This is a genomic window from Agrobacterium tumefaciens (genome assembly GCF_031801495.1).
Taxonomy (GTDB): Bacteria; Pseudomonadota; Alphaproteobacteria; order Rhizobiales; family Rhizobiaceae; genus Agrobacterium; species Agrobacterium tumefaciens_K.
In genome coordinates, this window is sequence record NZ_JAOEGC010000001.1 from 1,971,815 (window position 1) to 2,055,423 (window position 83,609).

The following is an 83,609-nucleotide window of genomic DNA, read 5'->3' on the forward strand; positions in this document are numbered from 1 at the left end:
CTGGACTTGCCGGGGGAGTCGGTCCTGCCTGTGCAGGCGATGCAGATTGCCGCCGCGCCTGTGGTGGTTCCTCCGGTCCCGGTTGTCCGCCTTTCCGCTGAGCCTCCGGTCGTCAATGTGCCGGGCGGCTCGGCGATCCGTCTCTATCGCGAGATCGGTGTGCGCCAGACGGCGGCGCCGGTACCTGTTGAAACCGTCGCACCGGCGATCTGCGAGCCGGAGGTTGCGCCTGTTGTTACCGAAATTCCTGCCGCTCAGCCGCAGGAGCCGGTGCAGCAGCAGGTCCAAGCCCAAGCACAGCCACACCCACAGCCAGAACCGCGTTTCGCTGTCCGTGCGCCCATTCAGGCATCGCAACCGATGTTCCGCGAAGCTCCTGTCTTTGCCGATGGCGAATACGAATATCCTTCCATCGAACTGTTGCAGGAAGCACAGGTTCAGCAAACGACGACCATGACGCCGGAAGCGCTGGAACAGAGCGCCGGGCTGTTGGAAAGCGTTCTGGAAGATTTCGGCATCAAGGGTGAGATCATCGATGTGCGCCCCGGCCCGGTCGTGACGCTCTACGAATTTGAACCGGCCCCCGGTGTCAAATCCTCGCGCGTCATCGGTCTGTCCGACGATATCGCCCGGTCTATGTCGGCGTTGTCCGCCCGCGTCGCCGTCGTGCCCGGCCGCAATGTCATCGGCATCGAGCTTCCCAACCCGGTGCGCGAGACCGTCTATCTGCGCGAACTGATCGAATCGGGTGACTATAGCGAAACCCGTCAGAAGCTCGCGCTTTGCCTTGGCAAGACCATCGGCGGCGAGCCGGTGATTGCAGAGCTTGCCAAGATGCCGCATCTGCTCGTTGCGGGTACGACCGGCTCCGGCAAGTCCGTTGCCATCAACACCATGATCCTGTCGCTGCTCTACCGTCTGAAACCGGAAGAATGCCGTCTCATCATGGTTGACCCCAAGATGCTGGAGCTTTCCGTCTATGATGGAATTCCGCACCTTCTGACCCCGGTCGTTACCGATCCGAAGAAGGCGGTCATGGCGTTGAAATGGGCCGTGCGCGAGATGGAAGACCGTTATCGCAAGATGTCGCGTCTCGGTGTCCGCAATATCGACGGTTACAATGCCCGTGCCGCAACGGCCCGCGCCAAGGGTGAAACCGTGTTCTGCAACGTTCAGACCGGCTTCGACCGCGCTACCGGCGAGGCGGTTTACGAGCAGGAGGAAATGGACCTCACCGCGATGCCTTACATCGTCGTGATCGTCGACGAGATGGCCGACCTGATGATGGTTGCGGGCAAGGAGATTGAAGGTGCGATCCAGCGTCTGGCGCAGATGGCGCGAGCAGCGGGCATCCACCTCATCATGGCGACCCAGCGTCCTTCCGTCGACGTCATTACCGGCACGATCAAGGCCAACTTCCCGACGCGCATCTCCTTCCAGGTCACCTCGAAGATCGACAGCCGAACCATTCTTGGCGAGCAGGGTGCGGAGCATCTCCTCGGTCAGGGCGACATGCTGCACATGATGGGTGGTGGCCGTATCGCCCGCGTCCACGGTCCCTTCGTGTCGGATGAGGAAGTGGAAAAGGTTGTCGCGCATCTGAAGACACAGGGACGTCCGGAGTATCTCGGCACCGTCACTGAAGATGCCGACGAGGCCGACGACGAGGCCGACGAGGATACGGCCGTCTTCGACAAGACGTCCATGGCCGAGGACGACGCCGACGACCTCTACGAAAAGGCGGTCAAGGTGGTCATGCGCGACAAGAAGTGCTCGACCTCCTATATCCAGCGCCGCCTTTCCATCGGCTATAACCGTGCGGCATCGCTGGTGGAGCGCATGGAGCAGGAGGGCATCGTCGGACCGGCGAACCATGTCGGTAAGCGCTCCATCATCGCGGGTGAGCGCGACGCCTATGACGGCATGGCAAGCGACAGCTGACTGTTGCCCCATGCCGTGGCTCCGGGCGCGATAAGCGGTTGCAAAATCGCGCCCGTCGAATAGCGTGAAGCGCATGTCTGAGGAATCGGGAGGAGCTTTTCATGCAGCACGCGACGGAACCGGCAACGACGCTTTCAAAACTGGCAGAACTGGATCGCTTTTGCCGATCGGTTCTGCTTGCTGCCGGAGTCGACGCCGAAACCTCCGATGCAGCGACACGCGCCATGATGCATGGCACCCGTCTTGGCGTGGATAGCCACGGTGTCCGTCTGCTGGCGCATTACATGACCGCGTTCGAGGGCGGGCGTCTCAACCGGACGCCGCAGATAAGGCGGGTTTCCGGTTTCGGTGCGGTTGAAACCCTCGATGCCGATCATGCGCACGGTGCGCGTGCCACCTACGCCGCCATGGAAAACGCTGTGGGTCTCGCCGGGCAATTCGGTATTGGCGCTGTCGCCATCCAGAACTCTTCGCATTTCGGTCCGGCTGGCGCCTATGCGCTGGAAGCGGCCCGGCAGGGCTATATCGGCCTCGCCTTTTGCAATTCCGACAGCTTCGTGCGCCTTCATGACGGCGCGATGCGTTTTCATGGTACGAACCCCATCGCGGTTGGCGTGCCGACGCCTGATGGCATGCCATGGCTGCTCGACATGGCGACCAGCGCGGTGCCCTATAACCGTGTTCTGCTCTATCGCAGCCTTGGCACGGCGTTGCCCCAAGGCGTCGCGTCGGATGCTGAAGGCGTCGATACCCGTGACGCCAATGCGGCGGAAATGCTTGCGCCGCTTGGAGGCGAATTCGGTTTCAAGGGAGCTGCCCTTGCCGGGATGGTCGAGATTTTCAGTGCGGTCCTGACCGGCATGAAGCTGAGCTTCGATCTTTCCCCGATGCCCGGCCCGGATTTCTCCAAACCGCGCGGTCTGGGCGCCTTCGTCATCGCGATCAAGCCGGAGGCTTTTGTCGAGCGTCAGGTCTTCGATGAAGGGATGAAGCGTTATCTCGAGGTGCTGCGGGAATCTCCGGCGCGTGAGGACTGCAAGGTCATGGCCCCGGGTGACCGGGAATGGAGCATTGCGGCCCGGCGTGAAAGGGAAGGCGCGCCCGTCGATCCCGTGACGCGCAACGCCTTTGCGGAGCTTGCTGCAAGGTTCTCGGTAGACGCGCCTGCCTATCGTTGATTGCAATATTGTCAGGCGGGCCTGACGAGCGGCGCTGGCCTTGAATAAAGGCGTCGTTCCGCGCGGAACTGTTCCAGAGGTTCCGGACGGCCGATGAAGTAGCCCTGCGCATAGTCGATGGAGAGTGCGCGGGTGAGAGCGAGCTGTTCTCTGGTTTCGACACCTTCGATCAGGATCTTGTGGCCGCGATTGCGGATGAGCCGGATCATGTCCTGGAGCATCGCCCGGCCGCGTGAAGTTTCACTGTCGTGCAGGAAGGATCTGTCGATTTTCACGGTGTCGAAATCGGTGATACGCAGCCATGAAAGACCTGCAAAGCCGGTTCCGAAATCATCAAGCCAGATATTGATGCCAAGCGTCTTGAGATCGCTGATACAGCGAAGCACGTCCGAATGCATCTCCATCTCCAGCCCTTCCGTGATTTCGAAGGCCAGACGTGAGCCGGAAATGCCTGCCTCGACCAGAATGGCGGCAACGGAAGTGGCAAAACCGGGGTTCTTGAGTTGTAGCGGCGAGACGTTGACGCTTACGACCTTCAGGCTGTCATCGGTCAAGATCTGCCGGCAGACTGTCTTTATCGTCCACAGGCCCAGATCCATGATGATTCCGGTCCGTTCCGCGATCGGGATGAAGACGCCGGGTGATATTGGTGTTCCGTCGAGCAGGCGAAGCCGCATAAGCGCCTCGGCGCTTTCGATCTCATTCGTCCGCATGTTCTGGATCGGCTGATAGACCAGAGAAACCAGATTTTCGGCGATGGCAATCTTGAGAAGCGCCGCGATGTTTTCCGTTTCGTCGCTGGTTTGCGGATCGTTGGGATCGAACAGCTTCATGCAGTTGCGACCATTGGCCTTCGCAATGTAGAGGGCGCGGTCGGCCTCGTTGATGACCCGCTCCAGCTTTCCATCCGCATTCTGGCGGGTAAAGGAGACGCCGACGCTGACTGTCACGACGAAAGTGCCGTCGCGACGTTGTTCATGCGCCAGAGACAGGTGTTCCACCGTGTGGCGAATGACTTCCGCAAGCTCACCGACGAGTTCTCTGGATTCGAACGGCGCGAGCACGATGAACTCCTCGCCGCCGTAGCGACCGATCGAGGCGCCGAAATCGGCGATCGCGTCCTGCAACGCGTTGGCAACGGTTATCAGGCAGCGATCGCCTTCCTGATGTCCATAGCAGTCATTGTATTTCTTGAAGAAATCGACGTCGATCAGGAGAACGGCGAAACCTTCTCCCTTCTTTGTCCAGTTGCCCCATAGCTGGCGCAGGCGCTGGTCCACGGCGCGGCGGTTTTCCAGGCCGGTCAGCGAGTCGGTATGTGACAGGCGCAGCAAGGCGCGGCCCCGTTCCTCCGCCGCGTTCTGCTGGGCCTTGGCTTCCTGCGCGTTGAGGAAGACATGGTAGCGCTCGCGGTTCAGGTTCCAGTTCACATAAGACGTGAAGATGAAGCAGGAAATATAGAAGGTGCCGAATGCCACCTTGTAGAAGATATCTTCCGGAAACAGCGTCAGCGCCAGAAAATAGGTGAAGAGGATGATGCCGGAGGATATCAGCGAAAGATAGAATCGGAAGCTGAAAAACAGGTTAGCGCCCATCATGAAGATGGCACCAAAAACCATGTAGTAGGACATGTTTTCGGTATATTCGGTCAAAAGCGCCGGAACCAGCCAGCATATGTAGCCCATGACTAGGGCCGTCGCGCAGGTGAGATCGAGCGCTGAGGTCTTTGACTGACGTCGGAGTTGTATCTCCAGTGTGCATAGGGATGCTACACCGACAAGAAGTCGGGAAATCAGGGTGTAGATGGTGACGTCGGGTATGAGAATAGCGTCGGTGAAGGCAAAAAGGATATAGACGATGACGGCGGTCCAGAGGCCCTGACGGATGGAGCCACGGCGAGTCTGTGCGCCTTCTTGCTGGTATAGTGCAAGAAGTTCGTCGTAAAGCTGCCCATCAACCTGTTGATGGCTCTGAAACCCGGTCGCATCTCCGTAATTGTGCTTCATGCACGATCCCATGTTGTTGTGTAGACTTCTGGGCTGACGCCTGTTTGCTCCACTTTTCCGTGTGTTTTATTTGGCGTCGTGAATGCCTTGCGGATCCTCCCATGGGTGCCGGCAAGCAGGGACCGGCAAAGGCAACATACGGCTGCCCCATTAAGTTTTGCTAAATTTAGTCTGTCCTTTTTTCACTGTTTCGACTGTGGCCGAAAAGGCACGATCGGGACCAAACGAATCCCTACTATGTGCAAAAGTTGAAAGCGAGTGGCGTTTGTTGTCCCAGAAACGTATGGTTAACAATGCGTTAACGCTGGAGGCTCATGTGAAGCAGGTAAAGCAAAAACATCTGGACGGCCAAAGTCTCATTACTCCTGATACTGTCGCAAAAGAGATTTTCTCGAGAAAAACAGAATCTTTTGACGAGCAGTTTGCTGTCGCAAAAGCAGAAATTGCCGTCATTCTTGAATTGGCACAGCAGCAATTTGAAAACGGTCTTCCTGCGAAGGAGATAATACATTTCACTGCCGGCGCCTTGCATGGATTGCGTAACAAAATCCACTCAAGCGTGTGGGCCGAGTTGATCGGCGTTGTGCAGAATCATGCCGTATCCGATTACTTTCTCGAAGATCCCTTCACGCGCTGGTCGTTTGAAAAGCCGCGCGGATATTCGGGCGATGCCCAGCTGCTGGATTTCATCTATGGCCACGACAGCATTGCCGGCCTTGTCCGCAATGCAACGCCGCTGGGAGCGGCGCTTTATGACTACACCAAGGATGCAAGTTCTTCGGTCGCCGTTCGCGAGCGTCGCGATCTCCTGACGCGCTTCGTGGATGAAGCTGCGGACCGGCATGGAGGCGATGCGGAAATTCTTACCATCGCGTCCGGGCATCTGCGCGAGGCGAACAATTCGGTTGCCTTGAAGGAGCGGCGGATCAAGCGTTGGGTGGCGCTGGATCAGGATCCCTTGAGCGTCGGGGCGGTGATGCGCGATTTCCAGGGGACCTGCATCGAGGCTATTGATGGTTCCGTGCGCGATATCGTCCTGCGTTCGCAGGAGCTCGGATCGTTCGACCTCGTTTATGCTGCGGGTTTGTACGACTATCTGAACGACAAGGTTGCCATAAAGCTGACGAAACGCTGCATGGAAATGCTGAAGCCCGGTGGCATGTTCCTCTTCGCCAACTTCTCAGAGGATATCGTCGTCGACGGTTACATGGAAACCTTCATGAACTGGGCGCTGCTGCTGCGTTCGAAGGCCGACATGTGGCGGATCATCAATGAAAGCGCCGATCCGTCGACAATCGAGGCTGACGTGTTCTTTGGCGAGAACCACAACATCGTTTACGGTACGATGCGCAAGAAGGCGTGATTTAAGCGGAATGACAGCAATATTGCCGGGCGAGGGGGAGCGCCCGCATTGTCTTCCCAGGTATTTGCGGATTGCCGTGCTGTGGTGGGATACACGGCGGCATCATAAAATATTTGCTTAAAAATCTCGCTGCCCATAAGGGTTTGCGACAATATTTTAGGGGAATGGAACTACAGAAATGAAACGATACTATTCGGATATGGGCGGCCTGCCGGGCCAGACGGAACTACTTTCGAGCAAGGCTGTCTTCAAGACCGCATACGCGGTCATTCCGAAAACCGTGATGTCCGACATCGTCACCAGCGTTCTGCCGCACTGGACCGGGACGCGCGCATGGATCATCGCGCGACCGATGACGGGTTTCTCCGAGACGTTTGCCCAATATATCGTCGAGGTCGCGCCGGGTGGCGGCAGCGACCGTCCTGAGCCTGATGCGCGAGCCGAGGCTGCCATTTTTGTCGTCGATGGCGATATGACGATTGATTTTGACGGATCGGCCCATGCGCTTCGCGCAGGCTCTTTCGCATTTCTGCCAGCCGGTTCCAGCTGGAAGCTGCACAACACCGGAAATGTTGCAGTGAAGTTTCATTGGGTGCGCAAGGCGTTCCAGGTGGTCGAGGGACTTGAACCTCCTCCGGCGATCTTTACGCACGAGGATGAGCAAAGCATGTCGCCGATGCCGGACACGGACGGCAAATGGGCAACGACGCGCTTCATCGATCCTGCCGATGACCGTTATGACATGCACCTCAACATCGTTACTCTGGAGCCTGGTGCGACCATTCCGTTCATGGAAACGCACGTTATGGAGCATGGTCTTTATGTGCTGGAAGGCAAGGCCGTCTACCGTCTGAATGAAGACTGGGTGGAAGTGCAGGCGGGTGATTTCATGTGGCTGCGCGCCTACTGCCCGCAGGCCTGCTATGCTGGCGGACCGGGCCGGTTCCGCTATCTGCTTTACAAGGACGTAAATCGTCACGTCAAACTCTGGTGATGGGTTTCCAGGTCATCCCGCCGATTAAGCGCTTGCGTTAAATCGAGAATGACTAATAAATCCTATTGATGTGACGCAGTGAGTTGCCGCTTTCGTGGGCGCCGGATTTTTCCGGCGACTCTACGTTGTTGTCGTGAAAGAGAAGATTGCATCGGATGATTGACGCAAGCGATACCAATGTCTTCAACCTCGCGCCTGTGGCGATGTGGATCGAAGATTTCAGCGACGTAAAACGGCAATTCGACAGCTGGCGTGCGGAGGGGGTGGAGGATCTTCGTCGTTTTCTGCTTGAGGACAAGTCGCGTGTCGCGACGTGCTCCCAGAAAATTCGCGTTCTGGAGGTGAACCCGAGAACGCTGGAGCTGTTTGAGGCAACCGACCAGCAGCACCTTGTCGAAAACCTGCACCGCATCTTCCGGGACGACATGCTGGAAAGCCATGTGAACGAGCTTTCGGAGCTCTGGGATGGCAAGACGGAATTCACCAGCAACGCCGTCAATTATTCCATCGGCGGCAAGCGGCTGGATATCCAGTTGAAGGCAACTGTCGTTCCCGGTCACGAAGAGACGCTCGACCGGCTGTTGCTGACGACCGAGGATGTGACGGAACGCGAGGAAGCGCGCCGCAGAGAGCGTCTCAACCGTGATTATGCGGAAGGCCTGTTCCAGCATTCGCCGGTTTCACTGTGGGTCGAGGATTTCAGTCGCATCAAGCGCCTGATAGAAGAAGTGCGTGATCGTGGCATCGTCGACTTCCGCGTTTTCATGGATGTTCATCCCGAATTCGTTCGCCAGTGCATGAGCGAGATCAGGGTGATCGACGTCAATCAGGCCACGCTCGACCTGTTCTGTGCGCCAGATCGCCATGTTCTCCTGCAGCGGCTTCGCGACATTTTCCGTGACGAGATGGAAAAGCCTTTCCGCGAGCAGTTGATGGAGTTGTGGAACGGCAATCTTAATCATCATCGCGAGGTGGTGAATTATGCGCTGGACGGTACGCTGCGCCACGTCCTGCTGCATTTCTCGGTATTTCCGGGGCATGAGCATGACTGGTCACTGGTTCAGGTAGCCCTGACGGACATCACCGCACGCAAGAAGGCTGAAGCTTATCTCGAATATCTTGGCAAGCACGATGTGCTGACCAAGCTTCACAACCGCGCTTTCTACTCGGAAGAACTGAACAGGCTGGAGCGCAATTCGCTGCGTCCCGTCTCGGCTCTCGTGATCGATCTGAATGGTCTCAAAGAGGCCAACGATACACTCGGGCACGATGCGGGCGATGCGCTTCTTCGCCGGGTCGGTGAAGTCCTGAACGGTGTCGTCAAGGCGCCCAACCATGCAGCACGCATCGGTGGTGATGAGTTCGCCATCCTGCTGCCGGGTGCGGACCGGCAGGTTGCCGCATCCGTCGTGGAAACCGTCTACGAACTTTTGAAGATCAACAACCAGTTTTACTCCAGCGCGCCGCTCAGCATTGCGCTCGGTGTCGCGACCAGCGAAACGGGTGAAACGATGGAATCGCTGGTCCGCCGGGCCGATATCAACATGTACGAGCAGAAGAAGGCCTATTACGCTGCACAGCGGGCGCGCATGGCCGGTAACAGCGATTTGGCGGAAGATCTTCCGCATTCGAAAATCGTCCCGGAACGCAACGTTTCGCTCAAGCGGTAGCGGCTTGCTGCCCGTTCCAATCGGGGCGGCTCAGGCGGTCATTCGTGAGGTCTTGGCGAATACACTCAGACCAAGCCATTCCTGAATGTCGCGCGCGAGCAGCTTGTCTCCTTCCAGCCTCAGTGCCTGCGCATCGATCTCCTGGCGTATCGTCGACAGGCCCATCCAGATTGCCGTCATCGACCGAAGCGCCCCTTCGACGAGGAGGTCCACGTCGTAGCCCGGATCGAAATTGCACAGATCGACCTGCCCGCGTTCAACCACCAGCCACCAGCACCTCTGTGACGGCGAAAGTTCCGGGTACAGAAACTGTATCGTGCAGCGACGGGCGGGAAGCATTCCGGCATCGAGGTTTCTGCGCATGTCCCACATGAGCAGGGACGGATCGAGATTCTTCAGGGAAAGCCGGGATTCCATCCATCGTTGCGCCCAGTTTCCCAGACCTATGATGAGCGGCCGCAATTCCTCTCCCGCTGTCGTGAGATGGTAATCGGAGATGCCGTGCGCATTCCGCGTTGCCGTGATGATGCCTGCCTGTTCCAGCTCTTTCAGCCTTTTTGACAGGAGGGCGGGCGACATTTTGGGCAGGCCGCGGCGCAGCTCGTTGAAGCGCGTCGAGCCGCAGAGGAACTCGCGCACGACCAGCGTCGTCCAGCGTGAGCACAGGACTTCCGACGCCATTGAAACCGGACAGAACTGCCCGTAGCCGTGACGCTCCACCATGATGACCTCCCGCGGTCTGTCGTGGCAGGATATTGCAAAGCGCTCGATCCGCCAATCACCCTTTCAGGCCATGGCAAGCTGTATCCGATACAGTTCGTGAACTAGCCGCAAATCCGAAACGGGCGCAAAATTTCAGTCCTCATCAGACAGGAGGTACTGATATGACTGCGCTTGCAGAACCAATGAAGAAAACTGACAGTGGTCCTTCTTTGGCAGAGCGGACCAATTCCGTCCTGCCGGAGCTGGCCCGGCGTGCCGCTTTGATCGACGCAAGCGACGGATTCGTTGGCGAGAATTACGGGCTGTTGAAGGAGGCCGGTCTTGTGGAGGCGGGTGTTCCCGTCGAACTGGGCGGACTTGGCGCGGACGTTTCCGACCTCGCGGACATGTTGAAATCCATCGCGCATGTCTGCGGATCGACGGCCCTTGCTTTTTCCATGCACACCCATCAGGTCGCCATTCCCGCGTGGCGCTGGCGACATCAGAAGGTGGCTGCGGTGGAACCGCTGCTGAGGCGTGTTGCGACGGAGCAGGTCATATTGCTGTCGAGTGGCGGGTCCGACTGGATCGGCGGATCGGGCAAGGCCACGAAGGTCGATGGTGGATATCGCATCACCGCGCGCAAACGTTTCACCTCCGGCGCGGGCGCGGGCAACATCCTGATGACCGGCGCTGTCTGCGAAGAACAGGGCGGAGCGCGCAAGGTTATTCATTTCGGCGTTCCGATGGCTGCGCCGGAGGTTTCCATCGTAGATACCTGGCGAACGCTCGGGATGAGGGGAACCGGCTCCAACGACGTGATGATCGAAAATCTCTTCGTGCCGGATTCGAATATCGCCTTTTCCAGAAACGCGGGAGAATGGCACCCCGTATTTCACATCATTGGCACGGTCGCCTTTCCGTTGATCTATGCTGTCTATCTTGGCGTTGCCGAAAGCGCCCGCGACATATCCGTCAAAATGGTCCGCGAAAAAGGCGCGAGCGATGACGTCATCGGTCTGGTAGGGCGCATGGAAACGTCTCTGCGTGCCGCGCAGATGGCGCACCGCTGGATGCTGGACGTTGTTTCCCGGAATGCTCCGTCGGCGGAAACCATCAACGAGGTCATGATTGGCCGTTCTCTGGTTGCCCGCCACGCGATAGAGGCGACGGAGCTTGCCATGGAAGTCGCGGGCGGCGCGGCATTTTATCGAGACAACGGGCTGGAACGTTGCTTCCGGGATGTGCAAGGCGCTCGCTATCATCCGCTGCAGCCGGGAGCGCAGGCCAGATATGCAGGCTCGTTCGCGCTCGGCCTGCCGACGGACACCATCTTCTAGGGGGAGCCCCGGCGGACGGCAGGTGCTGTTCCTCATCCTTTTTGATGCAGAAGCAGCACCTGTGGTAGCCGCTGATTTCTTTGAAAATCTAGCGAAGTCCCGCCCTTGATCCCGGATCGCATCGCGCATCCGGCTTTCGGAGCGGCTCATCGTGAAGCCGCTTTCCCGTCGTTCTCACATCGCCGTGAGAGTTCTGCTGCATCGCAAACTGACGATTGCGAAATCTTACATACGTGTTAGTATGTATGTAATTTTGGATTCAGTCTATGAACTCGGAGCGCGTAATGGCGAAGAAATTGGGGCAGGTTTTGGCGGTGCTTTTGGCAGGCGCGGCGCTGGCGGGGTGCAGTGAGGAGCAGGCATCTGCGCCTCGTTCGATGCCGCCCGGCGTGGTGAAAGTTGTCACGGCCCAGCAGGAAGAACTGCCAATCACCAACGAACTGCCAGGGCGCATCGCGCCGACGCGGCTTGCGGAGGTGCGCCCGCGCGTATCGGGAATCATCATTGAACGGGTTTTCGAGCAGGGCTCGCTGGTGAAGGAGGGTGACGTCCTTTACAAGATCGATCCGGCACCTTTCCAGGTTCGTGTCGATAGCGCCGAAGCAACGCTTCGCCGGGCACAGGCTGCCCAGTTGCAGGCACGCCAGACGGCTGACCGTCAGCAGCAGCTCCGCCGCTCGAATGTCGGCTCGCAGCAGGAATTCGACAATGCGGTGGCTCTGCTTGCGCAGGCTGACGCCGAAGTGGCGGTTGCCGAGGCCGGTGTCGCCGAAGCGAAGCTGAACCTGCAATACGCCAATGTCACCGCACCGATCAGCGGACGTATCGGCCGCGCGCTGATTACCGAAGGTGCGCTTGTCAGCGCCACGGGTTCGGAAAATCTGGCGACGATTCAACAGCTTGATCCGATCTATGCCGACTTCACACAGCCCGCTGCCGATCTCATCCGGCTGCGCAAGGCGTTGCAGGACGGTCAACTGATGACCGGGCCGAACGAGGCGGAAGTCAATCTTCTGTTCGATGACGGCAGCCGTTATCCGCAGCACGGGCGTCTGTTGTTCTCCGAAGCTGCTGTTGACGCGACGACCGGTCAGGTTACGCTGCGCGGTGAGTTCCCCAACCCGAACGGCGATCTGCTGCCGGGCATGTATGTCCGCGTCCAGATCCAGCAGGGCATCCAAAAGGCGGCATTCGCCGTTCCCCAGCAGGCGGTTCAGCGTGATGCGGGCGGTCAGGCAAGCGTGCTTGTCGTTAACGCCGAAGATACCGTAGAGCAGCGCCGCGTCAGCGTCGGCCGTGCCATAGGCGATCGCTGGGTGATTTCTGAAGGCCTCAAGAATGGTGATCGGGTTGTTGCCGAAGGCTTCCAGAAGACGGCGCCCGGCGCGAAGGTTAAGCCCGAAGCCTGGACGGAAGCCGGTGACGCCGCGCCCGCGACCGCAGATGCGGCGCCCGCCGCCAAGCAGTAAGGACTGGCTTCATGGCACGCTTTTTTATCGATCGCCCGATTTTCGCATGGGTCGTTGCGATTTTCATCATGCTGGCGGGTTTGCTCGCCATTCCCATGCTGCCGATTGCGCAATATCCGAATGTTGCGCCGCCGCAAATCTCCGTGTCCACGACCTATCCCGGCGCGTCACCCGAAGACATTTATCAAAGCGTCACGCGTCCTATCGAGGAGGAGCTGAACGGCGTTCCCGGCCTCATCTATTTCGAGTCGACCTCGGAATCCTCGGGCCGTATCTCCATCAACGTCACCTTCGCGCCCGGCACGAATATCGGCGAGGCGCAGGTTGAAGTTCAGAACCGCATCGCCCGCGTCGAGCCACGCCTGCCGCAGGCCGTGACGCAGCAGGGTATGCGTGTCGAGCAGGCGGGTACCGCGTTTCTGATGATGGTGGCTCTCACCTCCGTCGACGGCAATACGGATGCCATTGGCCTTGGCGACTATCTCAGCCGTAACGTGGTCGGTGAAATCCGCCGTGTTCCGGGTGTCGGCAGTGCACAGCTCTTTGCGACGCAGCGCTCCATGCGTATCTGGATGGACCCGGACAAGATGCTTGGCCTCGGGTTGACCTCGTCGGATGTCATCAATTCCATCCAGGCGCAGAACTCCCAGGTCGCGGCAGGCCGCATCGGCGCATCTCCGAACCCGATTGGCCAGCAGATATCGGCGACCGTCAACGTGCAGGGCCAGCTGACGTCTCCGGAGGAATTCGGCTCCATCGTGCTGCGCGCCAATCCCGATGGCTCGTCCGTCCGGTTGCGTGACGTGGCACGCGTCGAGGTCGGTGGCGAAAGCTACAACTTCTCGAGTCGCCTGAACGGCAAGCCCAGCGCCGCGATCGGCGTTCAGCTTTCACCGACAGGCAATGCGTTGCAGACGTCCGAGGGCGTCAAGGCGACCATGGAGGAGCTGTCGCGGTATTTCCCGCCGGGCATCGAGTACGAAGTCCCCTACGATACGAGCCCGTTCGTCAAGGTGTCCATCGAGAAGGTGATCCACACCCTGATCGAGGCGATGATCCTCGTCTTCGTGGTGATGTTCCTCTTTCTACAGAACATCCGCTACACCATCATTCCAACGCTGGTGGTGCCCGTGGCGCTACTCGGCACCTGCGCGGTCATGTTCGTATCGGGATTCTCGATCAACGTGTTGACCATGTTCGCCATGGTTCTGGCCATCGGTATTCTCGTGGATGACGCCATCGTCGTGGTGGAGAACGTCGAGCGCATCATGGCGGAGGAGCATCTTTCGCCAAAGGAAGCGACACGCAAGGCAATGGGCCAGATTTCCGGCGCCATCATCGGTATCACGCTGGTTCTGACGGCGGTGTTCGTGCCCATGGCCTTTTTCCCGGGCGCGGTCGGCATCATCTATCAGCAGTTCAGTCTGACGATGGTGGTTTCGATCCTGTTCTCGGGCTTTCTTGCGTTGTCGTTGACACCGGCACTCTGCGCGACCTTCCTGAAACCGATCAAGGGTGGACATCACGAGAAGAAAGGTTTCTTCGGCTGGTTCAACCGTAATTTCGACAAGGCGTCGCATGGCTATTCGTCATCGGTGGGGTCGATCATCAAGCGGTCCGGCCGTTTCATGGTCATCTATCTGGCGCTGCTGGCCGGCCTTGGCTGGACCTATGTGCAATTGCCGACCTCGTTCCTGCCGAATGAAGACCAGGGTTACCTGATCGTTGACATCCAGGCGCCTTCCGAAGCCAGCAGCGAGCGTACGCTCCAGACCATCGAGCAGATCGAAAAGATCTTCATGGCGGAGAAGGCTGTCGAACGCGTGATCGCGATCAGCGGCTTCTCGTTCTCGGGGTCCGGCCAGAACGCGGGTCTTGCCTTTGCGACGCTCAAGGACTGGAGTGAACGTGGTCCGGAAGATTCTGCCGCTGCAATTTCTGCGCGCATCAATGGCAAGCTCTGGGGTCTTCCCGACGCCATGTCATTCGCGCTCTCGCCGCCGCCCATTCAGGGTCTCGGTAACTCCAGCGGCTTCACGTTCCGACTGCAGGACCGCTCCGGTGCTGGCCAGACGGCGCTCAGTGCCGCGGGTGCGCAGCTTATGGCTGCTGCCGCAAAAAGTCCGGTACTGGCGGGTCTTCGCATCGAGGGCATGCCTGACTCCGCTCAGGTCAACCTCATCATCGACCGCGAAAAAGCCAACACGTTTGGCGTAGCGTTCAGTGACATCAATGCGACGATCTCCGCGAACATGGGTTCGTCCTATGTCAACGACTTCCCTAATGCTGGCCGCATGCAGCGCGTGACGGTTCAGGCCGAGCAGGGGCAGCGTATGAAGACCGAGGATCTGTTGAACCTCAACGTGCGTAACGCCAATGGCGGCATGGTGCCGATGGCCGCATTCGCTTCTGTGGAATGGGTGCGCGGTCCGTCTCAGGTGGTTGGCTATAACGGCTATCCGTCCATCCGCATCAGCGGTCAGTCGGGTCCGGGATATTCGTCCGGTGATGCCATCGCGGAGATGGAACGCCTTGCAGGTGAACTGCCCACCGGCTTCGGCTTCGAGTGGACGGGTCAGTCGTTGCAGGAAATCCAGTCGGGTTCGCAGGCTCCTGCCCTGATCGGCCTCAGCGTTCTGTTTGTCTTCCTGCTGCTGGCGGCACTCTACGAAAGCTGGTCCATTCCGCTCGCGGTCATGCTCGTGGTGCCGCTAGGCGTCATCGGCTCGGTCGCTGCCGTGATGATGCGTGGCATGTCCAACGACGTCTACTTCATGGTGGGGCTCATAGCCATCATCGGCCTGTCCGCAAAGAACGCTATCCTCATCATCGAGTTTGCCAAGGATTTGCGGGCAGAAGGAAAATCCACCTATGATGCCACGGTTGAAGCGGCGCATCTGCGCTTCCGCCCCATCCTCATGACGTCGCTGGCCTTCTCTCTTGGCGTGTTGCCCATGGCAATCGCGTCGGGCGCCAGCGCCGCCAGCCAGAACGCGATTGGTACCGGCGTTCTGGGTGGGATGATCTCCGCGACGATCCTTGCGATCTTCTTCGTGCCGGTCTTCTTCGTCTTCATCATGAATCTTTTCGCGGGACGACGGAAGGACAGGGAGGTCGCTGCTGACGCGGTGTCGCCAGCAGAGTAGAAACGGTTGCAAGGCGGACCGGTCATCCCGGTTGGCGACGGTCATAGGAGCATCCCCGGCAGTGGCATTGTACGCTTCAGCCGGGGATTGCGGTGGAACGAAGAAACAGCGCATTGACGTATCTGGTGTCATGACCAGTTTTTCAGGTGAAAGAAAGTGCGGCGCGAAAAAGCGCCGTGTTTATGATGAAGGAGGCATGGAGATGCGCAGGACCAAGGCTGAGGCAGAAGAAACCCGTCAGGCTATTCTTGCTGCGGCGGAACTGGTTTTCTTCAAGAAAGGCGTAGCCAACAGTTCGCTGGATGAAGTCGCGGCCGCTGCCGGAGTGACGCGCGGCGCAATCTACTGGCATTTTTCCAGCAAGGTCGATCTTTTCCTCGGTCTGTATCAATCGGTCGCACTGCCGGAGGCCGACCTTCTCGACCTCGGTGATCCCGATCTGACCGGCAACGAACTTTTCGTATTGCTGGAGCAGGGGGCGTGCAACTGGCTGGCTCTGCTCGCCACGGACGAACAACGCCAGCGCATCATGACCATTACATTGCGGACCAACTATTCCGATGAGTTCGCGCCTGTCCTGCGGGCGCAGGAGGAACTGGACAAGCTCCATAAGGATCTGCTCAAGGCGGCCTTTCGGCGTCTGGAAGCAGAAGGCGCCTTCAACGCAAACTGGACGGCCGAATCGGCATTCGGCGCAATCTACTGGCTGATAAAGGGTATGTGTTCCGACTGGCTTCTGTTCGGTAAACAGTTCGATCTGGCGAAGGAGGGGGCCGAGGCAGTGCATCGTCTCCTGAAGAGTTTTCGGCGTTTTCCCGATGCGTGACCACGCTTCAGGCGTGTGAATATCAGTGCGGCAGCCTGCATCTTGCGCTCGTTGACGGTATTCCCACTCATTCCTCTGTTGGTAAGACGAAGCCAACCCGGCTCATCGGGTTGAACGGACCTTTCCGCCGCATCGACCGGATAGCGGTGATAAACGAAGGGGTGGGTAGACTTTCCTGTTCAAATTTCAGTGTATTTGAACGGGCTAAACAAATTTGCTTTACGTACCTCAAAACGGACGCTAGCTTCTTTCCTGAGCTTTGGGAGGAGTTCGCAATGTCCGATACGCTGAAGATTGAAATGCATGGATCACCTGTCTGTTGCAGCAGACGGTGACGCCGTATGGCTTTTTCTGATGAATTTTCCGTGCCGCCTGTCGTTGAAACTGTCGGGTTGTCGAAGTCGTTCGGACCTGTACAGGTTCTGAGGGATATCAGCTTTCAGGTCCGCGCCGGCGAGGTTCACGCCATCATTGGCGAGAATGGCGCCGGCAAGTCGACGCTGATGAAGCTGCTTGCAGGCAACGAAAAGCTGACCTCCGGTGAAATGAGGATCGATGGCGAAGCGGTTTCCCTTGCGGGGCCGGTCGATGCGGAGCATCGCGGCATCGTCCTGGTGCATCAGGAAATCCTGCTCGCGCCAGACCTGACTGTGGCCCAGAACATCTATCTGGGGCGCGAACTGCTGAAAGGCCCGGTCGTCGATGATGGCGCAATGCGTGCCGGCGCGCGGGATGCAATCCGGGAGCTCGGTGGAGATATCGACCCCGATGCCATCGTTGGCAGCCTGTCGATTGCGCAACGCCAGCTTGTTCAGATCGCCCGCGTTCTGCTCGTTCCCCACCGTGTCGTCATTTTCGACGAGCCGACCGCCAGCCTCACGCCGGTCGAAACCGATGCGCTGCTGAACGTCATCCGTGATATCCGCGCCAAGGGTGTCGCTGTTCTTTATATCTCTCATCGCCTGCCCGAAGTGAAGGACATTGCCGATCGTGTCACCGTGCTGCGGGATGGCAGGCTGGTAGCCTCGCATATGGCGCAAGACCTGCAACCAGCCGATATGGCCCGTCTGATGGTCGGTCGCGACGTTGCGAAACTCTATCCCGACCGCGTGGCGGCGGAAGAACGGGAAACGGTTCTGGAAGCGGAGCATTTCGCCGTACCCGGTTACGTTACGGATGCCTCGTTCCGTCTCCACAAAGGCGAAATCCTTGGTTTTGCCGGTCTTGTCGGGGCTGGCCGTACAGAATTGATGGAGGGGGTACTCGGCCTCCGTCCGGGGCGGGGCACGGTTCGACATCTCGGCACGCCGGTGCATTTCACGAAGGCGGAGGACAGTCTGGCGGCTGGCATCGTCTATCTCAGCGAGGATCGCAAGGGGAAAGGGCTGCTCCTCACCAAGGACCTGCGCATCAACCTCACGCTCGCCTCGTTGAAGCGATTCAGCAGCTTTTTCCGTATCGATAAAAATCGGGAAGACGCGGCCTTGGATGATGCCGTGCGTGATTTCGATATCCGCACAGGCCGTAAGGATCTGCTCGCTGGCCAGCTGTCCGGTGGCAACCAGCAGAAGCTGCTTCTCGCCAAGATGATGCTTCTCGATCCGTCCATCGTCATCATCGACGAGCCGACGCGTGGCATAGACATCGGCACCAAGGAACAGATCTACCGCTTCATAGCGAAGCTTGCGGAGGAGGGGCGGTCGATCATCGTCGTCTCGTCGGAAATGCCTGAACTGATCGGCATATGTGACCGTATCCTCGTCATGCGCTCAGGCCAGATCGCAGGCGAGGTCAGCGGGGAACGGATGACGGAAAACGATATCGTGGCGCTGGCAACCGGCGTTCATACGGAAAAGGTTGCTTGAGGGGGAACATGAACGAGGCCGCAATCGAAAAAGGCAAAACGCCGAAAACCTCGAAGGACTGGGATCTGCGCGCCGTCGCGCCATTCGTGGCGCTTGCGCTGCTGCTTGTGCTCGGCACCATCGCCAATCCAAATTTCATCGGTATCGACAACCTTCTGAATGTCGTGACCCGTAGCGCCTTCATTGCCATCATCGCGCTTGGCGCAACATACGTCATCACCTCTGGCGGGCTTGATCTCTCCGTCGGTGCCATGGTCGCTTTCGTCGCCAGTCTGATGATCCTGTTCATGAACAGCGGGGCGATCGCCAATCCGCTGCTGATGCTGGTGGCCGCCATGGCGCTTGCTGTCGCCATCGGTGCGGCCTGTGGTCTGGCGAACGGCCTTATCACCACCATCGGGCGTATCGAGCCGTTCATCGCCACGCTTGGCACCATGGGTATCTATCGCGGGCTTACCACATGGCTGTCGCAGGGGGGCGCGATCACGCTGCGGAACCCGGAAATCCAGACGCTTTATCGTCCCGTTTATTTCGGCAGCGTCTTTGGCGTGCCGGTGCCGGTCATCGTCATTTTCGTCACCGCTGCCATCGCCGCCTTCGTTCTTTATCGTACCCGTTACGGCCGGCATCTGATCGCCGTCGGCTCGAGCGAGGACGTGGCGCGTTATTCCGGTATCTCGGTCGCCCGTGTGCGCACCATCGCCTATGTCGTGCAGGGGCTCTGTGTCGCGGTTGCCGTGCTGCTCTACGTGCCGCGGCTTGCCTCGACATCGGCCACGACCGGCATGCTGTGGGAGTTGCAGGCCATCACGGCCGTCGTTGTCGGCGGGACCGCGCTCAGGGGTGGCGTCGGGCGGATCTGGGGTACGATCTGCGGGGCCTTCATTCTGGAGATCGTCGGCAACATCATGATCCTGTCGAACTTCGTCAGCGAATATCTGATCGGCGCCATCCAGGGGGCCATCATCATCATCGCCATGCTGGTGCAGCGTTCGCTCAGTCGAAGGTAGCGGGGCGGCATCAGGACATTCGGCCGCGCAGTGTTGGGGCAGGCGCGGTTTACCGAGGAGGAATGCCCCGGTCTTGGGAGGAGAAAGACTATGCGTAGAAAATTCATCGGCGTGGCCTTTGCCGCGCTGGCTGTGGCTTTTGCCGGTTCGGTGCAGGCGCAGGACAAGAAGGTCACCATCGGCGTATCCATTCCGGCAGCGGACCATGGCTGGACGGCTGGCGTCGTCTACCATGCCGAGCGTGTGGCGAAGCTGCTGATGGCGGAACATCCGGGGCTGAACGTCATCGTCAAGACATCACCTGATGCCGCCAATCAGGCGAACGCGCTTCAGGATCTCGCCGTGCAGGGGCTGGATGCGCTTGTCGTCCTGCCGTCCGACCCCGATCCGCTGGTCAACGCTATCAAGGAAATCAAGGACAAGGGCACTTTCGTTGCCCTCGTCGACCGCGCACCCAGCGTCAACGACAATTCGATCCGCGATCTCTACGTGGCGGGCAACAATCCCGCACTTGGGCAGGTTGCGGGTGAGTACATCAAGAAGACGACACCCGACGCCGAAGTGGTGGTCATCCGCGGTCTGCCGATCCCGATCGATCAGCAGCGTCAGGATGGCTTTGACAAGGGTATCGCCGGATCGAACGTGAAGGTTCTCGACCGTCAGTACGGCAACTGGAACCGTGACGACGCCTTCCGCGTCATGCAGGACTACCTGACCAAGTACAAGAAGATCGACGTGGTCTGGTGTCAGGATGACGACATGGCGATTGGCGTGCTTCAGGCCATCGAGCAGGCCAAGCGCACCGATATCCAGTACATCGTCGCGGGTGCCGGCTCCAAGGACATGATCAAGAAGGTCATGGACGGCGACAAGCTGGTGCCGGTCGATGTGCTTTATCCGCCAGCGATGGTGGCGACCGCCATGGAACTGACGGCCGGTCATTTCTACGATCAGGTGCCGGTCAGCGGCGAGTACATTCTCGACGCCACGTTGATCACCAAGGAGAATGCCGAGCAGTTCTACTTCCCGGATTCACCATTCTGATAGAACCTCATGCCGAACGGAAAACGCCCGCTCATCCAGCGGGCGTTTTTGTTGCCGCTCACATGATCTTTGCTTGACGAGAGCGCTACCCATCCGGCACGTCGAAGCCGCAAGAAGGGCGGGATTCGCCTGGAACAAGAGTGAGCGAATGACCGGTCTGGCAGTTTATGCAGGTTTGTTTCTGACCGCCTTCATCGCGGCGACGATCATGCCCATGCAATCCGAAGCGGCCCTTGCCGGGCTGATCGTGCTCAAATCGCATCCGGTCTGGCTGCTGGTGGCGGTGGCAAGCATCGGCAATGTCGCAGGCTCCTTCGTCAACTGGCTGCTGGGGCGCGGCATAGAACGTTTCCGGGACAGGCGCTGGTTTCCGGTGAAGCCCGAGGCGCTGGAGCGCGCGCAGAGCTGGTATCGGCGTTACGGGAAATGGTCGCTGCTCCTGAGCTGGATGCCGCTGATCGGCGATCCGCTGACGGTTGCAGCGGGCATCATGAAGGAGCCGCTGCCGGTTTTTCTACTGCTCGTCACACTTGCCAAGGTCGGGCGGTATGTCATTCTGGCGCTGATTACACTGAATTTCATCTGAGGCGCGAAAGAAGACCGGCACCTCTCATCCGTCGTACCGGACGAGATCCCGCATCCCGCAGCCATCCCGGCGCGCAACCGGGGTGACGGGTGCAAAAATTCACTTGTAATCAAGCCGCTCGCGGTTCCCAGCTCGCGAAAGGATCGGGCAGGTGCCGCCAGGTCTCCGGCGTGAAGGCAGTGCTGTCGATAAGGCAGGCGTCGAGCTCGGCCCGAAGCCGTGCCTCGTCCATAGGGTCGGCGCCGATGAAGACGATCTCCTGCCGTCTGTCGCCCCAGACCGGGTCGAGATAGGGTTTCATCATGTCGAGGAACTGACTTTCGCGCGGCCACCGTTCCTTCGGTACGGCGGACCACCACAACCCCATTTTCCCGGTCCGCACCAGTGCACCCGCCTGGCTGATTTCGCCGACGTGATCCGGCCGGGTCGCCAGCCAGAAAAAACCCTTGGCGCGCACCACGCCCGGCCAGCTGCGGTCAATGAAACGCTGGAAAAGCACGGGATCGAAAGGTTTTTTGGCGCGATAGACGAAAGAGCGGATGCCGTATTCCTCGGTTTCAGGAATATGATCCTTGAAGCCATGCAGTTCCTTGAACCATAGCGGGTGCTCTTCGGCTTTCGAAAAGTCGAACCGGCCGGTGCCGAGAACTTCTTTCAGCGCCACCTTGCCGAAATCCGCCTCGATAAGCTTCGCATCCGGGTTGAGCCCCACGATGATCTTGCGCGCCGCATCCTTCTGTTCGGCCGTCGCTGTACCAATCTTGTTGAGGATCACGACATCGGCGAACTCGATCTGCTCGACCAGAAGGTCGACGATGGTGCGGTTGTCGCCGTCACCCGCCGTCTCACCGCGGTCGGCCAGAAAGTCGGAAGAGCTGTAGTCGGCCAGAAGATTGGCCGCATCCACCACCGTCACCATGGTATCCAGCTTCGCAACATCCGACAGGCTCTGGCCGTTCTCATCGCGAAAATCGAAGGTCGCGGCCACAGGCAAAGGCTCTGCGATGCCGGTGGATTCGATCAGCAGGTAGTCGAAACGGTCCTGCTCGGCCAGCGCCCGCACCTCGCTCAGCAGGTCGTCGCGCAACGTGCAACAGATGCACCCATTGGTCATTTCCACCAGTTGCTCCTCGGTGCGGGAAAGGTTTGCCCCACCGTCGCGCACCAGCGCGGCATCGATGTTCACCTCACTCATGTCGTTGACGATGAGCGCAACGCGCAGGCCGTCACGATTGGCGAGAATGTGGTTGAGTAGCGTCGTCTTGCCGGCACCGAGAAATCCGGAAAGAACCGTTACCGGGAGTTTTTTCGACATGAGAACCTCTTTTTGAAAAGATGGATAGGATAGGGAAAAGGGACCGGGCAGCCGGCCGACCCGACGTTGCCGCTCTCTTTTGAAAATACATGTTACGTAATAACATAACAAGATATTTGGCTGTCAACCGCCGTCGCCCCACTTTTGCATCTTTCCGGAATTTAATGTTATTTCATTACATATCATTTGACGAGTGTAATAACATTACATATGCAATGCGACAGACAAACGCCTGCCTCGTTACCATTTCCAATCCAGTCAGGAGCGATCGATGGACGATCCCTGCCTATCCTTCAGAAACCTCACCCTCGGCTATGATGGCAAGGCCGCGGTGCATCGCCTGCATGCCGATATAGCGAAGGGGTCGCTCACGGCGGTGGTGGGTGCCAACGGCTCCGGAAAGTCGACGTTGATGAAGGCTGTTGCCGGCATTCTGCACCCGCAGTCTGGGGAGTATCGTTGCGCGCCGGACGTTTCCGTCGCCTATCTTCCGCAGCAGTCGGCGCTCGACCGTACATTTCCCGCGGAAGTCCGCGACCTGGTATGCCTAGGCCTCTGGCCGAAACGTGGCCTGCTCGGTCACATTACACGCGCTGATCGCGATGCCATGCGCCAGGCTTTGTCCACTGTCGGTCTGTCAGGCTTTGAGAAGACCGGTATCGATGCGCTCTCGGGCGGTCAGTTGCAGCGCACACTGTTTGCGCGAACGATCCTGCAGAATGCCGATCTCATTCTGCTCGACGAGCCTTTCAACGCCGTGGATGAGCGTACGGTTTCCGATCTGATGGCGGTTATCAAGGGCTGGGCTGTCGAGGGCCGTACGGTCATTGCAGTCCTGCATGATTACGATCTCGTCCGGCACCACTTTCCCCAGACCATGCTGCTGGCGAAAAGGCTGGTGGAGTTTGGCGCCACGGAAGACGTTCTCCACCCTGCTGTTCTGCGGCAGGCGAAAAGCCTGCACGAAGCAGAAGGTGAACAGGCCTATTGGTGCGAGCCTGCCGAAGCGTCTCAGGCGAGAGGATCTTCCTCTGTGTTTGCTGCGCGAGGGCATGCCTATGTCTGACATTTTCCTCGCTCCCTTCCTCGAATATGCCTTCATGCAGCGGGCGCTTGCCGGCGCGCTGCTTCTTGCGATCAGCTGTGGGCCGGTCGGTGTTTTCCTCATGCTACGCCGCATGAGCCTGACGGGAGACGCCATGTCGCACGCCATCCTGCCGGGCGCGGCGGTCGGCTTTCTTTTCTACGGTCTGGAGATCGTGCCGATGACCATCGGCGGGCTTGTCGTCGGTTTGCTGGTCGCACTCGGCGCGGGTGCAATATCTCGTTTCACGGTGCAGAAGGAGGATGCCTCGTTGGCGGCCTTCTATCTCATCTCTCTGGCTCTCGGCGTTCTCATCGTTTCCTGGCGCGGATCGAGTATCGATCTCATGCATGTGCTGTTCGGCACCGTGCTTGCGCTCAACGATGACGCGCTCGGCCTTATCGCGGGGATATGTGTCGTCACACTGTCGGTGATGGTCCTGTTTCGCCGTGCTCTGGTGGCAGAGTGCCTCGATCCACTGTTTTTTCGCTCCGTCAGCCGGTGGGGCAGCCCCGTGCACTTCCTGTTTCTGGCCATCGTGGTGCTCAACCTTGTCGGCGGCTTTCAGGCGCTCGGCACGCTGTTATCTGTCGGGTTGATGATGTTGCCGGCGGCCGCCAGCCGTTTCTGGTCCAGCCGGGTCTTGCCCATGTGCCTCGCGTCCATCGGCATCGGAATCGCCTCGTCCTATGCCGGGCTGCTGATGTCCTACCACGCGTCTCTACCGTCCGGCCCGGCCATCATCCTGGCGGCCGGGGTCATCTATGTCCTGTCCATCCTCGCGGGGCCGCGCGGGATTCTGCGCGATTTTCTCAATTCCGGCCGTCACCGAACGGCCTGAAGTACCAGCCTTCCCAAAGGAGATATCTCATGTTCAAAACGTTGCGTTTCGCCGCTTCCGTCAGCCTGCTGTCACTGTCGCCGTTTCTGGTTGCCCAGGCGTCGGCGGCAGAACTCAAGGTGGTTGCCAGCTTCTCAATCATCGCCGATTTTGCCAGGAACGTTGGCGGAGACCGTGTCACCATCACCACGCTTGTCGGTCCGGATGGAGATGCGCACGTCTACGAGCCCCGCCCGGCCGATGCCGTGGCCGTCAGCAAGGCGGACGTGGTTCTCGTCAACGGTCTGGAGTTCGAGGGGTTTCTGAAACGTCTGGTCGAAACGAGTGCGACGAAAGCGCCGGTTGTCGAACTGACGAGAGATGTGGAGCCGTTGAAGCTCTCCGATGAGCCTGCCGGTCACGCCCATCCGGAAGCCGGGGAAAAAGACGCGCATGATCACGCCCATCAACACGGTGATGACGGACATCATCACCACGGCGAATTCGATCCGCATGCGTGGCAGTCCATTGGCAATGCGGAAATCTATGTGAAAAACATCGCCGATGCCTTCTGCGAGGCGGACAAGGCCGGTTGTGCAACCTACACCGCAAATTCCGAAGCCTATGTCGCCAGGCTTCAGCAGCTTGAACACTATGTAACAACGGAAATCGCCGCGATACCGCAGGAGAAGCGCACGATCATCACCTCGCACGATGCCTTCGGTTATTTCGAGAAGGATTATGGTCTTGAGTTCCTGGCGCCTGAGGGAGTTTCCACGGACTCGGAAGCGTCCGCTGCCGATGTCGCCAAGCTTGTGGATCAGGTCAAGCATGACAAGGCTTCTGCGATTTTCGTCGAAAACATCACCGACAAGCGGCTGATCGACCAGATTGCGCGGGAAACCGGCCTCAAAATCGGTGGTACGCTGTATTCGGATGCCTTGTCCAACAAGGATGGCCCAGCCTCGACCTACGTCGATATGGTCAGAAACAACGTCGATACCATCAAGTCGGCAGTGCTGAGCCAGTGACGACTGATCGAAGCGGGGTACACTTGACGTCATCCTCGGGTCAAGCCCGAGGATGACGTCAAGTATGAGGCGAGGGGCAATACACTCTCTGGCGCGGCGAATTTGACCGCCCGTGCCTGAAGGTTAGCCTCCGATTTGATTGGCTTAAACGCACCCTTGCGTGCAGCGCATGGGTGCGTTGATCTATTCTGTCTGTTAAATGCGCATGAAAAGGAGCATATACGGGACATCAAAGGACGCCGGAACGAAAAACGTTGCTGACGTCGCCAAACCTCAGAAAGGGTATTGTCATGAACGTCGCACGCACCTTCAATAACTGGCGCAAGTATCGTCAGACCGTCAACGAGCTGGGCCGCATGAGCACCCGCGAACTGCACGATCTGGGTATTGATCGCAGCCAGATCCAGAGCGTTGCACGCCAGGCTACCGGTTACTGAAACGCCGTCAGCCATAGCTGTTGAAAGTCCTAACGCCCGCCTTGCGGGCGTTTTGTCGTTTCAAGGGCCAAAAGCTGAATAAGCCATGCGCCAGTCGCATATCTGCGCTGCAAGCTTGTGCCTATGAAATGCGCAGAAAAATGGTATCTTCCAATCATCGAACGAACACTCCTCCTCCCAGTTCGTTCGGTACTCCGGGTTGCCTTTACCTCCTCCCAAAGGCACCCGAAAGAACAGCGGTTACCTCCTCCCAACTCGCTGTTCGATCCTTTTAAGAAAGCCTGCCGCACCTCCTCCCGCGGCAGGCTTTTTTATTTTCCCGGACGTTGTCTTCTAATCGAAAGCCATCATCCCGATGGGTGTGACTGCCCGCGTTCCGGTTCGTCTGGCCAGCGCGTAGGACAGGCACTGTTCGACGGCATCGAACGGCACGGGCTTGGAAATAACGCCGACGCCAATGCCGAGATTGACGACGACTTCCGGGTTGGCGGTCATGAATATAACGATCACGCCATGCTCTTCCGAGAGGCGCCTGCCGATTTCCGGGCCGGTCTGACCGTCCGCGAGGTTGACGTCGACGAAGGCGATATCGGCGTTCCGGCCCAGGGCGACGGCCTGGTCCAGCCGGTTGGCTATGCCGATCACATCGGCGTCGTCTTCGGCCTGAAGAATGGAATCCTCGATGTCCATGGCGATCAGGAATTCGTCCTCGACAATCAGGACCCGCGGCTGTCTGACGGTGAACTCGCTTCCGCGATGCAGGACGTCTGCCAACATATGCTCGCCTCCATTCTGTGCTTGCTTGCATCTGCGGAAAGCAAACACCTTTCGGTGCAGGTCGTTCCAAATTGAGAGAAACATGGTGAATGGAGTGTAAACGGCTTACGTTTTCAGCTATCACCGGCCAAAGCGAAACAGTTGATTCGGTTCGGTTTTCATCCGGGGGAAGTGGTCGGAGGAATATGCGTGCTACCGGACTTTCGCCTTTTTCCGCAGGCATTCCGACAGGTTAAATGCCGGAATCCAGAAGATCTAGAAAAGAGAACACGACGATGAGCCAGTCCCCGCACGCTTCCATAGCCCGTAATACGCCTAATATCGCCGTTGTCGGCGTTGGCGGCGGCGGTGGAAACGCTATCAACAACATGATCGCCGAAGGCATTGGCGGCGTCGATTTCATCGCGGCTAATACGGATGCGCAGGCGCTGAAGAAAACCAATGCACCGCGTCTGGTCCAGCTCAGCTCGGAGCTGACGGGTGGTCTGGGCGCTGGTGCGGATCCTCAGGTCGGACGGCAGGCGGCGATCGATTCCCTCGATGAGATCATGGATCACCTGAGCGGTTACGACATGTGCTTCATCACCGCGGGCATGGGGGGCGGCACCGGCACGGGTGCAGCGCCGGTCATTGCGGAGGCCTGCCGGGCGAAGAACATCCTGACGGTCGGCGTCGTGACCTTGCCTTTCAGCTTCGAGGGCGCGCGGCGCATGCGGGCGGGAGAGCAGGGCTTTGCCAACCTCCTTAACACCGCGGATACCGTCATCGTCATTCCGAACCAGAACCTGCTGCGCATTGCTGACGCGGGAACGACGTTCGAAAACGCGCTGAAGACTGCAGACAAGGTTCTGTCGCTGGGTGTTCGCTGCATTACCGATCTCATTTTGCGCGAAGGCCTGGTCAATCTCGATTTCGCCGATGTCCGGTACGTCATGAAGAATGGCGGGCGTGCGCTGATGGGGACCGCCATGGCCAAGGGCGAGAAGCGCGCCTCGGAAGCTGCCGCCGCCGCCATCGCCAATCCGCTGCTGGGCGAGCCGTCGCTGAAGGAAGCACGCGGTGCGCTGGTGTCGATTTCCGGCGGCAACGATCTGACGCTCTATGAGATCGATGAAGCCATGACGCTGGTGCGTGAAGCCGTCAGCGAAGAGACGGATGTCGTGATGGGCGCATCCTTCGATCCGTCGCTCGATGGCGGTTTCAAGATCTCCGTCGTCGCGACGGGTCTGAGGAACTGATCCTGATCGCAGGCAATTTTACGAACTGAAGCGAGCCGTCGCGGATCATTTCGCGGCGGCTTTTTTGTTTCTTCCGCACGAATGTTTCGCGATAAGCCGTGGAGGGTGCTTTCGCAGCGTTGATCGAAAAAAAATATAGTCGTACTCTTTATGTCGACAAGAGGGATGTGATGATGAACGATACAATTGCTTCTGCCGAGCGCAAGCGCGGCTCTGGCGTCAAGATGGTCTATGATCTGCTGCGCGATGAAATCCTCGATCTGGTTCTGCCGCCGGGCAGTCCCATCGATGAGGTGCAGCTTGCGGAACGGTTCAAGATGTCGCGAACCCCCATTCGCGAGGCGCTGGTCAGGCTTTCTGGCGAGGGCTTGATCGACACGCTGCCGAACCGGTCGACCATGGTGTCGAACATCGACTTCCTCAACATGCATACCTATTTCGACGCGCTCGTGCTGATGTACCGCGTCACGACGCAGCTTGCGGCGCAGTATCATCGCCCGGAAGATCTTGTCGGGATCCGGGCGCATCAGGCGGAATTCGCCATTGCCGTCGAGAAGCAGGATGCGCTGGCAATGATCTCCACCAATGCAGCACTTCACCTTGCCATCGCCGAAGCCGGTCGCAATCCCTATTTCATCAGCCTGTTCAAGCGACTGCTGGACGAGGGGCGCCGTATCTTGCGTCTTTATTATCAGTCGTACGAAGATCGTCTGCCACAGCGTTTCGTTGACGATCATGATGAAATGATCGCTGCGATCGCGGCGCGGGACATCGCGCTTTCGGAAAAGCTCGCCCGTGAACATGCGGAGCAGATCGTGCGTCAGGTGCAGAAACTGCTCGTGCGGGAAGAGCGTCTGGAAATAAGTCTCTAGCCTGTCGATTTCTTGTCGACAAATAAAATACAAGACGATAATGTGTCCTTCGAGAGGGTGGCGCGAGCCTGCGTCCATTCCTAGAAAAATGTCCATGAGGAGCTTGTAATGACCGCCAGCATTTTCTCCGGTGTGATCCCTGCGCTGATGACGCCCTGCAAGGAAGACCGCACCCCTGATTTCGACGCTCTTGTCCGCAAGGGCAAGGAACTGATCGCGGACGGCATGTCTGCCGTGGTCTATTGCGGCTCGATGGGTGACTGGCCGCTCCTGACGGACGCGCAGCGCATGGAAGGCGTCGAGCGTCTGGTCAAGGCCGGCGTTCCGGTCATCGTCGGCACGGGCGCGGTCAACACGGCCTCCGCCGTCGCGCATGCCGCCCATGCCCAGAAGGTTGGTGCAAAGGGTCTGATGGTCATTCCGCGCGTCCTGTCCCGCGGTTCGGTCATCGCTGCCCAGAAGGCGCATTTCAAGGCTATCCTGTCGGCAGCGCCCGATATCCCCGCGGTCATCTACAACAGCCCTTATTACGGCTTTGCCACGCGCGCCGATCTCTTCTTCGCGCTGCGTGCGGAGCACAAGAACCTCCTCGGCTTCAAGGAGTTCGGCGGTCCGGCGGATATGCGTTACGCCGCTGAAAACATCACCAGCCGCGATGATGAGGTCACACTGATGATCGGCGTCGATACGGCCGTGTTCCATGGCTTCGTCAACTGCGGTGCAACCGGCGCCATTACCGGTATCGGCAACGTTCTGCCGAAGGAAGTCATCCACCTGTGCAACCTGTCGCAGGCCGCTGTGAAGGGTGATGCGGATGCCCGCGCCCGGGCGCTAGAACTGGAACAGGCGCTTGCCGTGCTGTCCTCCTTCGACGAAGGCCCGGACCTCGTTCTCTACTTCAAGCACATGATGGTGCTGAAGGGCGACAAGGAATACACGCTGCACTTCAACGAGACGGATGTTCTTTCCGACAGCCAGCGCGGTTATGTCGAAGCCCAGTTCAAGCTGTTCAACAGCTGGTACGCCGACTGGAGCAAGCAGCCGGGCGCCGTGCAGACCTGCAAGGCTGCCTGAGCCATCGCTGACGTGAAAATGGAGGCCCGCATCGCGGGCCTTTATGCTGGCGTAAAGAAGGCGCGTAAACCTTTCCTCAAGGGCGAGGATGAGGTTGAGCACTCCAAGAGGCCGTGCCTCAACCAAAAGCCCCGCTTTCGCGGGGCTTTTCCTTTTGACAGGGTTCGATGTGGTCAGGAAACCGCATCCAGTCCCTTTTCCATAAGGTTGTTCAATCCGGCCATTTCCGCGGCCGTCAGCGCGATGCCTTCGCTTTCGGATTTGGCGCGGGCGGCAAAGCGACGTCCCGACGGTAGGCGGGCACCCTGGCCTACAATCGCCTCGAACAGCACTTCGGCGCGCTGGAAGGGGTCGCCGGGACGGCCCTTGGCGAAGGCTTCCGGTGAGAAGGCGATGATCAGTTCGCCGTGGAATGGCGCGAGCGTCGTTGTTCCAAGATAATCCAGCACCTCTGGGCTTGTCAGGTCGCCGATCATGATCCCGGCGAGCAGCTCGATCATCGTGCCGATGGCCGAACCCTTGTGTCCGCCGAAGGGCAGCATGGCACCAGCGAGCGCTGCGTCCGGATCGGTGGTCGGATTGCCGTCCGCATCGATTGCCCAGCCGTCCGGCAGAGGTTTCCCGGCGCGCCGGTGAAGCTCGATTTCGCCACGCGCAGCAACCGAGGTGGCGAAGTCGAAGACATATGGCGCCGCATCCTTGCGCGGCCAGCCGAAGGCGAAGGGGTTGGTGCCGAGCAGTGGCTTGTTGCCACCGGTTGGCGCAACGGTGGCGTAGCTCGGGCACATGACCAGACCGGCAAGGCCATTGTCTGTCAGTCCCTCGACTTCTGGCCAGAGTGCCGAAAAATGCGTGCAGTCGTTGATGACGAGGGCGGCAAGGCCGAGCTTGCGGGCGCGTTCCACCAGAACCGGCAGCCCAAGTTCGAATGCCGGATTGGCGAAGCCGCCCGCAGCATCGACCTTGACGATAGCCGAAGCCTCATCGGCAATGATCGCGGGCAGGGCGTCTGCCTTTACTTTACCTGCCTTGACGGTGCGCAACGCCCCCTCGATTCGGTAGATGCCGTGTGATTTGCAGGCATCGCGCTCGCCTGCCACGATAACTCTTGCAAGCGCTCCAGCCTGAACCGGGTTCAATCCGGCCTTGTGGAAAATGGCCTCGACCCGTTCTGCGAGTTCGGCGACGGTAAGAAGTGTCGTGTCGTTCATGTGTACCCCTGGAGTAGCGTGCTTTGTTGCTGAATACATAAAGTATACAAAGCGGAAGTCGATGCAACTTCCGTTTTTATTGACGTAGCTGGAAAGGCTGTTCCCATGTCCATTTCCCGGCTTCCGATGGCGACAGTCTGCGTCTCTCGGTCAGAGTGCCAACCTAGAAGAACGGTGCTTGTTATCAATCAGTTAATGCGAATTAGCTGATACGCGGCAACGATGTAGGTCGCCTCTAAAAAAATTCTTTTTGTATACGTTTTGTATTTTTATGTTGATTTCTAATTTTCTTGAGGAAATAGTGACCTCGCCTTCAAGGGCAGACCAATTGCTGGGAGCAAATCAAGAATGACAAAAACGGTCCTTTTCGCCGGCCTTCTGGCCGCCGCATCCGCTATGACTCCGGCCAAGGCCGACAAGCTGGACGACATCATTTCCTCGGGAACGCTGCGCTGCGCGGTGGTGCTGGATTTCCCGCCCATGGGTTCGCGCGATGCGAACAACAACCCTGAAGGTTTCGATGTCGATTACTGCAACGATCTTGCCAAGGCGCTCGGCGTTACGGCTGAAATCGTCGAAACTCCGTTCCCGGAGCGTATTCCTGCTTTGATGTCCGGCCGCGTCGATGTTGGCGTTGCATCCACGTCGGACACGCTAGAGCGTGCAAAGACGGTTGGCATGACCGTGCCTTACTTCGCCTTTGAAATGGCTGTGACGGCGAACGAAAAGTCTGGCATCAAGTCCTTCGAGGACATGAAGGGCAAGACTGTCGGTGCTACGGCCGGCACGTTCGAAGCCATCGCGCTCGAAAAGACCGTCAAGGAATGGGGCGTCGGCGAGTTCCGTCCTTATCAGACCCAGGCAGATGTCTTCCTGGCGCTCAGCCAGGGCCAGATCGACGCAACCGTCTCGACCTCGACCGTTGCGCAGTCCAACGTCAAGAGCGGCAAGTTTGGCGGCATTTCCGTTGTCGGCAAGGCTCCCTATGACATCGACTATGTTGCACTGTTCACCAACCGCGAAGAATACGGCCTTATCAACTACCTGAACCTGTTCATCAACCAGCAGGTCCGCACCGGCCGTTATGCCGAACTCTACGAAAAGTGGGTTGGCGGCGAGGTTCCTTCGCTTGCGGTCAACGGCGTCTATCGCTGATCAGAACTTTTCGAAAACGGCGCGGTCACATTGATCGCGCCGTTGATCGTTTCTGAAAGGTGAGACAGTTATGTTCAACTACACGTTCCACTGGAACCAGGCGCTGAAGGCTCTGCCGCAGCTTCTGGACGGTGCGGTGGTGACGCTCCAGATCGCGATCCTGTCGATGGTGATCGGTCTGGCATGCGCGATCCTGCTGACGCTGTTCAGGCTTTCGGGCAACCGCCTTCTCGGAGCATTTGCCTCCGTCTGGGTCGAGGTCGCCCGAAACACACCGGCCCTGTTCCAGATTTACATGGCGCATTTCGGCCTTGGCAATTTCGGCATCCACCTCAGCCCCTATACGGCGCTTCTGGTTGGTATCGCCTTCAACAACGCCGGTTATCTGGCGGAGAACTTCCGCGGCGCGCTGAAAGCCATTCCCGATACGCAGACCCGTTCCGGCCGCTCGCTGGGCATGACGTCGATGCAGACCTTCCGTCTCATCATTGTGCCGCAGATGCTGCGCGTCGCCTTCCTGCCTGCCACGAACCAGATGGTCTGGGCCATTCTCATGACCTCGCTTGGCGTCACCGTGGGTATGAACACGGATCTGGCCGGTGTCACGCAGGCTCTGAATGCCCGTTCGTTCCGTACCTTCGAATTCTTTGCGCTTGCCGCGGTCATCTATTACGTGATCGCCAAGATCGTCACGCTTGCCGCACGCCTGCTGGCATGGCGTCTGTTCCGTTACTGAGAGAGGTGAGCCATGTTTGAAACCGCTCTCACCTGGAGTGATCTCGCCTTTCTTGCCAAGGGCGCTGGCATGACACTTGCCGTTACGGCAATTGCCGTTACGGCAGGCACCGTCATGGGGATCATCTTCGGTATCATCCGCTTCCAGCTCGGCGCTTACTGGTCGCTGCCTCTGACGTTCGTGCTGGATATCTTCCGTTCGGTGCCGCTGCTCATACAGCTTGTCCTTGGCAACGCACTGCAGTCGATCATGAAGCTCGGCTGGCCGCCCTTCACGACGTCCTGTGTCGTGCTGTCGCTCTATACGGCGGCCTATTGCACGGAGATCGTGCGTGGCGGCATCGGCGCGGTACCGTCCAACACCCGGCGTGCCTGCCGTTCGCTTGGCATGACGTGGTCGCAGGACATGCGCTACATCGTGCTGCCGCTCGCCACCCGCGTTTCGCTTCCGTCGTGGATCGGCCTGACGCTCGGCGTCATGAAGGATTCTGCGCTGGTTCTGTGGCTCGGCCTCATCGAGCTTCTGCGGGCGTCGCAGATCCTCGTGACCCGCCTGCAGGAGCCGCTGACGATCCTCATGATTTGCGGCGCCATCTACTTCATCATCAGCTTCCCCATCGCCCGGTTCGGCGGGTATCTCGAAAGACGGTGGTCCCCCAATGATTGAGATCGAAAACGTCCGCAAATCCTTCGGCCCGCTGGAGGTTCTTAAAGGGATCAACCTCACCGTCAGCAAGGGTGAGGTGGTTACCATCATCGGCGGTTCGGGTTCCGGCAAGTCGACGCTGCTGACCTGCATCAACGGCCTCGAGCCGATCGACAGCGGCAGGATCGTCATCGATGGCACCGAGGTTCACGCCAGGTCGACGGACCTCAACAAGCTGCGCCGCAAGGTCGGCATCGTTTTCCAGCAGTGGAACGCCTTTCCGCATCTGACGGTGCTGGAAAACGTCATGCTGGCGCCGCGCAAGGTTCTTGGTCTTTCGAAGGAACAGGCCGAGGAAATCGCCGTCAGGCAGCTTACCCACGTCGGCCTTGGCGAGAAGCTCAAGGTTTATCCGAGCCGCATGTCCGGTGGTCAGCAACAGCGTATGGCCATCGCCCGCGCTCTCGCCATGTCGCCGGAATACATGCTGTTCGACGAAGTGACTTCGGCGCTCGATCCGATGCTCGTCGGCGAAGTGCTCGACACGCTGAAAATGCTGGCGGAAGAGGGCATGACGATGATCTGCGTCACCCACGAAATGGCCTTCGCCCGCGATGTGTCCAACCGCGTCGCCTTCTTCCATCAGGGCGTGATGGCTGAAATCGGCACGCCGGAGCAGCTTTTCGGCGCACCGCAACAGGCCGAAACGCAGAAGTTCCTGGCGAGCGTTCGATAATGTCCAACCCCGATGTCATCGTCATTGGGGCTGGCGTCGTTGGCCTGTCGTCGGCGATTGCCGCGCAGGCCCGCGGCCTGTCGGTCATGGTTGTCGACCGGGAAGGCCCGGCGGCGGGCGCATCGGCTGGCAACGCCGGAGCGTTCGCCTTCACCGATATCCTGCCGCTTGCCTCTCCGGGCATTCTCTGGAAAGCGCCGAAGTGGCTTCTCGATCCGCTCGGGCCACTAAGCGTGCCGCCAGCCTATGCGCTGAAAATCGCGCCATGGATGTTCAAATTCTGGCGGGCCTGCGCCGCCTCGCGTGTCGAGCACTCGGTCGCTGCCCAGACGGCGCTGATGGATCTGTCTAAGGCAGAGCTGGAGCCGTTTCTGAAAAAGACCGATACGATTGCCATGCTGCGCAAGGAAGGCAACCTTCAGGTCTATGAAAGCGAGGCGGAATTCGAAGCCTCGCTTTCGGGTTGGAAGGCACGTGAACGGCACGGCATCGAATTCCGGCATCTCAATGCCGAGCAGATGGCGGATATACAGCCGGGCATCGCGCCGCGCTTCATCAGCGGCACGTTTACACCAGGCTGGTATTCCATCGCTGATCCCAAACTCTACACCCTTGCGCTGGCGGAGCATTTCCGGGCCTTGGGTGGAATGATCGAGCGGCTGGACGTCGCCTCGCTGCGTGTTCTCGACGATGGCGTCGAGGTATCGTGCCACGATGGACGCAGCCGCAAGGGCGGCAGGGTCGTGGTTGCGGCAGGTGCTTTTTCGCACCGTATCGCCGGTTCGCTCGGTGAAAAAATCCCGCTCGAAACCGAACGGGGGTATAATACCACATTGCCTGCGGGCGCGTTCGATCTGCGTACGCAGGTCACGTTCGGCGGTCACGGCTTTGTCGTCACGCGTCTTACGAGCGGCATTCGCGTCGGCGGTGCGGTGGAACTCGGCGGGCTTGAGCTGCCAGCGAATTTCGCCCGCTCCGAGGCGCTTCTGAGAAAGGCGCAGGCGTTCCTGCCCGGCCTGAAGGCCGAAGGCGGAAAGCAGTGGATGGGCTTTCGCCCATCCTTGCCCGACAGTCTTCCGGCCATCGGCCGTGCGCGGCATTCGGCGCGGGTGGTCTATGCCTTCGGACACGGCCATCTCGGTCTGACGCAATCTGCGGGAACGGCACGCCTCGTTGCCGATCTCCTGACCGGGCAGAAACCGCCGGTTGATCTGGGAGCGTTTTCGCCACAACGTTTTTGACAGGAGCCTTCGATGTTTTCGCCTGCTTCGAACAATGTCGCCGCGCAGAGTATCCTGCCCGGCACGGCTGAAGGACCGGTCATCGCCACCAGCGAAGCGCTGAGCTTCTGGGGCGGTGTCGATCCCGCCACCGGCAACGTCATCGATGTACATCATCCGCTGCACGGGCGCTGTCTGACCGGCGGCGTTCTGTTCATGCCGTCTAGCCGCGGTTCGTGCACCGGGTCGGGCGTGCTGCTCGACCTCATCCTGACTGGCCGCGCGCCCGCCGCTCTGGTGTTCTGCGAGGCCGAGGACGTGCTGACGCTCGGAGCGCTGATCGCTGCTGAAATGTTCGGCAAGCCCTTGCCGGTGCTGCGCCTCGATGCGGAAAACTTTGCGACGCTTTCTTCCGCCCCGGACATTCGCGTCGACGCGACGGCCATCGAAGGCGGCGGTCTGCGACTGCCGTTACAGCCGCCTGCCACCGCGCATCTCGACCTCAACGATAACGACCGGGCCATGCTTGAGGGACGCGATGGCATAGCCGTTCGTCAGGCGATGGGCATCATCGTCGCCATGGCCGCTCAGCAGGGAGCGTCGTCGCTTGTCGATGTCACGCAGGGCCACATCGACGGCTGCATTTATGCCAGCCCAGCCAATCTCACCTTTGCGGAAAAGATGGCGGAGATGGGCGCGAAGGTTCGCGTACCGACGACCATGAACGCCATTTCGGTCGACAAGGCCAACTGGCAGGCGCAGGGCGTGCCGGACGATTTCGGCGACCCGGCGGCCCGGCTAGCAGATGCTTACGTGCGCATGGGCTGTCGCCCGACGTTTACTTGTTCGCCCTACCTGCTCGAGAGTGCTCCGAAGATGGGTGAGGCCATTGGCTGGGCGGAATCGAATGCCGTCATCTTCGCCAATACCGTGCTTGGCGCCCGTACCGCCAAACACCCGGATTTTCTCGATCTCTGCATTGCGCTCACCGGTCGCGCCCCGCTTTCCGGCGTCTATCTGGAAGACAACCGCCGCCCGCAACGCATCATCGATGTCGAACTGCCGCAGGGCATCGATGACGCCTTCTGGCCGCTCGTCGGATATCTCGCCGGTAAGGCCGCCTCAGACTGCATTCCGTTGCTGCGTGGGCTTGGGTCAGGTCAGCCGTCGCGGGATGACCTGAAGGCGCTCTGCGCCGCCTTCGGCACCACATCTGCCGCACCCATGCTGCATATCGAAGGCGTGACGCCGGAGGCGGCACTGGAGCCCGTTTCATCCGCCGACACCGTGCGGATCACCCGCGCCGATATGGCTGGCGGCTGGTCGTTGCTGAACGAGGGTCCGGATGAGGTGCAGCTTGTCGCCATCGGCAGCCCGCACGCCTCGCTGGCGGAATGTCACGCGCTGGCTGGCGCTCTGGCCGGGCGGAAGCGTCATCCGCAGGTTGCCGTCATCGTCACCGCCGGGCAGCAGGTCATCGATGCGGCACGTGAAGACGGCACCTTGCAGAGCCTGCATGACAGCGGCGTTCAGGTCCTGCCGGATCTCTGCTGGTGCTCGATTTCCGAGCCGGTTTTCCCAACGAAGACCCGCGCCTTGATGACCAATTCGGGCAAATACGCCCATTATGGCCCCGGCCTCAGCGGTCGCGCCGTCCGTTTCGGCAGCCTTGCCCAATGCGTCGATGCGGCCTTGACCGGCCGCGCAACGTCCCGCCTTCCATCCTGGCTTTCATAAGGATCTATTCATGCGCAGTATCAAGACCGTACACGTCATTTCCGCCCATGCGGAAGGCGAGGTGGGAGACGTGATCGTCGGTGGTGTGCAGCCGCCGCCCGGTGACACGATCTGGGAGCAGAGCCGCTTCATCGCCCGCGATGAGACGTTGCGCAATTTCGTCCTGAACGAACCGCGCGGCGGCGTGTTCCGCCACGTCAACCTGCTCGTCCCGCCGAAGCACCCGCAGGCGGATGCCGCCTTCATCATCATGGAGCCGGAGGATACCCCGCCCATGTCCGGTTCCAACTCCATCTGCGTTTCTACCGTATTGCTGGATGGCGGCATCGTGCCGATGCAGGAGCCGGAAACCCATATGCTGCTGGAAGCGCCGGGCGGGCTGGTGAAGGTTCGTGCAGAGTGCAGAAACGGCAAGGCGGAGCGTATTTTCGTGCAGAACCTGCCAAGCTTTGCCGAGCGGCTGGATGCGACGCTGGAGGTCGAGGGGCTGGGCACCTTGACCGTCGATACCGCCTATGGCGGCGACAGCTTCGTCATCGTTGATGCCGAGGCGATGGGCTTCAGCCTGAAGCCGGACGAGGCGCATGATATCGCCCGACTTGGCGTGCGGATTACCAACGCGGCCAATCAGGCGCTGGGTTTCAACCATCCGGAAAATCCGGACTGGCGGCATTTTTCCTTCTGCCTGTTTGCCGGTCGCGTCGAGCGCACGGACGAAGGGCTTCGCGCTGGCGCCGCCGTAGCCATCCAGCCGGGCAAGGTAGACCGCTCGCCAACCGGTACGGCGCTTTCAGCGCGAATGGCCGTTCTGCACGCGCGCGGCGAAATGCAACAGGGTGAGACGCTGACGGCAGTATCGTTGATCGGCTCAACCTTTACCGGCCGGATTCTGGGTGAGACGAAGGTCGGTGACCGACCGGCGGTCCTGCCGGAAATCTCCGGGCGCGGCTGGATCACCGGCATTCACCAGCACATGCTCGATCCGTCCGATCCATGGCCGCAAGGTTATCGTCTGACGGATACGTGGGGTGCGCGGTAACGACCGTAAAAACGCTTTCGGGCGCCAACTTCCTCTCATTCCTGTGCTCGTCACAGGAATGAAGCAGGGAGTACCTCATGTCTGGCTGATCAGCCGCCTAAGCGTTTTGTCGTCTCGCGCACGATCAGCTCGAAACCAACGTCGACGCGGGCGTTTTCCGGGGTAGGGGCGCCTTTTTCCGCTTCCAGTATGGAAAGCAGCAGTTCGCCCGCCTTGCGGCCGATCATCTGCGCATCGACGCGGATCGTCGACATTGCCGGATAACATTGGCGGCCGATATCGAAGTCCCCGAAACCGAGAATGGAGAGATCATCGGGAACCCGTATGCTGCGTCGATGACATTCCATCAGCGCCCCCACGGCGGAAATATCCGACACCGCGAAGACGGCTTCTATATCAGGGGCTTTTTCCAGAAGGACGCCGAGTGTTTTCCCGCCGTGATCGTATGAAACCGGGGCGTGGCCTTCGCGGGTGATGAACTCATCGGAAAGGCCAGCCTCCCGAAGGGCTGCGCCGAAGCCGAGAAGACGGCTTTCACCACGCCAGTCCTTCACGTCGGCATCTGCCCGGGAACCGAGCGCGCCGATGCGCGTGAAACCGAGTGACATCAGATATTTGGCCGCCGTTCTTCCCACCTCATAGTTGGAAAAGCCGACGGCATGGTCGATCGGGTGTTCCGGCACGTCCCAGATCTCCACGATCGGGATCCCCGCCCGCACCAGCACCTCGCTTGCCGCCTTCGTGTGGACGGTTCCGGCAACGACGATGGCGTCGGGACGACGCTCCATCATGGTCTTGATGACCCGTTCCTCTTCCTGCAGATCGTACATCGTGTAACCGATCAGCAGCTGGTAGTCGGCCGCCCGCAGGGCGTTCGCCAACCCCTGTGCGCTGTCTGCAAAGTTGGAGTTGGTCAGTGTCGGCAGAATGGCGGTGATGAAGTTCGTGCGGCGGGATGAGAGCGAACCGGCAATCCTGTCCGGTACATAGCCCAGCTTTTCAATGGCCTTCATCACCTTCTGGCGGGTTTCTTCCGAAACAAGCGAAGGGTCGGCCAGAACGCGGGACACGGTCATTTTCGAGACGCCCGCAAGTTTGGAGACGTCGTTCATCGTTGCTTTTTTGGATGCGACTGTCGCAGCGGCCAAGGGCGTGTGCTCCACCAAGGCATGTCTCCCGAAAGGTAAAACCGGTTCCGGTTCAAGACATACCGAAGACAAGGGGGAAAAGCACGTGGCGTCAGCGCGGGCAAACGCAACGTGCACCGGATTTTATGCGACCCTGCTATAAACGAGGTGGTAGAAACGCCCGTCGCACATGCTCATCATCTCATCGGTCAATACGCGGCCTTCCAGGCGCACCGGCGATACCAGCGCTTCTTCCACGGCCTCCATCGAGGGGTAGTCGATTTCCTGTACCATGATGATCGGCGCGGCATCCGGGTCCGTGCGTTGCGTGCGCATGACCCTCACGGCCTGCGCGTTCGGCATGCGTTTCCACACAGGCAGAAGCCGTTCCTCCACGATCCTGAAAAACTCCTCTTCCCGTCCGGGGTGGATCGTTCCTTCGAAAATGGCTGAGCGCGTAAACATGATTGTCCTCCCGAAAATGCTCCGAACAAAATGGATATGGAGTTCGGACTTGCAATGATACCGATAACATGCATTATTGCTCCTGCCAAGAATGTGAAGAGGTGTCGAGCGGAGGAAAATCGATATCTCGCCAAAATAGGCGGAAAATCAGGGAAAATTCCCCGTTTTTATGTCTTTTCGCGATCTTGGTAGGAGTTTTGGGCAAACACCGTTCCGATGTTATCGAGAACATTATGTTTGCTTTGGTTCGCTGTGCCGCCTCTGGATAGGTGGTGTTGTCAGGGTTGGAGGAGAAACCATGAGCATATCGAGATTTCTGAGAAACGTGACTGTCGCCGTTGGTGTTGCGGCGGCCTCGCTTGCCGCAACGACGTCGGCCCATGCCGTGTCGATCGCCGACATCATGTCGCGAGGAAAGGTGAAGATCGGCGTTCTGACCGGCGCGCCGCCCATGGGCATGGTGGATGAGAAGGGCAATCCGTCGGGTTATGATGTCGACGTTGCCAACCTTATCGGCACCTACCTCAATCTGCCGGTAGAACTCGTTCCGCTGACGCCGCCCGCGCGTATCCCGGCTCTTCAGACAGGCAAGGTGGATTTCCTCGTCGCAACGCTGGCGCCGACCGGCGAACGGGCGAAGACCGTCATGTTCACGCAGCCCTATAGCGCCTTCAACATGGATATCATTTCCGCTGGCGGCCAGAAATTCGAAAACCTCGAAAGCCTGAAGGGCAAGCGCGTCTCGGTCAACCGTGGTTCCTCGCAGGAAACGGCGCTGCGCAAGGCAAACATCGAAGGACTTGAAGTCGTTGTTTATGAAGACGACTCCACAAGTGCGCAGGCGCTGATTGCCGGCCAGGTCGATGCGGTGGCGCTTCCCTCCACCGTTGGCGAAGCCATCATCAAGCAGCGTCCGGAAGCTGGCCTTCAGGTCGGTTTCACCTTCTTCCAGCAGGGCAATTCCATGGCGACCAAGCTTGAGGACTTCGAGCTACGCCAGTGGCTCAACACCTCGATCTATCTCATGAAAATGTCGGGCGATCTCGACCGGATCTCGACCAAATGGACCGGCCGTCCGATGCCACAGTTGCCGAGCTTCTGATTGAGCCTTTCAGCGTGCCCGCCGGGACTCGGTTTCGGCGGGCCGGGAAATGTCAACGGAGTGGTGCATGTCCTATACGTTTCAATTCGGCGCTCTCGCCCAGTATCAGAACGAACTGCTGAGCGGCATATGGTTGACGATCAGGCTTTCGGTCCTGTCCATCATCCTCGGCTGTGCGTTCGGTATTCTTCTCGCATCCCTGCGCTCCATCAATGGCGGTATTGTTCGCATCATCGTCGACGCTTACGTCGAGATCATTCGCAATACGCCGTTTCTGGTGCAGCTTTTCATCGTCTATTTCGGTTTACCGGGCCTTGGGTTACGCGTTGGTGCGGATACCGCGGCCCTGATCGGCATGACGATCAATCTCGCCGCCTATTCAACGGAAATCATCCGTGCTGGCATCGAGGCGGTGCACAAGTCGCAGATCGAGGCCGGTGAGGCACTCGGTTTCACGAGATTTCAGATCTATCGCCATGTCATCATCGTACCGGCAATTGCCAAGGTCTATCCGTCCCTGTGCAGCCAGTTCGTGCTGATGATGCTGGCATCCAGTATCTGCTCGGCCATTTCCACGCATGAGCTTGCCGCAGCGGCCGCCTTCGTGGAATCGCAGACCTACCGCTCCTTCGAGGTCTACATTGTCGTCACGCTCATTTATCTCGCGCTGGCGCTCTGCCTGCGTGCCATCCTTGCCGTGGTCGGCATGTGGCTGTTCGGCCGCCGCGTTGCCCGCAAGACGATGACCGCTCTGCCGGAGGTACAGTCATGACACTCAGAACATTCGGCTGGAGCGAATTCGGCTTCCTGTTGACGGCCCTGCAATGGACCGTGCTTCTGACGATCCTAGCGCTCGTAGGGGGCGGCATCGTCGGTTTCCTAATCGCACTGGCCCGTACCTCTGATATCAAGGCGCTGCGCATCGCCGCAGGCACCTATATCCAGATCATCCAGGGCATTCCCGTGCTGATGATCCTGTTCCTGTCCTATTACGGCCTCAGCCTTGCAGGACTGGAATTGCCCCCGCTTTTTGCCGCAGGCGCGTCGATGACGGTCTATGCCTCCGGTTATCTCGCGGAAATCTGGCGCGGCTGTATCCAGGCTGTCCCAAAACAGCAGTGGGAAGCCTCGGAATCGCTTGCGATGACCCGTGCGCAGCAATACCGCTACGTCATCCTGCCGCAGGCCATGCGTATTTCCCTGCCTCCGACTGTTGGCTTCGCCGTTCAGGTCGTCAAGAATACCTCCATCGCCTCGATCATCGGTTTCGTCGAGCTGGCGCGGGCGGGGCAGCTTATCAACAATGCCACGTTCCAACCGTTCCGTGTCTTCGTTGCCGTTGCGGCTCTCTATTTCATTGTCTGCTACCCGTTGTCCCAGCTGTCGCGTTGGCTGGAAAGGAGGCTTCATGCCGGAAGTAATCGTTGAGAACGTTCACAAGAGCTTCGGCGCTCTCGAAGTCCTGAAAGGCGTATCGCTGACCGTCGGTCGCGGTGAGGTCTTCGCCCTCATCGGCCGCTCGGGGTCGGGAAAAAGCACGCTGCTGCGCTGCATGAACGGGCTGGAAAAGATCAATTCCGGCCGTATCGAGATCGCCGGCCATGCCCTCGGCGGCGATGCGAAATCGCTGCGCAAGCTTCGCACCGATGTCGGTATCGTGTTCCAGAGCTACAATCTTTTTCCGCATCTCACGGTCGGAGAAAACATCATGCTGGCACCACGCATCGTCAAGGATGTCGCGAAGTCGGAAACGCAGTCCATCGCGCGTGAGGTTCTGCAACTGGTCGGGCTATCGGAGAAGTTCGATTCCTACCCGGACCAGCTTTCCGGCGGCCAGCAGCAACGCGTGGCGATTGCCCGCTCTCTCGCCATGCGGCCGAAAGTCATGCTGTTCGACGAAGTGACCTCTGCGCTCGATCCGGAACTGACCGAGGAAGTGCTGACGGTCATGGAAAACCTTGCCAAAGACGGCATGACGATGATCCTCGTCACTCACGAAATGGGCTTTGCGCGCCGCGTGGCGACCCAGACCATCTTCATGCACCAGGGCAAGATCTGGGAACATGGGCCGTCCGCCGAACTCTTCGCCAACCCGCAAACGCCGGAACTCCGGCAATTCGTCAAGTCCGATGTGAAATAGTTCGTCGGCGCAAAAGGAAAACTGATGACCACCGAAATACTGCAACTGTGCCCGCTCATCCCGGCGCTGGAACAAGAACTGGCCGAACGCTTCACCGTGCATCGTTATTTCGAAGCGGCGGACAAGGCGGCGTTTCTGGCCGAAAAGGGTTCGTCTGTGCGCGGCATCGTGACCGGGGGGCATATCGGTCTACCGGCCGACATCGGCGCTGGCTTGCCCAATCTTGAGATCGTTGCCATCAACGGCGTCGGTTTCGACAAGGTTGACCTTGCTGAAGCCAAAAAGCGCGGTTTCCGTGTTTCCAACACGCCGGACGTGCTGACCGCCGATGTCGCCGATCTGGCGCTTGGCCTTATTCTTTCCCAGGCGCGACAGCTGCCTCGCGCCGACCAGCACGTGCGCACCGGTCAATGGCTGAAAGGTGACATGGGGCTTGCGACGCGTGTCGCCGGCCGTCGCTACGGCATTTTCGGCCTCGGCCGCATCGGCCAGGCGATTGCCAAACGACTGGAGGGCTTCGACGCCCACATCTCCTATGCCGCCAGAACCCAACGCGATGTGCCGTATGACTATTACGACAGCATCGAAAAGCTGGCTGGAAACTGCGACGTGCTGGTGATTGCCGCCGCTGCGACCGCAGATACCCGCCACATCGTCAATGCGGATGTCCTGAAGGCACTCGGCCCGCAGGGTGTGCTGGTCAACGTGGCGCGTGGCTCGCTGGTCGATGAAAAGGCGCTTGTCGAGGCGCTGAAGAACGGCGCGATCAGCGGCGCGGCGCTCGACGTGTTCGAGGATGAACCGCGCGTGCCGGAAGCGCTGTTTGCATTCGAAAATGTCGTGCTTGCCCCGCATGTCGGTAGCGGCACGCATCAGACACGCCGTGCCATGGCCGATCTTGTACTTGCCAATCTCGACGCGCATTTTGCGGGCAAGCCTATACCCACGCCGGTCGTGTGATGTCGATGTTGCGGCAGGGCCGGATCCTGCCGCAATACCCGCTATTGTTGCCCGCGGTTCTGGTGGCAACTGCAAATTATCGCGCCATATGCCCTGCAAATTGATGGCGCCTGTTCACGTTTACATAATATCTGTATCCCTAGTATCCTTCACCCATATGATGTGAGCGGTGAGGCGGAGCTTGTGCGTTCCAGTGATGTGAAATCGACGTTGGAGAAGCAGCAGTCTGTTTCACCACGGGCCGATGAGGCCGCCACCGGGAATGCAACGCCCTTGGCGGCGGGCGGCGCCGGTCCTGCTTCCGATCGTTATGCCTTGCTGGAAGCGATGATCGATCACGTTCCCGATCTTATCTATGCCAAGGATACCGAAGGGCGTTTCCTGTTCGCCAACCGTGCCGTGGTTCACAATAACGGCTTCAGCAACGTCGATGAGCTGATCGGCCTCACGGATCTCGATATCCATGGCGAGGCGGCGAACCTTGCCCGCATTCCTGAAACCGAGGAGCGTGTAATGCGCACCGGCCTGCCGGATCTCGGTTACGAGGAGCGCGCCATGCGCGGCGGCATAGATCGCTGGCTGATGATGTCACGCGTCCCGCTGAAAGATGCGGACGGCAATATCATCGGCGTTGTCGGCGCCTCGCGGGATATCACCCAGAAAAAGGCATCGGAACGGTTGCTTCAGGCGCAGGCGCGCATTCTGGAAATGATCGTTGCCGCAACCGATATCGAACAGTTTCTGGAAGCTTTCGTGGATGCGATCGAGGGACTGGCGACGGGCCTCACCTGCGTCGTGCGGGTGTTCGATGCGGCGTCGGGCGAGCGGCCGGTCTACGCTTCGGCGACCTCTGTCCTGCTGCCGGAGTTTGCCGCAACGCTTGCCACGACGGATAGCCCGGAACGTCTGGTCTGGCCGGGCGAAGGAACCGCATTCAGCTTCGAAATTCCGGCCAGCGAAGGCACGCCGCACGGCTTTGTCTGGTGCGTGCTCGAAGGCCGCAGGCCCGATCCCAGCCTTGAGGAGTTCGTGGCCGCGGCCGGCCGCATGGCGGGGCTGGCGATAGACCGCAAACGGGCCGCCGCGCAGATCCTGTTCCTTGCCGATCACGATATGCTGACACGGCTGCCCAATCGTCGCTTCCTCGATACACGCCTGCCGGAAATACTGCAGAACGCATCCAAATTGTCGAAAACGGTCGGCATCGGTTTTCTCGATCTCGACAATTTCAAGCACATCAACGATACGCTCGGCCATAGCCTCGGCGATGAGCTTCTGGCAAAAACCGCGGACCGCATCGCCCGCGTCCTGTCGCAGAATGATCTCGTGCTGCGCGTCGGTGGAGATGAATTCGTCATCGTGCTGGAAAAGCGCGACGATGGTTTCGAACCGCGTCTGGAAGAGGTCAGGGCGGCTGTGTCGAAGCCTCTGCGTATCGGTAATTACGATATGAAGGTCACATGCAGCATCGGCATGGCCTTTTTCCCGGAACACGGTCAGACAACGGCCGAAATCGTCGCGGCAGCGGACCTGGCCATGTACGAGGCCAAACATGAAGGGCGCGATCGCATCGCCACCTTTTCACCGCGCATGGCCGATGACCTGCGCAAGAAATTCATCCGCATCGAGGAACTGCGCAAGGCGCTGGAGCGGGATGAATTCGTGCTGCACTACCAGCCGCAGGTCGATCTCGTCAGCGGCAGGATCAGCGGCGTCGAGGCACTGGTGCGCTGGCAGCACCCGGACGAAGGTCTGCTCAGTCCGGCGGAATTCATCGGTCTGGCGGAAGACACCGGGCTGATCGTCGAACTGGGCGAAGTGGTGCTTCGAAAGGCCTGCTGTCAGGCGCAGCGCTGGCGCGAGGCTGGCCTGCCGCCGGTCAAGATGGCTGTCAACATCTCTCCGCGCCAGTTCCAGAGCGGACTGGTGGGAAAAATCCACGCCGCCCTGCAGGAAACCGGCTTTGATCCTTCGATGCTGGAAATCGAAATCACCGAAACGCTGATCATTCAGGACGTGGATGCGTCGGTCAGGATCATGCGTGCCATCAAGGATATGGGTGTCAGTCTGGCGCTGGATGATTTCGGCATCGGTTATTCGTGCCTCGGCATGCTCAAGACCTTCCCGCTGTCCTGCATGAAGATCGACCGCTCGTTCCTCACCAACCTGCCGGAAAAATCGAAAGACAGCGCCATTGTTTCGATCATGATCCAGCTTGCCAGCTCGCTGGATATCGATGTCATCGCCGAAGGCATCGAAACGGCGGAGCAGGCGGATTTTCTGCGCGAAGCCGGATGCCCCTATGGGCAGGGCTACTATTTCAGCCGCCCGGTTGAGGCGGCTGTTGTCGCGGGCATGCTGGCGTAGTCGTCCGCACCTTCCGGGCTTCAGGCGCGTGCCTCCAGCACCATGTTGAACGGCCCGGTGAAGGCGCGGCGGACATGCGTAAAGCCTCCCGAGCGGATGACATCGGAAAGCTTCGCTTCGCCTGCCTGCGCGCCCAGCCCTTCACCCACCTCCTGGTCAAGCGAGGTTGGCACGCAGATCATTGTGGACGCGTTGTAGTAAAGGCGGCCCACAGGGTTCATGTTGTCCTGCGGGCGATCGCCGGCGATCGGTTCAACGATCATCCAGGTGCCATCTTCTTTGAGAATGCGGCACATATGCGTGGCGCACCCACGCGGATCACCCATGTCATGCAGACAGTCGTAACTGGTGACGAGATCGAAACCCGTTTCCTTGATGTCCTTGGCGGTTGCCGCAACGAATTTGACCCGATCATCCACACCATGATCGCGGGCGTGCCGGTTCGCCTCGTCAATCGATGGTTCGTGGAAATCGTAACCGATGAAGCTGGCGTTGGGGTATGCCTCGGCCATCAGGATTGTCGAAAAACCGACACCGCAGCCCACATCGGCCACTTTGCCCCCGGTCATCAGTTTTTCCTCCACGCCCTGAAGAGCGGGCAGCCACGCAGGCACGATATTGTTCACGTAACCAGGACGGAAGAAGGCACCCGTTGCGCAGAACAGGCAACCCGCGGAATCGCCCCAGCGAACCCCGCCACCCGTCCGGAAGGCGCGCTCGACCTTTGGCTCACCCTCGATCATTGCTGCCGCCAGATCGAAGGCGCCTTCCAGATAGACAGGACTGTCCTTGATGACGAACACCATCGCCTGTTCGGGTGAGAGGCTGAATGTCTCCGGACCGCTATCGTAATCGATGTATCCATTGGCTGCCTGCGCCAGCGCCCACTCGCGGACATAGCGCTCGGAAAGACCGCCAGCATTTGCCGCAAGGTCTGTGGATGTCACCGGTCCCAGGCGATGCAGCGCATCGAACAGACCCAGCCTCAGACCGATCCTGACGGTTGGAATGCTGAAAGCGCCGCCCAGGTCGCCAAGCATCTTGCCAATGAATGAATTCAGTTTTTCTTCGTCGAGCTGTGTCATCGCATTCCCCCCAAATCGCTTTGTTGGCGGGCAAAGGCTGACCGCAGATTTGCGTGTCAGTGAATGCTCGTAGGCCTTGCAACATAGCCGAATGCCCCGAAATTGTCACGTAAAGGCACATCGCTCTTTCCAGTGATACGCGTATCTTGAAGGTCACCCGCACGGGCGATGGACGATGGTTTTGGGAAGTCGTAAACTGTACCCGGCAGATAGGGCGACGATACTCGCGGGGAGAAAACGAATGCCTATCTTCATGGACCGGCACGATCTCGCCGGAGTTTCAGCCGAGGATATCGCAGCGGCACACCTTAAAGATCTCAGCGTTCAGGATCAGTACGGCGTAAAATTCCTGACCTACTGGTTCGATGAAAGACGTGGCACGGCGTTTTGTCTCATCGATGCGCCGGACGCCGAAACCGCGCAGTGCGTGCATCGGGAGGCGCACGGGTTTATCGCAACGGAAGTCGTGGAAGTCGCCCTTTCGGCCGTAGAAGCTTTTCTCGGGCGCATACAGGACCCGATAATGGCGGCACCCGCCTCGCGGGACATGGATGCCGGTCACCGCGCCGTCCTGTTCACGGATATCGTTGGCTCCACCGAAATGACGTCGCGTCTGGGCGATCGCATGGCGGCTGAACTCGTCAGAGCGCATGACGCCATCGTACGCGGTTGCCTGGGCCGTCGGTCAGGGCGCGAGGTCAAGCACACTGGCGATGGCATAATGGCGGTGTTTTCCTCAACGCCATTTGCCGTGGATTGCGCAATCGATATCCAGCGCGGATTTCACACGTACAACAGAGGCAATGGAGAGCCGATCCACATCCGCATCGGGCTGGATTGCGGGGAGCCGGTCGAAGACAGCAATGATTTTTTCGGCACGACCGTGCAATTGGCCGCAAGACTTTGCGCCGCCGCCCAGAGCGACCAGATTCTGATATCGGACAAGATTTTTCAGGAATATGCCAAGGCCGAAGCCTTCGCACACGGAGAGAACTATCAGTTGAAAGGCTTTTCCCAGCCTGTGCTAGCGTACCGGTGTGAATGGCTGAATTAGGTGCCGGATTTTTATCGCATTCGTTATTTTCCGCGAATTGACGGCTTCAAGAGTTGGGATTGGAACCTCTCGCTCATCGAGCTGTGTATAAATCAGCTTTTCGGGCCCAATCCTTTGCCACGCATCTCATCGCAATAGCACGACAGGATTTCCGAAGTACCGCCTCAAACCTCATGAGCGAACGCGGCGCGAGTGCTTGAATATATCATCGCGAAGGTCGACAGTACGTCGAGTTCGTAAGAGATGGACGCGACAACTTCCCAAGTCGCAGGATCGGCATAGGTGCAAGCGATACCAAGACCGTGCTGAACGAGGTGCATGCAGTCGTGGATTGATTGTAGGTCAAGATTGTGAATTGTCCAATATCAGCACGCAACCCCTCGCGTAAAAAAGGAAGCCCGGGTCGTTTGGGCTCCGTGGGCGATTGTGGTGTCACCTGCGAGATTTGCGGCAGTAATGACGACGGCAAGCCAGTGTACTTTCGGAACGAAGCAGATCATCGAGATGCGCATGAGCGGCTGGGTGACGACACGCCTCTCGTAGAAAGGGAGAAAACCGGAAGCCCACGTTACAATAGTCCTGACGGAGCTGGCATACCACGTCTGAGGCGCTGTGGATGCGGGACGCACGGCGACATTGTGCCTTTCGCTGTGAAAGGCCTTTAGCGCGGTCGGTGACAGGTCGTTGGTGAAGGAAGGAAAGGAGGCGGTCGACAGCATTTCCGCCAAGTGCCTTGATCTGCGCCGGGCTGATAGTCTCGAACTTCTCTGGCGCCTTGCGCATGATGGTGTCGCGTAGCTGCTTTTCCGTCATCATGCGCTGCTCCAGCCGGTAGAGAGCGGAGTTGTGCGCCCAGAAGAGCATGCGGCTGGTAGGCTAAACGGCGGGTTTGTCGCCGTCGAACTCCATATCATCAGTCAGGAACAGTTTTGAATCGTCGCTCATGGTGCAATTATAACGCCCTGAAGCGAACTTGCCACGTCGTTCCAGAAACGTGTTCCCCATTTCAGGGCGTCTGTGCACCGGTTGCCGCGACATAGACAGAATAAAGCGATTTTGTAGCGGTGATGAACAGACGGTTCTTTTTCGGCCCGCCGAAGGTGAGGTTCGCGACTGTCTGCGGCACCTTGATCTTGCCGAGGAGCGTGCCGTCGGGCGCAAAGCAGTGCACGCCATCGCCCGCGCTCGTCCACAGATTGCCAGCCGTGTCGAGGCGAAAGCCATCCGGCAGGCCATTGTCGAGATTGCAGAACTCCCGGCCGTTGCCGAGTTTAACGCCATCCACGACGTCGAAGACGCGGATTTGCCGTGGGCGGGAAACATCGTGGCTGTAGGAACTGTCAGCAATGTAGAGCTTCTTTTCGTCGGGCGAAAATGCGAGGCCGTTCGGCTGCACGAAGTCATCAATGGCGATATCGATTTTTCCGCTAGTGGGGTCGAGCCGATAGACGTTGCGCGTCTTCTGCTCTGGTTCGGCCTTGTAGCCCTCGTAGTCGGAGAGAATGCCGTAGGTCGGGTCGGTGAACCAGACGCTGCCATCGGATTTGACCACCACATCATTGGGCGAGTTCAGCCGCTTACCGTCAAAGTTGTCGGCGAGAACGGTGATGGAGCCGTCGACCTCGGTGCGGGTGACACGCCGCCCACCATGTTCGCAGGAAACAAGTCGCCCCTGCCGGTCCCGCGTATTGCCGTTGGCGAAGTTCGAAGGCTGACGGAACACCGAAATCCCGCCGTCCGGCACCCAGCGCAACATACGCTCGTTCGGAATATCGCTGAACAGCAGGCAGTTGAGATCGGCAAACCACACCGGGCCTTCGGCCCAGCGGCAGCCGGAATAAAGCTCTTCCAGTTCCGCATTGCCAACGATCAGATGGCGAAAGCGGTCATCGTGGATTTCGTAAGGGGAGGTCTTTTCTGTGATCATGAGCGTGGTCCGCTTTTAGGCTTGTCGTTCGGGATTCAGCGCGTGGCCTTGCGGCCGCTCGCCAGAAGAATGACGGAGATGATGATGAGGCCGGTGAGGATGAGGCGGATGCCGGCGCCGAAACCATAGGTATTCAGCATCGAGACCACCAGGAACATGAAGAGCGAAGCGCCCCAGATGCCGGGAACATTGGAGTCGCCGCCCGCGACGGCCGTACCGCCAATGACGACGACGGCGATGGACATCAGCAGATATTCCGATCCCATGTTCAGCGCCGCACCTCCGGAGAAGCTGGCAAGCAGGTAACCGGCAATTGCCGCCAGCACCGCGCAGAGCACATAGGTGACGAAGCGTGCGCCATCCACGGGGATTCCAGTCATACGCGCAGCGAAGGTGCTCTGGCCGATGGCGGAAATCCAGCGCCCGTAAAATGTACGGTCGAGCAGCAGCCAGGCGACGACCGAGAGCAGCAATGCGACGAGCGCAACGTTCGGAATGCCGAAAGAGCTTGATATCGCGAATGTCGCCAATGTTTCCGGCGGCTTGATGCGCAGGCCGCGGTTTGACCAGATGGCGATGGACTGCACGATGAAGCTCATCGACAGCGTCGCGATGATCGGCGGGATGCGCAGGAGCTTGATCAGCGCATAATTGCCGATGCCGATGGCAACGCCGATCAGAATGGCGATCAGCAGTCCGGGCAGGATGAGACTGTCCGACACATCCATGAATTTCAGGGCCAGAGTTCCTGACAGCGTCATAGTTGCGGGAACGCAAAGGTCGATATTCCCAGGCCCGAGCGTGATGACGAACATCTGGCCGATGCCGACGATGACGGAAAAGGCCGCGAATGTGAGAGCGGCATGCGATAGTCCGAAGGAACTTGCGCCGCCGGTAAAGAGCACGGTGATGACCCAAACCGCAATGGTTGCGGCAAAGGACCAGATCCATGGTTTTCGGGTGAGGGAAGAGAGCCCCTTCATTGGTGTTTCTCCCGCTTTTCAAGACGGTTGAGCAGGATACGCAGTGCCAGCACGAGAATGAGGATCGCCCCTTGCGCGCCGATTTGCCAGTCGGGTGAAATGCGCATGAAGGAGAGGAAGGAACCGGCAAGCGTCAGCGTCAATGCGCCGATGACGGCGCCGATGGGCGAGACCCTACCGCCGACAAATTCACCGCCGCCAAGGATGACGCCCGCAATCGACAACAGCGTGTAGCGCAGCGCGATGTTCGCATCAGCCGATGTCGTGAGGCCTACAAGGGTGATACCCGACAGCACCGCGAAAAAACCGGCCAGCGCAAAGGTTGCCGCGCGGATACCGACAACGGACCAGCCGGAACGCTCGACCGAGCGGAAATTGCCGCCGACGCCGCGCATCAACACGCCGAACGACGAGCGCATGACGATGTAATGGGCGATGACGGCGATCAGGATGCTTGCGACGATCGCGATCGGCACGAGCGGCGGTTTCGCCGTCATCAGCGTGCGGATAAAAGCGGGTGCCTGCCCGCCGGGTGAGGGGAGGATGAGAACGGCAAGGCCGCCCCAGACGAAACTCATGCCGAGCGTGACGACGATGGAGGGCAGGCCTCGGATATGAATGATGGCGCCCAGCACGGCATAAACCGCGATTGCCCCTACAAAGATTGCAATCCCAAGCAATGGCGTGGTCTGCAGGAAGGTGGCCGTTACACAGGCGCAGAAGCTGACAAAGGTGCCCATCGACAAATCGAGATCGTTGACGGACATGATCAGCATCTGCGCAACGGTGGCGAGTGCAATCGGCACTGCCAGATTGAACAGCAGGTTCATGCCGGTGTAGCTCATGGCGCGCGGCTGCAAGTAGAAGACTGCGGCGAGCAGGAAGGCGAGCGAGGCGGCGGGAATGATGAGGCGAAGGGCGTTTGCCGAAAGTTTCATGCGTGGTCTTCTCCCGCGAAGGAAGCGGCCAGCACATTCTGTTCGGTAATGTCCTCGCTCACCAGTTCGGCCTGAATGACGCCGTCGCGGAAGACGTAGACCCGGTCACAAAGACGGATTTCATCCATTTCGGTGGAATACCAGATGAAAGTACGGCCGTGGGAGGCTTCGGTTCTCAAGATGTCGTAAACCTCCTGTTTGGTGCCGATATCGACGCCGCGCATCGGGTCGTCCATCAAAACGGTGCTGGCGGTGGTGGCGAGCGCGCGGGCGAAAAGCACCTTCTGCTGGTTGCCGCCGGAGAGGGACAGGATCTTGTTGCTCATATCGGGCGTACGGATTTCGATGCGCGTCTTCCAATGTGCACCGAGGTCGCTCTCCTTGCTCCTGTCCACCATGCCCGCTGATGAAATATCCCGCAGCGAGGCGATGGACAGGTTTTTGAGGATGCTCCACAGCGGGAAGGTGCCGTTCAGGCTGCGGTCGCCCGCGACGAAGGCGATATCGGTCTTCCGGGTGGGCAGCCAGCTGCTGTTGCGGCCCAGGTAAAGGTCGAGAAGTGCTTCGGTCTGGCCGTGGCCGCCGAGACCGGCAAGGCCGATGATCTCGCCACGGAAAGCCTCGAAGGCAAGGCCTTCACCCCGGCGCGCCGGCATGGAAAGCACCTTTTCGCCCGCTTTGCGATTCTCGCTTTTCTGCCGCACCTGTTGTTTGACGACGCTACCCATGGCTTCCACCAGCGTGCGTGTCGTAAAGTCGCCGGCCGCCCGGTCGGCCACCACCCGGCCATCCTTCATCACAACGATGCGGGTGGCGGTTGAGAGGATTTCTCCGAGAATATGGGAGATCAGCAGGACCGAGCCCCCCGTGCGGACGAAACCGCGAACGTAGTCCATCAACTGTTTGGCGAGGCCGGCGTCGAGCGAGGAGGTCGGCTCGTCAAGAATGATCAGCCTTGGGGCTTCAGGTGTGCGGCAGAAATTGATGGCGATTTCCACCATCTGCCGCTCGGCAATGGAAAGTTCGGCAATCGTCAGCTCGCAATCGATGCCATGGCCGGGAAAAATCTCATCGAGTGTCTCGCGGATCATCGCAAGCACGCGACCGCGCCAGTTCCTGCCGCTGATGGTGGCATGCATGATGCGAACATTCTCGCTGATCGTCAGGTTGGGGCAGAGCGAGAGTTCCTGAAAGACGCAGCGCACACCATTGGCGCGGGCAACCGCGATGCCGTAGCGGCCATGCTCGCCGCGATAGGAAATGGAGCCTTCATGCGGCGTCAGCCCGCCATTGATGACGTTGACGATGGTGGATTTTCCCGCGCCATTATGACCGACGAGCCCGAGGCATTCGCCGGATCGGATGACGAGATCAGCCCCGTCCAGCGCCTTAACCGCGCCGAACACGACCTTCACGCCGCGCGCGGCGACGACTTCTTCGGCCTCGATGATGTCATTCATGAGCAATTATGCCAGTGTTCTGAAATTGTTTACGAAGAGCGCTGCGGCGCCTCCTTCGAGCGCGCCGCAGGATCAGGCATCAGGCTGCGGATTAATTTGCCGAGGAAATGACCTTCTGGGCATCCTCAAGCGAATATTCCACATTCGCAACGCCACCCTTCTGGGTATTCTTGAGGTTCTCCTCGAGATTGGCCTGGTCAATGCGTAGGAACGGAACCGTCAGGTCCTTTTTCACATCCTTGCCGTCGAGGATCTGCTGCGCCACCCAGAATGCTAGCGTTGAGACGCCAGGAGCGATGGAGACAGACATGGTCTCATAGCCGCTGGCATCTTTCTGCTGTTTCCACCATTGCAACTCGTCTTCGCGGTTGCCCATGACGATGGTCGGCGTCGGGCGCTTGGCGGCGGCAAAAGCCTGTGCCGCACCGTAACCGTCACCCCCCTGCGTTACCACGGCAGCGACCTCGGGAAGGCTCGGCAGAATGCCGGCAACGGCACGCTGTGCGACATCCTGCGCCCAGTCGCCATTGACTGAACCGACGATCTTGAACTGCGGGTTCTTGGCAACGGCGTCAACAATACCGGCATGGATTTCGTCATCGACCGAAACACCGGCCAGGCCGCGAATTTCGAGCAGATTGCCGCCCTTCGGCATGGCCTTGGCGAGATAGTCGATCTGGCTTGCGCCCATGGCCTTGAAATCAACGGCGATGCGCCATGCGCAGGGCTCGGTAACGATGCCGTCGAAGGATACGACAGTGATGCCGGCATCGCAGGCTTCCTTCACCGCGCCGTTGAGCGCGGTGGGGGAGGCGGCATTAATGACGATCGCATCATAACCCTGCAGGATGAGGTTCTGAATCTGCGCCGCCTGTTCGGTCGCCTGGTTTTCAGCCGTCGTGAAGGCGTCTGCTGCGGCCACCTGCTTGTCGGCAACCGCCTGCTTGGTGATCTTGTCCCAGCTGGTCAGCATCGCCTGACGCCAGGAATTTCCTGCGTAATTGTTTGAAAGCGCAATCTTTTTTGCCGACGTATCGGCGTGAGCGGTGATCGGCAGCGCTGCACATGCGACAGCGGCCGATGCCATAAGCATCTTCCTCAAAGCCATTTGATTTCCTCCCTCGTGGCTTGCCCTTTTCGAGCCCGGAATTCTCGCAACGCCGCAAATCTCCTCGGCGGCGGGTGGAATTCCTTTGCACTGGAGCTCCTTTCCCCAGTAGAAGCGAGAATGACCAAGAAGATTTCGCTTGTATAGGCGGATCGCGGCAATCTTCCTGCGGGTTTCCGCAGAAAGCTTGCGGGGACCCGCAGGACGAAACGCCACCGTCGGGCGCAGAATGGATGACGCGGCGTTCCAATGTGTCGAAACTGCGCCGCCAGATATGGCAGACGCTTGGGAGGGCGTCGGCAAATGTTGGATACGCCAAAAAGCGCGCTTTTTCATCACTACATGGGTATTTCGCGGCTGCTGGCCGGGCAGCTGGAATTCAACGCCATTATCCAGGCGGTAGCGACCGAGATCAGCCATATCATCCCGCATGATCACATGGATGTCTGCATCAAACAGCTGGATGACAAATACCACATCGCCTATGAGAGCGGGCTTGTCAGTGCCTGGAGCAAACATCCGCCTGCACTTTTGACCGGAAGTCCTATCCGCTCCCTGCTGTCTGGCGAAGTCGAGCATCTTCTGAGCGGCGATGCCTGCGCCGATCCGCGGTTCCACTTCAAGGGTGCATTTTCAAGCCCCATCCACGAACTAGACTTGCATAGCCGCCTGCACGTTCCGATGAAAGTGCACGGCGATATTATCGGCGCGCTTAGTTGTTCCTGTCATCGGGCCGATGCCTACACGATGGAGGATGTCGCCAATGCCCGCGCCGTTGCTGATCTGCTGGCACCCTATTTTTACGCCATCCGCGCTGCAGAGCAGGCGAAACGTTCGGCCATCGAGGAGGCCCGTGCCAATGCTCGCGAAGAAGGACTTCGCCTCGGCGCGCTTCAATTGACGGAGGCTCTTGAGGCCGAACGCCAGCGGATCGGCATGGATCTGCACGATCAGACGCTGGCCGACCTGACGAGGCTGGCGCGGCGTATCGAGCGCATGAGCCATTCGGCCGATATGTCGGGCGAGATGCTGGAACCGGTTGTCCGCAGCCTGCAACATTGCATGCAGGACCTACGCGAGATCATTGAGGAAGCGAAGCCCTCGATCCTGCAATTGTTCGGCGTCGTCGAGGCGATCGAGACCTATGTCGACCGCTCCGTACGCGATAGCGGCTCGGTTATAGAGTGGTCTGTCACCGATGAGACCGACGGGCTGGTGGAAAAGCTCGACAAGACGGTGGCCATTTCGCTGTTCCGCATCGTGCAGGAGGCGGTCAACAACGCCATCAGGCATGCGCAGCCGGATACGATTGCCGTGATGCTCTCCGCGGTTGATGGCGGGTTGAGGGTGACCGTGAGCGATGACGGCAATGGCTGCGGTGAGAAAGCTGCCTCCGGCGGTCTCGGCATTGGCAACATGAAGACAAGGGCGCGGCTGATTTCGGCACGCTTTGATATTTCCGCCAATGAAGCCGGAGCGGGCACCCGCATCACCGTGACCCTGCAGCAAGGTGCTTTCGATCCCCAGGAGGATGTTTGACATGGACGTGCTGATCGTCGAGGACGATGCGCTGCACCGCGCCTATCTGAGTGAGGCCGTTAGGGCGGCGCTGCCGGAATGCGACAATGTTCTGGAGGCGGCCAATGGCAGGGCGGGCGAAAAGCTCGCGCGCGAAAATCGGGCGGCTCACATCGTCATGGATTTACAGATGAATGAGCGTAATGGCATCGAGGCCGCGCGCACCATCTGGAAGGAAAGGCCGGATACCCGCATCCTGTTCTGGTCGAATTATTCTGATGAAGCCTATGTACGTGGCGTTTCCCGCATCGTGCCGGAAGGTGCCGCTTATGGTTACGTGCTCAAATCGGCCTCCGATGACCGCCTGCGGCTGGCGCTCAGGGGCATCTTCATCGAGGCGCAATGCGTGATCGACCGGGAAGTGCGTGGCTTGCAAGAAAAGAGCCTCGGCAAGGTGCATGGATTTACCGATTCCGAATATGAAATTCTTGTCGATGTCGCGCTGGGTCTTACCGACAAGGCGATTGCTCGCCGCCGGAACCTGTCCCTGCGCAGCGTGCAGAACCGCCTGCAAAGCCTTTACGAGAAATTGAACGTGCATCAGGCGGCCGGCGACGACGAGGCGAGCGGCTGCTACAACCTTAGAACCCGTGCCGTCGCCGTCGCTTTCCTGCGCAAGCTTTTGAACTACAGTGCGTTAGATAAAGCTGAGCGCGAACTGGGGGGTGGACCGAGTAACGTGGTCTCGTAAAATCAAGCCATTTGAGACGGGAATTTTCCCATCGACTGGCCATTCCAAGTCACCGCCAGTGAGAAGACGCCACAATGCGGATGTTGGTGACACTGGGGTCGTAGTTTCTCACGAAGGCAGGAGATGACGGCATGCCCCAGGTGAGACTTGCGACTTCGCGCTTGCCTTGCCACCTGCATCACGAACGTGGAGTTCCAGCCTGTCGCCGGCACCCAGCTTTGGCAAGGGCGTTGCTGTTTTTCGATCGTGATCTGACAGTCTGGCGAAATGAACAATCTGGCTGGCCATGCGATATCTCCTTAGCCGCCAATATAGTGAAAAGACCTCTATCTGTAATAACTGAGTTGGTTGCGATGGCGGCGATGGGAGCGGTTCTTCGGAGCGCCAGTTCAATTCCGATCAAGAGCGTAGGCGCAGGGCCCTGGGACAAAGGGATCCTGCGCCTGAAGGTTCATTCTGCTGATTGAAAATCAGTCGACACCGACACTGGGCGCCACGCCTCCAAGATCGCGGCGTCGTTCCAATGCTTCTCCTCGATCGCGGCCACGGTATCGCTGCCGATTGGTAGCCGAACCGGCGGATTGGGAGCGTCAACGAACGCCACAAGAACCTCCGCAAGCTTGTTCGGATCGCCGGGCTGATTATGACTGAGATCCGCGGCGACTGTACGAACCCTGCCGGCCGTTGCGGCGTAGTCTGCAATGATCGTCGGACTCACGGATAGCGACGAGGCGTCGAGGAAGTCAGTGCGGAAGTAGCCCGGTTCGATGACGGTGACATGGATGCCGAGTGGCGCGAGCTCGTCATGCAGCGCCTCGCTCAGTCCCTCGACAGCGAACTTCGTCGAGGAATAGACGCCAAAGCCGGCGGCGCCGCGATAGCCGCCGATCGAGGAGATGTTGAGGACACGGCCGGATCGCTGCCGGCGCATGTAAGGGAGAATCGCACGCGTGACCGTCAGCAGCCCAAAGACATTGGTGCGATAAACCGCCTCGACCTCGGCGGCGGTGGCTTCCTCGACTGCTCCCATCAGGCCAAAGCCGGCATTGTTAAGGAGAACGTCGATGCGTTCGAAGCGGTCGATCGCGGCCTGGGCGGCGGCGGTGGCCTGCGCTTCGTCCGTGACGTCGAGTGCAACCGGCAGCAGGTTTGGATGTTCACCGATGCGATCGGTGACAGCCTTTGGACTGCGGGCGGTGGCGACAACAGCGTCGCCTTGTTCGAGAGCCTTGCGGGCGACGAGGGCACCGAAGCCGCGCGACGCGCCGGTGATGAACCAGACTTTCATGATGGTATCCTTTCGTTTTTCGGCGGAACAATGCTGTTAGGCGAGGGCGTAGACAGGAGTGCCGAAGGTCAGTTCCATGTCGCGAGCCAGGAGATGGGGGAATTGGTCGAGGACGGCCTTGGTATAGGGCTGGGCGAAGTGGGCATCGAGGTCGGCTTGGGAGCGCCAGGTCTCGTAGAGAATCCAGACACTCGGATCGTCATTGTTCCGGTGCAGCCGGTATTCGATTGCCCCCGCTTCGGCGAGCGTCGGCTCGACGAGACCCCGCAGGGCTTCACCGAGTGCTTCGCCCTGATCAGGCTTGGCGGTGAGACGAGCAACAAGCGTCAATCGGTCCGGATCTGAAGGCGTCGGGTAGATTGTCTCCCAATGCTCGGCCTGGCCGGTTGCTTGCCTCCACAGGAGCTGAGCAACATCCGCCGCTTCTTTCGATCCGGGATCGACCAGCGTCGCCACTGTGGCTATCCGAATGCGGATTCTTCGTTCAGCGAGCGAGACAGAAAGGCCCTCGACGAGGTTGCGCAGAGCGGCCTTGCCGAGCCCGAGGCTGGCATAGGCGGCATGGGGCGCGGTTGCGAGGCCGCCGCCCGTCACGAGGATCGTACCGCCGGCGTTGCCGAACCTTTCGACGGCTGCACGGATGGTGTGAAGGCCGGCTGCGACGTTGATCGCAAGATCGCCTATGACCTCGTCGTCGCTCATCTTGAACAGATCCTGCTGCCGCACAACCGCGGCGTTGAAGTGTACGACCGTTAGCCCGCCTGCGATCTTTTCGGCTTCGGTAAGGGCGGCACGGATATCGTCGGGCCGCGTTGCGTCAGCGGGCAAGGCGAACGCCTTGATGCCTTTCGCCTGCAGTTCTGCCGCCATCGCGGAAATACGGGTGACGCTGCGGGCGATAAGAACGATTGTCCAGCCTTCACGGCCGAACTTTTCTGCGACGGCCTGACCGATACCGGGACCGGCGCCGACGATGGTGATGGACTTCGACATGGATGTTCCTCCGGAACGGCCGGCGCGCGAAGCGCCGGCGATGTGAACAGGATCAGTTAAGGACTTCCGCCAGTTCGATCAGATTGCCGAACGGGTCGCAGAAGAAGGCGAGGCGGCGGCTGATGGCAGGAAGCTCGAACGGCTCGGTGACGATGGTGACACCACGGCGACGCAGCTCTTCGACCGTCTCAGCCACGCTCGCGACGTTCAGGCAGAAGTGGTGGTAGCCGGCATATTTCAGGCTGTCGCCGAGGTCGGTGTAAGGTCGCACATCGACGGGCGCCGGTTCGCCGCCGCCGAGAACTTCCACATAGAAGTGGTCGTCGGTCGCAGGAGCGAGATAGGCGAGTTGCTCGTCCGCATAATCCCATTCGGCGACGACGCGGAAATCAAGCTTCTCGACATACCAGCGCTTGGCGGTTTCGAGGTCGGGCGTGCGGACAGCAACGTGGTGGCCGCGCATGTCGGCGAAAGGCGAAGCAGTCGTGTGGGCGGGAGGAATGAAGTCGGCCATTGAAGTGTCTCCTTGGTTGATCCGGCGTAGTTGCCGGCTTGCGAGGAGAAATTTGCGCCTTCTTGACAGAGAAGATTAGACGACGAATTATCGCATATCTGCTGAGTGAGATTCATCAATGAGAGCGACCGATCTATCCGAACTTGCTGCCTTCGATGCCGTCGCGCGCCACCGGAGCTTCCGTCGTGCCGCCGAGGAGAGAGGCGTCACCGCCTCGGCCATCAGCCATGCCGTCAGCAATCTGGAAGAACGGGTCGGCATCCGCCTGCTGAACCGGACGACAAGAAGCGTCAACCTGACGGATGCGGGCGCGATGTTGATGTCGCAGCTCTCGCCGGCCTTCGACGATATCGGGTCTGCGATGGACGCGCTCAATCAGTTCCGCGACACGCCCTTCGGCAAGGTCCGCATCAACGCGCCGAACTCCGTCGCGCCCTTTGTCTTTCGATCGGTGATGGCGCCGTTGCTCGCGCAGAACCCAAACCTTCAGCTCGAGATCGTCGCGACGGACCGGCTGGTCGACATCGTCGACGAAGGCTTCGATGCCGGCATCCGGCTGGGCGAAAGCTTGCGGGAAGGAATGACGGCGGTGAAGATCAAGCCGCGCCTGCGCTTCGCCGTGGTGGGATCGCCCGGATATTTCGAGCAGCATACGATTCCGAAGTCGCCGGATGACCTTCGCAGCCACGTCTGCATCCGCAACATCTATCCGAACGGGACGCCCTATGCGTGGGAGTTCTCGCGGGCTGGAAGCACCATCGAGTTCCAGCCGTCGGGACCGGTGTCACTCGACGACCACGAGCTGATGGTCGAGGCAGCGCTCTCCGGAGTTGGGCTGGCCTATGTCTGGGAGGAGAGGGCGCGTCCTTACATCGCCGATGGACGGCTGGTCGAGTGCCTGGCTTCCTGGGCCGCCCCCATGGAGTGGCTTTACCTCTATTATCCCACCCGCAAGTTCATGTCCGCCGGCCTGCGGGCCGTGATCGAGGTGCTGCGGGTCTAGGCGGGCCGTCTTTGGTTCCCGCTGAACATGCCGCCAAGTCCTTTCACCCAGCGCGGGCTCTGACGTCCGCGTCGAATGGCGTTAGCGCCTTGATGCGAAAAACGACCGGCGCTTGTCGATCTCGGCACATTCCTGGTCGAGCTTGCCTGGCATGTGCGCTACCGCAGCGCGTCTTTCAGAGCGGACACTTCAGCGCCGCTTTTTCCGAGCGACACGGCTGAAACTGACCGAATATCTGCAGAACGTTCGCATCATGAAGGCGCGACAGTTGCTCGAGACGACGAATGGTTCGGTCGAGAGCATCGCATATGCAGTGGGTTATACAGACCCGGCCGCATTCCGAAAAATATTTGGCCGACTGACGGGCGCGAAGCCGAATGTTTATCGCGGTGATACACGACTCAAATCATCAGAAAATTGATGCCCTGCCGGAGGATGGACGGGCCGCCGGTTTCTTAATGGCAGCACGCGCCGCACGGGCGGCCAATGGCGCGTATGGATAAGGACGGAGTGCGGGGCGAGGTTTTGGCCCCCATCAAAGCGTGGAGGATGGCGTACTTCAAATACGTATCGAGCCGGTAGACGCGTTAGAAATTCTAAAGCATTTTTCTTCTCTTCTAAATTGAGCTAATTTCTTTTCGCCGCTACTCTCCTGTCATCAGCCGCTTTGGGAGGCGGCTGGATGACACCGCCTCAAGGTCGTGTCTGCGGAGGAGATCATTCGTTCAGGGCTAGTCGAAACCGGAGGTTGATGGCCAACCTCCGTGCGAGATTGCTTGTCGTGGGTCCGGCCGCTTTCTCATCGGATTTGCCCCTGTCGAGGATGTGAACATGAACCTTTATTCCCTGCTCTCCCTGCGTGCCTCGGATGGCCGCCCCGTGCGAGTCGGATTGATCGGTGCCGGGAAGTTCGGCTCCATGGTGTTGGCCCAGGCCCAGCGTATCGGAGGCCTCCACATGGTGGCGGTTGCCGATCTCAATGTCGGCAAGGCGAAGGAATCACTGGAACGAGTTGGCTGGCCCAGGGATCGCTATTCGGCGCAAAGCTGCGGCGATGCCATCAAGTCGGGAAAGACCTTTGTAACCTCGGATGCATCCGATCTCTTCAATAGTGATGAGATCGAATGCATAATAGAAGCGACGGGCCATCCAATCGCCGGAACTCGGCATGCCCTCGGGGCGATCGAAAGCAACAAACATGTCATCATGGTGAATGTTGAGGCCGACGTCATGGTGGGGCCGATCCTTGCCGAGAAGGCACGGGCCAAGGGGCTAATCTACTCAATGGCCTATGGTGACCAGCCCGCCTTGATCTGCGAACTTGTCGATTGGGCCCGCGCAACCGGCTTTGAGGTCACTTCAGCCGGTAAGGGTATGAACTTCGAGCCGCGATACCGCTACTCTACGCCCGACACGGTCTGGAGCTTCTTCGGCTGGACCGAAGAAGAGGTTGCCAAAGGCGACTTCAATCCAAAAATGTACAATTCCTTCACCGACGGCACCAAGGCTGCGATCGAGATGGTAGCCGTTGCGAACGGTACGGGCCTCGATTGCCCGGATGATGGCCTGGCTTTCCCGCCGGCCGGTCTTCACGACCTCGCACGCGTGTTCCGCCCGGCAGCCGATGGTGGCCGCATGGCACGCAGCGGTCTCGTGGATATCGCCGCGAGTCAAGAACCCGACGGCCGCGAGGTCTTCAACAACATCCGCTACGGCGTCTTCGTCACCTTCAAGGCGCATAACGAATATGCCCGCGCCTGCTTCAAGCAATATGGTCTGCTGACGGATCCCTCGGGCTGGTACGCCTCAATGTGGCGACCGTTCCACATCATCGGCCTGGAAACGTCTGTCAGTATTCTCTCTGCCGTGCTTCGCAACGAGCCGACCGGTTGCTCGAAGGAATTCCGCGGCGACGCCGTGGCCACGGCAAAGAAGGACATGCAGCCGGGCGAGATGCTCGATGGCGAAGGAGGTTACGCCGTGTGGGCCAATGCCATTCCGGCCACGCGGAGCCTTGATCTCAAGGCGCTGCCCATCGGCCTTGCCCACAATGTCAAGCTGAAGCGTGCGATCAAGAAAGACCAGATCGTTTCCTTCGATGACGTGGAAATCGTCAACGACCTTGATGTGGTGGGCCTGCGCCAGGAGATGGAAGCGCGTTTCCGGCCGGCCAAGATCGCCGCCGAATAAGGGAGAGATCAATGGCGAGCTATCCTTTTGTCGTAATTGCAGAGTTTCAGGTGAAGCCCGGCATGATGACAGCGTTTCTTGAGGCCGCCCGTGATGACGCGGCCCATTCTGTGGCCGACGAACCCGGCTGCCGGCAGTTCGACGTGATCCGCCAGCAGGGGGCGGACGACACCGTGGTCTTCTACGAGGTCTATGACAGCCGGTCAGCCTTCGATGCCCATCTCGAGACACCGCATCTCCTGCGCTTCCGGAACGTCTTTCCGTCGCTGATCATCGAGGAGCGGCCTGTCCGTTTTGCTGATCGTCAGCATCCTTGAGGATTGAGTTCCATGAACGCATCCCAGTCACTCCGGCATGTCGCGGTTCTCGGAACCGGTATCATGGGGGCACCGATGGCACTGCGCCTGGCGAATGCCGGTTTCAGGGTCAGCGCCTGGAACCGCAGTCCTGAAAAGACGGAGGCTCTGCGGGAGCAGGGCGTTATGCCGGTGTCTACAGCCGAAGATGCCGTGCGTGACGCGGATGTGGTGATCTGCATGCTGAGTTCCGGCCCCGTCTGCGAGGCCGTGCTCGGTGGGGAGGATGGAGCGATTGCGAGGATGCGCAGTGATGCGGCACTCGTCGTCATGAGCTCCATTCCGGTCGATACGGCCGTTGCCATCGTGCGGGACGCAGAGGAGCGAGGCATCGCCTGCCTTGATGCACCGGTCTCCGGTGGAGAACTTGGGGCGAAGGAAGGCCGGCTCGCGATCATGGCCGGCGGGACGGCAGATCTTGTCGATCGGCTGGCCCCGGTCTTTGACGCGCTTGGCCGGGTGACCCATGTCGGGCCATCCGGGAGCGGTGCCCTTACCAAGCTTGCAAACCAGTTGATCGTGGCATCCACCATTTGCGCCATCGCCGAGGCCCTGACGCTGGTCGAAGCCGGCGGTGCGGATCCGGCCCGTGTCCGAGAAGCGCTTCTCGGCGGTTTCGCCGACTCCACCGTCTTTCGCCAGCACGGCCTGCGCATGGTGGAAGGAAATTTCAGACCGGGTGGTCCAGCCAAGTACCAGGTGAAGGATACATCGACGGCACTCCGCTTTGCGCGGAGCCACGGATTGAAACTGCCGGTCGGCGAGGAGGTCGACCGGCTGTTCCAGGCCATGGTGAATAACGGCGATGGCGACCTCGATCACAGCGGGATCATTCGTGAGTTGAAGCGTATGAATTCCGGTTGGGCCCGGGACGCGCACCGATCAAGATCAATGTCAAACGGGAGGAAAGAGATGAAACAGTTCACAATCCGCAACCTTATCACGGCAGCCACCATGCTGACGGCAACCATTGTCCAGGCGGAAACGCTGACGCTTTCGACGCCGGATCCGGATTCTTCTGAAATTACTGTGGCCGCTAACAAGTTCGCAGAACTCGTCTCTGCCAAGACCAATGGCGAGGTGACAGTCAAGGTGTTCCCGAATGGAACCCTCTATGGCGGCGATCCCTCAGCGGCCGTCAAGCAGCTCGCCGGCGGGTCACTCGACATGTTGGTCCTTGCGACCTCGCTCTACGCCAATTTCAACCCGAAATTCTCAGCCATATCCATCCCCTATCTCTTCGATGACGAGGCGCAGCTCCGCTCCTATCTCGCGGGCGAGCCGGGCAAGGAACTGATCGCCGACCTCAATTCCATTGGCATCAAGGGCATCAATCTCTGGCCGCGTCCGTTCCGCCAGATGACCAATTCGAAGCGCCCGATCGAAATGCCGGAAGATCTTGCTGGCCTGAAGTTCCGCGTTCCCAACAACCCGCTCTGGGTTGAATTCTTCGGCAAGCTGGGCGCCGTGCCGACGCCCATGGCCTTCGCGGAAGTCTACAACGCCCTGCAGCTTAAGGTCGTTGATGGTCAGGAAAACCCGATCAATGTGCCGCTGTCCGCCAAGTTCTACGAAGTCCAGAAATACGTCTCCATCACCAATCACATGGGCGACGGATGGGTGCTTGGTATCAATCCCGCGAAGTTCGACGGCTTGAGCGATACGCACAAAAAAGCGATCGAGGAAGCGGCTGTCGAAGCCGAAGCGTGGAAGGTCGAGAACGACAATGCGACCGCTGAAAAGACCATCGCGGAACTTCAGGGGCATGGAATGGAAGTCAACCGCCTCACGCCCGAGCAGCAGAAGGCCTTTGTCGCGGTTGCCAAGCAGCTCTATCCGGTCTTTGCCGGGCTGGTGAAAAATCAGGCATTCTTCGACAAGACGGTTGCTGCCGTCGGAAAGAACTGATCGATGAACGAGAACGGTCGGCATGGAGGATGCCGATCCGGTTCGATGCGGGAGGAGGAACCATGTCTACAAGCAGCTCCACATTCGATAGGCTCTTGAAGGGCCTTAGCGACGTCGCGGCCGGGTTTGCGGCCTTCGGTATTCTTGTTGTCGTCCTGCTTCAGGTTAGCAGTCGGCTGCTCGACATGTCGGTGGCCTGGACCGAGGAAGCCACACGCTATCTCTTCGTCTGGATGATTTTCCTGGGCCTAGCAGCCGGATTTCGCACCGTCGAGAGTGCCCGCGTCGTCGTCCTGCTCGCCATGTTTCCGCGCGCCATTCACAGGCTCTCTGTGCCGATCTATGTGCTGAGCTCCGTCTCGTTTTTCGTGCTGATGGGATGGACCGGCTACAAGCTCGTCTGGCAGCAGTACGTGATGAATGAGACCGCCGCGACGTTAGCTATCCCGATGTGGCTCATCGGCACCATCATGCCGTTGACCGCGATCCTTTCCGTACTCGGGATCATAGATTCTCTAAAGCGCCGGCGCCATCTCATCGAAATCTTCGAACCCGAGGTTCAGATGCCTGAGCTGCGGCATCAGAATCAGGCCTCGTCTTCCGCGGAGAAGTTGTCATGAGCCTCGTTCTCCTTGCCCTATTCCTCACCATGAGCGTATTCGGTGTGCCGCTGGCGATCGCCTTGGGACTTTCGAGTGTCATCGCCATCGTGATGTTCACCTCGACCCCCGTCGATCTCATGGCCCAGAGCATGTTCTCTGCGATGAATTCCTTCCTTCTTGTCGCCGTTCCACTCTTCATCCTGGTTGGTGTTTTGATGGAACGCGGTCGTGTGGCCGAAAAGCTCTTTGATTTCGCCGAGGCGATCGTCGGCTGGCTCCCGGGCGGTCTCGGTCATGTGAATGTCGCCTCGTCGGTGATTTTCGGCGGAGTATCCGGCTCATCGGTGGCGGACATAGCCTCCATCGGCGCGATCGAGATCAAGGCGATGGAGCGCCACGGCTTCCCGAAGGGTTATGCCGTTGGCATGACGCTCTGCACCTCGACCTTGTCTTCGATTATCCCGCCATCCATTCTGATAGTCATTGCGGGATCGATTGCGAATGCCTCGATCGGAACGCTTCTGGTCGCCGGTCTGATCCCTGGCCTCTTCATCGCCTTGGCATTCATGGTCTTCAACCACTTCTATGCGGTCCGCTACGGCTTCAATCCACCCACGCCGTTTAACGTGCGCCTGGTGATTAAGACCGGCATGGCTGCCATTCTGCCGATGCTGACGCCGATCATCCTGCTGGTCGGGATTGTTGACGGCTACTTCACGCCGACGGAGGCGGCCGGCATTGCGGTGCTCTACACACTGTTCCTGTCTGTCATCCTTTATCGCACCATCTCGCCGCGTGAACTGCCGGGCATATTCATCGAGACGGCGCGCACATCCGGCACGATCCTCTTTATTGCTGCCACGGCCAAGCTGGCCGCCTGGGTCTTCACCTATGATGGGCTCCCCGCCCAGGTCGCGAGCTTCCTGGGCGCCATCTCCACCGGTCCGACCATGGCGCTGGTCCTGATCTTTCTCTTCCTGATCGTGGTTGGCATGTTCATGGACGCGATCGCCGCCATGTTTATCCTGATCCCGGTCCTGCTACCGCCGGCCGTGTTACTTGGGGTCGATCCGATCCATTTCCTGATCGTCATGGTCATCACCCTGACGCTCGGCCTGGTCACGCCACCTGTCGGAGTATGTCTCTTTGCCGTGGCCCAGGTTGCGAAGATGTCGATTGAGGATGTGGTGAAGGGATCGCTGGCGCCAATGTCGATCCTCGTTGCCGCGATCCTGGCGCTGGTGCTCTTCCCGAGCCTGACTCTCTGGCCCATCCAGATACTGGGCCTCTACTGAGATGGTAATCAAGCGCTAGAAGCCGGCTGTTCCGTTCTTCATTATCATGGGGGCCGCGGAAACTTGGAAATCGGAAATTGGAGATCGGTGGCGGGTTGCCGGCCGCTCTCGCCTCCGACTTCGTCAAGGCGGGTCTCTTTCCCCGCCCTTGAAACTCGGATAAAATGTGGGAGGGAAAGGGCCTGACCGATGCCGATCACGAACCCTGGCTTCACATACCCTCTACAGTGCGGTCGTCATTGCATGCTGGGTCGTGAAGCATAGCAACCGCAACCTGATCAAGTTCAAGCTCGGAAAGGTTCGCCTCTATTTCCTGTGCTGGCCGCCAGACCTACAGCAGCCTTGCAAACCTTGGAGTTTCACGTGCCACCCGTGTCTTGTAGAGCCTGCCAAGCGTCCCGCTCGTCGCGCAGCCATTCGAGGAACTGCCGAACCTTCCTTTGATGCAGGTGGTCGCGGGGGCATACGATCCACTGGGTGGTGATGCGCAACTCCGGCGGGTTTCGAACGGGGCAGATCAACGCGCCACTTCTCAGTTCGTCCTGCATCATCAGCGTGCTTTCCAATGCGATACCCATGCCGCGCACGGCTGCATCGATTGCCATGTGGCTGCGATCGAAGAGCACGCGTCGCCAGCGAGCATCCGTCGCGGCGTCGGCCATTTGAAACCACGTCATCCACTGCGCCTGCGATTTCACCGAATGGATCAGCCGGTGCGCAGGCAACTCACCGGCGACAAGGGAGCCTTCGGCGGCATAGGACGGCGAACAGACGGGGAAAAACCTCTCCTCTGCAAGTCCTTCGACAAAGAGGCCGGGCCACCGGCCATTGCCATGGCGAATCTCAAGATCGACGATTTCCTGGTTGAAGTCGGTCGGCTCGTTTGTCCCGTCGAGACGCACCTCTAGGTCGGGATGCCTATCGAGAAGCCCCCCTAGGCGCGGCAGCAGCCATTTATTTGACAACGTTGGCGTCGCGCGAATTGTGAGTGTGGTGACCGAACGGAACCCGCGGATCGTCGCAGTCGCCTCTTCGACGCTTTCGATCTGGTCCGAAATCATCGAAAAATATCGTTCCCCTGCCTCGGTCAGCGCAATGCCGCGCCCTGCCTTGGTCAGAAGCGTCACCCCAAACTGGCTTTCCAGCAACTGGATCTGCTGGCTGACGGCAGACGGCGTCACGTGTAATTCTTCCGCCGCACGCGAAATGCTGCCGGCACGCGCCGTGACATGGAAAACCAGGATGGCCTTTATAGGAAGCTGCATGAAAGGTCCGGACTTGTACTCTCCGAACCATAGTCCAGGCGCAACGCAAGGAGAAGAGAGGATGGCATGAAAGGTCTAATTTCGGCTGGACTCCCATGCCAATTGTGCGCAACTGCGTCGGCAGACTTTGCGATATAACGAGCCGATAAATGTTGAGTTCACTATGGAAATAGAACTGAGGAAATCGCCCGGACAAGCAATCGATGCACAATGTGGCAAGCATTCCGCTAGGGAGAGGAACGGACAGGTAGAGCGCAAGAGAAGTGAGAAATTTGAATTACCGGAAACTTATTCGATTCCCTTCAAGAGCGATAAAATCGCGTTCCTTATTGCGACCTTTCCCCCTCGAGCGTTGTACTTTTTTTGAAGAGCAGCATAACCTCGGAATCCGGATTATGAAATCCGTGATCTCATGTACCAAACTCTGCTCGCCGAAGTAGGTCAGCGCTCGCTCGACGTTGCCTGGACGGCCGATTTGGGCTGCGCGATGGCCTTTCCGGATTTTCGGCCTAGAGCCATCAGCGCCACGTAGAACTGTAAGGTACCGACATTATTCTTCCCATGTCGGGATGGGGCCCATATGCAGCCGCGGCGATCCCATCGCGCATGGCCGAGCGAAAGGCAACGTGGGGGCCGTGTAGAAGCTCAGTTATTAGGAAAAGTTGTCCAGAACGTCCCCAAATGGGGTTCCAAGCTCAAAATCCTGCTCAGCACAGCAATAGTTCCAGCACTGTCAACCTGTCTGTGAAGCAGTTGACGGGCAATCTCGACATCGGATCGATCGCTTACATGGCGTCCGGGTTGAATCTGGTAATAAGCGCCATCGTCTGCTGGAGGACGCTATATCTCGAACCGGCGTCGCCGAGCATGATCGCGAAGGCATCGCCATGCCTCCGGATATAGTCAAACATATCACTTCATTCACCTGGCAGCATATCAGCCAGACTGGAGAATATATTTTGACCCCGACGTGTAGCATTCATCCTACGCCGCGGGGCGGGAATTAGTCTCGCTGCGTGATCACTATACGTTCTCAAATGTCTTGCAGATTCCACACTGTCGTGAATTGACGCCAGATAAGCGGATAGTTCGACGCGCCGCCAACTTCAGACCACTGTGCGTTGGGCCCGCGTCTCAGGTGGTGACATCTACGACCACGCGACCACGGATTTTGCCTGCGAGAATGTCATCGGCTAGTGCAGGCAGCGCCGACATCGGCTCCAGACGTGTCATTTCTGCGAGATGAGAGGCATCGAGCGTTTGCGCCAGCGTCTGCCAAGCGCGCTCACGCTTTGCATGCGGTGCCATGACTGAATCGATTCCGAGCAACGCCACGCTGCGCAAAATATGCGGGAGCACGGTGCCGGGAAGATCGGCGCCGCCCGCAAGGCCGCAGGCCGCAACAGCGCCGCCATAAACCGTTTGGGAAAGCACGTTGACAAGCGTCGTGGACCCAACGGAATCCACCGCACCCGCCCAAAGTTCCTTTTGCAGCGGGCTGCCCTTTTCGGTCAGCGTCGCACGATCGACGAAGGCGCTGGCGCCAAGTCCCGCGAGATACTCATGTGTTTCGGCGCGTCCCGTCGAAGCGGTAATCGTGTAGCCCTTCTTTGCGAGAAGGCTGATCGCGACGGAGCCGACACCGCCCGCCGCACCCGTAACCAGGACAGGTTTGCCTGCTGTGGCGGAAATGCCCCAATCTTCAAGCGCATTGACGCACAGCGCAGCGGTATAACCTGCCGTGCCGATGGCCATCGCCTGCTCCAATGAGAAGGCGTCAGGGAGGGCGATCAGCCATTCGGCCTTGACGCGCTGATAGCGTGTGTAACCACCCCATTCTGTTTCGGACAAGCCGTAACCGTTCACGATAACGCGGTCGCCAGCTTTCCATTGCGGAGAACGCGATTCCACCACCGTTCCGGCAAGATCAATACCGCCAACCATCGGAGTGCGGCGCGCGATGCGGCCCTTGCCGGAGATTGCCAGACCGTCCTTGTAATTGACTGTGGAGTAAGCCACCTCGACCAGAACGTCGTGATCGGGCAGGTCTGCAAGTGAAATTTCCCTGAAGCCGCTTTTCGGCTTGCCGTCCACGGCGTCAATAACCATCGCGGTGAATGTGTCAGTCATTACGTTCCCTTTTATATGTTTTCCGTCTTTACGTTTTTTTCCTGCTCACGCGCCGCGCGTGCATCAAGCGCCGCGTTGTAGCTGTTGCGGACGTACTCCAGCAGTGATGTCAGCGCATCCGTCGCCGCGGTCGCGTCACGGGCGGTGACAGCATCGAGAATGCGCTGGTGAAACGCCGAAACCTGCCGGCGCTCGCGAACCCGGAACACGATCATGTTCGTCACAGGAATGAAGGATTCGATGACCGTGTACATCATCAGTTTCAGCGGGCCGTTGGCGGTGGAATCCACCAGTGCGCGATGAAACCGCACATCCGATGCGCAGAAGTCTTCGTCACTGAGATCGGCATTTTGCTGAACGAGAATTTCGGCTGCCATGGCCTTTAGCTGCTCGTCTTGACGGTTCTCGCAGGCAAGGCGGCAGCAGATTTTCTCCGTTTCGAGGCGTGCGGTGATGATTTCGTCGATATCGAAGGCGCCGATGCCTACCAGCAGTGTTGCAGCCCCGGTAATAGCCTTGGAAAGGCCCTCCGGATCGGGACGTTTTACGAAGTTGCCGCCCTGAGGGCCACGGCGGGAATGAATGAGGTTCTGGGCAGCAAGCCTTTTCAGCGCTTCGCGTACAGTGGGACGCGATATGCCGAAGCTGCGGGCAAGATCGTCTTCTGTGGGCAACCGCTCATCGATCTTCAGTCGTCCATCCATGATGGCGGAGCGAATGTTCTCTGCCACCTGTTTGGCGATGCCGGATCTTACAACCTCGTCATATCTCAGATTCATGGTGTGCATCCTTCCCTTGAAACCATTGATGGCACGGCTTTTAGAAAAACGCCATAGCTATTTAAATATAGGTTTGACAAATATCGGATAGGCGATAACCTGCCTCACAGATCCATATAACCAGGGGAACAAAAATTGGTGGGGATCGCTACTAAAGGGCAAGATACGCCCGAAAAACGTGATTTTTTGCAACATCATGCCTTGGCGGATGCAAGGTTGGTGCCTGCGAGTGAAAGCCCTGATAGCCGGAAAAATCCGGCTGAACGGGCAATGGAAATTGCGCGTCAACTCGAGAGTGGACTAGGCGCAAAAGGGATTCTCACCAGCCCGGATATCGGCATAGGCTATTGCTGTGACGCAACGGATGAGAAGGGTTGTGCACCTTTGGTTGTGTTCCGGCCTGTCGATACGGCAGGTGTAGCTGCCGTTCTTGCAGCCTGCCATGAAAACGGACAGCCCGTCGTCGTCCAGGGTGGTCGTACCGGCCTCTCCGGCGGCGCCCGGCCCATGGCGGATGAGGTGTCGCTGTCTCTCGAGCGGATGCGTGCCATCGGGGTGGTTGATCGGATGTCCGGCACTGTCGTTGTCGAGGCGGGCGCGACCTTGCAGGCTGTTCAGGAAGCGGCTGACTCGGCTGGTATGATGTTCGGCGTCGATATCGGCGCACGTGGTAGTGCGACCATCGGGGGCAATATTGCCACCAATGCCGGCGGCATCCGTGTTCTGCGCTACGGAATGTTCCGCGCTCAGGTGCTGGGGCTTGAGGCGGTTCTGGCGGATGGAACAGTTGTTTCCAGCCTCACGGGGCTTTTCAAGGACAATTCCGGTTACGATCTCGGCCAGATGCTGATCGGTACCGAAGGTACGCTGGGTGTCGTTACCCGCGCGTGTCTCAGGCTGCATCCGCGTCCTCTGGTGCAGGCCAATGCTTTTTGTGCATTGCCGTCGCTTGGTGCGGCCATGGAGTTGTTGCAGACGCTGCGTGCGCGTCTCGGCTGGCTGCTTTCGGCGTTCGAGGTGATCTTTCCGCCCGTCTATGAGGGTGTGCTGGCGCATTCCGGTGTGACCGCGCCTGTGACAACGGGTGCTGGTGTTTATGCACTGGTTGAGATTCACGGCCAGAACGAGGCAGAGGACGAAGATCGTTTCAAAGCGGTGCTTATGGAGCTTTATGAAGGCGGAACGATTTCGGATGTCGCCGTTTCTTCGTCCGGTCGCGAATATGCCGCCATCTGGGCTCTGCGCGAAGGGGCAAGCGAGTTCATTTTCAGCATGGATAATGTATCTGGTTTCGACGTGAGTCTGCCGCTCTCATCGATGGAGGAGTTTCTAGACAGTGCGGCGGCGTCGGTCAGCGCATGCGATCCGGACGCAAAGCTTTATATTTTCGGCCATCTGGGTGATGGCAATCTGCACTATCTCGTTCGTTCGACCTATCACGATGCGATTGCTGATGCAGTGTATGCCGCCGTCGCGCAGTTCGGCGGCGCGGTTTCAGCCGAACACGGCATTGGGCTAGACAAGAAAAAATGGCTGCCGTTGATGCGCACATCAGGCGATATGGCGGTAATGCACCGTCTCAAAGCGGCACTCGATCCCCAAAATATTCTCAATCCCGGCCGTGTTTTTGACACGCTCCCTGCTGCAATCGCGCCGGAGGGTACATGACCATGACTGTCGAAACACCCCACACCACCGCAAAAGCTCCAGCTCTTGATGATCGTTACACGCTGGAAAGTGGAAAGATTCTGGTTTCTGGCACGCAGGCTCTGGTGCGTCTGCCGATGGTGCAGCGCCAGCGCGATCTGGCGCAGGGGCTGAACACTGCCGGATATGTCTCCGGATACAGGGGCTCGCCGCTTGCGAGTTTTGACCGCGAAATGGCGCGGGCGCAGAAATATCTCGATGAACACCATATCCGTTTCCGTCCTGGTCTGAATGAAGACATGGCGGCAACGGCGGTGTGGGGTACGCAGCAAACGGCCATGTTCCCCGGCGCGCGCTACGATGGCGTTTTTTCCATGTGGTATGGCAAGGGTCCGGGCGTAGACAGGACCATGGATGTCATTCGCCATGCAAATGCTGTCGGCACCAACCCGAATGGCGGCGTTTTGCTGCTGGTGGGTGACGATCACGGGGCGGTGTCTTCAACACTGCCGCACCAGAGCGAGCATAATCTGATTTCAGCCATGGTGCCGCTGTTATCTCCTGCAGGTGTGCAGGAGTATATCGATTACGGTCTGCTCGGCTGGGCGATGAGCCGCTATTCGGGTGCATGGGTCGGGTTCAAATGTCAGACGGAAATTGTCGAATGCACGGCGACCATTGAGCTGGATCCGCATAAGCCGCAGATCGTTTATCCCGGCAAGACTGGTGAGTATTCGCTGCGCTGGCCGGACGGGCCGCACGCCATGGAGCTGCGGCTTGAGAACAAGATGGCCGCGATCCACGATTTTACCCGTGCCAATGGTGTCGATCGCGCTGTCTGGTCATCTGGTTCCGGAAAGGCGCGTCTCGGCATCGTTTCCACGGGCAAATCCTGGCTCGATCTTATGGGTGCCCTCAATCGTCTTGGCATAGACGAGCGCCGCGCCGGTGAGCTTGGCATTCGCCTCTACAAGCTCGGCCTTGTCTGGCCCATCGAGCCGGACGGCATTTCGCGCTTTTCAAGCGAGGTGGAAAACCTGCTGGTGGTCGAGGAAAAACGCCCGATCATCGAGGACCAGATCAAGTCGTTGCTGTTCAATATGGATGCCGACAGGCGCCCGAGGGTCTTTGGCAAAAGCGGTGTCAACGGCGCGCCGCTGCTTCCGGTGACGGGTGAGATCAACGATGTTTCGGTTGCTTCGGCCATCACGGCAATCTTCGGCTCTGGCGATACGCAGCTTCAGGCGCGGGCGATCGGCATCGAGGCTATCGTTGCCGCAAGCGCCATCGAGACGCCGGCGTTGAAACGCGATCCTTATTTCTGTTCCGGCTGTCCGCACAGTGTTTCGACACGACTGCCGGAGGGCAGCCGGGCCTCGACAGGTATCGGCTGCCATATGATGGTGATCGGGCTTGAGGAGCGCAACACCTCGACCTTCACCCAGATGGGCGGCGAGGGCGGTTCATGGATCGGATTGTCGCAGTTCACAGACGAGAAGCACATTTTCGTCAACATGGGCGATGGCACCTATTTCCATTCGGGCGTGCTGGCCATTCGAGCTGCCATAGCTGCCAAGGTCAACGCCACCTACAAGATCCTTTATAACGATGCCGTGGCCATGACCGGCGGCCAGAAGCACGACGGCGAAGTGACGGTTCCGGGCATTGTTGGCCAGATGCTGGCCGAGGGTGTAGCGCGGGTCGCCGTGGTGGCCGAGCGGCCCGACGTTTGGCAGGGCAACCTGCCGAAATCCGTCACCGTCAATCATCGCGACGAGCTGGACGCGGTGCAACGCGAACTGCGTGAGATCGAGGGCGTGACCGTTCTGGTTTACGATCAGGTCTGCGCGGCTGAAAAGCGCCGCCGCAGAAAGCGTGGCAAGCTGGAGGTATCCGACCAACGCGCCTTCATCAACGAACTGGTTTGTGAGGGTTGCGGCGATTGTTCGGCGGTTTCCAACTGTATTTCTGTGGAGCCGCAGGAAACGGAGTTTGGCCGCAAGCGCCGCATCAACCAGTCGAGCTGTAACACCGACCTTTCCTGTCTCAAGGGCTTCTGCCCTAGCTTCGTGACTGTCGAGGGCGGCACCCTGCGCAAACCCGCTGCCAAGGCGGGCAAGGTGTCGTTTGACGATCTGCCGCTGCCGGTTCTGAAAACACTTTCCGGTCAGCCTTATAATATGCTTCTCGCCGGTATAGGTGGCACGGGTGTCATCACCGTCAGCGCCATTGTCTCCATGGCGGCGCATCTTGACGGGCTGGCCGTCCAGACGCTCGACCAGACCGGACTGGCCCAAAAAAATGGCGCAGTCGTCTCGCATCTGCGGGTGGCGAAGGAAACCGCCGATCTCAATTCGGTGCGCATCGGCCCCGGCGAAAGCGATCTTGTACTCGGTTTCGATATCGTGGTGTCGGCTGGCAAGAACGCGCTGTCCACATTCTCGGCAGGGCGCACGCAGGCGGTGCTGGACGATCATTTCGCGCCTACCGCATCCTTCGTGCAGAATACGACGCTCGATTTCCGCCAGGGCGCTACGCTCAAGGCGCTGCGAAAAGCGGCAGGCGAAGATGCCGTAAACCTTGTCGCGGCCACAAAACTTGGCGCTGCACTGATGGGCGATGCTATTGCCGCCAACATGTTCCTGCTCGGCCATGCATGGCAGCGCGGCCTGGTCCCGATCAGCCTTTCGGCAATCCACAAGGCGATAGAACTGAACGGCACGGGTGTGGGCATGAACCGCGCCGCTTTCGGCTGGGGGCGCCGTTCGGTTGTCGAACCGGAGACTGTCCTCGACGCGGCGGGTCTGGGAGACGCGAAGGAAGAGCTTGCAGAAACACTCGACGGGATCATCGAGCGTAGGGCGAAGTTCCTGACCGGATATCAGAGCAGCGCTTATGCGCGCCGTTATCGCAAGCTGGTGGAAACCGCCCGCAGCGCCGAAGCCAAAGCCGGAGGTGGCGAAGTTTTCGCAACTGCCGTTGCGCGTAACGCCTTCAAGCTCATGGCTTACAAGGATGAGTACGAAGTGGCGCGCTTGCACCGCGATACCAGCTTTAGAGACAAGATTACGGCGCAGTTCGAGGGTGATTTCACCATCAGGCACCACCTCGCGCCGCCTATGCTGTCGCGCAAGATCGACAAGCGCACCGGCAACCCGGCCAAGATCGCGATTGGCGAGAAGATCATGACACCCGCCTTCGCCATGCTGGAAAAACTGAAGTTTCTGCGCGGCACGCCGCTCGATCCGTTCGGCTACAGCCATGAGCGGCGTGAGGAGCGCAGGCTGATCCGCGATTATGATGCGCTGGTGCACACATTGTCTGCCTCGCTTTCGGCGGCGGATATGGAGCGCGCCGTGGCGCTTGCGGGTTTGCCTGAAGAGATCAAGGGCTTCGGTCCGGTCAAGAAGGCCGCTATCGAACGTTATGAAACGAAGAGGGCGGCTTTGCTGTCGCCTGCGCCTGCGGCTCCTGCTGCTGGTGCCGAAGAGACGATTGCAAAAAGGAAAAGCGTATGAGCACGACCGGCGATTTCGAGACGATCCTTTATGAAAAGGACAGCCAGGACAAGTTTGCGACGATTACGATCAACCGTCCGGAAAAGCTCAATGCCATGAACAAGACCACGGTGCGCGAGATTGACCGCGCCGTGGCACTGGCTGTCGCCGATCCCGATGTCAACGCGCTGGTATTGACCGGCGCGGGCCGTGCCTTCTCCTCCGGTTACGATTTGCAGGGCGCGGATTATGATGTCGATATCGAGGACTGGCATGCTGATATGGCGGAAAACGCCCAATCGCTTCTGAACATCTGGAAAGCGCCGATCCCGGTCATCGCCTCGGTCAACGGTTACGCACTTGCGGGCGCGCTGGAACTGGTCATGGCCTGCGATCTGGCCATTGCCGCCGACAATGCGAAATTCGGTGAACCGGAAGTTCGGCACAATTCCGGCCCGCCCGCGCTGTTCATGCCCTGGCTTCTGGCAACGCGCGATGTGCGCTGGCTCATGTACACGGGCGATGTGGTGGATGCGGAGGAAGCGCTGCGCATGCATCTCATCAACCGCATCGTTCCCGCCGATCAGTTGAAGGAAAAGACCGAAAACCTCGCCCGCAAGCTGGCGCGGATGCCGGTTCCTGCCATCAAGTTCGCCAAGGCGTCCATCAACAACCAGCAGATGGCAGCGGGCCTGATGACCTCGTTCGACTACAACATCCACGCCATTGCCGCGCTGCATGTCAGCAAGGAGGGCCGCGAATGGATGCGAAATCTCCAGAAAATGACGCTGAAGGAATATCTCGAATTCCGCGACGCGCCGTTCAAGGGACTGGACTGAGCCAGCCTGTCATCCGGCACGCCCGTTTTTAATTCCACAGAGGTTTTTCGATGCAGACCGCTCCATCACAGACAGAGAATGCTCCAGCCATTCCGGTTATCGATGTGGCACCTTTCATCAACGGCGCGGATGGTGCCGACGATGTGGTGCGCGCCATCGAAACGGCCTGCCGCGAAACCGGATTTTTCCTTGTTACCGGTCATGGTGTCTCGAAAGACGTCACGTCGCGGCTTTACAATCTCGCTCGCGATTTTTTCGACAAGCCGCAGGAGTGGAAAAAGCAACAGGGCAGGGGAACAGGCGTCGAGGGCGGGGTAGCGTTCTCGCCGATTGCCGATGAGGCGCTGAGCGCCACACTCGGGATCAAAACCCCTGGCGATTATAAGGAAAGCCTCAATTTCGGCCTGCGGTTGCCGGGGGACACATGGCCCTCGCAGCCTGAAGGGCTGGAAGCGGCATTCCGCGCCTATTTTGCTGAGATGGAAACGTTGGCGAAGCATCTGCGCCGGGCTTTTTGTCAGGCGATCGGGCTTGAGGCGGATTATTTTGAAGGAGCCTTCGACAATCACCTCTCGGCTCTGCGTGTCATCAACTATCCCGAACAGACGGAAACACCGCTGCCCGGCCAGCTTCGCGCCGGGGTTCACACTGACTACGGTTTCATGACCATCCTTCGTTCGGAAGCTTCGCCCGGCGGATTGCAGGTGCAGACCCGTGCCGGAGAATGGCTGGATGCGCCGAATGTCGAGGGTGCCTATGTGGTCAATATCGGCGATGCATTCATGCGCTGGTCGAATGACGAGTGGGTTTCCACCCCGCACCGGGTCGCCAATCCACCAGGTGCGTTCAAGGGAACGACGCGTCGTCAGTCCATTCCTTTCTTTCTTAATCCGTCGCGAGACACGGTTATCGAATGCCTACCACCCTTTGCCGCGAAAGGGGCCGCGAAATATGCGCCGATTACCTACGGCGACTACATTGCACTGAAAACCAGCCAGGCGTTCAGCAACGGTTGATGGCAGGAAGCGAAACATCGCCCGCCACGACCAATGCCGCGAACCGGTGTCACTTGAGAACAAGGGGAACAACCATGATGAATTTCAACAGACGGCAGCTTCTGGCTGCGGTGGGTGGCATGGCAGCAGCCGGTATGGCCGGACTTCCTGCCCGCGCCCAGCAGAAAACGCTGATCGTGCCGACACTCGGCGGTGCATGGGAGCAGTTCTGGCGCTCGGAGCTTGCGCCGGCATTCACGAAGAAAAGCGGTGCTGCCGTCACGCTCGATGCCGGTAACGGTCGTGTGTGGAGTGCCAATCTGCGCGCTGCCGGTGCTCAGAAGCCGCCTTATTCTATCCTGATGACCAACGAGGCTTTTGCATCGAGCCTGCGCAAGGAAGGCTTTTTCGAGAAGCTCGATCTGACGAAACTGTCAAATTACAACGATCTCTACCCGCTGGCGAAAAAGACTGATGGCTGGGGCGCGGTCGCCATGGTGTCTCCCATCGGCCTCGCCTACCGCACCGATATGGTCAAGACGCCTCCGAAGGGCTGGAAGGATCTTTGGGAGAACCCCGAATTCAAGGGGCGCATCGGTCTTTACAACTTCGCCAACACGGCCGGTAAAATGGAACTGATGCTGGCCTCGAAAATCTTCGGCAAGGACCAGTACGATATCGATGCCGGTTTCAAGGCGTTCGAAAGGCTCGGCCCGGTCATTCAGGCGGATTTCAACCTCTCCACAGGCATTGCATCGGGCGAGTTCGTGGTCGCGCCTTTCGACTTTGGCGAAGTGGCGCGTCTGCGCGCTCAAGGTCTGCCTATCGATATCGTCGTGCCGGAAGAAGGGCTTCTGATGTTCGACCAGACGCTGAACATTCTGGCAAATGGTCCCGAAAAGGAGCTGGCCTATGAATATGCCAATTTCCTTCTCTCGCCCGAGGGGCAGGTTCCCCTGATGAAGCAGTTCTTCGTCTCGCCCACCAACTCGAAGGTGATGGTGCCGGATGACCTCAAGAAAGACGTGCCGATTTCCGGTGACATGATGGACAGGATTCTGACCTGGGACTGGAACTTCATGAACGAAAAGCAGGCCGGTTTCGCAGAAACCTGGGCGAAGGTGCTCAGGTAATCGCATTGCCAGAAGCGGGGGCGCGAAACGTGACCCCGCATACAGCCGGTTTACGGCCAGCAGATATTGCAGCGTTCAGAAGGTGGAAGAACGATCATGACAGAGGTGAGCATCGAAAAGCTGACCAAGGACTATGGCTCATCGCTCGCAGTCAACGGAATTTCCGTCAGGATTGCCGATGGCGAGTTCATTTCCCTACTCGGCCCCTCGGGATGCGGCAAGACGACGACACTGAAGATGATAGCCGGGTTCGAGGATGCGACGTCAGGCGCTATCCGTTTTGACGGGCATGATGTCGTCAACGTGCCAGCCGAAAAGCGCGACATCGGCATGGTGTTCCAGAATTATGCGCTGTTTCCGCATATGACGGTGGCGCAGAACCTCGCCTTCGGGCTTGAGATGCGCAAGGTTCCGAAAGCTGAAATCGTGTCGCGCACTGCCCGTGTGCTGGATATGGTGCAGCTTTCCGGTTACGCGGAGCGTTATCCGCGCCAACTTTCGGGCGGACAGCAGCAGCGTGTGGCGCTTGCGCGGGCTTTGGTGATCGAGCCGAAGATACTGCTGCTCGACGAGCCGCTGGCCAATCTCGACGCCAAGCTTCGCGAGGAAATGCGCGTTTTTATCCGCGATCTTCAGAAGCGTGTCGGCATTACAACCGTTTACGTCACCCACGATCAGGCGGAGGCTATGACCATGTCGGACCGCGTGGTGGTGATGTTCGGCGGACGTATCGCCCAGTACGGATCTCCCGCCGACATTTATGAGCGTCCCGCCAGTCTCGAAGTGGCACAGTTCGTGGGGCAGGTGAATATTGTTGCGGGCAAGCTCGTTGCCACTGAAGGAAACGGACAGGCGCGTATTGCGACAGTGCTCGGCGAACTCTCTGTCTCTCACGCGAAGGCCGGTTCGAATGGTGAGGTGACGCTTGTCTTGCGGCCGGAAGCGATCGAGCTGTCAGACTCGGGTCAGGGCGGTATTCCCGCGACCGTTGCGGCCTGCTATTACTCCGGTAGCCTCGTCGACTACCGGTTGACGCTCGCAAGCGGCGAAACCATCAGCGTGCAGACATTTCCGCGCCATCGCTTTGCGCCAGGTGACGCGGTGTCATTGCACGTCAGCGAGGAGAGTTTCTGGCCGCTCGGAGCTGTGGCATGAGCGGTTCGCTGAAATCCACCAAACCGTTTTTGCTCATTGCACCAGCTATTCTGCTTCTGGGCATTTTTCTCGTTCTGCCGTATCTGAATATCGTTCTGATGAGCTTTCGCAATCCCGGCAACAGCGCACCCTATGGTCCAGGCTTTACTGCCGCCAACTATCTGCGCCTGTTTTCCGACAGCTTCTATCTTTCGCAGGTCGGTAATACGCTGGCGATCGGCTTCGTAACAACAGCGCTTTGCCTTTTGCTTGGCTTTCCGGTTGCATGGCAACTTGCAAAGCGCAACATGCGCTTTCGCGGACTGGCATATGGCCTTGTGCTTTCCCCGCTGCTGGTGGGCATCGTCATCCGCAGTTACGGCTGGACGATCCTGCTTGGCAACAATGGCATCATCAACCGAACGCTGATGAATGCGGGTATCATCGATAGCCCGCTGGCGCTCATGTATAATTCGCTCGGCATCGTCATTGCACTGGTGCATGTCTTCCTGCCTTTCATGATCCTGCCGCTGATGAGCGCGCTTCAGGGCATCGATCCGTCGATCGAGGCGGCGGCACGTTCGCTGGGAGCAGGGCGCATCACCGCATTCCGGCGCATCGTTCTGCCGCTTGCCATGCCCGGCATTCAGGCGGGGTGCATTCTCGTCTTCGTGCTGTCGCTAAGCGCTTATGTTACGCCCGCACTGATCGGCGGCTTACGTGTCAAGACCATGGCGGTCAGCGTCGTGGATGCGCTGATCGATACGTTCCAGTGGCCGTTCGGTTCGGCCATGGCGCTTCTGCTCTCGCTGACCGGTGGCCTCGTGGTGGCCATTTTTGCCCGCATGACACGCATGAAATGGAAGGTCGACAGATGAACAGGCATTTTCTGAACGGCTATTGCCTGATTATCTATGCATTCCTTCTATTGCCGATCCTTGTGGTCGTTGGTGCATCGTTCAACGCTGGAGCTTTCCTCACATTCCCGCCGCAGGGGCTATCGCTGCGATGGTATGGGGTGTTTTTCCAAAATGAAGTGTTCATGCGCGCCATCAGAACGTCATTGTGGGTGGCTGCCGTCTCGACACTTATCTCCGGTGTCATCGGCACCATGGCGGCGATTTTCTATGTGCAGCATTCCGGTCGTTGGAAGGAAAGTGTGCGGCTGGGCATGATGCTGCCGCTGCTTTTGCCGGAAGTGCTGACGGCGATCTCGCTGTTGTTCTTCGTCTATTCCATTGGCATCGGCACGACGACCATTGTGGCCATGATTATCGGCCATGTGCTGATTACCATTCCCTTCGTGTTCATCAACGTCTCGGCTGCCATGGAATCCTACGAGCCGTCCTGGAGCCTTGCCGCGCGCAGTCTGGGGGCAGGGCCTTTCACGCGCTTTCGCCGGATCATGCTGCCATTGATAAAACCCGGTGTGATCGGCGGCTGCCTGTTCGCCTTCATTATCTCGTTCGATATCTTCACCATATCTTTCATGCTGAAGCCTGTGGGAACCGCCACTTTGCCTATCCAGCTTTATGACTATCTGCGCACCAATTTTACGCCCGAGGCAGCGGCGGTTTCCACTGTTTCCATCGTTTTGACGCTGATCGTGGTCGTCATTTCGGAAAAGGTGCTTGGGATGCGTATTCATCGCTTTTGACTCGCAAACAATGTCGGTGCAAGTGTTCGGCAAGTGGGCCAAATCGCGTCCGATGAACAGTGGTTCGGGGGTGCCAATTCTTCTATACGGGTAGGAACTTAACTCTAGGGAAGTATAAGTCTAGGCGTGAAAAGGCGGCATAACAGCCGCCTTTTGAGTCTCATTTTGGTCTTGTCACGGGAATGCCTTAGCTGCCGTCGCGGTACCTGACCTTGCCCCCTAACCATCCCTGAAAGCCCAACATCTAAGTTTTTTGAATGATGGTGGGCGCTCCCTCGGGAACCACAATTTTTCCCCACTCATCCCCGCTCTTTTCTCCTACCCTATACTGCTCTCGTTCCGTTGTGATGGCCTGTGGCAACTCAGGAGTTATGTGCGGAACCGGCGCTTGGTATGTGAGGTGGGAGACGTCCCTTTCATATCCTTGTGTCTGGCAGGGCAGTTCCCGGTAGCGGACTGGAGAAGGAATGAAACGGGTGTGGTGGGCCGTCTTGTTTCTTTGAAAGGTGTTGTCGGCAGAACCATCTAGCCAGGTACAGCGGAGCGTTGAATACGGGGCACTGACAAGTGTCTTCATTATTATTCTACGCGGCAATTTTCAGTGCCCCGTCAGCCATGTCTGTTTATCCCGTTGAGGAATGAGCAGGAAAGAGAATGAACCCCATGCCACGGCCGTATGTGCGGCGCGTGAAGGAGAAGGTGTGTTTATGACCAATATCGATGAGCTGGTTCGCAGCATTCAGGCGGATATAGCCTTTCTGAAGGGACGAATTGCGAGATCGCAACGTGCCTGGGTGAAAATCCGCAATCGACAGCTGAAGAAGCAATATCTGCTATCCGTAAAGCAGTCTTGGGAGGCGAGGGAGCGACCTGTGACCGCGGCGCGATAACATATATTTAATGCCACAAAACAAACGCGCAACATATAAATTATATGTTTTGCGACGAATTTATATGTGCACAACCAAGGCGAGAGTCTATTTCGCTTAAATTTGGACAGGGGTTGGCTCGCGATTGTGAATTGCGGGTCGAATCTGCGTAATTATATGAAAATGCAGCTGAAATTATAGGTCTAAGTGGAGAATCGTTATGAGATTGAACTATATGGATCGGATGGATTTGACTGAAACTG

At 59.0% G+C, this 83,609-nt stretch carries 73 protein-coding genes and 2 pseudogenes (1 of these 75 cut by a window edge); 53 read left to right on the forward strand and 22 right to left on the reverse strand.

The features are described from left to right. A protein-coding gene (locus N7578_RS09090; protein ID WP_422646694.1) for a DNA translocase FtsK crosses the window boundary here: on the forward strand, nucleotides 1-1,941 show its 3' portion. It extends 513 nt beyond the left edge of the window; only the last 1,941 of its 2,454 coding nucleotides appear in the window; its start codon lies off the left edge, out of view; its stop codon occupies nucleotides 1,939-1,941. A 101-nt stretch (nucleotides 1,942-2,042) separates the two neighbouring features. After that, nucleotides 2,043-3,119: an Ldh family oxidoreductase gene (locus N7578_RS09095; RefSeq protein WP_311109948.1), complete on the forward strand. Its 1,077-nt coding sequence runs from the start codon at nucleotides 2,043-2,045 to the stop codon at nucleotides 3,117-3,119. 11 nt (nucleotides 3,120-3,130) lie between these two features. On the opposite strand, the gene N7578_RS09100 is transcribed toward N7578_RS09095, so the two are convergent. After that, nucleotides 3,131-5,125: a GGDEF domain-containing protein gene (locus N7578_RS09100; RefSeq protein ID WP_311109949.1), complete on the reverse strand. Its 1,995-nt coding sequence runs from the start codon at nucleotides 5,123-5,125 to the stop codon at nucleotides 3,131-3,133. Nucleotides 5,126-5,408: 283 nt separating this feature from the next. Between N7578_RS09100 and N7578_RS09105 the strand changes: the two genes are divergently transcribed. From N7578_RS09105 to N7578_RS09115, 3 genes are all read left to right on the forward strand, one after another. After that, nucleotides 5,409-6,488, forward strand: a complete 1,080-nt coding sequence (locus N7578_RS09105) for a class I SAM-dependent methyltransferase (RefSeq protein ID WP_422646695.1) — start codon at nucleotides 5,409-5,411, stop codon at nucleotides 6,486-6,488. 178 nt (nucleotides 6,489-6,666) lie between these two features. Further along, nucleotides 6,667-7,482 (forward strand): bifunctional allantoicase/(S)-ureidoglycine aminohydrolase, encoded by an 816-nt coding sequence (locus N7578_RS09110; protein WP_311109950.1) that lies wholly within the window; start codon nucleotides 6,667-6,669, stop codon nucleotides 7,480-7,482. A gap of 155 nt (nucleotides 7,483-7,637) precedes the next feature. Next, nucleotides 7,638-9,152, forward strand: a complete 1,515-nt coding sequence (locus N7578_RS09115) for a sensor domain-containing diguanylate cyclase (protein ID WP_311109951.1) — start codon at nucleotides 7,638-7,640, stop codon at nucleotides 9,150-9,152. 30 nt (nucleotides 9,153-9,182) lie between these two features. Here the strand turns inward: N7578_RS09115 and N7578_RS09120 are convergent, their stop codons facing one another. Continuing rightward, complete coding sequence (locus N7578_RS09120; RefSeq protein ID WP_311109952.1) at nucleotides 9,183-9,875, reverse strand: helix-turn-helix domain-containing protein; 693 nt, start codon at nucleotides 9,873-9,875, stop codon at nucleotides 9,183-9,185. Between the two features lie 161 nt (nucleotides 9,876-10,036). On the opposite strand from N7578_RS09120, the gene N7578_RS09125 reads away from it, so the two are divergent. The 8 genes from N7578_RS09125 (at nucleotide 10,037) to N7578_RS09160 (ending at nucleotide 21,140) form a co-directional block, all read left to right on the forward strand. Then, nucleotides 10,037-11,194, forward strand: a complete 1,158-nt coding sequence (locus N7578_RS09125) for an acyl-CoA dehydrogenase family protein (RefSeq protein ID WP_311109953.1) — start codon at nucleotides 10,037-10,039, stop codon at nucleotides 11,192-11,194. A gap of 284 nt (nucleotides 11,195-11,478) precedes the next feature. After that, on the forward strand, nucleotides 11,479-12,663 hold the full coding sequence (locus N7578_RS09130) for an efflux RND transporter periplasmic adaptor subunit (RefSeq protein ID WP_311109954.1): 1,185 nt from the start codon (nucleotides 11,479-11,481) through the stop codon (nucleotides 12,661-12,663). 11 nt (nucleotides 12,664-12,674) lie between these two features. Further along, on the forward strand, nucleotides 12,675-15,809 hold the full coding sequence (locus tag N7578_RS09135) for an efflux RND transporter permease subunit (RefSeq protein ID WP_311109955.1): 3,135 nt from the start codon (nucleotides 12,675-12,677) through the stop codon (nucleotides 15,807-15,809). A 202-nt stretch (nucleotides 15,810-16,011) separates the two neighbouring features. Further along, on the forward strand, nucleotides 16,012-16,635 hold the full coding sequence (locus tag N7578_RS09140) for a TetR family transcriptional regulator (protein ID WP_311109956.1): 624 nt from the start codon (nucleotides 16,012-16,014) through the stop codon (nucleotides 16,633-16,635). Nucleotides 16,636-16,976: 341 nt separating this feature from the next. Then, a complete protein-coding gene (locus N7578_RS09145) occupies nucleotides 16,977-18,500 on the forward strand; it encodes a sugar ABC transporter ATP-binding protein (RefSeq protein WP_311109957.1) in 1,524 nt (507 codons plus the stop codon). Between the two features lie 8 nt (nucleotides 18,501-18,508). Further along, nucleotides 18,509-19,510, forward strand: coding sequence for an ABC transporter permease (locus N7578_RS09150; RefSeq protein WP_311109958.1), 1,002 nt, complete (start codon nucleotides 18,509-18,511; stop codon nucleotides 19,508-19,510). 90 nt (nucleotides 19,511-19,600) lie between these two features. After that, nucleotides 19,601-20,554 (forward strand): substrate-binding domain-containing protein, encoded by a 954-nt coding sequence (locus tag N7578_RS09155; RefSeq protein ID WP_311109959.1) that lies wholly within the window; start codon nucleotides 19,601-19,603, stop codon nucleotides 20,552-20,554. A gap of 148 nt (nucleotides 20,555-20,702) precedes the next feature. Continuing rightward, nucleotides 20,703-21,140, forward strand: a complete 438-nt coding sequence (locus N7578_RS09160; protein WP_311109960.1) for a YqaA family protein — start codon at nucleotides 20,703-20,705, stop codon at nucleotides 21,138-21,140. Nucleotides 21,141-21,249: 109 nt separating this feature from the next. Here the strand turns inward: N7578_RS09160 and zigA are convergent, their stop codons facing one another. After that, nucleotides 21,250-22,455 carry a zinc metallochaperone GTPase ZigA gene (zigA, locus tag N7578_RS09165; protein WP_311109961.1) on the reverse strand — a complete coding sequence of 402 codons (1,206 nt, stop codon included), beginning with the start codon at nucleotides 22,453-22,455 and terminating at the stop codon, nucleotides 21,250-21,252. 271 nt (nucleotides 22,456-22,726) lie between these two features. Between zigA and aztA the strand changes: the two genes are divergently transcribed. The 4 genes from aztA to N7578_RS09185 all read left to right on the forward strand — a co-directional run bounded on the left by aztA (nucleotide 22,727) and on the right by N7578_RS09185 (nucleotide 25,827). Then, nucleotides 22,727-23,521, forward strand: a complete 795-nt coding sequence (aztA, locus tag N7578_RS09170; protein WP_311109962.1) for a zinc ABC transporter ATP-binding protein AztA — start codon at nucleotides 22,727-22,729, stop codon at nucleotides 23,519-23,521. After that, on the forward strand, nucleotides 23,514-24,380 hold the full coding sequence (aztB, locus tag N7578_RS09175; RefSeq protein WP_311109963.1) for a zinc ABC transporter permease AztB: 867 nt from the start codon (nucleotides 23,514-23,516) through the stop codon (nucleotides 24,378-24,380). Before aztA ends, aztB begins: the two co-directional genes overlap by 8 nt. 29 nt (nucleotides 24,381-24,409) lie before the next feature. Then, the gene (gene aztC, locus N7578_RS09180) at nucleotides 24,410-25,390 is read left to right on the forward strand and encodes a zinc ABC transporter substrate-binding protein AztC (RefSeq protein WP_311109964.1); all 981 of its coding nucleotides are present in this window, start codon (nucleotides 24,410-24,412) and stop codon (nucleotides 25,388-25,390) included. Nucleotides 25,391-25,680: 290 nt separating this feature from the next. After that, nucleotides 25,681-25,827, forward strand: coding sequence for a DUF1127 domain-containing protein (locus N7578_RS09185; protein WP_311110099.1), 147 nt, complete (start codon nucleotides 25,681-25,683; stop codon nucleotides 25,825-25,827). A 333-nt stretch (nucleotides 25,828-26,160) separates the two neighbouring features. Here N7578_RS09185 and N7578_RS09190 read toward each other — a convergent pair whose 3' ends face one another. Continuing rightward, nucleotides 26,161-26,604, reverse strand: coding sequence for a response regulator (locus N7578_RS09190; RefSeq protein WP_311109965.1), 444 nt, complete (start codon nucleotides 26,602-26,604; stop codon nucleotides 26,161-26,163). Between the two features lie 275 nt (nucleotides 26,605-26,879). Here N7578_RS09190 and ftsZ point away from each other — a divergent pair, with 275 nt between their 5' ends. The 3 genes from ftsZ (at nucleotide 26,880) to N7578_RS09205 (ending at nucleotide 29,788) form a co-directional block, all read left to right on the forward strand. Beyond that, complete coding sequence (ftsZ, locus tag N7578_RS09195) at nucleotides 26,880-27,842, forward strand: cell division protein FtsZ (protein ID WP_311109966.1); 963 nt, start codon at nucleotides 26,880-26,882, stop codon at nucleotides 27,840-27,842. Nucleotides 27,843-28,015: 173 nt separating this feature from the next. Then, entirely contained in the window at nucleotides 28,016-28,714 is a 699-nt protein-coding gene (locus N7578_RS09200) for a GntR family transcriptional regulator (protein ID WP_311109967.1), read from the forward strand. A 108-nt stretch (nucleotides 28,715-28,822) separates the two neighbouring features. After that, complete coding sequence (locus N7578_RS09205) at nucleotides 28,823-29,788, forward strand: dihydrodipicolinate synthase family protein (RefSeq protein WP_311109968.1); 966 nt, start codon at nucleotides 28,823-28,825, stop codon at nucleotides 29,786-29,788. Between the two features lie 173 nt (nucleotides 29,789-29,961). On the opposite strand, the gene N7578_RS09210 is transcribed toward N7578_RS09205, so the two are convergent. Continuing rightward, nucleotides 29,962-30,999, reverse strand: coding sequence for an Ldh family oxidoreductase (locus tag N7578_RS09210; protein WP_311109969.1), 1,038 nt, complete (start codon nucleotides 30,997-30,999; stop codon nucleotides 29,962-29,964). Between the two features lie 348 nt (nucleotides 31,000-31,347). Between N7578_RS09210 and N7578_RS09215 the strand changes: the two genes are divergently transcribed. The 7 genes from N7578_RS09215 (at nucleotide 31,348) to N7578_RS09245 (ending at nucleotide 38,267) form a co-directional block, all read left to right on the forward strand. Then, nucleotides 31,348-32,154, forward strand: coding sequence for a transporter substrate-binding domain-containing protein (locus tag N7578_RS09215; RefSeq protein ID WP_311109970.1), 807 nt, complete (start codon nucleotides 31,348-31,350; stop codon nucleotides 32,152-32,154). Between the two features lie 70 nt (nucleotides 32,155-32,224). Next, the gene (locus N7578_RS09220; RefSeq protein ID WP_311109971.1) at nucleotides 32,225-32,890 is read left to right on the forward strand and encodes an amino acid ABC transporter permease; all 666 of its coding nucleotides are present in this window, start codon (nucleotides 32,225-32,227) and stop codon (nucleotides 32,888-32,890) included. A gap of 12 nt (nucleotides 32,891-32,902) precedes the next feature. Continuing rightward, nucleotides 32,903-33,556, forward strand: coding sequence for an amino acid ABC transporter permease (locus N7578_RS09225; protein WP_311109972.1), 654 nt, complete (start codon nucleotides 32,903-32,905; stop codon nucleotides 33,554-33,556). After that, on the forward strand, nucleotides 33,549-34,271 hold the full coding sequence (locus N7578_RS09230) for an amino acid ABC transporter ATP-binding protein (RefSeq protein ID WP_311109973.1): 723 nt from the start codon (nucleotides 33,549-33,551) through the stop codon (nucleotides 34,269-34,271). The genes N7578_RS09225 and N7578_RS09230 overlap by 8 nt, the downstream gene beginning before the upstream one ends. Further along, the gene (locus N7578_RS09235; RefSeq protein ID WP_311109974.1) at nucleotides 34,271-35,512 is read left to right on the forward strand and encodes an FAD-dependent oxidoreductase; all 1,242 of its coding nucleotides are present in this window, start codon (nucleotides 34,271-34,273) and stop codon (nucleotides 35,510-35,512) included. Before N7578_RS09230 ends, N7578_RS09235 begins: the two co-directional genes overlap by 1 nt. A 12-nt stretch (nucleotides 35,513-35,524) precedes the next feature. After that, nucleotides 35,525-37,228, forward strand: a complete 1,704-nt coding sequence (locus N7578_RS09240) for an aconitase X (RefSeq protein ID WP_311109975.1) — start codon at nucleotides 35,525-35,527, stop codon at nucleotides 37,226-37,228. Between the two features lie 10 nt (nucleotides 37,229-37,238). Further along, a complete protein-coding gene (locus N7578_RS09245; protein WP_311109976.1) occupies nucleotides 37,239-38,267 on the forward strand; it encodes a trans-3-hydroxy-L-proline dehydratase in 1,029 nt (342 codons plus the stop codon). Nucleotides 38,268-38,356: 89 nt separating this feature from the next. Here N7578_RS09245 and N7578_RS09250 read toward each other — a convergent pair whose 3' ends face one another. Further along, nucleotides 38,357-39,379 (reverse strand): LacI family DNA-binding transcriptional regulator, encoded by a 1,023-nt coding sequence (locus tag N7578_RS09250; protein ID WP_311110100.1) that lies wholly within the window; start codon nucleotides 39,377-39,379, stop codon nucleotides 38,357-38,359. Nucleotides 39,380-39,538: 159 nt separating this feature from the next. Next, complete coding sequence (locus N7578_RS09255; RefSeq protein ID WP_311109977.1) at nucleotides 39,539-39,859, reverse strand: hypothetical protein; 321 nt, start codon at nucleotides 39,857-39,859, stop codon at nucleotides 39,539-39,541. A 298-nt stretch (nucleotides 39,860-40,157) separates the two neighbouring features. Here N7578_RS09255 and N7578_RS09260 point away from each other — a divergent pair, with 298 nt between their 5' ends. The 6 genes from N7578_RS09260 (at nucleotide 40,158) to N7578_RS09285 (ending at nucleotide 46,428) form a co-directional block, all read left to right on the forward strand. Next, nucleotides 40,158-40,961: a transporter substrate-binding domain-containing protein gene (locus N7578_RS09260; protein WP_311109978.1), complete on the forward strand. Its 804-nt coding sequence runs from the start codon at nucleotides 40,158-40,160 to the stop codon at nucleotides 40,959-40,961. A gap of 67 nt (nucleotides 40,962-41,028) precedes the next feature. Next, nucleotides 41,029-41,733 (forward strand): amino acid ABC transporter permease, encoded by a 705-nt coding sequence (locus tag N7578_RS09265; RefSeq protein ID WP_311109979.1) that lies wholly within the window; start codon nucleotides 41,029-41,031, stop codon nucleotides 41,731-41,733. Next, on the forward strand, nucleotides 41,730-42,389 hold the full coding sequence (locus tag N7578_RS09270) for an amino acid ABC transporter permease (RefSeq protein WP_311109980.1): 660 nt from the start codon (nucleotides 41,730-41,732) through the stop codon (nucleotides 42,387-42,389). The genes N7578_RS09265 and N7578_RS09270 overlap by 4 nt, the downstream gene beginning before the upstream one ends. Next, nucleotides 42,370-43,101 carry an amino acid ABC transporter ATP-binding protein gene (locus N7578_RS09275; RefSeq protein ID WP_311109981.1) on the forward strand — a complete coding sequence of 244 codons (732 nt, stop codon included), beginning with the start codon at nucleotides 42,370-42,372 and terminating at the stop codon, nucleotides 43,099-43,101. The genes N7578_RS09270 and N7578_RS09275 overlap by 20 nt, the downstream gene beginning before the upstream one ends. A gap of 24 nt (nucleotides 43,102-43,125) precedes the next feature. Then, on the forward strand, nucleotides 43,126-44,061 hold the full coding sequence (locus tag N7578_RS09280; RefSeq protein ID WP_311109982.1) for a 2-hydroxyacid dehydrogenase: 936 nt from the start codon (nucleotides 43,126-43,128) through the stop codon (nucleotides 44,059-44,061). Nucleotides 44,062-44,388: 327 nt separating this feature from the next. Then, a complete protein-coding gene (locus tag N7578_RS09285) occupies nucleotides 44,389-46,428 on the forward strand; it encodes a putative bifunctional diguanylate cyclase/phosphodiesterase (RefSeq protein ID WP_422646696.1) in 2,040 nt (679 codons plus the stop codon). A 20-nt stretch (nucleotides 46,429-46,448) separates the two neighbouring features. On the opposite strand, the gene N7578_RS09290 is transcribed toward N7578_RS09285, so the two are convergent. Beyond that, nucleotides 46,449-47,513: a methyltransferase domain-containing protein gene (locus N7578_RS09290; protein WP_311109983.1), complete on the reverse strand. Its 1,065-nt coding sequence runs from the start codon at nucleotides 47,511-47,513 to the stop codon at nucleotides 46,449-46,451. A gap of 241 nt (nucleotides 47,514-47,754) precedes the next feature. Between N7578_RS09290 and N7578_RS09295 the strand changes: the two genes are divergently transcribed. Continuing rightward, nucleotides 47,755-48,567 (forward strand): nickel-binding protein, encoded by an 813-nt coding sequence (locus N7578_RS09295; protein WP_311109984.1) that lies wholly within the window; start codon nucleotides 47,755-47,757, stop codon nucleotides 48,565-48,567. A 711-nt stretch (nucleotides 48,568-49,278) separates the two neighbouring features. On the opposite strand, the pseudogene N7578_RS23760 reads toward N7578_RS09295, so the two are convergent. The 6 genes and pseudogenes from N7578_RS23760 to N7578_RS09325 form a co-directional block, all read right to left on the reverse strand. Continuing rightward, a pseudogene (locus tag N7578_RS23760) lies at nucleotides 49,279-49,431 on the reverse strand (recombination regulator RecX); the annotation flags it as partial. 142 nt (nucleotides 49,432-49,573) lie between these two features. Beyond that, a complete protein-coding gene (locus N7578_RS09305; RefSeq protein ID WP_311109985.1) occupies nucleotides 49,574-50,494 on the reverse strand; it encodes an SMP-30/gluconolactonase/LRE family protein in 921 nt (306 codons plus the stop codon). Between the two features lie 35 nt (nucleotides 50,495-50,529). Further along, nucleotides 50,530-51,477 (reverse strand): ABC transporter permease, encoded by a 948-nt coding sequence (locus N7578_RS09310; RefSeq protein WP_311109986.1) that lies wholly within the window; start codon nucleotides 51,475-51,477, stop codon nucleotides 50,530-50,532. Beyond that, a complete protein-coding gene (locus N7578_RS09315; protein ID WP_311109987.1) occupies nucleotides 51,474-52,415 on the reverse strand; it encodes an ABC transporter permease in 942 nt (313 codons plus the stop codon). Before N7578_RS09315 ends, N7578_RS09310 begins: the two co-directional genes overlap by 4 nt. After that, a complete protein-coding gene (locus tag N7578_RS09320) occupies nucleotides 52,412-53,875 on the reverse strand; it encodes a sugar ABC transporter ATP-binding protein (RefSeq protein ID WP_311109988.1) in 1,464 nt (487 codons plus the stop codon). The genes N7578_RS09315 and N7578_RS09320 overlap by 4 nt, the downstream gene beginning before the upstream one ends. A gap of 91 nt (nucleotides 53,876-53,966) precedes the next feature. Continuing rightward, a complete protein-coding gene (locus N7578_RS09325; protein ID WP_311109989.1) occupies nucleotides 53,967-54,983 on the reverse strand; it encodes an ABC transporter substrate-binding protein in 1,017 nt (338 codons plus the stop codon). A 303-nt stretch (nucleotides 54,984-55,286) separates the two neighbouring features. Here N7578_RS09325 and N7578_RS09330 point away from each other — a divergent pair, with 303 nt between their 5' ends. Beyond that, the gene (locus N7578_RS09330) at nucleotides 55,287-56,522 is read left to right on the forward strand and encodes a GAF domain-containing sensor histidine kinase (RefSeq protein WP_311109990.1); all 1,236 of its coding nucleotides are present in this window, start codon (nucleotides 55,287-55,289) and stop codon (nucleotides 56,520-56,522) included. Between the two features lies 1 nt (nucleotide 56,523). Further along, a complete protein-coding gene (locus N7578_RS09335; protein ID WP_311109991.1) occupies nucleotides 56,524-57,252 on the forward strand; it encodes a response regulator transcription factor in 729 nt (242 codons plus the stop codon). Between the two features lie 108 nt (nucleotides 57,253-57,360). Here the strand turns inward: N7578_RS09335 and N7578_RS23765 are convergent, their stop codons facing one another. The 4 genes from N7578_RS23765 to N7578_RS09355 form a co-directional block, all read right to left on the reverse strand. Beyond that, complete coding sequence (locus N7578_RS23765) at nucleotides 57,361-57,540, reverse strand: hypothetical protein (protein WP_422646680.1); 180 nt, start codon at nucleotides 57,538-57,540, stop codon at nucleotides 57,361-57,363. 163 nt (nucleotides 57,541-57,703) lie between these two features. Further along, nucleotides 57,704-58,540 carry an oxidoreductase gene (locus tag N7578_RS09345; RefSeq protein WP_311109992.1) on the reverse strand — a complete coding sequence of 279 codons (837 nt, stop codon included), beginning with the start codon at nucleotides 58,538-58,540 and terminating at the stop codon, nucleotides 57,704-57,706. A gap of 36 nt (nucleotides 58,541-58,576) precedes the next feature. Then, nucleotides 58,577-59,533 carry an SDR family NAD(P)-dependent oxidoreductase gene (locus N7578_RS09350; protein WP_311109993.1) on the reverse strand — a complete coding sequence of 319 codons (957 nt, stop codon included), beginning with the start codon at nucleotides 59,531-59,533 and terminating at the stop codon, nucleotides 58,577-58,579. A 52-nt stretch (nucleotides 59,534-59,585) separates the two neighbouring features. Beyond that, a complete protein-coding gene (locus N7578_RS09355) occupies nucleotides 59,586-60,047 on the reverse strand; it encodes a VOC family protein (protein ID WP_311109994.1) in 462 nt (153 codons plus the stop codon). A 118-nt stretch (nucleotides 60,048-60,165) separates the two neighbouring features. On the opposite strand from N7578_RS09355, the gene N7578_RS09360 reads away from it, so the two are divergent. From N7578_RS09360 to N7578_RS09395, 8 genes and pseudogenes are all read left to right on the forward strand, one after another. Then, nucleotides 60,166-61,050, forward strand: coding sequence for a LysR family transcriptional regulator (locus tag N7578_RS09360; RefSeq protein ID WP_311109995.1), 885 nt, complete (start codon nucleotides 60,166-60,168; stop codon nucleotides 61,048-61,050). Between the two features lie 151 nt (nucleotides 61,051-61,201). Beyond that, nucleotides 61,202-61,471 (forward strand): helix-turn-helix domain-containing protein, encoded by a 270-nt coding sequence (locus N7578_RS09365; RefSeq protein WP_311109996.1) that lies wholly within the window; start codon nucleotides 61,202-61,204, stop codon nucleotides 61,469-61,471. 410 nt (nucleotides 61,472-61,881) lie between these two features. Further along, nucleotides 61,882-63,240, forward strand: a complete 1,359-nt coding sequence (locus N7578_RS09370) for a Gfo/Idh/MocA family oxidoreductase (RefSeq protein WP_311109997.1) — start codon at nucleotides 61,882-61,884, stop codon at nucleotides 63,238-63,240. A gap of 11 nt (nucleotides 63,241-63,251) precedes the next feature. Next, on the forward strand, nucleotides 63,252-63,557 hold the full coding sequence (locus N7578_RS09375; RefSeq protein WP_311109998.1) for a putative quinol monooxygenase: 306 nt from the start codon (nucleotides 63,252-63,254) through the stop codon (nucleotides 63,555-63,557). Between the two features lie 12 nt (nucleotides 63,558-63,569). Further along, nucleotides 63,570-64,454, forward strand: a pseudogene (locus N7578_RS09380) (NAD(P)-dependent oxidoreductase); the annotation flags it as partial. Between the two features lie 54 nt (nucleotides 64,455-64,508). Continuing rightward, nucleotides 64,509-65,504: a DctP family TRAP transporter solute-binding subunit gene (locus tag N7578_RS09385; RefSeq protein ID WP_311110102.1), complete on the forward strand. Its 996-nt coding sequence runs from the start codon at nucleotides 64,509-64,511 to the stop codon at nucleotides 65,502-65,504. A gap of 62 nt (nucleotides 65,505-65,566) precedes the next feature. After that, on the forward strand, nucleotides 65,567-66,124 hold the full coding sequence (locus N7578_RS09390) for a TRAP transporter small permease (RefSeq protein WP_311109999.1): 558 nt from the start codon (nucleotides 65,567-65,569) through the stop codon (nucleotides 66,122-66,124). Next, complete coding sequence (locus tag N7578_RS09395; RefSeq protein WP_311110000.1) at nucleotides 66,121-67,401, forward strand: TRAP transporter large permease; 1,281 nt, start codon at nucleotides 66,121-66,123, stop codon at nucleotides 67,399-67,401. Before N7578_RS09390 ends, N7578_RS09395 begins: the two co-directional genes overlap by 4 nt. 359 nt (nucleotides 67,402-67,760) lie before the next feature. On the opposite strand, the gene N7578_RS09400 is transcribed toward N7578_RS09395, so the two are convergent. From N7578_RS09400 to N7578_RS09415, 4 genes are all read right to left on the reverse strand, one after another. Beyond that, entirely contained in the window at nucleotides 67,761-68,666 is a 906-nt protein-coding gene (locus N7578_RS09400; RefSeq protein ID WP_311110001.1) for a LysR substrate-binding domain-containing protein, read from the reverse strand. 785 nt (nucleotides 68,667-69,451) lie between these two features. Beyond that, nucleotides 69,452-69,577 (reverse strand): hypothetical protein, encoded by a 126-nt coding sequence (locus N7578_RS09405; protein ID WP_311110002.1) that lies wholly within the window; start codon nucleotides 69,575-69,577, stop codon nucleotides 69,452-69,454. 223 nt (nucleotides 69,578-69,800) lie between these two features. Next, the gene (locus N7578_RS09410) at nucleotides 69,801-70,796 is read right to left on the reverse strand and encodes an MDR family oxidoreductase (protein WP_311110003.1); all 996 of its coding nucleotides are present in this window, start codon (nucleotides 70,794-70,796) and stop codon (nucleotides 69,801-69,803) included. Between the two features lie 11 nt (nucleotides 70,797-70,807). Further along, complete coding sequence (locus tag N7578_RS09415; protein ID WP_311110004.1) at nucleotides 70,808-71,575, reverse strand: FCD domain-containing protein; 768 nt, start codon at nucleotides 71,573-71,575, stop codon at nucleotides 70,808-70,810. A 270-nt stretch (nucleotides 71,576-71,845) separates the two neighbouring features. Between N7578_RS09415 and N7578_RS09420 the strand changes: the two genes are divergently transcribed. The 9 genes from N7578_RS09420 (at nucleotide 71,846) to N7578_RS09460 (ending at nucleotide 83,367) form a co-directional block, all read left to right on the forward strand. Beyond that, nucleotides 71,846-73,243, forward strand: coding sequence for an FAD-binding oxidoreductase (locus N7578_RS09420; protein WP_311110005.1), 1,398 nt, complete (start codon nucleotides 71,846-71,848; stop codon nucleotides 73,241-73,243). Nucleotides 73,244-73,245: 2 nt separating this feature from the next. Beyond that, nucleotides 73,246-76,740, forward strand: coding sequence for an indolepyruvate ferredoxin oxidoreductase family protein (locus N7578_RS09425; protein ID WP_422646697.1), 3,495 nt, complete (start codon nucleotides 73,246-73,248; stop codon nucleotides 76,738-76,740). Continuing rightward, a complete protein-coding gene (locus tag N7578_RS09430) occupies nucleotides 76,737-77,558 on the forward strand; it encodes an enoyl-CoA hydratase/isomerase family protein (protein ID WP_311110007.1) in 822 nt (273 codons plus the stop codon). Before N7578_RS09425 ends, N7578_RS09430 begins: the two co-directional genes overlap by 4 nt. Before the next feature lie 50 nt (nucleotides 77,559-77,608). After that, a complete protein-coding gene (locus tag N7578_RS09435) occupies nucleotides 77,609-78,574 on the forward strand; it encodes a 2-oxoglutarate and iron-dependent oxygenase domain-containing protein (RefSeq protein ID WP_311110008.1) in 966 nt (321 codons plus the stop codon). A gap of 74 nt (nucleotides 78,575-78,648) precedes the next feature. Continuing rightward, nucleotides 78,649-79,686 (forward strand): ABC transporter substrate-binding protein, encoded by a 1,038-nt coding sequence (locus N7578_RS09440; protein ID WP_311110009.1) that lies wholly within the window; start codon nucleotides 78,649-78,651, stop codon nucleotides 79,684-79,686. Nucleotides 79,687-79,782: 96 nt separating this feature from the next. Further along, the gene (locus tag N7578_RS09445; RefSeq protein WP_311110010.1) at nucleotides 79,783-80,841 is read left to right on the forward strand and encodes an ABC transporter ATP-binding protein; all 1,059 of its coding nucleotides are present in this window, start codon (nucleotides 79,783-79,785) and stop codon (nucleotides 80,839-80,841) included. Beyond that, the gene (locus tag N7578_RS09450) at nucleotides 80,838-81,698 is read left to right on the forward strand and encodes an ABC transporter permease (RefSeq protein WP_311110011.1); all 861 of its coding nucleotides are present in this window, start codon (nucleotides 80,838-80,840) and stop codon (nucleotides 81,696-81,698) included. The genes N7578_RS09445 and N7578_RS09450 overlap by 4 nt, the downstream gene beginning before the upstream one ends. Next, nucleotides 81,680-82,477, forward strand: a complete 798-nt coding sequence (locus tag N7578_RS09455) for an ABC transporter permease (RefSeq protein WP_311110012.1) — start codon at nucleotides 81,680-81,682, stop codon at nucleotides 82,475-82,477. The genes N7578_RS09450 and N7578_RS09455 overlap by 19 nt, the downstream gene beginning before the upstream one ends. Nucleotides 82,478-83,184: 707 nt before the next feature. After that, nucleotides 83,185-83,367 carry a hypothetical protein gene (locus tag N7578_RS09460; RefSeq protein ID WP_311110013.1) on the forward strand — a complete coding sequence of 61 codons (183 nt, stop codon included), beginning with the start codon at nucleotides 83,185-83,187 and terminating at the stop codon, nucleotides 83,365-83,367. The last annotated feature ends 242 nt before the right edge of the window (nucleotides 83,368-83,609 follow it).

Bases quoted from the DNA above. Each gene is read 5' to 3' on its own strand.
- N7578_RS09350 (WP_311109993.1), bottom strand. From the start codon at position 59,533: ATGTCGAAGTCCATCACCATCGTCGGCGCCGGTCCCGGTATCGGTCAG.
- N7578_RS09435 (WP_311110008.1), top strand. From the start codon at position 77,609: ATGCAGACCGCTCCATCACAGACAGAGAATGCTCCAGCCATTCCGGTT.
- N7578_RS09100 (WP_311109949.1), bottom strand. From the start codon at position 5,125: ATGAAGCACAATTACGGAGATGCGACCGGGTTTCAGAGCCATCAACAG.
- N7578_RS09230 (WP_311109973.1), top strand. From the start codon at position 33,549: ATGATTGAGATCGAAAACGTCCGCAAATCCTTCGGCCCGCTGGAGGTT.
- N7578_RS09130 (WP_311109954.1), top strand. From the start codon at position 11,479: ATGGCGAAGAAATTGGGGCAGGTTTTGGCGGTGCTTTTGGCAGGCGCG.
- N7578_RS09260 (WP_311109978.1), top strand. From the start codon at position 40,158: ATGAGCATATCGAGATTTCTGAGAAACGTGACTGTCGCCGTTGGTGTT.
- N7578_RS09245 (WP_311109976.1), top strand. From the start codon at position 37,239: ATGCGCAGTATCAAGACCGTACACGTCATTTCCGCCCATGCGGAAGGC.
- N7578_RS09420 (WP_311110005.1), top strand. From the start codon at position 71,846: ATGGAAATTGCGCGTCAACTCGAGAGTGGACTAGGCGCAAAAGGGATT.
- N7578_RS09270 (WP_311109980.1), top strand. From the start codon at position 41,730: ATGACACTCAGAACATTCGGCTGGAGCGAATTCGGCTTCCTGTTGACG.
- N7578_RS09460 (WP_311110013.1), top strand. From the start codon at position 83,185: ATGACCAATATCGATGAGCTGGTTCGCAGCATTCAGGCGGATATAGCC.
- N7578_RS09390 (WP_311109999.1), top strand. From the start codon at position 65,567: ATGTCTACAAGCAGCTCCACATTCGATAGGCTCTTGAAGGGCCTTAGC.
- N7578_RS09240 (WP_311109975.1), top strand. From the start codon at position 35,525: ATGTTTTCGCCTGCTTCGAACAATGTCGCCGCGCAGAGTATCCTGCCC.
- N7578_RS09265 (WP_311109979.1), top strand. From the start codon at position 41,029: ATGTCCTATACGTTTCAATTCGGCGCTCTCGCCCAGTATCAGAACGAA.
- N7578_RS09445 (WP_311110010.1), top strand. From the start codon at position 79,783: ATGACAGAGGTGAGCATCGAAAAGCTGACCAAGGACTATGGCTCATCG.
- N7578_RS09385 (WP_311110102.1), top strand. From the start codon at position 64,509: ATGAAACAGTTCACAATCCGCAACCTTATCACGGCAGCCACCATGCTG.
- N7578_RS09150 (WP_311109958.1), top strand. From the start codon at position 18,509: ATGAACGAGGCCGCAATCGAAAAAGGCAAAACGCCGAAAACCTCGAAG.
- N7578_RS09255 (WP_311109977.1), bottom strand. From the start codon at position 39,859: ATGTTTACGCGCTCAGCCATTTTCGAAGGAACGATCCACCCCGGACGG.
- N7578_RS09105 (WP_422646695.1), top strand. From the start codon at position 5,409: ATGGTTAACAATGCGTTAACGCTGGAGGCTCATGTGAAGCAGGTAAAG.
- N7578_RS09290 (WP_311109983.1), bottom strand. From the start codon at position 47,513: ATGACACAGCTCGACGAAGAAAAACTGAATTCATTCATTGGCAAGATG.
- N7578_RS09325 (WP_311109989.1), bottom strand. From the start codon at position 54,983: ATGGCTTTGAGGAAGATGCTTATGGCATCGGCCGCTGTCGCATGTGCA.
- N7578_RS09295 (WP_311109984.1), top strand. From the start codon at position 47,755: ATGCCTATCTTCATGGACCGGCACGATCTCGCCGGAGTTTCAGCCGAG.
- N7578_RS09235 (WP_311109974.1), top strand. From the start codon at position 34,271: ATGTCCAACCCCGATGTCATCGTCATTGGGGCTGGCGTCGTTGGCCTG.
- N7578_RS09135 (WP_311109955.1), top strand. From the start codon at position 12,675: ATGGCACGCTTTTTTATCGATCGCCCGATTTTCGCATGGGTCGTTGCG.
- N7578_RS09115 (WP_311109951.1), top strand. From the start codon at position 7,638: ATGATTGACGCAAGCGATACCAATGTCTTCAACCTCGCGCCTGTGGCG.
- N7578_RS09220 (WP_311109971.1), top strand. From the start codon at position 32,225: ATGTTCAACTACACGTTCCACTGGAACCAGGCGCTGAAGGCTCTGCCG.
- N7578_RS09095 (WP_311109948.1), top strand. From the start codon at position 2,043: ATGCAGCACGCGACGGAACCGGCAACGACGCTTTCAAAACTGGCAGAA.
- N7578_RS09415 (WP_311110004.1), bottom strand. From the start codon at position 71,575: ATGAATCTGAGATATGACGAGGTTGTAAGATCCGGCATCGCCAAACAG.
- N7578_RS09440 (WP_311110009.1), top strand. From the start codon at position 78,649: ATGATGAATTTCAACAGACGGCAGCTTCTGGCTGCGGTGGGTGGCATG.
- N7578_RS09360 (WP_311109995.1), top strand. From the start codon at position 60,166: ATGAGAGCGACCGATCTATCCGAACTTGCTGCCTTCGATGCCGTCGCG.
- zigA (WP_311109961.1), bottom strand. From the start codon at position 22,455: ATGTCGAAAAAACTCCCGGTAACGGTTCTTTCCGGATTTCTCGGTGCC.
- N7578_RS09205 (WP_311109968.1), top strand. From the start codon at position 28,823: ATGACCGCCAGCATTTTCTCCGGTGTGATCCCTGCGCTGATGACGCCC.
- N7578_RS09315 (WP_311109987.1), bottom strand. From the start codon at position 52,415: ATGAAACTTTCGGCAAACGCCCTTCGCCTCATCATTCCCGCCGCCTCG.
- N7578_RS09345 (WP_311109992.1), bottom strand. From the start codon at position 58,540: ATGAAAGTCTGGTTCATCACCGGCGCGTCGCGCGGCTTCGGTGCCCTC.
- N7578_RS09155 (WP_311109959.1), top strand. From the start codon at position 19,601: ATGCGTAGAAAATTCATCGGCGTGGCCTTTGCCGCGCTGGCTGTGGCT.
- N7578_RS23765 (WP_422646680.1), bottom strand. From the start codon at position 57,540: ATGGCCAGCCAGATTGTTCATTTCGCCAGACTGTCAGATCACGATCGA.
- ftsZ (WP_311109966.1), top strand. From the start codon at position 26,880: ATGAGCCAGTCCCCGCACGCTTCCATAGCCCGTAATACGCCTAATATC.
- aztC (WP_311109964.1), top strand. From the start codon at position 24,410: ATGTTCAAAACGTTGCGTTTCGCCGCTTCCGTCAGCCTGCTGTCACTG.
- N7578_RS09210 (WP_311109969.1), bottom strand. From the start codon at position 30,999: ATGAACGACACGACACTTCTTACCGTCGCCGAACTCGCAGAACGGGTC.
- N7578_RS09410 (WP_311110003.1), bottom strand. From the start codon at position 70,796: ATGACTGACACATTCACCGCGATGGTTATTGACGCCGTGGACGGCAAG.
- N7578_RS09450 (WP_311110011.1), top strand. From the start codon at position 80,838: ATGAGCGGTTCGCTGAAATCCACCAAACCGTTTTTGCTCATTGCACCA.
- N7578_RS09430 (WP_311110007.1), top strand. From the start codon at position 76,737: ATGAGCACGACCGGCGATTTCGAGACGATCCTTTATGAAAAGGACAGC.
- N7578_RS09215 (WP_311109970.1), top strand. From the start codon at position 31,348: ATGACAAAAACGGTCCTTTTCGCCGGCCTTCTGGCCGCCGCATCCGCT.
- N7578_RS09190 (WP_311109965.1), bottom strand. From the start codon at position 26,604: ATGTTGGCAGACGTCCTGCATCGCGGAAGCGAGTTCACCGTCAGACAG.
- aztB (WP_311109963.1), top strand. From the start codon at position 23,514: ATGTCTGACATTTTCCTCGCTCCCTTCCTCGAATATGCCTTCATGCAG.
- N7578_RS09110 (WP_311109950.1), top strand. From the start codon at position 6,667: ATGAAACGATACTATTCGGATATGGGCGGCCTGCCGGGCCAGACGGAA.
- N7578_RS09370 (WP_311109997.1), top strand. From the start codon at position 61,882: ATGAACCTTTATTCCCTGCTCTCCCTGCGTGCCTCGGATGGCCGCCCC.
- N7578_RS09310 (WP_311109986.1), bottom strand. From the start codon at position 51,477: ATGAAGGGGCTCTCTTCCCTCACCCGAAAACCATGGATCTGGTCCTTT.
- N7578_RS09365 (WP_311109996.1), top strand. From the start codon at position 61,202: ATGTGCGCTACCGCAGCGCGTCTTTCAGAGCGGACACTTCAGCGCCGC.
- N7578_RS09455 (WP_311110012.1), top strand. From the start codon at position 81,680: ATGGAAGGTCGACAGATGAACAGGCATTTTCTGAACGGCTATTGCCTG.
- N7578_RS09375 (WP_311109998.1), top strand. From the start codon at position 63,252: ATGGCGAGCTATCCTTTTGTCGTAATTGCAGAGTTTCAGGTGAAGCCC.
- N7578_RS09355 (WP_311109994.1), bottom strand. From the start codon at position 60,047: ATGGCCGACTTCATTCCTCCCGCCCACACGACTGCTTCGCCTTTCGCC.
- N7578_RS09185 (WP_311110099.1), top strand. From the start codon at position 25,681: ATGAACGTCGCACGCACCTTCAATAACTGGCGCAAGTATCGTCAGACC.
- N7578_RS09275 (WP_311109981.1), top strand. From the start codon at position 42,370: ATGCCGGAAGTAATCGTTGAGAACGTTCACAAGAGCTTCGGCGCTCTC.
- N7578_RS09395 (WP_311110000.1), top strand. From the start codon at position 66,121: ATGAGCCTCGTTCTCCTTGCCCTATTCCTCACCATGAGCGTATTCGGT.
- N7578_RS09425 (WP_422646697.1), top strand. From the start codon at position 73,246: ATGACTGTCGAAACACCCCACACCACCGCAAAAGCTCCAGCTCTTGAT.
- N7578_RS09335 (WP_311109991.1), top strand. From the start codon at position 56,524: ATGGACGTGCTGATCGTCGAGGACGATGCGCTGCACCGCGCCTATCTG.
- aztA (WP_311109962.1), top strand. From the start codon at position 22,727: ATGGACGATCCCTGCCTATCCTTCAGAAACCTCACCCTCGGCTATGAT.
- N7578_RS09140 (WP_311109956.1), top strand. From the start codon at position 16,012: ATGCGCAGGACCAAGGCTGAGGCAGAAGAAACCCGTCAGGCTATTCTT.
- N7578_RS09285 (WP_422646696.1), top strand. From the start codon at position 44,389: ATGATCGATCACGTTCCCGATCTTATCTATGCCAAGGATACCGAAGGG.
- N7578_RS09250 (WP_311110100.1), bottom strand. From the start codon at position 39,379: ATGAACGACGTCTCCAAACTTGCGGGCGTCTCGAAAATGACCGTGTCC.
- N7578_RS09120 (WP_311109952.1), bottom strand. From the start codon at position 9,875: ATGGTGGAGCGTCACGGCTACGGGCAGTTCTGTCCGGTTTCAATGGCG.
- N7578_RS09400 (WP_311110001.1), bottom strand. From the start codon at position 68,666: ATGCAGCTTCCTATAAAGGCCATCCTGGTTTTCCATGTCACGGCGCGT.
- N7578_RS09145 (WP_311109957.1), top strand. From the start codon at position 16,977: ATGGCTTTTTCTGATGAATTTTCCGTGCCGCCTGTCGTTGAAACTGTC.
- N7578_RS09305 (WP_311109985.1), bottom strand. From the start codon at position 50,494: ATGATCACAGAAAAGACCTCCCCTTACGAAATCCACGATGACCGCTTT.
- N7578_RS09320 (WP_311109988.1), bottom strand. From the start codon at position 53,875: ATGAATGACATCATCGAGGCCGAAGAAGTCGTCGCCGCGCGCGGCGTG.
- N7578_RS09225 (WP_311109972.1), top strand. From the start codon at position 32,903: ATGTTTGAAACCGCTCTCACCTGGAGTGATCTCGCCTTTCTTGCCAAG.
- N7578_RS09160 (WP_311109960.1), top strand. From the start codon at position 20,703: ATGACCGGTCTGGCAGTTTATGCAGGTTTGTTTCTGACCGCCTTCATC.
- N7578_RS09280 (WP_311109982.1), top strand. From the start codon at position 43,126: ATGACCACCGAAATACTGCAACTGTGCCCGCTCATCCCGGCGCTGGAA.
- N7578_RS09330 (WP_311109990.1), top strand. From the start codon at position 55,287: ATGTTGGATACGCCAAAAAGCGCGCTTTTTCATCACTACATGGGTATT.
- N7578_RS09405 (WP_311110002.1), bottom strand. From the start codon at position 69,577: ATGTTTGACTATATCCGGAGGCATGGCGATGCCTTCGCGATCATGCTC.
- N7578_RS09125 (WP_311109953.1), top strand. From the start codon at position 10,037: ATGACTGCGCTTGCAGAACCAATGAAGAAAACTGACAGTGGTCCTTCT.
- N7578_RS09200 (WP_311109967.1), top strand. From the start codon at position 28,016: ATGAACGATACAATTGCTTCTGCCGAGCGCAAGCGCGGCTCTGGCGTC.